Here is an 84,780-nt window from a genome sequence, read left to right as displayed (position 1 = left end):
GGCAATGACAGCTTCCGCTTCAGGGCCAGTTCCGCCACCCCAAAATCCAGAAAGGTATAAACCCAAAGCTTGACCTTGACCGCCATGGGCAGCACATAACCCATACCCACCCGGGTCAATTCTCAATGAAAATCCCGGGTCAATTCTCAGCGCAACTCAACAGTCATAAAATTGGTCATAACTCCGGCGCCGATCTCCCGCGAATTGACGCGGTCTAGCGCGGACTGAAAAAAGTTGGTGACACAGCAAAAACCCGCAGAAATCTGCGGGCTTAGCTGTTCAAATCGGTTCGAGATAAATCGCCCTGGATTAGGGATCTGGCGGAGCGGGAGGGATTCGAACCCTCGATACGCTTTTGGCGTATACTCACTTTCCAGGCGAGCGCCTTCGACCACTCGGCCACCGCTCCGCATTGCTCTGGAAGGGCGCCCCTAGCGGGAAGTTTGCGGTTACGCAAGAGGCAGTTGCAACCGAATGGACAACAAACTTGCGTGAGCGACCAAGGCTGGGCAGATTGCGGCGATGAACGGAAAATTTCTCCTCACCTCCGCACTGGTTGCCGCCGCGCTGGCCAGCGCCATGACCGCCGCCTCCACCATGGCCGCCCCGCCGCAGATCGCCCAACCCCAACAACCTGCCAAACCCCGCAGCGCGGGCGATATTGTGAAAGCCGCGCCCGCCAGCGATTGGGTGGCCATTGCGCCATCCGATCTGCTGGTGATGACTTTATCCCCCGACACACAGGGCAAGGCGCGGCAGGTGATCATCCAGCTCTTGCCACCGCCTTTTTCCCAAGGCTGGATCGGCAATATGAAAAAGCTGGCGCTGGCCCATTGGTGGGACAATGGCGCGGTCTATCGCGTGCAGGACAATTGGGTGGCGCAATTTGGCGATCCGGACGAGGATACGCCGCAAGCCAAACCCCTGCCCGCCGGTTTGGCGGTGGTGCCGGAGAGCGAGTACAAGATCCGAACCTTTGATGCGCCCGAATTCATCAACAAGGGCAAAGACCCCTACGCCTCCTTTACCGGCATAGAACGTGGCTTTCCCGTCGCCTATGATGACGACTATATTTGGCCCACCCATTGCTACGCCACCGTCGGCGTTGGCCGCAACAATTCCCCCGACACCGGCACCGGCGCGGAACTTTACGCCGTGATCGGCACGCCCCCGCGCCAGTTGGACCGCAACATCGCCGTGGTGGGCCGTGTGATCGAGGGGATCGAGCATCTGTCTTCCCTGCCCCGCGCGCCGGGCAATGGCATGTATAATGACAAAGCCAAAAACACCCCGATCCAGACCATCCGACTGGCCAGCGAATTGCCGCAGGACCAGCAACCGCGCCTGCAATATCTCTCCACCGCCAGTCAGACTTTCCGCGACTATGTCAGCGCCCGCGTGAACCGCCGCGATGCGTTCTATATCTATGCCGCCGGCAGCGCCGACATTTGCAACATACCTGTGCCGATCCGCCGCGCCCCCTGATCCGCCGATGCGGCGCATCCTGTTCGCCGCATCGTATTCATTGCGGTAATTCGTATTCAAACTTGGCAAAAACTGCGCAAGATCGCCCCGCTCAACTGGCGCAGCCCCCCATGCGCTGTTACATCGCTTGTCAATCTCCGCAGGGCATAAGCTGCTCCGCGCAATAAAATGTCAAACGCAGTGTAAACGCATTCGCAAGAACATAAGGGAACCATCCATGAGCTTCACCGCCGACCGCCTGCTGCTTTTCGGCGCCACGGGTGATCTGTCGCAGCGGATGCTGCTGCCTTCGCTCTGCGCGCTGCATGCCGATAATCTGGTGTCGGACAAGCTCAAGATCGTGGGCACCGCACGTTCGGATCTGGATGACACGGCCTTCCGCAATTTCGCTCAGGATGCGCTGAACAAGTTCCTGCCCGATTACCGCAAGGGCGCGATCGACGGCTTTTTGAAGCGCGTTTCCTATCAGGCGCTGGACGCCAACCAGACCGCCAGCTTTGCCGATCTGGCGCAAAAGGTTGGCCCGCGCGAAGATGGGCTGGCCATTTTCCTGTCCACCGCGCCCAGCCTGTTTGAACCCACCATCGCCGGCTTGCAGGCCAGCGGCCTTGCCGGTGAAACCAGCCGCATCGGTCTGGAAAAGCCGCTGGGCACCGATCTGGAAACCAGCCGCCATATCAATGACGCGGTGGGCACGGCTTTCAGCGAAGACCGCATTTTCCGCATCGACCATTATCTGGGCAAGGAAACGGTGCAGAACCTGTTGGCCTTGCGTTTTGCCAACATCATGTTCGAACCGATCTGGAATGCGCAATATATCGAGCATGTGCAGATCACCGTGGCCGAAACGGTGGGTCTGGAAGGCCGCGTCGGCTTCTATGATGGCGCAGGCGCGATGCGCGACATGTTGCAAAACCACATGCTGCAATTGCTGGCGCTGGTGGCGATGGAGCCGCCCAGCCGGTTTGACCCCGCCGCGATCCGTGGTGAAAAGACCAAGGTGCTGCGTTCGCTGCGCGCGGTTGGCCCTGCCGACACAGTGACCGGCCAATATCGCGCGGGCACCTCGGGCGGCAATCCGGTGCCCGGCTATGCCGATGAATTGGGCAAACCTTCCACCACCGAGACTTTCGTAGCGATCAAGGCGCATATCGACAATTGGCGCTGGAAGGGCGTGCCCTTCTATCTGCGCACCGGCAAGCGTCTGCCCCGCCGCGTGACCGAAATCGTGGTGCAGTTCCGCCCCGTGCCCCATTCGATGTTTGCGCAGCGCGGCGCAGTTGCCCAGCCCAACCGCCTGATCATCAGCATCCAGCCGGAGGAAAACATCACCTTCACGCTGATGGCCAAGGAGCCCGGTCTGGACCGTGGCGGCCTGCGCCTGCGCGAAGTGCCGTTGGACATCCGCATGGAGGACGCCTTCGCCGGTCCCCAGCGCCGCATCGCCTATGAACGCCTGCTGCTGGACCTGATCGAGGGCGACCAGACCCTGTTCGTCCGCCGCGACGAGGTGGAGGCGCAATGGGCATGGATCGACGGCATCCGCCAGTGCTGGGCCGAAAACCACATCACGCCCAATCCCTATTCCGCCGGAAGCTGGGGGCCGACCGCCGCCATCGCTTTGGCTGCGAAGGATAGCGTCGCCTGGCATGAGTAAGGCTGGGCATGAATAAGGCTGGGCCTGCAAAGGCCCGCCCGCCAGCACAGAAATAAAGCCGCAAGGCACCGGAGTATCCGAGAATGACCCAATTGCACCCCACCATCGCCCGCGTCACCGAGCGCGTGATCGCGCGTTCCAAGGACAGCCGCGCCGCCTATCTCGATCTGATGGCGCGCGAAGCCGATCGTCTGGGCGACCGCGCCGCCTATGGCTGCTCCAATCTGGCCCATGCCTATGCCGGTGCCGAAAATGACCAACCCACCATGGCTTTCACCAAGGCGCAGAATTTCGCGATTGTCACCGCCTATAATGACATGCTTTCGGCGCATCAGCCCTATGGCCGCTATCCCGAGGCGATGAAGCTCTATGCCCGCGAAGTGGGTGCCACGGCGCAGGTGGCAGGCGGCGTGCCCGCTATGTGCGACGGCGTGACGCAGGGCATGGACGGCATGGAGCTTTCCCTGTTCAGCCGCGATGCCATTGCCATGTCCACCGCCATTGCCATGAGCCATGCAGTGTTTGACGGCATGGCTTTGCTGGGCATTTGCGACAAGATCGTGCCGGGTCTGGTGATGGGCGCGCTGCGTTTTGGCCATTTGCCCGCCGTGTTCATCCCCAGCGGCCCGATGCCCAGCGGCATTGCCAACAAAGAAAAGCAGAAGACCCGCCAGCTTTATGCCGAAGGCAAGGTAGGCCGCGAGGAATTGCTGAAGAGCGAGATGGGTTCCTATCACTCGCCGGGCACCTGCACCTTCTTTGGCACCGCCAATTCCAACCAGATGATGATGGAAATGATGGGCCTGCAATTGCCCGGTTCCAGCTTTGTCAGCCCCAACACGCCTTTGCGCAGCGCGCTGACCCGCGCCGCTGTGCATCGTCTGGCGCAAATCAGCCGCAAGGGCAGCGATCCGCGCCCGATGGCACAGGTGGTGGATGAAAAGGCGATCCTCAACGCCTGCATCGGCCTGCTGGCCACCGGCGGCAGCACCAATCATGCCATCCACCTTCCCGCCATGGCCCGCGCGGCCGGTATCCAGCTCGATTGGCAGGATCTGGACGATCTGTCCTCGGCCGTGCCGCTGATCGCCCGCGTCTATCCCAATGGCAGCGGCGACGTGAACCATTTCCACGCAGCGGGCGGCATGGGCTATGTCATCCGTGAACTGGTGGGTGCAGGCCTTGCCCATGGCGACATCCTGACCATCGCGGATGGTGGCATGGAGGCCTATGGCACCGAACCCTTTCTCGACGGCAGCGATCTGGTGTTCCGCGCCGCGCCTGCCCAATCGGGCGACCCCGAAATGCTGCGCCCTGCCAGCGATCCGTTCCAGCCCGATGGCGGCATGCGTCTGGTCAAGGGCAATCTGGGCCGCGCCACCTTCAAGACCAGCGCGGTGGACAAGGAGCGCTGGACCATCGAAGCCCCTGCCCGCGTGTTCGACAGTCAGGAAGCGGTGCAGGCCGCGTTCAAGGCGGGCGAGCTGAACCGCGATGTCGTCGTGGTCGTGCGTTTCCAGGGCCCCCGCGCCAATGGTATGCCAGAACTCCACAAGCTGACCCCGCCTCTGGGCATTTTGCAGGACAAGGGCTTCAAGGTCGCGCTGGTCACCGATGGCCGCATGTCGGGCGCATCGGGCAAGGTGCCCGCCGCGATCCACGCCACGCCCGAGGCCCTGTCTGACGCCGCTGGCACCCCCGGCCCGCTGGCGCTGGTGCAGGACGGCGATGTGATCCGGCTTTGTGCCCATACCGGCACGCTGGAAGTTCTGGCCGATCTGTCGGGCCGCACGCCTGCCCCCGCGCCTGCCCCCGCGATGGGCATGGGCCGCGAACTTTTCGCCATCATGCGCGCAGGCGCCGATGGCGCGGAAAAGGGCGGTTCGGCCATGCTGGCGCTGGGCGGATTGTAAGGCTAAAGACGATACTGAAATCTTTGGGGGAATCGATGAATATCGTCGCTGTTGACATTGGCGGGACCAATGCACGCTTTGCCATTGCCACATTGGAAGACGGCCAGATCACGCTGAGCGATCCGGTCATCCTGTCGTCGAAAGACCATGCCAATTTCGAAACGGCATGGGATCATTTCGCCGAAATCCATGGCCAGCGCAGCGATGTGCCCCTGCCCAAGGATGCGGCATTGGCCTTGGCCGCACCGGTGGACGGGGAAACGATCCGTTTCGCCAATATCCATTGGGTGATCCAGCCCGCAGCCTTGGGTGAACGTCTGGGCATTGAACGCCTCACGCTCATCAATGACTTTGGCGCGATGGGCCATGCCGCCGCCACGGTGGGGCCGGAGTTTTTCACCCATATCGCAGGGCCTGAACAGGCTTTTGCCCCCAAGGGTACTCTGTCGATCGTCGGCCCGGGCACCGGCCTTGGCATCGCCCATGTGTGGCGCGACGGCAAAGGCTTTTACAATGTGCAGTCCACCGAGGGCGGGCATATCGATTTCGCCCCCGTGGACGCGATTGACGATGCCATTCTGGCCCGCCTGCGCAAGCGTCACCGCCGCGTTTCGGTGGAACGCGTGGTGTCGGGCGAGGCCATTGTCGATGTTTACGAAACGCTGGCCGCGCTGGAAGAGCGCGCCATTGTGCCGGTCGATGCCAAGACCATCTGGCAATTGGCCGATGCGGGCGAGGATGCTTTGGCCGTGGCTGCGGCAGAACGTTTCTGCCTCTCGCTGGGTTCGGCGGCCGGCGACTATGCGCTGGCGCATGGTTCCTGCGGCGTGGTTCTGGCCGGTGGCGTAGGCCAGCGTCAGGCAGGCCGCATCATCGCATCGGGTTTCCACAGCCGTTTTACCGCCAAGGGGCGGTTTGAAAATCTGATGGGCACCATTCCGGTCAAGCTCATCACCCATCCCCAGCCGGGCTTGCTCGGCGCTGCTGCCGCCTTTCAAAAGGAACATGGCCAATGACCGCTACCCCCGCCTCTGCCAAGATTGACGCTATCATGCGCACCGCGCCGGTTATTCCGGTGCTGGTGATCGACGATCTGGCCCATGCCCTGCCGATTGCCGAAGCTTTGGTGGCCGGTGGCCTCAACGTGCTGGAAGTGACCCTGCGCACCCCTTGCGCGCTGGACGCGATCAAGGTGATGCGCCAAGTTCCCGGCGCGATTGTCGGCGCTGGCACTGTGCTGAACCCCGATGATCTGGCCGCGGCGATTGACGCGGGCAGCGAATTCATCGTCTCCCCCGGCCTGACCGCGCGTCTGGGTGAAGCGGCGATCAAGGCCGACATCCCCTTCCTGCCCGGCACCGCCAATGGCGGCGATATCATGCTGGGTCTGGATCTGGGCCTCAACCGCTTCAAATTCTTCCCCGCCGAAGCCAGCGGTGGCGTCAATGCGCTTAAGGCCATTGCCGGCCCCTTCGGCAATGTGCGCTTCTGCCCCACGGGCGGCATCACGCCTGCCACGGCGCCGGGCTATCTGGGCCTTGAAGCCGTGCTTTGCGTCGGCGGTAGCTGGATGGTTGGTAAGGGCACGCCCGATGTTGCCGCCATTACCGCCGCTGCGGCACAGGCTGCGGCCCTGCGCGGATAAGAACCTACTATTGCCCTGCCCGCGCTAGCCATCGGCGCGGGCAGGTTTCCCCCCCAAAGCTTGCCGGCCTGCCCAACCTTCTACCCGCTCCGAAAGGCCGCGAACATTCGTTTGTGCAGTTGCACAATGGGTTTCCCCTTGGGCGGAATTTGGCCTAATCTGCGCATCAAACAGATAAGGGTTGCCAGATGGGAGACAGGCCCAAGCCGCGCACCCTAAGGATTCAGGGAGTGTTCCAAAGATGAGCGAAATTGCTGCCCTTAGCCAGCGTCTGCAAGACCTGCATACCACCACCGAAGAAACGCCTCTGTTCAACCCCGTGTTTCAGCTGGCGCTGGAATTGTCGCGCCGGTTGGAAAGCGGCGATCTCAGCCTGAACAAGGTCGAGGCCATGGTGGCCGAGCTGGAATGCGAAGGGCTGCAAGCCCGCGCCCGCCGGTTGCACCGCCTGCTGGAACCCACCGCGCCCGACGCCAATCTGGCCCGCGTAAAGGCCTTGGCCGAAAGCGGCGATTTTGCCAGCTTTGCCGCCAAATGGGCGCGCCCTGCCGCGCATATCGTGTTTACCGCGCACCCCACCTTCCTGCTCAACCGCGCGCAAAGCGCCACCGTGGCCCATGCCGCCACCGCAGGCGATTTTGGCGCCGCCACCTGCGCCGCCAGTGCCACGCGTGACACGATCACGCTGGATACCGAGCATGATGCCGCCTTGGCCGCTCTGACCCGTGGGCAGGCCGCGCGCAATGCCATCACCGCCGCCCTGTTCCAGACCGCGCGCCACCGCTGGCCCACGCAATGGCGCAGCCTGAAGCCGCTGCCCATCCGCTTTGCCAGCTGGGTCGGTTATGACATGGATGGCCGCACCGACATTGGCTGGCACACCTGCATCCGCTATCGCCTTTCGGAAAAGGCGCAGCGTCTGGCCGCCTATGCCGCGCAACTGGCCGAGGCCGCGCCCGACATTGCCACCCGCCTGATCGCCGCGCAGGAACGCGCCGAGGAAATGGCGGCGCTGTTTGCCAATGATCTGAAGGACCCCACCGCGCTTTCCGCCGCAGCCAATACGCTGACGGCGGACCATCCGGCCAAGCTGACCAGCCTGACCGGCATCATCGCCGAGCTGGAAGCCTTGGCCGACAAGGCTGATGATGACACCGCCGAAGTGTTGCTGACCGCCGCCTCGGCCATGCGCGCCGATGGTCTGGGCATGGGTTGGGTGCATTTCCGCGTGAACAGCAGCCAGCTGCAAAACGCCATCCGCCGCCGTATCGATCCCGATGGCCGCCTCGATCTGGCCAGTCAGGCCGCGCTGATGAAAATGCGCGAACTGCTGGCCAATGCCAAGGTTTTGCGTAGCAATTTCGCGGCACTCGCCATCGAGAACAGCACCGCTGTACGCCTGTTCCTGACCATGGCGCAGATCCTGCACCATATTGATGCCGATACGCCGATCCGCATGCTGGTGGCCGAATGCGAACAGCCCACCACCATGCTGGCCGCGCTTTATTTCGCCAAACTGTTCGGCATCGAGGACAAGGTGGATGTGTCGCCTTTGTTCGAAACCGAAACCGCGCTGGAACATGGCGGGCGCTTCCTTGACGCGCTGCTGGCCGAACCGGCCTATCGCGCCTATGCCCGTGGCCGTGGCCGCGTGGCGATCCAGACCGGCTTTTCCGACGCTGGCCGCTTTGTGGGGCAGATCCCCGCCGCGCTGGCCATCGAGCGTTTGCAGGGCCGTCTGGCGCAGGCGATGCAGGCCAACGAGCTGTCCGATGTCTCAGCATTGATCTTCAACACCCATGGCGAAAGCATGGGCCGCGGCGCGCATCCGGCCAGCCTGTCCGACCGTCTGGCATGGCCGCTCAGCCCATGGGCGCGCCGCCGTTTTGTGCGTTCGGGCATCCGTCTGGAGCCGGAAGTGTCGTTTCAGGGCGGCGATGGCTATCTGTTCTTTGGCAGCGATGAACTGGCTCTGGCCACGCTCACCCGCTTTATCGAACTGGCCCCTGCCGAAACCGATCCCTATGCGCCGACCGATCCGTTCTATCGCCGCACCGACCTCAGCCTCGACTTTTACCGCGCGATCCGCCGCGTGCAGCAGGATCACTTGTCCAGCGGCACCTATAGCCGTGCGGTCACCGCCTTTGGCCTTGGCCTGTTGAACGATACGGGCAGCCGCAAGAGCCGCCGCCAAAGCGACATTGCCGCCGACCGCACGATGAGCCTGCGCCAGATCCGCGCGATCCCGCATAATTCGGTGCTGCAACAACTGGGCTATCCGGTGAATATCATCGCCGGTGCGGGCAGCGCGGCTGAGGGCAATTACGAGGAAGTGGCCGCCCTGCTGCGCTCGTCCGAACGCGGTCGCCAGATCGTGCGCCTGATCCGCGCCGCCAATGCACTGGCCAGCATCAAGACGCTGACCGCCTTTGGCGAATTGTTCAACAGCGCCTATTGGGCGAGCCGCCCCTATCGCGGGCATGAGGAGCATATTTCGGACGGCTGCCTTGCTCTGGCCGAATATCTGACCGGAGACGATCGTGCAGGCGTGTTCCGCCGCCTGTCCACGCGCCTGCGGGTCGATGCGTTGAAGCTGCACCGCCTGCTCTCGCTGATCCCTGACGAGGCCCCCCTGCCCGACCGCGAGCATACGCGCCGGATGATCGGCGTGTTGCAGGCTTTGCGTCTGGCGCTGTTCCAGCATATGTTCCTGCGCGTGGTGATGGTGCCGCAATTCAGCCGCGCCAATGATATTGCGCGTGAAGACGTGCTGGAAATGGTGTTCAGCCTGCGGGTGGAAGAAGCCTTGGCCCAATTGCGCCGCGCCTTCCCCACCAGCTTCCCCAGCCTTGACGATTTCGATGTGGAAGAACCGGCCGATTATCCGGACGAAGCCGCCAATGGCTATGCCGCCATCCGCCGCGACTATATCGAGCCGATCGAGCGTGCCTATGGTCTGGCCCTGCGCATTGGCACCAGCATTGCCAATGAATTTGGCGCCCATGGCTAAGGGTTGCAACAAAGAGTAATCGGAAGGGGGCGGCCTGCATGGGCGGCCCCCTTTTCATATCTGCGGCGGTAAACGTCCCGCTCTGGCACATGGCCGCATGGTCACTGGTCAAAAGGCGGCATTTGATCCAAATACAGCCCTCACGCATAGCAGGATCGAGAGGCGCCCAAATGGGGCAAGCGCATAATCCCACCACATCGCAAAGGCCCAATGGCTTCCTGTCTGTGCTGATTGGCATAGGGCTAGTGGTGATCGCTGGCCTTGGGCTGGTCTATTGGGACGAGCGCAAGGGCACCGCCCATGTCAACGAACAGCCGCCCGCCACAGTGCAAAGCGCTATGCCCGAAGCGCTACCTCCTGTAGAGCAAACCGACGCGCCCACTCCAATGGCGGACAAGAGTGTCCCGCTGGTGGCCGATGCGCCAAAGCCTGCCGCCAAACCCGAAGCTTTGGTCATCCGGCGCATTCTGCCGATCAAAAGCCCGATCCGCTATGGCGACTGGATGTGGGATGAAAAAGGCGTGCCTGCGGGCGTTTTGATCGTGACAGTGGATCTTGAGGCCCGCGTGCTCTCCGTATTCCGCGACGGCTATGAGATCGGCGCGGCGGCGGTGCTGCTGGGCACGCAGGAAAAGCCCACGCCCTTGGGGGTGTTTCCCATCACCCAAAAGGATGAGCACCACATTTCCAATCTCTATAACGCGCCGATGCCCTATATGATGCGGCTCACCAATGATGGCGTGTCGATCCACGGCTCCAATGTGCGCAATGGCTATGCCAGCCATGGCTGCATCGGCGTGCCCAAGGCCTTTGCGCAAAAGCTGTTCGCCCGCGCCAAGCTGGGCGACAGGGTGATCATCACCCGAGGCAAACAGGCCGGATTGGGCGCGAAGCTTTAAATAGCTCGCCGTTTAGGCGCGCGGCTGAAGGCCCAGCCACCGGGCATGGGCCGCGCCATCACATCGCCCAACATCGCCGGTTGGCGCGCAAGCAAACTGTCAAACAGCCGCGCCACGGCGCTGCCACGCGGGGCGCTGCCGTCGATCTCTTCCACAATCCGCGCCACCACGCGCAGCGCAATCGCGCGCGGTGCGGCGGGGCGATAGGTCATGCCCAGCCCCTCGCGCTGCACACGGGCGCCATATTCGCGCTCGGCGGCCCATTCCAGCGCGGTATCCGCCTCTGCCAGATATTGCGCGCTGGCGGCCAGAGCATGGACATCCAGCCAATCGACTTGCGCCAAAGCCTGACGCATCCGCACGCGGTCATAGGCCTGATTGCGGTTCGACGGATCGTCGGCGGGTTCCAAACCTGCCTGCGCCACCACATCGGCCAGTTCCGCCTTGCGCCAGCCCAGCAAGGGCCGGATCAGCAATTGCGCATCGCCCTCGGCAGGCACAAAGCCGCGTTCGCGCACACCGGCCAGCCCCGCCACGCCGCTGGCGCGGTTCAGCCGCATCAGCAAGGTTTCGGCCTGATCATCGGCGTGATGGGCGGTGGCCAGCGCCGCGACTTCGCGGCGACGCATCCATTCCGAAAGCGCGCCATAGCGGGCCTCTCGCGCCTGACTTTGCACATTGCCTTCCGCCACGGTGATGGTCAGCACCTCATGCGCAATGCCGCGTTCAGCACAGATCCGCGCCACTTGCACCGCCTCGCCCGCGCTCTCGGCGCGCAGTCCGTGATCCACCGTCGCCGCGCAAACCGCATCGGGCCGCGCCGCATGGGCTAGCAACAGCAAAGCCAGCGAATCCGGCCCGCCCGATACGGCTATGCCCAGCCTTAGGGCCGGATCGCGCCCACCCTCCGGCCAGACTTTCGCCAGATCCGCGGCAAAACGCTCCTGTGTCAGTTGCACTTCACCGACTTGCGCGTGGCGTCATATTGCGCCTTCAAACGGCCCGCCGCTTCCACCGCATAGCCATCGGCAAATTCGGCAATCGCGATACAGGCGCGGTTGGTATCCTTCATCTCGATCATGGCCGCCGCCAGATTGAGCAGGCTGTCGGCAGCGCGCTCGCCCTTCTTGTTGGCCTGATAATTCTGCAGGAACCAGGTGGCGGCCTCACGCGGCTTGCCATCGTCCAGATAGGCGCGGCCAATCAGGTTGCGGGCGCGGCTGACGCTCTTATGCTTGGGATTGGCTTCCAGATAGAGCTTCAGCTGCTGCTCGGCCTCGGGATAGAATTTGGCCTCATACAGCTTGAAGCCATAGGAATAATCATCTTCGGCCGGATCGCTGGTCTGCGGCTTTACGATGCCCTTCACCGCCGCCACGCGCGAGGCTGGCGGCTTGGCATTGGCGACCGGCGCGGGTTCGGCTTTGGCCGCTTCGACCTTGGCAGGCTTGGTCACTACCGGCTTGGGGGCGGGCTGAGGCGCAGGCTGCACAGCAACCGGCTTGGGCGCGGGAGGCGCTGCGACAGTTTGTGCAGGAACCGGAACCGGTGCATTGCTGGGCCCATTGGCAGGCGCAACGGCCATGCCACCATCGGCGGTCGGCACCAAGGTTTCGGCCGCTTCCGCCTTGGGCGCGGTCAATTGCGTCAGGCGGTGGTTCAAATCCTCCACCTGCGCGGTCAGGCGCGCATTCTGGGCCTCCACCGCTTCCAGACGCATCAACACATCGGTCAAGGCGCTGGCGGTGGGCGCGGGCGTGACCACCACGGGGGCGGGCGGTTCCTGCGGGAACATTTTCGGGTCCGCGCCGGGGAAGACCTTGCGCTGCACGGCGCGCAATTCGCCCTCGATCTTGCGCAGGCGGGCCTCGGGATTGGGCGCGGCTTCCTGCGCCACGGCGGGCGAAACCAACAGGCTGGCCACGGGCAGATCCATGCCCTGCGCCATCAGCGCCAACAACGCTCCACCGGCCCACAGCTTGCCGGTGTTAAGGCGCAAACGCTGCAAACGTGTCATCTCATCATGCTCCCATGGCTTTAAACAGGCAGCCCCCTGCCCCCGACTGATGCCGAAAGCGGGGCGCGCTGTCGAGGCCAGCTTATTGCGAAACGGTGGAAGGATTGCTGGCTGCGGTGGCCTGCGGCGCGGGGACGCTATCGCCAGCGGCTGTGCTGCGGCGCGGACGGGGGAAAGGCTTGCGCACCACGGGCTTTGTCACTGCCGCCTCTGTGGCCGCCGCGCTGGCGCTTTCGGTGGGCGCAGGGGTCGCGGCACGGGCCAACAAAGCCTCAGCGCTGACCGGCACATCCTTGACCGTCTTTTGCTTCTCGGCAATCTTGGGCACGGCCTGCCCGCCAATGGTAATCGACAAAGCCTCGGGGCGGCCGGTCCACAATTGCGGATTTTCCACGCCCTCGGGCAATGTGTAGGTCTCGCCCTTGGCCATCAGCTTCTGCAGCAATTGCTGCCCCTTGCCGTCATAGAATTTGACCCACAGCTTGTCGTCCTCGGCGGTAAACACCACGGGGCCGCTCGGCTGCGCGCTGGCCTCGGCGCTGGGGGCCTCGCTGGGTTCCGCACTGGGCGCGGCCACAGGGGCTACGCTAGGCGTTTCGCTGGGCAGCAAGGATGGCAGGCCCACCGCAGGGCTGCTGGTGTTCTGCCACCAGACATAGCCGCCCACGCCCGCCACAGCCACAGCCAGCGCCGCCGCCCAGGCAAAGCCGGAGGAAGGCACGCGCGCCGGATCGCCGGGGGCAAAGGCTGCCTCGGTTTCGGCTTCGACTGCACCGGCCAGACGGTCCAGTTCCTTGGCGGTTTCCGCGCTGATCGCCGCAGCGTCCAGCCCGACCATATTGGCAAAAGTCTTGGCAAAGCCCAGCGCATAGGTGCGGCCCGGCAAGGCGGCCAGATCGCCTTCTTCCAGCGCCTGAAGGTGCCTTTCGCGGATGCGGCTTTGCGCCGCCAGATCGCCCAGCGACAGGCCCGCAGCCTCACGCGCGGCGCGCAGCTTGGCGCCTACGCCTTGCGGCAGTCCCGAAGTTCCTTGTTCTTGCGCACTCATGTCGTTTCTATCCGAATGCCATTATCGCCCGTCGCGGCGACAAGACTCTGTAAACCATCCCAAGTCAACCACCTAGAGCGCGGAGTTTGGGATATATGTCAATCGGCAAGCAAGCCGCGCTCGCTCGCCCAAGCGGTCATCACCTCGCGCAGATTGGCGGGCGGATTGGCCAGCCAGCCTTCCATCGCCTGGGTAATCTCGGCCAGATTGACGCGGCGCACCAATTCCTTGATCGGCGCCACGCCCGCAGGGGTGATCGACAGGCGGCGGATGCCCACGCCCAACAGCGCCAAAGCCTCCAGCGGACGCCCGCCCATTTCGCCGCAAACGGTCATCGGCACATGATATTCACGCCCCGCCGCCGACACGCGCCGGATGAAGCGCAGGATCGCGGGCGACAGCCAGTCATAACGCTCGGCCAGTTTCGGGTTGGAACGGTCCGCCGCCAACAGGAACTGGGTCAGGTCATTCGTGCCGATCGACAGGAAGGACAGCTTGGGCAGCAGAATATCCAGCACTTCGGCCAACGCGGGCACTTCCAGCATGGCGCCATATTTCACCGATTCCGGCAGGGTTTTGCCCAAGGTCTTCAAATGCGCCAATTGCGCATCGAACACCGCCTTGGCAGCATCAAACTCCCAAGGTTCCGAAATCATGGGGAACATCACGTTGAGCACGCGCCCCGCCGAAGCCTCCAGCAAGGCCCGCGCCTGCGCTTTGAGCAAACCGTCTCTCTCCAGCGCCACGCGCAAGGCGCGCCAGCCCATGGCAGGGTTTTCCTCGTGCATGTCGTCTTCATGCCGCAGGTAAGGCAGGCTCTTGTCCCCGCCAATGTCCACCGTGCGGAACACCACCGGCTTGGAACCGGCCACTTCCAGCACTTCGCGGTAAAGCCGCGTCTGGCGCTCACGACTGGGCAAGGTGGCGGCGACAAGGAACTGGAATTCGGTGCGGTACAGGCCCACCCCATCCGCGCCGGTCAGCGACAGATTGGGCATATCCTCACGCAGGCCCGCATTGATCAGCACCGAAATCCGCTCACCATCGGCGGTGACCGGCACCACATCGCGCATGGCGACATATTTGGCCTGACGTTCGCGACTCTTGGCATAGCGTTCGTCAAAACCGATCACCATGTCGCGCGTCGGGCGGGCGAAAGCCAAGCCCTGATCGGCGTCGAGCAGGATCTGGTCGCCTTCACGCACCCGCCCGCGCAGGCTTTTCACACGGCCCAGCACCGGAATGCCCATCGCCCGCGCCACGATCACCACATGCGCGGTCAGCGAGCCTTCCTCTAGGATCACCCCCTTCAGCCGGCGTTTGTCATATTCCAGCAGTTCGGCAGGCCCCAGATTGCGCGCAATCAGGATCGCGTCATTGCGCAAGCCCATGCTGGCCGCTGTGCCCAACTGGCCCGACACAATGCGCAGCAAGCGGTTGGAGAGATCCTCCAGATCATGCATGCGGTCGGCCAGCAGCGCGTCATCGATCTGGCGCATACGCATACGGGTCCGCTGCTGCACGCGCTCGATCGCGGCCTCGGCGGTCAGGCCGCTGTCGATCGCCTCATTGATGCGGCGGCTCCAGCCTTCGTCATAGGCGAACATCTTGTAGGTGGAGAGCACTTCCTCATGCTCGCCCCCGATGCCGAATTCGGCCTGACTGGCCATGCGGTCGATCTGCTCGCGCATCTTGTCAAAGGCCAGATAGACGCGCTGGCGCTCGGCCTCGGTATCCTCGGCCACGACATGTTCGATGGTGATGCGCGGTTGGTGATAGACCGCCACCCCGCTGCCCAGCCCCTTTACCAGCGTAAGGCCCGACATTTTCTCCGGCCCCGTCAGCGCGGCGGCAAGGCCAGCAGCTTCCTCCTCATCGACCAGTTCGGCATTGGCGATCAATTCCGACAGCACCATGGCCACGGTTTGCAGCGCCTCGATCTCCACCTCTTCATAACGGCGCGGATCGACATGCTGCACGCAAAGCACGCCCACCGCCCGTTCGCGCCGCACAATCGGCACGCCGGCGAAGGAGTGGAATTTATCCTCCCCCGTTTCGGGGCGATAGGAAAAGTCGGGGTGCGCCGTCGCTTCGGCCAGATTGAGCGTTTCGCTATTGGAGGCAATCGTGCCCACCAGACCTTCGCCCACGCCCATGCGGGTGACATGCACCGCCTCCTGCGCCAGACCACGGGTGGCGAACAATTCCAGCATGCCTTCACGCAGCAGATAGATCGAGCAAACCTCGCTATCGAGGCTTTCGCCGATCACATCCACCACCGTATTCAGCTTGGCCTGCGCATGGCTGCGCGATGCCATCACCTCGTGCAGGCGAGTAAGAATCTTGCGCGCGGAGGCCACCGCGCTGGAATTGGAAGTGGGGCCGATAGGTGCGCTGGTCATGGGCCCAGACCTAAGGCCAAATTGCGCTATTTGCAAACAGGCAAGGTGGGCAAAACCATGCATTCGGCGCAAATTCGGGTGCATTGGGCCAGAATTTGCCCATCTGGGCGCGATTGGAATGCTGCACCCGATCCGCGCAATATAAAAGCCCCCGACCCGCGTTTTGGACAACAGGCGCGGACCGGGGGCTGTTGATGGGAAAGGATAAGGGATCAGTGATGGGCGAGCTGGTCTCGCAAGCGCAGCTTGTGGCGCTTCAGGCTGGCGATCATGGCCAAATCAGGATGCGGGCTTTTCATTTCCTCGGCAATCCGGCGTTCAAGACCAGCGTGCTTGGTCTGCAAAGCGTTGAGATGCGATGATTCCACGAGGCGTTCTCCTTGGCTCTTATCAGCTAGAATTGCGGCCCCCGCCAGCGCGGCGCGTCCCCATCCCGATCCCAGTTGGCCCGCAATAGCGCGGACAAAGGATGCAGGGCGCGTCGTGTGGTGGGCGCCTTTGGCTTACCCCCCTTGATGCACCGACGGGCTTCACATCCCGCCACGCCGCGAAACTGTCATCAACCGCCCCTATCTCTCCTGCGAATGGGGCGAATCGAAATTTCATCCGGCGCGGATGGAAAGAACCACAAGAGCCCCGCCTTGCGAAGCCCTTTTGACGTCGATCGCCGCTGTAAAGCGACGAAGCGTTTTGCCTTGCGACAGGCTGCTAAGGGCATTTGCGGCAAATGAACCAAGTCGGGACAGTGCCACCACTTCGCCTGCAGTAAAGCTTGCGATGAGGCCCGCGCATGACTAGAGCAAGGTGCCTGTGGCAAGCATTCTAGTCTGGAGCATTCGCTGGTGACCGAGGAGGAACTGCGCAAGCGGCTGGAGATGCTGAAGGTAGAGCATCGCGATCTGGATGCGGCGATTGATGCCCTGTCCAGCGTGGCGGGCCCCAATGGCACGAGCGACCAGTTGCAGATCGCCCGCCTGAAAAAGCGCAAGCTGAAACTGAAGGACCAGATATCGCTGATCGAGGATTACCTGATTCCCGATATCATCGCCTGATGGCGGGAATTTACAACAAACCCTTGCCAAAATACTGAAATTTTGGAACTATACCGGTAACGATCCATTTCGGGACAGTCTGCTCTGGCTGCCCGATTGCGCCGCCCGCCCTTCACCCCCTAACGAATGCCGGTCATGAGCCACGCCACCACCATCAACCCGCGCATTGTCGAAGGCCTTTATTGCGAGGCGCTGGTCCTGTCGGACGAGGTGCGCGGCGCATTTGACCTGTCGGGCCGCATCGAACAAACCGGCACGGACGCCGATGCCGCGCGGATTGCCCTGTCTTGCGAGGCTTTGCGCACCACCACGCGGATGATGCATGCCATGGCATGGCTGCTCAACCACCGCGCCTATTTCATGGGCGAATTGTCGGAATTCCAGCTGCGCCGCTATGGCCGCCTAGCACCCGATTTTCCGGCGGGCGATGCGCAAAGACTGGCTCTTCTGCCCGAAAACCTGCAAAATCTGGTCAGCCATACCGAGAATTTCTACGCCCGCCTGCTCAGGCTCGACCGCAGCTGGCGCGAGCCTGCGCCAGGCGTCCATTCCGCGCTGGACCAACTGCGCGCACGCCTATCCCAAAATGTAGCCTGAGGTTTCCTAGCCGAAAGCCTCGACAAATCGCGGGCCCATCCCCATATGGGCCGCATGGAACATCCCCCGCAACCATGGCCCGTGGGCGCTGTCGAAAGGCTGGAACCGCTGGTAGGCCGCGTCTTGGCCACCAATGCCGGACCCTATACCTTCACCGGCACCCAGACCTATGTGGTCGGCGACAGCCGTGGCTTGGCGGTGATCGATCCTGGTCCGGACGATGCCGAACATATTGCCGCGCTGCTGGCCGCGATTGGCGATGCGCCGGTTCTGGCCATTGCCTGCACCCATACGCATCGCGACCATTCCCCCGCCGCCGCGCCGCTGGCCGCCGCGACCGGAGCGCCGATCATCGGCTGCGCACCGCTGACGCTGGAGGATGACGGGCCGCGCAGCGATGCCGCCTTTGACACCGACTATCAACCCGATCGCATCCTGTCCGATGGCGAGATTATCCGCCTGCCCTCGGCCACGCTGGTCGCGCTGGAAACGCCGGGGCACACGTCGAACCATCTGTGCTTTGCGCTGCTGGAAACCGGCGCCTTGTTCACCGGCGATCATGTGATGGGCTGGTCCACCACGGTGGTGTCGCCCCCCGACGGGGACATGGGCGATTATATGAACAGTCTGGAGCGCCTGCAACAGCGCGAGGACCGCGTCTATTACCCCGCCCATGGCCCGCAGGTGGACAAGCCACAGCAATTGCTGCGCGGCATGATCGGCCACCGCCGCCTGCGCGAGAAACAGATCCTGCGCCTGCTGGAGGAGGCCCCCGCCAGCATCCCCGCCATGGTCGAACAAATGTATCCCGGCCTTGATGCCAAGCTGCTGCGCGCGGCGGGGCAATCGGTGCTGGCCCATCTGCTTGATCTGGAAAGGCGGGGGATGATTGCCCGCGATGGCGAGTTATTCCTCGCCGCCTGACACCAATTTTCACTTGGGGACCGGCCCCGGCCCGCCTAGGAGGCGCGGCAAATGAAAGCCCTTGAACGGGAGCGATGCCATGACTGTCCAAACTGCAATGCCCAGCACCAAGGAAGAGCTGCTGGCCGAGATCAACCGCCTGCGGGTGGAAAAGAACGCCGTCATTCTGGCCCATTATTACCAGCGGCCCGAATTGCAGGATCTGGCCGATTTTGTGGGCGACAGTCTGGAGCTGAGCCGCAAAGCCGCCGAGACCGACGCGGATGTCATTGCCTTTTGCGGCGTGAAATTCATGGCCGAGGTGGCCAAGATCCTCTCGCCCGAAAAGACTGTGGTGCTGCCCGACCTCAACGCGGGTTGCAGCCTTGAAGACGCCTGCCCGCCCGAAAAGTTCAAGGCGTTCCGCGAAGCCCATCCCGACCATATCGCGCTGACCTATATCAACTGCTCGACCGAGGTGAAGGCTTTGTCCGACATCATCGTCACCAGTTCCAGCGCGGAAAAGATCCTGGCGCAAATCCCGCGTGACCAGAAGATCATCTTTGGCCCTGACCGCCACCTTGGCGGCTATCTGGCGCGCAAGTTCGACCGCGAAATGCTGTTGTGGCCCGGCGTGTGCATCGTGCATGAAGCTTTCAGCGAGACCGAATTGCTCAAGCTAAAGGCCCAGCATCCCGATGCGCCGATTGCCGCGCATCCCGAATGCCCGCCAACCATCGTGGACCATGCCGATTATGTCGGCTCCACCAGCGGCATTTTGAACTATGCCAAGACGATTGATGCCGACACGCTGATCGTGGCCACCGAGCCGCATATCATCCACCAGATGCAGCTGGCCATTCCCAACAAGACCTTCATCGGCGCGCCCGGTGCCGATGGCAATTGCAACTGCAACATCTGCCCCTACATGGCGCTTAACACGCTGGAAAAGCTCTATCTTTCCCTGCGCGACCTATCCCCGCGTATCGAGATCGACGAGCCTCTGCGCCTGAAGGCCAAGGAAAGCCTCGACCGTATGCTGGAGATGGCCAGTGGCACGGTGGGTCAGGGGGACCTGGGCGCGCGTTGATTTAGGATGCCTCCGGCGGGCCAAGGGACTCGTCCCTTGGCGATCCCTTTCACGGGGGTGTGTCGGAAGGCTAGGGCAAATCGTTTCAAGTGGGGGCAATGCCCCCACACCCCCGAGGTTCCAACGCAAGCCTTACGTCCAAACCATGCCGCGCAACGGCCTTAAAACATAATCACAAAGCGCTAGCGGTCACGCCCATTAATGGGATCGCAAAGGGACGAGTCCCTTTGCCTGCCAGCGGCAAACTCCCCCCCTCACTCCGCCACCGGACTCCCCGCCTCCACCGGAGCCGCCTCCTCCGCCGCCGAACTGGCCGCCGCCACGGGAGCAGCCACCACCGCCCGCGGCTGAATCGGCGCCTGAGATGTCAGCGCGTCATAGGCGATCATCGAATCGCTGACCGAACCGGGCAGGATTTGCCCCGAAGCCGTGCGCTGGTCATCGCTCTTGGCCGCTTTCTTCTCGCCACAGGCCGCCAGCAGGGCCAGAGCCGCTATCACCACCAAACGCTTCATACTTCTTTCTCCGCACTCACCGGAGGACAGGCGACATCCAGCTTCGCCAGAAACGCCTCTGCCCGTGCCAACAGCGCCTCGTCCCATTGTTGCGCCGATACGTCCAGCCCCAGCCGCGCCAGACTGGTCACGCCCTTTTCGGCAATGCCGCAAGGCACAATGCCGGAAAAATGCGACAGGTCCGGCGAGAGATTGACCGAAAACCCATGGCAGGTGACCCAGCGCCGGATGCGCACACCAATCGCGCCGATCTTGGCCTCGCTGCCGTCGACATCGCGGGTCCAGATGCCCACACCCGCCTCGCTGCGCCAGCTTTCCACGCCAAAATCGCCCAGAGTGTCGATCACCCAGCCCTCCAGCGCATGGACAAATCCGCGTACATCCCGCGCGCGCTGGCGCAAGTCCAGCAAGACATAACCGATGCGCTGCCCCGGCCCGTGATAGGTATATTTGCCCCCGCGCCCCGCTTCCACAATCTCGAAACGCTGGTCCAGCACATCGGAGATCTGCGCGCTGGTGCCTGCGGTATAGACCGGCGGATGTTCCAGCAGCCAGATCAGATCGCTGGCCTGACCAAGCCCAATCGCATCATTGCGGGCCAATTGCGCATCCAAAGCCCTGCGATAGGGCACATTTTCATAGTCGCGGCGGATTTCCACACCACCAAGGGTTTGGCTGTAGTCGAGATTCTGGGTAAGATTTGGCATGACGCGTTGCGTGGGCCATCTTGCTGCGGTTATCAAGAGGGCAAGCGTCGGGCTGAGCGAAGTTCCGGTGCGGCATGGAAGGATTGCGATTTTATGAAACGGGCCATCAAGCTGGACAGCAATCAGGCATGGCGCGAGGCCGCCGCCTTGGTCATGGCCAATCGCGAATTGCTGCTGACGCTGGCAGGCGTGTTCTTTCTGGTGCCGCGTCTGGCCTTTGCGCTGTTCATGAACGAACCGCCCAAGCCCAGCGCTTCGGATCCGGTGGCCATGGCGCAGGCGATGGAGGATTATTATCTGGCCACCCTGCCCTTCCTGCTGCCCATGCTGGTGATGCAGGCGGTGGGGACCTTGGGCATGTTGGGCCTGATGGGGGATCGCGGCGCGCCGACCGTGGGGCAGGCATTGATGCAGGGCGTCAAGGGCGGGGCGACCTATATCGCGGCGCAGATCATCATGGTCGTGCTGCTGTCCGTTCTGGGCGGCACGGTCATCGGCTTGGCCAGCATCAGCGGCCAGCAAGGCATCCTGTTGGCGGCGGTGGCGCTGGTGGTGGTCGGCCTGTTCTATCTCTATCTGCGCACAACATTGACCGCGCCGGTCATCGCGGTGGAACGCCAGCGCAACCCTTGGGCGGCCCTGCGTCAATCATGGCGGTTGACCAAGGGCAATGTCGGGCGGTTGCTGGGCTTTATGGGCATGGCGGCGCTGCTGGCGGTGGTGGCGATTTACGCGGGCATCTCGATCAGCGGCGTCATTGGCGGGTTGCTGGGCGGGCCGCAGGCAGCCCATATTACAGCGGCCGTGGTCAGTTCGCTGCTGACGGCGGTGGCGGCGGTCTATCTCTGCGCCATGCTGACGGCCTGCTATCACCAATTGTCGGGCGAAACTGCCGAAACGCCGCGCGGCGTCTGGTAAGGCGCATAAAAAAGGGGGCGTTTACCGCGCCCCCTTCTTGTGAACTCAAATCGGTGAACTCAATCCTCGTCCTTCCAGCCCCAGAACAGGAAGCATGGCGGGACGTTGATCCACTCCAGCCCCTTGTCGATCCGCTTGAAGAACTGGGCCATGAAATCGCCCGCACGCGGGGTGAATTGATAGACAAGGAAAGCCCCGCCCTTGCGCAGCACGCGATAGGTGGCGCTGGCAATCGCAGGCCCCACACCGGGCGGCAGGGTGGAAAAGGGCAGGCCCGAAATGATGTAATCAGCCTTTTCATGCCCATGGGCGCGGATGATCTCTTCGACATCGGCCGCCGAACCATTAACCGCGATAAAGCGGCTGTCAGTGATGGTTTTCTGCAAATAATCGATGAAATCGGGATTGAGGTCGATCACCAGCAAAGTGCCGTCGCGGCTAAGGCGATCCAGAACGGGCTGACAAAACGTACCTACGCCCGGACCATATTCCACGAAAAGCTTGGTATTGTCCCAATCCACCGCAGACAACACGCGGTTGATCGTAAAGCGCGAGGAAGGCACGATCGAGCCGACCATCACCGGATTTTTCAGGAAACCCTGCAGAAACACACCCCATGGGCCCAAGGCGTGGCGAACACGCTGTTTCAAGCGGTAGAAAGGCGCCTCTTTCGCAAACTCGCTCGACATACGCCTGTATATTCCCCGTCCAATTTGTAACTTTACCGTAGCATTGGTTTGCAAAACCTTTGCCTCTTGGCAAGCAGGAAGCGTCAAGCCTGCGTCCAAGCTTGGGACCCGCGTCCCGCAATTCGGTGGATAAGTGCTCAGCCCTGAACCGGCGCTTTACCTGCCGCGGACTGCTGTTCTTCGCCGCGCTGGATTCGCGCAGCCTGCAAAACTGCCTGCACCAGACGCGGGGTAACCCCGCATCGGCATATATTGGTCAGGCTGGCACGAATCTGTTCCGCCGAGGGCGCAGGATTACTGGCCAACAGCGCCGCCGCCGCCATCACGATCCCGCTGGTGCAAAATCCGCATTGGATCGCGCCTTGCGCCACCATGGCCTGCTGCACAGGGTGGGACCGGTCGCGGCTCAGCCCTTCGATGGTGGTCACCATGCCGCCTTCCACCTGCGCTAAGGTGATCTGGCAAGAGGCCTGCGCCTTGCCATCCACCCAGACGATGCAGGCCCCGCATTCCCCGCTGCCACAACCATATTTGGTGCCGGTCAGATTGGCCGCATCGCGCAAGGCCCATAGCAAGGGGGTTTGCGGGTCCATCGCAAAGGAGAGCGGACGGCCATTGACAGTGAGCGCGGTCATGCCCGCTCCATGCCCTGTGCCGACCGCCCCCGCAAGGTTTTAGCCGCCAAACCTGATCCCCGCCCACACCGTGCGCGGCGCGGCCAGATCAATGCTGTTGGCGCCCTGATAACGGGTCTGCACCGCCGCATCGCCCAGATTTTCCCCGCGCAGGATCAGGCTGGCCCCATGGCCCAAAGGCGCCTGCACAAAAGCGTTCAGCGTGGTGGCCGGAGCCATGCGGAACACTTGCAAATCATCCTCATATTGTGGCCCCACATGGCGCAAGCCCAGCACCGCCTGCCAGCCCTTCGCCGGTTGCCAGCGCGCCTGCACATTGGCCGAGACACGCGGCGTTTGCGAAGGGCGCATGCCATTCATCGCCCCACTGGTGCGCACCACAGAATCGGTCAGCGCCATGCTGCCCTCCATGCTCCATGCGCCCGCATGAACGCTGGCCGCTAGTTCTACCCCCTTGGCGCGGATGGCATCCACATTCTGACGCTGGCGGGTGATGGTGGTGGCGGTTTGGGCGATGGTCACATTGGCAATCGCATTGCCCAGCCGGTTGATGAAAGCCGTGGCCGACAGTTTCAACCATGGCGCAGGCGCCAGATCCAGCCCCGCCTCGTAACCCTCCAGCTTTTCATTGGCCAGCAAGGGGTTGGCATTGGTGACCGTCGTCACGCCCGATGCCACCAGCGAGAAGCTGCGGTAAAGCTCGTTGATGGTGGGTTGGCGCAGACCGGTATAGGCCGAGGCGCGCAGGGAAGCCCCATCAGCCAGTTTGAGCAAGGCCCCGCCCCGCCCCGTCACCGCCCAATCGGCGCGACTGGCATGGCGCAGATCCTGCGTCACCACGCCCGCCGCCGAACGGGCGGTGTTATAGCCGCCATCCACGCTCCAGCGATCGGCACGCAGGCCCAAAGTCAGCGTCAGCGGGCCTTGCTGCCAATCATCCTCGACAAACAGGCCCTTGTCCTCGTTGCGCCCGCCCGCATTGCGATAGGCGGTCACCGCGCCGGTTGCCGCATTATAGGCCACTTCCGACAGGTCCCCCTGCGCCCGCCGCCAATCCGCGCCCAAGCGCAGCACATGGCCGCCGCCCACCGGCGGACGAATCTCCAGCTTGCCGCCAAGGCCGGTGGCAGGCGTTTGGCGCTGATCCAGTGAGGTGCGGAAAGTGGTGGCCGAAATGGTGATATTGGAAAAGCCGCGATCCTGCAAATAGCCGAGCAGATCAAACTTCCACCGTCCCCGCCCGATCAGGCGCAGGCTGGCATCCTCGCCGCTGGCATGGCTGTTGGCTCCGGCAAAGCGCAAGGTGCGATGGTCGTCATAGGCCGTCACGCGGCCCTGCAATTCCATATCCGTGCCGATAGGCGCCACCGCCCGCGCCGAAGCAGACCAGCTGTCAAACCGCGCCTTCGCGCTGGCGGGCACGCGTTGGTCGACCGGCGTGGTCCAGAAACCGGCCCCGCGATCCCACCGGCCCGAAACCTGCGCAAAACCGGCGCCAAGGCGGGGGGATAACATGCCGGTCAGGCTCGATTCGCCGCGATCATTCACCGCCGCCTCGCCCTGCATCAAAGATCCGCGTGGGGCGCTTTCCATTTCAATCGTGCCCGCCACCGCGCCAGCACCAAAGGCCCCCGAACCGCCCCCGCGCGTGACGCGGATCGCCCCCAGCCTTTCGGGCGCCATAGCCGACCATGGCACCGCGCCGAACATCGGATCGGCCATGGGCACCCCATCCAGCAACACCAATGTCCGCGAGGCCGCATTGCCTCCCAGAGCGCGCAAATTGGCCCCCTGCGCCGAAGGATTGGCCGAACGGCTGTCCGAACGGCGGAATTGTTGGAAACCGGCCACATTGCCCAACACATCCTCGATCCGCCCCGATGGCGCGGCCATCAAGGCATCACGGCCCAAAGTCTGGCTGGAATAGGCCCCCTGCGCCGCGCTGGGCGGCAAGGGCTGGCCAATCACCGTCAATTCCGATTCCTGCGCCTGCGCCACCGGAACACCTCCGGCCAGAGCGCAAATCGTCATACCCCATGCGGCCTTGGCCATGATACTCTCCCTGCAACGCTTTTATCTTGGGCCTCAGCGAGCCCGAAGAAAATAGGTTTTTCAATACTACCTTCGGCCAGAGCCCGCTTTTCCCCTGCGTTTTTCCCTAATTAACCTTTCAAATCGCCTTCAGGGTCAATCGACAGCGCGCTTGGCTGCGTGTAAGGCAGGCGGTTATGGACGCTGAACTTTCAACACCTGTGCTCGACACACCAATGCTCGATAGGGTGAAAGTGCCCGCCGATATGCGCGGGCTGGACATGGGGCAATTGCGCCAATTGGCCGACGATGTGCGGGCCGAGATGATCCATACCGTGGGTCAGACCGGCGGGCATCTGGGGTCCGGCCTTGGCGTGGTCGAACTGACCGTGGCGCTGCATTATGTGTTTGAAACTCCCCGCGACAAAGTGATCTGGGATGTGGGCCATCAGGCCTATCCGCATAAGATCATCACCGGTCGCCGCGACCGTATCCGCACCCTGCGCCAACCCGGCGGCCTGTCGGGCTTTACCAAGCGCAGCGAGAGCGAATATGATCCTTTCGGCGCGGCGCATTCCAGCACCTCGATCTCGGCGGCTTTGGGCTTTGCAATAGCTAACAAGATTGCTGGCCAGCCCGGCAAGGCGATTGCGGTGATCGGCGATGGTTCGATGAGCGCAGGCATGGCCTATGAGGCGATGAACAACGCGCAGGCGGCGGGCAATCGTCTGGTTGTGATCCTGAACGACAATGACATGTCGATTGCCCCGCCGGTGGGTGGCCTGTCGGCCTATCTGGCGCGTCTGGTTTCGTCGCGCCCCTTCCTCGAACTGCGCGAAATGGCCAAGAAACTGTCGCGCCGCCTGCCCGCACCTTTGCACAGCGCCGCCAAAAAGACCGACGAGTTTGCGCGCGGTATGGTGATGGGCGGAACCCTGTTCGAGGAATTGGGCTTTTACTATGTCGGCCCGATCGATGGGCATAATCTGGAACAATTGATCCCTGTTCTGGAAAATGTGCGCGATGCCGCCGAAGGGCCCTGCCTGATCCATGTCGTCACGCAAAAGGGCAAGGGCTATGGCCCCGCCGAGGCGGCAGCTGACAAATATCACGGCGTGCAGAAATTCAACGTCATCACCGGCGAGCAGGTGAAGGCCGTCGCCAAGGCGCCCGCCTATCAGAATGTGTTTGGCGAGACTTTGGCCAAGCTGGCTGATAGCGATGACAAGATCGTGGCGATCACCGCCGCCATGCCCAGCGGCACCGGCGTGGACAAATTCGCCAAGGCCCATCCCACGCGCACCTTCGACGTAGGCATTGCCGAACAACACGCCGTCACCTTTGCTGCTGGCCTTGCCGCGCAGGGGATGAAGCCTTTTTGCGCCATTTACTCCACCTTCCTGCAACGCGCCTATGATCAGGTGGTGCATGATGTGGCGATCCAGAACCTGCCCGTGCGCTTTGCGATTGACCGTGCGGGGCTGGTGGGCGCCGATGGCTGCACCCATGCGGGCACATTTGATGTCACCTATCTGGCATCCCTGCCCAATATGGTGGTGATGGCCGCGGCGGACGAGGCCGAGCTGGTGCATATGACCTATACCGCCGCCTGCCATGACAGCGGGCCGATTGCCTTCCGCTATCCGCGCGGCAATGGCGTGGGCGTGCCCCTGCCCGAAACGCCCCAGCGGTTGGAAATCGGCAAGGGGCGGATCGTGCGCGGTGGTTCGGGCAAAATCGCCATCCTCAGCCTTGGCACGCGTCTGGCCGAGGCGTTGAAGGCAGCCGACACGCTGGAGGCCAAGGGCCTGCCCACCACGGTGGCCGATCTGCGTTTTGCCAAGCCTTTGGACGAGGATCTGATCCGCCGTCTGGCCGCCACGCATGAGGTCGTAATCAGCATCGAGGAAGGCAGCATCGGCGGTCTTGGCGCGCATATTCTAACTTTGGCCAGCGATGAAGGCTGGACTGATGCCGGTCTGAAGATCCGCACCATGCGGCTGCCCGATGTGTTTCAGGACCATGACGCGCCCGACAAGCAATATGATACGGCGGGCCTCAACGCCCCGCATATTGTGGAAACCGTGCTCAAGGCCCTGCGCTGGAACGATATGGACGAAGCGCTGCTGGGCGCGGGAGACGTTCGCGCGTGATCCTGCCTGTGGCGCTGGCTTTTGCAGCGGCGGGCGGTGTGCCCGCTGCGCCTTCGGCCTCGGTGGCCACCGCGCCTGTCACCGTGCAAGTGGCCCAAGTACGCAGCGCCAAAGGCCGCGTGCATGTGGCGCTCTGCCCCAAGGAGCGCTTTCTGGCCGATACTTGCGTTTATGAAGCCAGCGCTCCGGCACAGGCGGGGGTGACCACCATCACCTTTCCCGCTATTCCCGCTGGCGATTATGCCGCCCAGGCCTTCCATGACGAGAACGCCAATGGCAAGATGGACCGCATCATGGGCGTGGTCCCCAAGGAAGGCTTCGGCTTTTCCCGCGATGCCAAGGTGCGCTTTGCCCCGCCCAAATGGGACGAGGCGGTGTTCACCCATGAGGCCAAGCCGCAGGTGCTGCAATTCAGCCTGCGCTATATGATGGGGCCCAAATAGGCTTTATTTGGGATTGGCGGCCAACCGGTTGAGATGGCTGATCAAGGCTGGCGCGCCGCCTTTGGCCAGAACGGCCGAAAAATCGCTGCGCCGCGTGGCCAATTGGCTGATGGCATTGCGATAGAAAACATCGATGATCTTCCACTGCCCCCCGCTTTCGCGCAGGCGATAGTTGAGCGCCTCGTTCACCCCCTTGGGGCCAGTCAGCGTCGTGCGCACCAGACGGTCGGTGCCGCGCACTTCCACAGGGCCTGTCAGCGTGAATTTCTCGCCGCTATAGCTGTCGAAATTGGCCGCATATTGCGCCACGCTCATCGCGCGAAAGGCAGCGATCACACCTGCCTGTTCCTGCGGGGAAAAGCCGGTCCAGGCGGGCCCCACCGACAGGCGCGCCATCAACGGCAGATCAAACGCCCGATCCACCGCAGGACCGATCACATGGGCGCGTGCCGCAATCCCGCCACCGGTTTTCATCGTGGCGATCAGGGCGCTATCCAGCCCATCGACCACCTGTGCCGCTGGATCGCTGGCCTGCGCCATCGCGGGCGTCGCGGTTACAGAAAGCGCACATAGGGCCACCACGGCCCATACAGGTCGATTCCACATCATCGTCGCCTACCCATGTTCCGCCCGCCTGCCGATCCCCAGCCAGCGTGGCTTTCTTGCATTAAGGCTAAGACAATCTGTCTTAGGGTGCAATGAACTTGCGGTTCATCTTCCGCTAATCCGCGTAGAGACAGTTTCATGCCCGTTTAGGGGCTTGCCTCCTCTGGGATAACAGGCATGATCCCACTATCAAGAGTTGGTCCTCTGGCAGAAGGGTTTGTCCCGCTTGAACCATGCCGATACAGCCCCCGATTTGCGTGTATTGCTGGCCTCGCCGCGTGGATTTTGCGCGGGCGTGGTGCGCGCGATTGCCATTGTCGAAAAGGCGCTGGAGCAGCATGGCGCCCCTGTCTATGTCCGCCACGAAATTGTGCACAATGCCCATGTGGTCAACCGGCTGCGCGGGCTGGGCGCGGTGTTTGTGGAGGAACTGGACGAAGTGCCCGAGGGCGCGGTGACGGTTTTCTCCGCCCATGGCGTACCGCGCAGCGTGGTGGAGGCGGCCCATAGCCGCGCCCTTCCGGTGCTGGATGCCACTTGTCCCTTGGTGACCAAGGTGCATCTGCATGGCGCCCGTTTCGCTCGCGAAGGCCGCCATGTGGTGTTGATCGGCCATGCGGGCCATCCCGAGGTGGTGGGCACGCTGGGCCAGATCGACGCACCGGTGCATCTGGTGGCAAGGCCAGAAGATGTGGACAGCCTGCCTTTGCCGTTGGACGCGCCGCTGGCCTATATCACCCAGACCACCCTGTCGGTGGATGATACAAGGCTGGTGATCGCGGCGTTAAAGGCCCGTTTCAGCAATGTGGCGGGGCCGGATGTCGCCGACATTTGCTATGCCACGCAAAATCGCCAGAATGCGGTGCGCGATCTGGCCGAGCAATGTGATGCACTGATCGTGGTGGGCGCGGCCAATTCCTCCAATTCCAACCGGCTGCGCGATGTGGCGGCCAGCATGGGCAAACCGGCATGGCTGGTCAATGACGGGTCGGAAGTAGATCCAGCTTGGCTGGAGGGCATCGCCACCATCGGCATCACCGCAGGCGCCAGCGCGCCGGAATCGCTGGTCGAGGATGTGATCGCCCGCCTGTCCTCCTTGCGCCAGATCCAGATCGAAGAGCTTGACGGCATTGTCGAAAACGTGTCGTTCAGCCTGCCCGCAGCCCTGCGGCGCCCTGCGCCTGCTGCCGCGTCCTGAATTTCGGAGTTTCGCCATGTCGCTACCCCTTGGCCCCACCCTGCGCATTGCGGGCCATGCCATTGCCAGCCAGATCAAGGGCGGCAAATATCCTCTGGTGCTGATGCTGGAGCCGTTGCTGCGCTGCAATCTGGCCTGCAAGGGTTGTGGCAAAATCGATTATCCCGATGCCATCCTCAACCGCCGCCTGAGCTATGAGCAATGTATGGAAGCGGTCGAGGAATGCGGCGCGCCTGCCGTCTCCATCGCAGGGGGCGAACCCTTGCTGCACCGCGATATGCCGCGCATTGTCGAAGGCTATGTGGCCGCCAAGAAATTCGTGATCCTTTGCACCAATGCCCTGTTGCTGAAGAAAAAAATCGAGGATTATCAGCCCTCGCCCTATTTTACTTGGTCGATCCATCTGGATGGCGATCAGGCGATGCATGACAAGGCGGTCAGTCAGGACGGCGTCTATGACGTAGCGGTCGAAGCCATCCATCTGGCCAAGGCCAAGGGCTTTCGAGTGCAGGTCAATTGCACCGTGTTCAACGATGCCGATCCGGCGCGTCTGGCCCGCTTTCTCGATCTGATGACGGGGCTGGATGTGGAAGTCACCATATCGCCCGGCTATGCCTATGAACGCGCCGCCGATCAGGAGCATTTCCTCAACCGCGAGAAAACCAAGCGCCTGTTCCGCGACCTGTTCGCGCGCGGCAATGGCGGGGCGCCGGCGGGCAAGGCGGGCGGCAAGGCGTGGAAATTTACCAATTCGCCGCTGTTCCTCGATTTTCTGGCGGGCAACCGCGCCTATCAATGCACGCCTTGGTCCATGCCCCTGCGCACGGTGTTTGGCTGGCAAAAGCCCTGCTATCTGGTAGGCGAAGGCTATGTCGACAGCTTTGCCGAATTGATGGAGGGCACCGATTGGGACCAGTATGGCGTTGGCCGCTATGAAAAATGCTCCGATTGCATGGTCCATTGCGGCTTTGAAGGCACCGCGGCCAAGGAAGGCCTGACCAACCCGCTTGCTTTCATGAAAGTGGGCATGCAGGGCATCCGCACCGATGGCCCGATGGCGCCCGACATCGACCTGTCCAACGCCCGCCGCGCGCAGGATGTTCACGCATCCCATGTGGAGCGCGAGATGGAAAAGATCCGCATCGAGGACCCCGAAGGCTACCGCCGCGCCACACGCGCGGCATAAAGGCGCGGTTATCGCTGGTCGAAAGCCAGCCTGCCGCGCAGCTTTTTGGTGCCGCTGCTCAACATCTGGAACGCCTTGGCAAAGCCTGCCAGTGTGCCCGCCAATTCGCGCAATTGTGCGGGCTGTTCCCATACCGAGCGCGCCACCGCCCCGACATCCACTCCGCCATCGGGCGCCATCATCACCGTTACCGCAGGCGGCAGGTCCACCTCGGCGCGATCAGACACACAGCGCAGCACCACAAAGGGCAGATCATGTTCCGCCGCGACCCGCGCGGCCAGATGGCTTTCCATGTCGGCGGCCAAAGCCGCGCTCATCCAAGCCTGTACCGCCTTATCCCTTTGCAGCGCCAGCATATGGCCATCGGCATAGATCGAACCACACCACGCCAATGGCAGCGCCTGCTTCAAGGCGCTCACCCAGCGCTCGTCGCATTTGGCGTGGAAAGCCCCAGAAACCCTTTTGCCAATCACGAAATCGCCCAGCTTCAGCGTGTGGTCAATCGCCCCGCACATGCCGAAACTAATGATGCCCGCCACATAGGGCGCCATCGCCTCCAGCTCCGCCTGCAAACGCTGCGGATCGCTGCCACCGGCCAAAACCTCGATCCCCTCGCCCGAAATCAGCGCAGCCTCGCGCAAAGTACCGGTCACCACCAGCACCGGCCCGTTCTTTACATACCCCATTCGGGCCGCTCCTGATTGCCCTGCACCATGCGGCGATAGCGGGCCATGGCCCATAGCGGGAAATAGCGCGGATAACCGTGATAGCGCAGATAGAACACGCGGGGGAAACCGCCGCCCGTATAGGCTTCCTGCCCCCATAGCCCGTCCTCGCGCTGATGCGCCACCAGCCATGCCATGCCACGCGCCACCGCCTCGCTGCGCGCCTGTCCCACCGCCATCAGGCCAAGGCAGGCCCATGCTGTCTGGCAGGCGGTGGAGATGAAGGTCTGATGCCCCTTGCTATCCAGCGCATAGGAATCGCAGCTTTCGCCCCAGCCGCCATCCGCATTCTGCACCAGTTTCAACCAAGCCACCGCGCGGGCCACCATCGGATGTTCCACAGCGATCCCCGCCCGCCCCAGTGCGCAAAGCACCGACCATGTGCCATAGACATGGTTGACCCCCCAGCGGCCAAACCAGCTGCCTTCGGGCTCCTGCTCCTTTTCCAGCCAGCGCAAGGCCGCCTGCATGCGCGGACTATCCAAAGGCTCGCCCAATTGCGCCAGCATGGACACCACCCGCGCCGACACATCCGCCGTGGGCGGGTCCAGCAAGGCGCCATGGTCGGCAAAGGGCAGGTTGTTCAGATAATGCGCCACATTGTCGGCATCAAAGGCGGCAAAACCGCCATCATGGCCTTGCAATCCAAGGCACCATTGCGCGGCCCGATCGACCGCAGCCTCGTCCTTGCCCCCGCGTTGGTCCGATGCGCGGTGCATGGCCATGGCCACCACGGCGGTGTCGTCCAGATCGGGGTAATAATCATTACTATACTGAAACGCCCAGCCACCGGGCGCCACATCAGGGCGCTGCTCGGCCCAATCGCCGACCACTTGGGTAATCTGGCGCGGGGCCAGCCAATCAAGCGCTTCATGGGCGGCGGCTTGCGCCTCAACGCTGCCTACTTCCAGCAGGGCATGAGCAGCCAAGGCCGTATCCCACACCGGCGAGACGCAGGGCTGGCAATAGGCCTCATGCTCCTTCACCACCAGCAGCCTGTCCAGCGCCACGCGGGCGATGGCGCGGTGGGGATGGTCCTCCTCGACACCCAGCGCGGCAAACATCATCACCGCATTGGCCATGGCCGGATAGATCGCGCCCAGCCCATCCTCGCCATTCAGGCGTTCGACCACCCAGTCATGGCACATCTGGATCGCGCGCTGGCGCATGCGGTGCGGCCATTTGCCTTCCATGCGTTTAAGGATGCGGTCCAGCGCTTCAAAACCGGCCTTCCACAGCGGATGGACATGCTCGGCCTGACTGGTCAGCTTTTGCGGAATGCCGGTGTAGAGTTCAGGCACCAAAACGCCGCGCGGATTGCGCGCCACAGGTTTCAAAGCGCAAAGCACCAGCAAGGGCACCACCACCGTGCGCGCCCAATAGCTCATTTTCAGCAGATGGACAGGGAACCAGCGCGGGGCAAGAATCAGTTCGGGCGGGATGGTCGGAACCGTCTCCCACGGGCCAGCCCCAAACAGGGCCAGTTGGATGCGGGTGAACACATTCACCGCCTCCGCCCCGCCAGCCTGCAGGATCGCCGCTCGCGCCCGTGCCATATGCGGGGCCTCGGTATCATCGCCGATCATCTTCAGCGCGAAATAGGCCTTCACGCTGGCCGAAATATCAAAAGCCCCGCCATCATAGAGCGGCCAGCCATCATGCACGCCCGACTGGATGCGCCGCAGATAGGTGCCGATCTTGCCCTCCAGCACCCCATCCACCGGCTCGCCAAGGAAATGGCGCAGCAGGATATATTCGGCGGGGATGGTGGCATCGGCCTCCAGTTCATAAAGGAAATGGCCATCGGCGCGCTGCTCGTTCAGCAGCGCCTGCGTGGCGCGTTGCAGGCTGGCCTCCAGCTGCGCTTTGTCCACGGCCTCACTCATCGTTTCACCCTATATTGCAATGGCTTGCCAAGTATCTGTCTTGCCGCATTATCGCCGCTGCGCAAGGCGCCCTCGATGGTGGCGGGCAAGCCGGTCTGCACCCAATCCCCCGCCAGAAACAGATTGCGCCAGCGCGTGGCGGTTGGCGGGCGTAGCGCGTCCTGCTCCGGCGTGGCGGCAAAGGTGGCGCGCTTTTCCTTCACGATCTGCCAAGGCGGCATGGGTTGGGTGCCCATCTCCAACGCCGCGCAAACCTCGCCCCAGATCAGATGCGCCAAGTCCTCCCGCCCATGGTCCATCAAGCGATCCGCGCCGGAAATGGTGACGGAAATACGGTCAGGATGGGTGAATACCCATTCGCTGGTGCATCCCAACAGCCCCAGCATGGCGGGCGCGCCCTGCGGCGGGGGGCAGGCAAAATGGGCGTTGAGAATGGCGCGATGGTCGGTCGGCACGGTCAAGTCAGGCAAGAGATCCGCCGCCACCCATGCCGGCACGGCCAGCACCACCGCCTCGTCCGGCGCAATGGCCTGTAACCCATCGCTCCATTCCAGCGCGCTGACGTGATCACCCTCGCAACGCACCCCGCGCAAGCGCCGCCCATAGGCCATTTCCACCCCGCGCCCCGCCAACCAAGCCAGCGCCGGATCGATAAAGGCGCTGGCCAGATCGGGCACCGCCACACGCGGCGCACTGGCCCGCCCGCCCTTGGCCAAAGTCTCGGCCAGAACGGCAGCGCAGAGGCCCGCGCTGGAATCCGCCGGTTCGGTGTTGAGCGCGGCCAGCAGGATCGGGCGCAGCATCTTGTCCCACACCGCGCCTTGCGGGCGGACCAGATCGCCAATACGCTGATCCACCCGCCCGCGCAGCAAACGGCCCAGCGGTAGATAATCGGCAACCCGCGTATCGGGCACTCGGCGCGAGGGCACCAGCACCCACCACGGCAGCGGCCCATCATTGATCCGCAGGCACCAGCGCTGGCCCGTGGCCAGATCGGCAAAGGCGAAATCGGCATGGTCCGGCCCCGCCAAAGGCGCATCAGCCCCCACGCGGGCGCGGAACCGCGCCACAGCCGGATTGCCTGCCAGCACCAGATGGTTGCCATTATCAATCGTCAGACCCAGTTGCGGATCATAATAGGACCGGCATCGCCCGCCCGCGCGCGGCCCTGCTTCGGACAGGGCTACCTCTATGCCGTTTGCCGCCAGTTCCACGGCCACGCCCAATCCAGCCAGCCCGGCACCGACAACCTCCGCACGGCGAAAGCGCGTCATCCGGCCACCAGATGCCGCAGCGCCGACAAAGCCAGACGCCATTTGGAGGTGCGCAACCGGCGGCGCGGTGCATGCCAGCCTTGCGCCATCATCTGGGTCAACAGGCGGGAATAGGCCTCTTCCATCAGGCGCGGGGCGATCAATTGGCCTTTGGGGCGGGAAGCCAGCAAAGCCCCTGCCTCGATAAAATGCATCTGCGCGCGCGGGGCCAGCCAGCGCGCCGCCGTATCGACACCGGGGTCCTGCACCAAGGCTTGCGGCGTGCTGGGGGTAATGCCTGCCTGTGTCAAAGCTTCCCGTGGCAGATAGACGCGGCCGATCGCGGCATCCTCGTCAATATCGCGCAGAATGTTGGTGAATTGTAAAGCGCGGCCCAGATGATGGGCCAGCTTTACCCCTGCCCCGCGCTCCATGCCAAACACATTGACCGACAGCCGCCCCACCGCGCTGGCCACGCGGTCGCAGTAAAGGTCCAGCGTGGCGAAATCGGGCCAGCGCAAATCGGCATCCACATCCATCTGCATGCCATCAATCACTGCCAGAAAATCGGCCTCCTCCAGCGCAAATGAACGAATGGCAGGGGCCAGAAAGCCCGCCTGCCCCGCATCCCCGCCAAGATAAAGCGCGCCGATCCAGCCCCGCCATGCCGCCAGCATCGCCTCGCGTTGATCGCGCGGCGCCTGTTGATCATCGGCAATATCGTCGACGATGCGGCAAAAGCCATAGATGGCGAACATGGCCTCGCGCTCGGCCTTTGGCAGGATACGCATGCCAGCGTAGAAACTGCTGCCCGCCACTTTGGCGCGCAGCCCCTGTGGGAGGCATTGCCCGCCATCAGGCCCAAAATCGGACAGGGGAAGCGTGGAATAGGTCATGCGTCAAACCCTGCCGATACTTTTGCCAAACAAGCGATTGCCGAAAAAGCGACGGGCCGCCTGCCCCAGCACCGCGCCCAAGGCCAGCCTTGCCGCCTGCCCCTTGGTATGATGCACGCTTTCGCACAAAGGATCGTGTTGCAGCAAGAGCTTACACAGATCTTGCGCCAGATGGTGGATCACCGCCACTTCGCAGGACAGCCGCGTATCAACAATCGCATCGGCAAAGCCTTCCGCCTGCGCCAAAAGACCCTGCGTGCGGCGCGTCAGATCGCGGATGATAGACAGCAACGCCGGATCGGACCGCTCCGCCCCCAAGGCCTCCACCCCCAAACCGGCATGGACCAGCATTGGCCATGGGATATAGACGCGATCGATGCTCCGGTAATCCTTGCGGCAATCCTGCAGGTGGTTGATGATCTGCAAGGCGGCACATAAAGCATCATTCATCGGCCAGAGCGCGCGATCCTCCCCATGGACGTCCAGCACATAGCGGCCCACCGGCATGGCCGATTTGGCGCAATAGGCGATGAGGCTGTCCCAATCCTGATAGCGGTTGACGCGGCAATCCTGTTCAAAAGCCTCCAGCAAATCATGGGCATGGGCCAGATCAATCCCGCGTGAACGGCAGACCGCGCCCAACTCCATCGCCTCTTGCGGCCCATCCCCTTCCAAACCGCCCCGCATGGCGGCCAGCAGGCGTAGTTTTTCTTCCGGCGTGGCCTCGGGATGATCGGCAATATCATCGGCGGCACGGGCAAAGCGGTAATAGGCCATCACCGGCGCTCTGGCATCGGGGCGCACCAGCCATGAGGCGACGGGGAAATTCTCCTGCCCCTCGTCCTTGCCCGATTGCAGCGCGGCAATGGCATCTTGGTCCTGTGAGGCGCTCATGCGATCATCCCCTGCGCGCGAAACCAGTCCACCGCATTGGCCAAAGCCTGTTGATAGGGCCGCGCGCTATAGCCCAGTTCGGCCTGCGCCCGCGCGCTGGAGAAATACATGTGGTGGCGCGCCATGGCCAAAGCGTCCCGCGTGACGAAAGGTTCCCGCCCGCTCAGCCAGCCCCAGCCTTCTGCCGCCCATGCCAAGGGCTGCAATGGCCCCGCCGGCAACCGGACTCTCGGCGCGCGCCTGCCGGTCAGCGCGGCAATGTCGGCCAACATCTGACCCAAGGTCACATCCTGCCCGCCCAGAATATAGCGCCGCCCGATCACCCCGCGCTCCGCCGCCAGCCAATGGCCGCGCGCCACATCATCGACATGCACCAGATTGAGCCCTGTATCGACAAAGGCAGGCATCCGCCCCTGCGCGGCCTCCACCACAATGCGGCCCGTGGGCGTGGGCTTCACATCGCGCGGGCCGATGGGCGTAGAGGGATTGACGATCACCGCGGGCAGGCCCGCCTTGGCCACCATCTCCTCCACCAGCTTTTCGGCCACCACTTTGGAGCGTTTATAGACGCCCACCGCCTGCTCCTCGCTGGCGGGGCGCGTTTCATCCGCCACACCGCCTGCCAAGGGGCGCAAGGTGGCCACGCTGGACGTATAGACCACACGGCGAACGCCTGCGGCCAAGGCGGCCTGCATCACCACTTGCGTCATTTGCCGGTTGTTGCGGATGATCTCCTGCCCGTCCCGCGCCCAGAGGCGATAGTCCGCCGCCGCGTGATAGAGCACCTCCACCCCCGCCATGGCGCGCTCCACCCCGGCGGCATCGCGCAGGTCCGCCTCGACCAACTCGCCCGGAAAATCCTGCAAATTGACCCGTGAGGAAGTCCCCCGCACCAACCCGCGCAGACGCGCCCCGCGTGCCGCCAGCCCTCTGGCCAGCGCACTGCCCAGAAAACCCGCTACACCGGTGACGAGAGTGATGCCTTGATCCACCCGACCATGCTAAAAGCTTTTGCTGCTTGTGCAAAGCGGCTAGAGAGTATGCCCATGGATTTAGCGCAACTTGCCGCACAACTGGCCATCGCGCTGGCAGGTGCCGGGCTGGCCTATCAAGTGCTGGCGCTGGTGGCTTTGCGGGCGTTCTTTGCGCGCCCCTTGGCCGGTGAACGATCCGCCCCGCCGCTTTCGATCCTCAAACCGCTCTATGGCGATGAGCCGCGTCTGGGCGAAAATCTCGCCAGCTTTCTGGCGCAGGATTATACTGGCCCTGTGCAAATGGTCTGCGGCACCAACAGCCGGTCCGATGCCGCGGTGCCGGTTGCCCAAGCCCTGATCGCCACCCATCCCCAGCATGACATCGCCCTGCATCGTGGGCCTCGCCTACCCGGTGCCAATGGGAAAATGGGCAATCTGGCGGCGATGATGCAAATGGTGCAGCATGATACGCTGGTTCTGTCCGACAGCGATATGGTGGTGGGGCCGGACTATCTCTCCCGCATCAGCGCAGCCTTGGACCAACCGGGCGTGGGGGCGGTGTCCTGCCTCTATGTCGGGCGGGGCGATGCCGGTTTCTGGAGCAAGCTGGGCGCGGTGATCATCTCGCTGCACACCATGCCCAATATGGTGGTGGGCCTGTCCACCGGCATGGCGCAACCCTGCATGGGCTCGACCATCGCCCTGCGCCGCGATGTGCTGGACGAGATCGGCGGCTTTGCCTCCTTTACCGATGTGCTGGCCGATGATCACGCGATAGGCGCGGCGGTGCGCGAATCGGGGCTGCGGGTGGATGTGCCGCCGATGTTGCTGGTACATGCGGGGGCAGAAGGTTCGGCCAAGGCGCTATGGCGACAACATCTTCGCTGGGCCGTAACTGTGCGCGATCTGGCGGGGGCGGGCCATTATGGCTCGCTGATCACCCATGCGCTGCCTTTGTCCTTGCTCGCCGCCTTGGTCGCGCCGCCTGCGGGGGGAGCCTTGTTGCTGGCCACGCTGGCGTTCAGGCTGGTGCTGGGCTGGCGGGTGGCGCGGCTGTCACCGGTGCGCCTGCCGCTGTGGCTGCTGCCTGCGGCGGATCTTTTCGCCTTTGCGGTATTTTGCGGCAGCCTGATCGCGCGCAACGTTGATTGGCGTGGAGAAGCGCTTACTATCCAACCCCATGGCCGCATCGCCAGCACCGAGGCGAGACAGGCGACTCCAGTGGCGAGAGACGAATGAAGCGCACCCTTTTCCTGCAAGGCCCCTCGTTCGATGGCTATGACGGCGGCGCGGGGGCGCGTTACCAGATGAAGCGCGAGGTCAAAAGCTTCTGGTATCCCACATGGCTGGCCCAACCCGCCGCGATGATCGAGGGCAGCAAGCTGATCGACGCGCCCGCGCATGATCTTGGCTGGGACGATATTGCCGCCGAATTTGACCAGCGCGATCTGGTGATCCTGCATACGTCCACGCCTTCTTTCCGGCAGGATGTGCAAACCGCCGAACTGATCCGCGCGCGCAACCCCGCAATCATGATCGGCATGGTGGGCGCCAAGGTGGCGGTGGAACCCGAACAAAGCCTGCAAGCCAGCGCCGCGGTGGATTTCGTCGCGCGCGAGGATTATGAATATACGCTGCTGGAGATCGCGCAGGGCAAGCCCTTGGCCGAGGTAGACGGCATCACATGGCGCGCGGGCGATGGATCACTGGTGCGCAACAAAGACCGCGCGACCATCGAGGATATGGACGCGCTGCCGATGGTCTCGCCCGTCTACAAGCGTGATCTGAAAATCGAGAATTACTTCGGCGGCTATCTGCGCCACCCCTATGTGTCCTTTTATACCGGACGGGGCTGCAAAAGCCGCTGCACCTTCTGCCTGTGGCCGCAGACCATTTCCGGCCATCGCTACCGCTTCCGCTCGGTGGCCAAGGTGGTGGAGGAAGTGCGCTATATTCTGAAAGAGATCCCCCAGACCAAGGAGATCTTCTTTGACGATGACACGCTGACCGACAATCACGACCGCGTGATGGAACTTGCGCAGGCGCTGGGCGAACTGGGCTTTGGCAAAGCGGGCTTTCCCGTGTCCTGGAGCTGCAATGCCAAGGCCAATGTGCCGCGCAACGTGCTGGAGGTTTTGAAAGCCCATGGCCTGCGCCTGTTGCTGGTGGGCTATGAAAGTGGCAACCAGCAGATCCTGCATAATATCAAAAAGGGTCTGCGCGTGGATGTGGCGCGGCAATTCACCAAGGATTGCCACGAGCTGGGCATTGTCATCCATGGCACTTTCATCCTTGGCCTGCCCGGCGAAACGCTCGACACGATCGAGGAAACCATGCGCTATGCCATCGACATCAACCCGCATACGATTCAGGTCAGCCTTGCCGCGCCCTATCCGGGCACGTTCCTGTTCAAACAGGCGACCGAGAATGGCTGGTTTGATGGCGGCGATCATTTGCTGGATGATGGCGGCAACCAGATTGCCCAGCTATCCTATCCCCATCTCCACTCCAGCGTGATTTTCGACAAGGTGGAGGAATTCTACAAACGCTTCTATTTCCGCCCGCGCAAGATCGGGGCGATTGTGGGCGAGATGCTGCGCGATTGGGACATGTTGAAACGTCGCCTGCGCGAGGGGGTGGAGTTCTTCGACTTCCTGCGCCGCCGCAAGGAAGCCGCCTGATTTGAGCCAGCCTCCCCGCCTCGTGGTCACTGCCGATGATTTCGGCGCCGCGCTGGCGGTGAACGAAGCGGTGGAGCGCGCCCATCGCCATGGCATTCTGACTGCCGCCAGCCTGATGGTGGGCGGGGCCGCGGCGGAGGATGCTGTGGAGCGGGCGCGGACCATGCCCGAACTGGGCGTAGGGCTGCATATTGTGCTGGCCGATGGCGCGCCGATCTTGCCGCCCGATCAGGTGCCCGCCTTGGTGGGGCCGGACGGGCGCTTTCACGCCTCGATGCTGCGCACGGCTTTGGCCATAGCTTTCTCCCCCGCAGCCCGCGCGCAAATGCAGGCCGAGGTTGCCGCGCAATTTGCAGCCTTTGCCGCCACGGGCCTGCCGCTGGACCATGTCAACGCGCATAAGCATTTCCATCTGCACCCGATGATCGCCTCGGCCATCATAGCGGAGGCCAAGCGCTATGGCCTAAGCGCCATCCGCATGCCGGCGCAGGCCAAGGGCGGTATGCTGGCATGGTGGGCGCGGCTGTTGGCGCGGCATTGGCGCGCGCAGGGGATGGTCACCAATGATACGGTGATCGGTCTGGCCGAGACAGGGGCCTTCACCCCGCAACGCATGCAGGCCGCACTAAGATCCCTGCCCGCTGGCCTGACCGAGCTTTACACCCATCCCGCCACCGCCAATGCCTATGCGGGCAGCGCCAGCGGCTATCTTTATACCGAGGAACTGGCTGCTCTGACCGATCCGGCGGTGATCGCTTTGGCGTCCACCATCGAACGCGGCCCCTTCGCCCACTTTGCGGGAATGGCTGCATGAGCGCGGCGCTCCTCTCCCCGCTGCTCGCCGTGGCTTTGGCACAGGCTGCACCGGAGCAGGCCGCAGAACCGCCCCCCGCACCGGCCAGCCCCGCTCCGGCCAGCGAATCCAGCCCCCCCGCCCCGCGCCATGACAGCGACCCGCTCGAAGGGCTCAACCGCATCAGCTATGCGATCAGCCAGCCCTTTGACCGCTTTCTGATCCGCCCCGTGGCCATTGTCTATCTCAACGCCGTGCCCGAACCTTTGCGCGATGGGGCGCGCAATGCGATCAACAATTTGTTTCAACCGGTGGGCGTGTTCAACGACATCTTGCAATTGCGCCCCCGCCGCGCGCTGCGCACCACGGCGCGCATTGTGATCAACACCACTTTGGGCATCGGCGGCCTGTTCGACATTGCCAAGCGCAAGCCTTTCAACATCCCCGACCGCGACAATGGCTTTGCCGATACGCTGGGTTATTATGGGTGGAAGGCTGGCCCCTATGTCTATCTGCCGATTCTGGGCCCCACCACTTTGCGCGATATGGCGGGCGCGGCGGGGGATTATTTCAGCCAGCCGCGCGTGCTGGGCTTTGTGTTGCATCCCAGCAGCAAGAAGTCGATTTTCCGGCGCAAGCTGAAGCTGGGCAAATATAGCCAGATCATCGCCGCGGTAAACGGCGTGGACGAAAGGGCGAGGGCCGAACCTGCGCTGGTGGCGCTGAAAAAACAGTCGGTTGATCCTTATGCGGCGCTGCGCTCGGCCTATTTGCAAAACCGCGAGGCAGAGATTGCCGCGCTCAAAGCCAAGGATGGCGTGCCCGCGCAGGTCCCAGCTCTGGACGATCCGTTGGAAGACCCCGAGGCCAAGGCGCCTAAATCCCCCGCCGACGCACCCGATATTCCAGCACCGGCCAACCCAGCAGCGCCAGACCAAACACCACATCCCGCAGGCGCAACACCAGACTGAGCGCCAAGGCTTGCGGCGCGGCCAGCCCCATGGCGGCCCCTGCCACCACCGCGCCTGCCTCCTGCATCACCAGCCCGCCGGGGATGAAAAACAACACCACCCGCGCCGATGTCGCCGCGCTCTCAACCGCCAGCGCGGCAAATAGCGAGAGGTGAAAGCCCAGCACTTGCCCCGCCACCCACATTTGCACCGCCGACAGGCCCCATGCCAGAAAATGCAGGCCAATCGCCAAAGGCATGCCGGTTTTCTGCCGCGCCAATTCGCGCCGCATCAAATGCCATTCCGCCCGCAGCCGCCGCCCCTGGCGCCCATGCCAAAAACGCGCCCAAAATCCGCTGCCCCGCAGCCAGCGCCATACCGCCCAGCCCAAAGCCAGCAGCAACAGAGCCGCGACCGCCAAAGACCCCTGCGGCAGCCCCTGCCGCGCCGCCGACATATCGCCTCCACCGCGCCACCATGTCCAAAGCACCCAGCCTGCAAACAGCAGATAGGGGATCTCGGCCAGAATTTCCGCGCTCATGTCCAGAGCACGCAAGGCAATCGCCGCCCGCCCCCGCCCGCCCAGCAGGACCACCATGCGCGCGCCCACCACCTCGCCCAGACCGGGGGGAAAGATCAGCAGATTATGCGCGGCGTCACGCACCATGCGCGCCACCAGACTATAGCGGAACGGTATGCCGACTTTCAGCGTCTGTTGCGCCGCCGTGCAGAGCAGGATCGCCAGAAACTGCACCGGCAGCACCGCCGCCACCGCCCAAGGGTCCATCCGCCCCCAGGCCTGCACCAGCATCTGCCGCAAGCCGCCATTGCCCGCCACCGCACCGATCAGCACCAGCAGCAGCAAGGCAGGCGCCACAATCGGTGCCCAGGGACGCGGGGAGTTTTTAGCCAGCATGGCCCTGCCCTAGACGGCCCTCGCCCTTGGTTCAATTTCATTGTGAACGCGCGATTTTTGCGCCAAGAACCATGGCTGTGATCTTGACCGGTGCCATTCTCTCGCTTGTGCGTCATGCCGCCCGCCATGCTTGGGCCGTGATCGCGGTCAGCCTTGCCCTGTTGGCGGCGGCCACATTCTATGTGGCGGGCCATTTCGCCATGAGTACCGACACCGGCACCCTGATCAACCCCGACACGCCATGGCGACGGGATGGGGCGGCGGTGGAAGCAGCCTTTCCGCAGTTGAAAGACGCGATTGTCGTGGTGGTGGACGGGCAAACGCCCGAATTGGCCGAAGATGGTGCAACGCGCCTGTATGATGCGCTGCAAACCGCGCCCAATGCCCCGTTGGAGAGCATATCGCGCCCCGATGGCGGCAGGTTCTTTGACCAGAACGGCCTGCTCTTCGGCGATCTGGCGCAGGTGCAGAGCGCGACCAAAGCCTTGATCGATGCGCAGCCGATGCTGGGCGGTCTGGCGGCGGATACCAGCCTGCATGGCATTGCCAGCACGCTGGACACTTTGGCCAAAGGCGCGATGGACGGCGAGCAGGACAGCAGCCGTCTGGCCACGCCTTTGGGCCGATTGGCCGATGCGGTGGAAGCCAAGCTGGCGGGCAAGCCAACCTATTTCTCATGGACCAGCCTGTTTGGCGCCAGCACCGGCCCCTTGGCACCGCCCAAGCGACGCCTGCTGATCCTGCATCCACGGCTGTCCTATGGCGATCTGGAACCGGGCGCGGCGGCAGTGGCGCTGGTACAGGATCAGGCGGCCAAGCTGGGCGTCGATGCTGCCCATGGGATGCGAATTGGCATCACCGGTGAAGTGCCTTTGGCCGACGAGGAATTTGCCACCATCCGCGAAGGCATGGGGCTGATCGGCGCGCTGATGCTGGGGGCGATGCTGGCCTGCCTGTGGCTGGCGGTGCGATCGGCGCGAATGGTGGGCGCGATCATGGCCACCATTCTTGTCGGGCTGGTGATTACGCTGGCGCTGGGTCTGCTGGCGGTGGGGCGGCTCAATGTGCTGTCGGTGGCGTTTATTCCCCTGTTCGTCGGGCTGGGGGTGGATTTCGGCATTCAGGTGGCGGTGCGTTTCAACGCCGAAAGGCGCAGCGGGGCCGACATGGCCGAAGCGCTGACCCGCATGGCCAAGGCTCTGGGCGAGCCATTGGGGCTGGCTGCGGCGGCGATCCTGTTGGCTTTGGCCGCTTTTCTGCCCACCGATTACACCGGCATTGCCGAATTGGGGATCATTTCCGGCCTGGGCATGGTGGTGGCGCTGCTGCTCAATCTCTCGCTGCTGCCCGCCCTCTTGGTGCTGCTGCGCCCTGCCCCTCCGGCGCGGGACGTGGGCTGGGCCGGTGCCGCGCCGCTGGACCATTGGCTGCACTGCCACAGACGCGGGGTGGTAACGGCCTTTGTCGCGGCGATGGTGCTGTCGATCATCGCCCTGTTTTGGGTGCATTTCGATTTCAACCCGCTGCATCTGCGCGATCCGGCCACGCCCGCCATGCGCGAGATTACCACGCTGACCCAAGACCCCGACCGCACGCCCAACAGCATCAGCCTGCTGGCCCCCAATGCCGAAGCCGCCGCCGCATTGGCGCGTCAATTGGCGCAAAATCCGGAGGTCGCCCAAGCCATCACCGTGGACAGTTTCGTGCCAGATGCCCAGCCTTTGAAGCTGGCTTTGATCGAGGATGCGGCGCTGTTGCTGGATGCCACGGTCAATCCCTTTGCGTTGGACGCGCCCATAGCCGATGATGCCACCACCGTGGCCGCCCTGCGCCAAGCCAGCACCGCGCTGCTGGGCTTGGCCAAGGCCCGCCATGATGCCACCGGCGCGCAGGCCGCAAGGCTCGCCTCGGCGCTGGCCCGCCTTGCCGCCGCCACGCCCGAAAAACGCGCGCAGGTCAGCGCCATGCTGGTGCCCCCCTTGGCGCAAACTATGGCCAAGATCCGCGCCTCGCTCTCGGCCAGCACGATCACGCGGGACAATCTGCCGCCCGAAATCCGCAACGCATGGCTGGCCAAGGATGGGCGCGCGCTGGTGCAGGTTACCCCTTCCGGCAATGGCGCGGATAATGCCACGCTGGAACGCTTTACCAAGGCCGTGCTGGCCATCGCGCCCCATGCCACCGGTCTGCCGGTGGCCACACAGGCAGCGGCGCAGACCGTGGCCCATGCTTTCATCGTGGCGGGCATTCTGGCGCTGGCGCTGGTGTCGGGCCTGCTCTGGCTGGTCTTGCGTTCGCTGCGCGAGGTGGCCTTCACGCTGGCGCCGGTGGTCCTGTCGGGCTTTCTCACTTTGGGCACTTGCGCGGTGATCGGCCAACCGCTCAATTTTGCCAATATCATCGCCTTTCCGCTGCTGTTTGGTGTGGGCGTGGCGTTTCACATCTATTTCGTGATGGCGTGGCGGCAGGGGTTCAGCGATCTGCTGCAAACCAGCCTTGCCCGCGCCGTTTTATGCAGCGCTTTGGCCACCGGCAGCGCCTTTGGCGCGCTGACCTTCAGCCAGCATCCGGGCACGGCCAGCATGGGGCTGATCCTGATGATCTCGCTGGTGTGGACGCTGGTTTGCGCGCTGGTGTTTGAACCGGCGCTACTGGGACCTGTCGCTATAGCGCCGCCCGCGCAAGAGGATTAAAGGCAGCCCGTGATGACCGATTCCCGCAAGCTCCTCCTCGCCTCGATCCATGATGTTGGCCCGCGCGCCGAAGCGCAGGTGGACCAATTGGCCGATCTGCTTTCCAGCCTGCTGGGCGGTCCCAATTTTGCCATGCTGGTGGTGCCCGACCATTGGGGCGAGGCTCCCTTGGCAGGCAATGCCGCCTATCAGGCCAAGCTGCGCCATTGGGCCGATCAGGGGATCGAGATGTTCGTGCATGGCTGGTTCCACAAGGATCTGGCCCAACATTCGGGCATGGCCGCGTTCAAGGCCAAGCATATGACCGCCAGCGAGGGCGAATTTCTGGGCCTTTCCCAACGCGAGGCGGCGCAGCGCATGGCCGATGGGCGCAAGTTGATCGAGGACATTATCGGGCGCGAGACGGCGGGCTTTATCGCCCCTGCATGGCTTTATGGCGATGGCGCCCGCGCCGCACTGGCCGAGGCGGGCTTCCCCTTGGCCGAGGACCATATGCGCGTCTGGCGCCCCACGACTGGCGAGGTTTTGGCGCGCGGGCCGGTGGTCACCTGGGCCAGCAGGACCAAGGGCCGCCAGCTATCCTCGCGCTTCTTTGCAGGGCTGGCCCGCCACGGGCTGCATGGGCTGGATGTGGCGCGCATTGCGGTGCATCCGGGCGACACCACGGTGCCCGCCTTGCTGGATTCGATTCGCGCCACCTATGCCAGCTTTGCCCGCCGCCGCCGCGCGGGCCGCTATGGCGAACTTTTGCACAAAGCGTAAAGCCTGCAACAAAGATGCTGCGTTCAGCAACAGTTAGGCTACAGCGCCCTAATTCCGCCGTCTTCGTGCCGCACTGGCGCAAAGACCAAATTCCTGCCAAGGCGCCGCGATGATGAGCGACAATCAGCCCGACTCGCAAGGGCAGCCCGACCCGCAAGGGGAACCGCGCCAGCCTCGGCCTCAAGAAGCGCGAGATATGTTCACCGATACGCTTGCCCATGGTGAAGCCCCCGTTCCCCCCAAGGGGCCGGCCCCACTGAACGAAATCGCGCTGGAGGCCGAAGAGGGAAAGAGCAATCGCCCGCGCCTGTCGGCTTTGTTCAGCACTTTGGTCTCGCTGGCCATGCTGGTGGCGGTGGGTTGGGAAGCGCATAAGCTGGACATCCATGGCATTATCGACACGATCCCGCTCAGCGCGCCTTTCTGGATCGTATTTGCCGCCAATTACCTGATCCAGCCCCTGTCCGAATGGCTGATCTATCGCCGCCTGTGGGGCCTGCCATTCTCGGGCCTTGCCGCGCTGCTGCGCAAGATGGTGTCGAACGAATTGCTGCTGGGCTATCTGGGCGAAGTGCAATTTTACGCATGGGCGCGGGCCAAACTGTCTATGGTGACGGCCCCCTTTGGCGCGATCAAGGATATGACCATCCTGTCCGCGCTGACCGGCAATCTGGCGACGCTGGTGATGCTGGTCTATGCTTGGCCCTTCGTGCAATCGGGTCAGATGGGGCATGACACGACCAAGATCTTCACCGGCCTTGGTTTTGTGCTGATCACCTCGCTGGCAATCCTGCTGTTCCGGCAAAAGCTGTTCAGCCTACCGCGCCGCGAATTGCTGTTGATCTCGGGCGTGCATTGCCTGCGCATTGGTGCCTATGTCGGGCTGACCGCACTGATGTGGCATTATGCCCTGCCCGATCAGCCCTATGACATCTGGCTGGTGCTGGCGACGTTGCGTATGCTGGTGTCGCGCCTGCCCTTCTTCCCCAACAAGGATGTGGTGTTTGCAGGGCTGGCCATCCTGATGCTGGGCAATGATGCCGCTGTCTCGCAATTGCTGGCCATGGTGGCCGCGCTGCTTTTGATCACCCATCTATGCGTGGGCGCGATTTTCGCCACGGTAGATCTCATCTCGGGAAGGAAACGCTGATGCTTTTGTCACTGCTCTTGGCCGCAGATGCTCCGGTCAAAACCGCTGTGCCGATCCCTTCCTCGCCCGAATTGGGCAAGGCGGAGGGTAAGTGCCGCCCCAATGAGGCAGGCCCCTCCTTTCTGGTCAGCGTCAACGGGTTGAAGGACCGCAAGGGCCACATCAAGGTCGAGGTCTATCCGGCCACCGATGCCGATTTCCTTCAGGATGACAATATTCTGGTCTATCAGGGCAAGACCTTCCGCCGCGTGGAGGAAGAAGTGCCGCAGACGGGGCCGGTGCAGGTTTGCATCCGCGTGCCCGCCGCCGGTGCCTATGGGCTGACCGTGCTGCATGACCGCGACAATAACCGCAAGATCAGCCTGTCCCAGGATGGTTTCGGCGTGGCCAATGCCCAGCATTTCCGCTGGTCCATGCCCAAATTGCCCGCCGCGCGGGTGGTGGCTGGGGCGGGTCCGACGCGTATCAATATCACGCTGGCCTATCGGTCCAGCCTGATCTCTTTCGATCCGATCAAACCCTGATCCGATAGCGACAGGAGGGGGCCTGATGCGGATCGTCGACGTTTGCGCTTTCTACTCGCCATGGGGCGGGGGCGTAAAAACCTATGTCGAACAGAAAATGCGGATCGGGCCGGAACTGGGCCACGAGATCATCATTCTGGCCCCCGGCGACCGGCATGAGGTGATTGAGCGCGGCCCGATGGCGCGGATCATCACCATTCCCGAACCGCGCTTTCCGCTGGACCGCAAATATTGGTATTTCAAGGACGAGGCCGTCCTGCATGCCACAATCAGCGAACTGGAGCCGGACTTCCTCGAAGTCTCATCCCCATGGCGCAGCGCCAGCATGGTGGCGCGCTGGCCGGGCAAAGCGCCGCGTTCGCTGGTGATGCATGCCGATCCGCTCTCGGCCTATGCCTATCGCTGGTTCGAACCGATCATGAGCCGCGAGAGCATCGACCGCCGCTTCGAGCCTTTCTGGAAGCACCTGCGCGAGCTTGGCACCAGCTTTGACCGCGTGGTTTGCGCCAGCGCGGAATTGCGCGAAAGGCTGGAGGCAGGCGGGGTGGAAAACACCGTGCTGCACCCCATGGGGATCGAGGCGGGCCTGTTCAGCCCCGCCCGCCGCAGTGCTGCGCTGCGTCGCCGCTTGCTGGACCTTTGCGGCCTGCCCGAAAGCGCCAAATTGCTGATCGGCGTCGGGCGGTTGAGCCCTGAGAAGCGCTGGCCGATGATTGTGGATGCCGTGGCCGCGGCCAGCACCGGCTTGCCCATCGGCATGGTCATTCTGGGCGGTGGCGGGCAAAAGACGCGCATCCTGAAACAGATTGCGGGCAATCCGCATATCAAGCTGCTCAAGCCCGAAAAGGACCGGTTGAAATTCGCCACCATTCTGGCCAGCGCCGATGCACTGATCCATGGCTGCGAGGCGGAAACTTTCTGTATGGCCGGTGCCGAGGCGCGGGCCAGCGGCGTGCCGGTGATCGTGCCCGATCGCGGCGGCGCGGCGGACCATGCGCGCGGCGGGGCGGGCGTCACCTATCGCGCGGGCAGCGCGCTATCGGCGGCGCAGGCTACGCTCAAGCTGCTGCATAATCTGCCCAAAACGCCGCAACCGGCGGAAACCACCACCACGCAGGGCCATTTCGAAGGCCTGTTTGCCGATTATGCGCAAGTGTTGGCGGACAAGATGCTGCCCGCTTGAATTTGCTCATACGCGCTTCTGCCCCCTTGCCTTGGGGCCCGGCTTGGCCTTTGATCCGCGCCGAATTTGATGATTTCTGGCAGGAGACAGTGATGCGTAACGTTTGGCTATCGGGACTATCGGGCGTGGCGCTGCTGGCCCTTGGCTCCCCCGCGCTGGCCGCCCCTGCGCCAAGCCCCGAGGCCATTGCCGAAGCCGCACTGAAAGAGGCCCCCGTGTGGGATGGGCATAATGACGTGCCCGAACAATTGCGCAACCGCCGCAAGAATATGCTGGCGGGTTTCGATTTCCGCGACACGACCAAGGAGGTTGGCGAAGACCTCTGGGGCAATGGCAATATGGGTCAGGCTTCCGCCGCCCCGCGCAAGGTGGACCCGATGCAGACCGACCTGCCTCGCCTGCGCAAGGGCAAGGTGGGCGCGCAATTCTGGTCGGTCTATGTCTCGGCCAATCTGACCGAGCAGCAGGCGGTGCAGGCCACCTTTGAACAGGTGGATGTGATGAAGCGCGTCATCGCGGCCAATCCGGCCGACATGCAATATTGCGACAATGCCGCCTGCGTGGAAAAAGCATGGAAAGCGGGCAAGATCGCCAGCCTGATGGGCGCAGAGGGCGGCCATTCCATCGGCGGCTCGCTGGCCGTGCTGCGCCAGCTTTATGGCGCGGGCGTGCGTTACATGACGCTGACCCATTTCAAAAACAACTCTTGGGCCGATAGCGGCACCGACGCCCCCGCACATAATGGCCTGACGCCTTTCGGCAAGGATGTGGTGCGCGAGATGCAGCGTCTGGGCATGCTGGTCGACCTGTCGCATGTCAGCCAGAAGACGATGCTGGACGCGCTGGACGTGGCCGGTGCGCCGGTGATCTTTTCCCATTCCAACGCGCAGGCCATTTCGCCCCATCCCCGCAATGTATCGGACGATGTGCTGGACAAGGTGAAAGCCAATGGCGGGGTGGTGATGGTCAATTTCTTCCCCGGCTATATCAGCAAGGGGCAATATGTGTGGAATGCCGACCGCGCTGGTGAAATGGCCCGCCAAAAGGCGCTGCATCCCGATCGCCCCGATCTGGCAGCGGCGGCGCTGAAGGCTTGGGAAGCCGCCCATCCCAAGCCGGTGGCAACCTTGGCCGAAGTGGCCGAGCATATCACCCATATCGCCCAGCGGATCGGCACCGATCATATCGGGCTGGGTTCGGATTTTGATGGCGGCTCGGTGGGTCTGGCGGGCCTGCCCGATGTGTCCGCCTATCCGGCGCTGTTTGTGGAACTGGCCAAGCGCGGCATGGGCAAGGAGGATCTGAAAAAGATCGCCAGCGGCAATATCCTGCGCGTTTTGAAAGCGGCGGAAAGCTATGCCGCCGCGCATAAGGGCGATGCCGCAATCGAAAACCCCACCAGTTTCTAACAACAAAAGGGGCGGGAGTTTCCCCCCGCCCCTTCTCCTCTCAACTGGGTGATCGCTCAGCTCGCCAAGCGCAGCGCCGGAGCCGCCTCGCCCGCAGGCTTGGGCTGGTCCGGCCAGATGCCGCGCGTGTCATAGACAATCTTGTCCGCCCGCTCGGCCAAAGGCACAACCTTGAAAATATCGTGATCGACCAGCACGATCAGGATGTCGCATTCCTCCAGCGCTTCATCCAGATCGATGGTCTTGGCGCCCGTGCCGTCAAACTCATTGGGCAATTGGGCCGCATAGGGTTCGACAATGCTCACTCGCTCGCCATATTTGCGGGCCAAGGTCACCGCCACCAGCCTTGCGGGGCTTTCGCGGAAATCGTCAATATTGGCCTTGAAGGCCAAACCAAGGCAGGCGATCCGCGCCTTGGGATGCTGGGCAATCAAGGCATCGGCGCGGCCAATCACATGGTGGATCTTGCCATCATTCACCCCGCGCGCGGTGCGGATCAAAGGCGTTTCCATGGGCGCGCTGGCCACGATGAACCAAGGGTCCACCGCGATGCAATGGCCGCCCACGCCGGGGCCGGGTTGCAGGATATTGACGCGCGGATGGCGGTTGGCCAGCTTGATCACCTCCCACACATCCAGCCCCATCTTGTCAGCCACGATGGAAAGCTCATTGGCAAAGGCGATATTCACGTCGCGATAGGCGTTCTCGACCAGCTTGGTCATTTCCGCACTGCGCGCGTCCGTGGCGATGCAGGTGCCGCGCACGAAAAGCTTGTAAAACGCCAGCGCCTTGCGCGCACAACGCGGGGTAATGCCGCCAATCGAGCGGTCATTATGCGCCAGTTCCTCCAGAATGCGGCCCGGCAGCACGCGTTCGGGGCAATAGGCAATGGCAATATCGGGCGTTTCGCGGGTGCAGCCGGGGACTTTGAGGTCCGGCCGCATATGCGCGATCAAGTCGCGGATTTCCTCGGTCGTGCCCACCGGAGAGGTGGATTCAAGGATCACCACATCGCCCTGTTTCAACACCGGCGCCACACTGCGCGCGGCGGACAGGACATAGGAAATGTCGGGCTGATGATCCGGCCCGAAAGGCGTGGGCACGGCAATGATAAACACATCGGCCGGCGCCACGCTCAGCGAGGCTTTGAGCAGCCCGCGCTGCACCACCGCCTGCACCAGTCCGTCCAGATCCACCTCTTCAATATGGATCTCGCCACGGTTGATCGTATCCACAACATGCTGGGAAACATCCACGCCATGCACATGGCAACCGGCGCGTGCAACAATCGCGGCGGTGGGCAATCCGATATAGCCCAGCCCGACGATGCAAACATCCGGCTTATTGTCCGATTTCATGCCCCCCAAACTCCTGACCAAGGGTTTCCACGATCCGGCAGGCGGCATGCCCGTCCCCAAAGGGGTTATGGGCGCGCGCCATGGCCTCGTAGGCGTCTTTATGGTCAAGAAGATTGAAGATTTCGGAAACGATTCGCGCAGAATCTGTGCCCACCAAACGCGCAGTTCCTGCTTCTACGCCTTCGGGCCGCTCCGTAGTTTCCCGCATAACCAGAACCGGCTTGCCCAGCGCAGGGGCTTCCTCCTGCACCCCGCCGGAATCGGTCAGCATGATCTCCACCATGGACAGCAACCGCGCGAAATGTGGGTAATCGAGCGGCTCGATCATCGCCACATTATCAAGGCCTGCCAAAGCCCCGTCCATCACCGCCCGCACATTGGGGTTGGGGTGGACGGGAAAGATGATTGCCACATCGGGCCGCGCGGCGATCTGGCGGATGGCATCGGCAATCGCTTCCAGCCCGCCGCCGAAATTCTCGCGCCTGTGGCTGGTCACGCCAATGATGCGCTTGCCTGCAAAACGCGCGGCCAGATCATCCAGCCCGCTGGCCAAAGCCGGTTCAGCCTCGATCCGGCCCAGCACCCAATGCAGCGCATCAATCACCGTATTGCCGGTCACTTTCACCCGCGCCGCATCCACATTCTCGCGCAGCAGAGCGGCCTCGCTGGTGCTGGTGGGCGCAAAATGCAGGCTGGCGATGGAGCCGATGATCTTGCGGTTCACCTCCTCGGGCCAAGGGTGATAGATATTGCCCGAACGCAGGCCCGCCTCGACATGGTCCACCGGAATCTTGCGGTAATAGGCGGCCAGAGCGCCCGCCATGGCGGTGGCCGTATCGCCCTGCACCATCACGCGGTCCGGCTGCTCGGCATCCATCACGCAGCCCAATTCGGTAATCAGCGCGGCGGTCAGCCCGTCGAGCGTCTGGTTGGGGCGCATCAGGTCCAGATCATGCTCGGGCGTGATACCGGCAATTGCCAGCACCTGATCGAGCATGGAGCGATGCTGGGCTGACACGCAAACCACGGGAGCGAAACGCGGATCGGCTTTTAACGCCGCCACCACAGGAAACAATTTGATCGCTTCAGGCCGCGTGCCGAAAATGACGAGGATTTTGGCTGGGTTGGCGGCTTGGGTCATGGTCTATCCATCTGCTTTACGGTCGTTTGAAAGATCGCATAGCAGCATGGGGTTAACCATAGGATAAGCCGCCCTTAATTACACCAGTTGCGCCGATGCCCCGTCCAGCGCTCGGCCAGACCTTCCTGCACCAGAGCCTCGCCCAGACTATGCCCGCCGCGCGTCAGGCTGCGCAGGGCGCGGCCATAGCGGTCTGTATCGCGGCTTTCGGTGGAGGCGATGGTGAAAGGGCCAGCGTTGAGCAAGGCCAGCAAGCGATCCCGCGCCTGATCACCCAAAGCTTCCTCGCTATCACATTGGGGATGGCTGATTTCGGGGGCGTTAATATCGGCAATGCGGATCTTGGTGCCCTGATACCAGATCGTATCGCCATCCACCACGCAGGTCTCGCGATGGGTTCCCTTGCAGATGGTGAACAACCCGCTTTCCCGATCCTGCGCATTGGGCTGCAACACCGCTGTCGGCCCCTGCCCTAAAGGCTGCTGGCCCGAGCCGAACCATTGTTTCCAATGGGTGCTGCCGGTTACCAGCGCAGCCACTGCCGCCACACCCAGCGCCAGCGCGCCCATACCGCCCTTGCGACGGGGGCGCTTGGGGGCGTGGCTCCAATTGTCATTCCAACCCGACGACATGAGGCAGGCTCCCGAGGATTACAGCGAAAGGAACAGGCCGGCCAAAGCCGCGCTCATCAGATTGGACAGGCTGCCCGCCACCAAAGCCTTCACCCCCAGCTTGGCAATCAAGGGCCGCTGGTTGGGGGCAAGGCTGCCGGTCACCGCCATCTGGATCGCGATGGAGGAGAAATTGGCAAAGCCGCAAAGCGCGAAAGTGATGATGGCGGCGGTCTGGGGCGCAATAGCCGTATCCTTGCCCAGATCGATAAAGGCCACAAATTCGTTGAGCACGATCTTGGTGCCGAACATGCCGCCCGCACGCATCGCCTCGGCCCAATCGGGCGCGCCCAGCAGCCAGAAGATCGGAGCAAAAACATAGCCCAGCAAGCGCTGGAACGACAGGTCATCCACGCCGAACCAATGGCCCACGCCCGACACCATGCCATTGGCCAGCGCCACCAGCGCCACAAAGGCCAGCACCATCGCGCCCACCGCCACAGCCAGACGCACACCGGTCTGCGCGCCCTCGCTGGCCGCCATGATCAGATTGGCGGGACGTTCGCCCTCGGCCTCCACCGGAGTCACCACTTGGTCAGGCTCGCTTACCGCGCCTTTTGGATCGGGCATGATGATCTTGGCCATGCAAATGCCGCCCGGCGCCGACATAAAGGCCGCCGCCACCAGATAATCGATGCGGATACCCATGCTGGCATAGGCGGCCAGAATGGTACCTGCCACGCCCGCCATGCCCACGGTCATCACACAGAACAATTGCGCAGGCGTCAAGGCGGCCAGATAGGGGCGGATCACCAGGGGCGCCTCGGACTGGCCGACAAAAATGTTGCTGGCCGCGCAAAGCGATTCAATGCGCGAGACGCCGGTGATCTTTTCCAGACCGCCGCCGATCCACTGGATCACCAGCGGCATGATGCGCAGATAATACAGGATAGAAATCAGCGCGGCGAAAAAGATGATCACCGGCAACGCCGAAATGGCAAAGCTGGCCCCGCCAATTTCCGGCTTGGCCAAGGGGCCGAACAGGAAATCCACCCCCGCATGAGCATAGGCCAACAAAGCCGAAACCCCGCCCGCCACCTTCTGCAAGGCTGCATTGCCCGCGGGCACATAGAGCACCAGCGCGGCAAAGCCCGCCTGCAAGCCAAAGGCAGCAAAGACCACGCGGGGCCGGATCGCCCGCCGGTCCGACGACAGCACAAAAGCCACGCCCAGAATAAGCAGCATGCCAAGCAGGCTATGGATTATATGCATGGGTATAAAGAATCCCGTAAAACGCTCAAAGGCAGGACCGTAAAGGCCCGCAGCGCCTATCGCAAGCGCCGCGCAACATGATCGGCCACACGCAATTTTAATGCGCGTCGATACGCCCCAGCATGCGGAAAAAGAAGGAGGTGGACCATCCCAGCAAGATAATGCCCAGAATGCTTTCAAACGCGCCCATCAACCGCCAATCCATGGCAATATGCGCGTCGCTGTAACCCACGGTGGAATAGGAAATGGTGGAAAAATAGAGCGAGGGCTCCAACCCCTTGACCGCCCCCACCGCCAGATAGACCAGCGCAAAGGCCCAGATCTCCGCCCCGTGCAGCGCGGCAATCGCCACCACAATCCCCAGCGTGAACAGCACCCCGCGCGGCGACAAGGGCTTGATATGGCGCAGACGTTCGGTGTTGATCTCTGTGCGCAAGGCGCGGGTCAGGCCAAACAGGCCAAAGCCATGGATGATGACGCAAACCACCACCATCACGCTGGAAACAAAGAATTGCAGGATCATCGGATCATTCATTCGCTGATCATGCCCGCCCCGGCCCTGCGCGTCCAGTCCATGCTCAACGCGGCAGCTTGATCTCGAACAGGCTGGGCCATTCCTTGCCGGTAACATAGAGTTTGCGCGTGGCCGCATCATAGGCAATGCCATTGGGCACCTGATCCTGCCCATAGGCGCCGGTTTCACGGTGCAGCGCGGACAGGTCGATCCAGCCTTTCACGCGGCCTGTTTCAGGGTCGATGCGGGCCATGCGCTCGCTCATCCACACATTAGCGAGGATCTCGCCTTCCACCCATTCCAATTCGTTCAGCATGGGCACGCCAATGCCGCCCGCCGTCACGGTAAGCGTGCGCGTCACGCGGAAAGTGGCCGGATCGATGAAGCGCAAAGTATCGCTGCCATCGCTCATCACAAGGCCGCTGGGCGTGGCGGCCATGCCCCAGCCCTCGCCCAGATAGGTGAAGCGGCCTTGGGGGGCAAAATCCTTGGCGGAAAAGCGAAAGCCGATGCCATCGCGCCATGTCAGCATCAATATCTGGCCATGCCACGGGGCAATGCCTTCGCCAAACAAGGGGCGCGGCAGATTGACCTGCGCCAGCACCTTGCCGCTGGCCATGTCCACCCGCCGCAGGCTGGAGCGGCCCTCCATGCCGGTGCTTTCGAACAGCTGCCCATGGTCGATGAACAGCCCTTCGGTATAGGCGCGGCGGTCATGCGGCAGGCGGCGCACAATCTGCGCCGCCGCCACCGGAGGCTCCGCCGCCCCTGACTTCCCCAAGATGCCGCGCCCGCTTTGGGCATAGGTGATGCCAGCGCCCAATAGCGCCAGCCCCACACCCAAACCGAGCGCGATGCTTCGCATCAGTCGCGCAGCAGTTCGTTGATGCCGGTCTTGGCGCGGGTCTGCGCGTCGACGGTCTTGACGATTACGGCGCAATAGAGGCTGGGTCCGGGCGTGCCATCGGGCAAAGGCTTGCCGGGCATCGAGCCGGGGACCACCACCGAATAGGGCGGCACGCGGCCGATATGCACTTCGCCGGTGGCGCGGTCGACGATCTTGGTGCTGGCGCCGATGAATACGCCCATCGAGAGCACAGCGCCCTCACCGATGATGACGCCTTCCACCACTTCGGAACGCGCGCCGATGAAAGCGCCGTCCTCGATGATCACGGGACCGGCCTGCAAAGGCTCCAGCACGCCGCCAATGCCCACGCCGCCCGACAGGTGCACGCCCTTGCCGATCTGGGCGCAGGAGCCGACCGTGGCCCAAGTGTCCACCATCGAGCCTTCGCCGACATAGGCGCCGATGTTCACGAAAGAAGGCATCAGCACCACATTCTTGCCCACGAAGGAACCAGCGCGGGCCACAGCGCCCGGCACCACGCGGAAGCCGCCTTCGCGGAACTTGGCATCGTCCCAGCCGTCAAACTTGCTGGCCACCTTGTCAAAGGCCGGAGCGCCAGCGGCGCCATTGGCCACCACCGCATTGTCGTTCAGGCGGAAGGAGAGCAGCACGGCCTTTTTCAGCCACTGGTTGACCACCCATTCGCCGTCAATCTTTTCCGCCACGCGGGCCTCGCCCGATTCCAGCAGCGCGAAAGCGGCCTCCACATGGGCGCGCACATCGGCGCTGGCAGGTGTCACATCGGCGCGCGCTTCCCAAGCGGCTTCGATCGCGGCGGCAAGATTGGCGGTATCAGTCATGGTCTGGGGGCCTTTATTCCATGGATCAGACATCTGGGCGCCTCGACGCCCGCTTTGGCCCTGTCGCCTATCGCCACTTGCCGCGCATAACAAGCCCCCGCAACAAGCCTGTCCGGCGATCCACCCCAACATGGTGGCAGATCGCCACCAAATAGGCACTATCCCGCGTTGTGGCTGCTTGGCTTGGTAACCATACTGTGCCAAGCATCTGTCGGGGGTCTTTTCTCGGGTGCGACACATCCGGGGCAACGGACATGAAGCAGGGGACAGTGACAGATTCGCAAAGCGCGGCAGCCAAGCCCACACGGCTGCGGCAGGTTATCGAGCGCCTGCCTTTCACCGGCCTGATCGGGGCGGGACTGGCTGGCCTTGCCGCATGCGGCGGCGGGGATACGGGCGGTGTTAATTCCACGCCCGGCACGGCGACTGCCACTGCAACGGCTACTGCCACTACGACCTCTACGGCGACAGCGACGGCCACCGCAACTGCCACTGCTACAGCAACTGCCACCGCGACACCAACGGCGACCGCCTCAGCCACGGCAACGGCTACGGCTACGGCTACGGCTACGGCTACGGCTACGGCTACGGCCACACCAACCGCAACCGCCACCGCGACGGCAACCCCTACCGCAACGGCGACCGCCACGCTGACGCCCACCCCCAGCGCCAGTTTCCTGACCAGCGAATATTACCGCTCCACCGGCCCGTCCCAGCATGGCGCGATCACCGCATGGGCGGCAGGGGCCAGCGGCGCGGGCGTGAACATCGCCATCATCGATTCCGGCATCAACACCAGCAACAGTGAATTTTCCGGCCGCATCTCCTCCTATTCCGCCGATCTGGTCGCCTCGCGCGGGCTGACCAATGCGGACGCAGACCATGGCAATATGGTGGCCCTGATCGCGGCGGCCGCGCGCAACAGCATCGGCATCGAAGGCATTGCCTATGCCGCCACCATCACCGCCCTGCGCGCCGACAGCGTGGGCAGCTGCGCCACAACCGATGGTTGCAGCTTTAACGACAATGTGATCGCCAGCGGCATTTCCACCGCGATTGCCGCAGGGGCCAAGGTGATCAACATCTCGCTGGGCGGATCAACGCCCAGCTCCGCCGTTACCCGCGCCATCACCAATGCGGCTAGCGCGGGCGTGGTGGTGGTGGTGTCCGCCGGCAATGATGCCGCCGCCAATCCCGATGATTTTGCCATCGCCCTGCGCGCGGCGGGCAATGGCAATGTGATCATCGCCGGATCGGTGGGCAGCACCAACACCATCTCCAGCTTCAGCAATCTGGCCGGTACCGAGGCGGCCTATTATCTGGCCGCACGCGGTGAAGCGGTGTGCTGCCTGTATAGCGGCAGCGCGCTGGCCACCACGGTGCAGAATGGCTCGACCTATGTGACGCTCTATTCCGGCACCAGTTTTTCCGCGCCGCAGATCACCGGCGCGGTGGCGCTGTTGTTGCAGGCCTTTCCCAATCTGACCGCGAAACAGGCGGTGCAATTGCTGCTAAGCACCGCCACGGACGCGGGCACCACCGGCACGGACAGCACCTATGGCGCGGGCATCCTGAACATTGCCGCCGCCTTTTCCGCGCAGGGGGCGACTTCTCTGGCGGGTACAACTTCGCAAATCGCCTTGTCCGACACCAGCGCGGTGACATCGGCGGCCATGGGCGATGCGGCCAGCGCAGCTTCGCTCTCGACCATGGTGCTCGATTCCTATGGCCGCGCCTATGCCGCCAATCTGGCGACCGGCCTGCATGCGGCGCAATTGGGCCAGAAACTGACCGGCGCGCTGACCAATCGGGCGCAATCCTTCAGCGCGGGTGGCGGCCGACTGGCCATGGCCTTCACGGTGGATGCCTCGGCGCGTCAGTTGGCGCCATGGACCGGCGCGCTGCATCTGGCGCAGGATGATGCATTGGCGGCCAAGCTGCTGGCCTCGCGGGTGATCGCCCGTCTGGCGCCGGGGCTGGATATGGGCTTTGCCTTTAGCCAGAGTAGCGATGGACTGGTGGCCAGCCTGCAAGGGCAGGACCGCCCTGCTTTCCTGATCGCCAGCAATCCACTGGAGGATACCGGCTTCCTGCGTGCCGCCGAGCAGTCCTTGGTGGTGCGCCGCGCCTTGGGGCAATGGGGGCTGACGCTTTCGGGGCAACAGGCCTATGCTTTGACCGGCGCGTCATGGCGGCAACAGGGACTGGTCAGCGACCGCGACAGCCGCGCACTTGTGCAACGTTTCGGCATGGCACTGGACCGGCGGCACGGGCAGGTCGAAGGCTCACTGGGCGTAAGCTGGATGGCGGAGAGCGATGGCGTGCTGGGAGCAAGGTTCAACCGCGCGCTGGGTCTGCATGGGGCCGATACGATGTTTGTCGATGCCAGTCTGGGTTGGCGCCCGCATCCCGATTTCCATTTTGGCGCGGCTTGGCGACAGGGCTTTACCCGCGTGCGGGGGGCGGAACTGGTGGGCGCAGGCTCGCATCTGCTCAGCAATGGCTGGGTGGTGGATGGCAGCATCGACAACTTCTTTAAAGTCGGCGACCGATTGGCCCTGCGCGTCTCGCAACCCTTGCGCGTGGCGGCAGGGGGGGTGAATTTCCATCTGCCCGTGGCCTATGATTATGACACGGGCGCGGTGTGGGGCATGCGGCGTTTGGGACTGGCGCCAAGGGGGCGCGAGGTGGATGCCGAAATGGCGTGGTCTTTCCCGCTCAAACAGGGATCGGCCAATCTAAACCTGTTCTGGCGCAGCCAACCGGGCCATTTTGCGAGCCTGCCCGATGATCAGGGGATCAGCATGAGCTGGCGACGGGCTTTCTAAATCCCCGCATACCACTGGTAACCGGCCACATCCTCCCAATAGCCACCCTTGCCGCCATAAAGACCGGCAAGGCTGGCGCGGGCCTCGATGCGGGTGACATATTTGGCCTGCTTATAACCCAATTGCCGCTCCACCCGCAGGCGCAGGGGCGCGCCATGTTCCACCGGCAGGGGTTGGCCATTCATGCTCCACGCCAGAATGGTTTGCGGGTGGAAAGCGTCGATCAGGTCGATGCTCTCGTAATAGGGGTCCTCACCCGTGCGGTCGGCGCAGTGAAAGACGATATAGCGCGCCTGTGGCAAAAGGCCCGCCAGTGACAGGATGCCGCGCAACTCCGGCCCCATCCACTGGCCGATCGCGCTCCAGCCTTCCACGCAATCGTGGCGGGTGATCTGGCGGCGCTGGGGCATGGTTTTCAAGGCTTGGAGCGGAATATCGAGCGGGCGGCGCACCAGCCCCTCCACGCGCAGGCTCCAGCGGGAGAAACCTTGATTGGCATGGGCAATCCAGCCGTCATCCTCTGGCATCGTATTGCCATTGGCGCGGAATGTGGGCGAGATTTCGCGGGCAGAAAACTCCCGCGCCAAGGCATGGCGCGAAACCAGCAGGCGCTGGGCGGGCAGATGTAGGCCCGCCGCCCTCTCCACCCAGCCGTCCACCGCAGGTTGCCGCACCAGCTTGTCGCAGCCCGATAGCAGCAAGCCGCCGCCCACTATCATGCTCCGGCGCGTGATCATGGCGCGTCCTCTTCCGACGGATGGCTGGGCGGCACACGCATATGGCCGGTGATCATGCCGCGCATCTGGTTCAACGGGCCAGAGGCCAACACCATCACCAGATGCACCAGCACAAACAGCACCAAGCCAGCCATGCCAATGAAATGCACCGAACGCGCCGATTGCCGCCCGCCGAACATATCCACGATCCACGGCAGCCCCGCATCCACCCCCGGCGCCATGGCAAGGCCACTGGCGATCATCAAAGGCAACAGGCCAAACAGCACGCCAGCATAGGCCAGTTTCTGCACCACCCCATAATGTTCCGCCAAAGCGACCGGCAGGCGCAAATGGGCGCGCAAATCCCGCCAGATCGCCAAAGGATGCCACTGCGCCCGCGTGATATGCCAATCGCGCCAATGGCCATTCACCAACGACCAGAGCAAATAGGCCAGCAGCCCCCAAGCCAACACCAAAGCCCCCGCCAGATGCCAGCTACGCCCCAACGCCAGATCATAGGTGGAGGGCAGCGTGACCCAACCCGGAAAGGCCAGCGCCAGTTCCGCCCCATCGCTCCCCCGCGACAGGCCCAGCACGCCGGTGGTTTCCCATGTGCGGTTCATCAGCGTGACCCCGCCGTGGTTGCGCCCCGCCGCATCAACCCACGCACCGATCTCCAGCCATGCCGCATCATCATTGGCGCCATAGGCACCCCAATAGAGGCGAGGATGGGCGTTGAAGATCATCAGCCCGCTCATCACCATCACCAGCATCACCAGCGCATTAAGCCAATGCCACAGCCGCGTGGACAAACAATGGCGGCGGATCAGGCGCGGTTGGGGCGTGGCGGTATCGCGCCTGATCAACGCATGAAAGGGCACTTGATCGGGATAGTCGTCCATAGGCCCTGCTCGGCTGCTGTATCGGAGGCGAGACTAGCCACCAAAAAGCGGGCGGCGCAAGCGGCTTGATGGCGGTCAACCCGCCCCAGAGGGCAAGAGATCGCGGATCAATACTGATTAGACATCTTGCGAATTATTTATACAGTTCTTTCATCTTTTGGAAATAAACCAAGGGAGGGATTGTAAAACCATGCCTATGCAAACACCCTTTTGCGAGTTGCAAGACCAGCTACACCAAAGCGTTAAAAGTGAAAGCAAGGTTCAGGAAGCGCCCCCCTCCCTGCGCAAAAGCCTCCGGACCCGCGCTTTTGTGCTGCTGACTTTAGGCGCGGCGCTGGGTTGGGTGCTGCCTGCGGCCTGGCAATGGCTGGGACATTAGCCGGAGCCCAAGCCCTTGCACCTAGTAACAATTCCGGAGAAATCTACGATATAACACCTATAATGCCCAATAAAAATACCAACCAGAATTATCATCCACCTATCAAGCACCTTTACTGAGAAATCGCTCACCAGATTTAAGAACCGGACGCTAGGCAGCGCCAACGCATGATGCAGGCAGCAAAGGATGCTGCTCTATGCGTTATCGCCTAAATCTCGCGCTATCCGCCCTTCTTCTGGGCAGCGCCGCAACGCCTGCACTGGCCCAAGGGCCCGCGCATGGTTTTGTGCCTATGGGAGAGGTGGTCGATGCGCCCTTTGGCTATAGCGAGATGTGCGAATCCGCCCCCGCCCTGTGCCAGAGCTTTGCCTCCTCGGCACAAGCCGCGCCTGCGCCCATGCTGGCCAATGCCGCCGGAACACTGCTGACCCAGCCCACCGCCGCTCTGGCCGAAGGCACGCTGGATCAGGCCGCCACGCCTTTGCTGGCACAAAACGACGAACCCGCCCTGATGGCGGCGCTTTATCGCGTCAACCTGCGCGTGAACCGCGTCGTGGCGCAAAAGACCGACATGACGGTTTACGGCCGCGAGGAAATGTGGCGCCCCAGTGGCACCGGCCCGCGCGCTGCTGGCGACTGCGAGGATCTGGCGCTGGAAAAGCGCGTGGAACTGCTGGGGCAGAACTTCCCCGCCGATCGCCTGTTCATGGGCATCGTCTATAGCCGTGCATCGGGTGTGCACGCCGTTCTGGTGGCCCGCATGGCCCAGGGCGATCTGGTGCTGGACAACCGCACCAACACCATCACCCCTTGGGACGCCACCGGTTATCGCTGGCTGTCGATCCAGACCCCCGGCGCTCCTGCCGAATGGCATCTGGCGGGCTGATAGCCCCCCCCCCAACCATGGCGCGAGGCGCCGGTTAACGGCTGGTCACACTTCGCTCTCTCTTTGCCGCATGATTATTGTTGCCTGTGCCGAATTGGTACAGGCACAACAAACCAAATCGGCACGACGATTCGAATGAAAGACCGTTCTTCCGCTTAACCACCGGTGAGAAAGGTGAAATCTCTTTGAACGATTCGCTAATTTCTGACCAGACACCCACAGATCTTAACGGCAAAAGCCATTTTTTGTCTTATGGCATGCTCTCCAGCTACCCCGTGGCCGCCCCTAGGCACAGAACTTACCGGAAAATCATACTTGCCAATTCGGTTACCAATCGTGTTAGGGGGGATTACAGAGTTTGCCACATAAACAGACTATCGAAGCACACAGCGCGGGTTGCGACGCCAGTGTCGATAGGAGTTTTCAATGACCACCTATAATGTCAGCACTACGGCCGAACTGAAGACCGCCTTGGCCAAGGCAGGTGACGGCGATGTCATCAAACTGGCCAGCGGCGACTACGACAATCTCAGCCTGCGCAACGTCAACATTGCCGGCAATGTGACGATCACCTCGGCCAACCCGTCCGACCCTGCGGTGCTGACCAGCCTGGCCATGACCAATTGCAGCGGCATCACCCTGTCGAACCTGGAACTGTTCGAGGAAGATGCCGGCACCAGCTGGAACTTTCGTATTACGAACAGCAGCAATATCACCCTGTCCGGCCTGGATGTGCATGGGCCCGACAACATTGGCAGCGGGCAGGAAAGCAATGTCCTGCTGATCCGCGGCAGCACGGGCGTGACAGTGGATGACTGCGATTTCTACAATTCCAAATCGGGCATCGACCTGCTCGACAACACCGGCGTCACCATCACCGACAGCAGCTTCCATGACATCCGCATGGATGGCATTCGCGGCGGCGGCAACTCCAACGTCCTGATTTCCGGCAACACTTTCACCGATTTCTATCCCGCCGCAGGGGACCACCCCGACGCGATCCAGTTCTGGACCACCAACACCACCACGGCTGCTGGTAATATCACCATTGTCGACAATCTGATCACCCGTGGCGATGGCGAACCTACGCAGGGCATCTTCTTCCGCGATCAGGTCGGCGGACTGTCTTTTTACAACGTTACGGTCGCCAACAACACCGTGGTGGGCGAAAGCTATAATGGCATTTGCCTGAGCGGCGTGATCAGCGGCAGCGTGACCGGCAACACTGTCATCGCCTTTGAAGACCGCACCAGCTGGCTGACCGTCGTCAATTCCTCCAAGCTGCTTTATACCGACAACACCGCCTCGCGCTATTTGTTGATGGATGGGGCGAGCACGGTGGTCGGCAGCAATGGCAATGTGTTGGCAGCGGGCATGACCTCCAGCGACGCTACCGATTTCGCCAAATGGCTGTCGGAAAATGCCGATGCCTATGCCCAACTGTCGGACGACCCGCTGTCGGGTTATCTCTCCAGCACCGGCGCGACCTCTTTTGGCAACCAGGTCGTTATCGGCAACGACAAGTTCACCTATGTCACTGGCACGGATGCCAATGACAAGCTAGCCGCAGCGACCACAGGCAATTCCTTTGTTTGCGGTGGCACGGGTGATGATACCCTGACCGGATCGCTATCGACCAAGGCCTATTTGCAGGGCGGCGATGGCAATGACACCTATATTGTCCGCAATGCCGACACCCATGTCGTGGAACTGTCCAATGGCGGCACAGACACCGTCAATGCCTATGTTGATTACACCTTGGGTGCCAATGTTGAAACCCTCCGTCTCTTCGGCAGCGACGGCCTGACCGGCACCGGCAACAGCTTGGACAATCGCATCATTGGCAGCGATGGCAATGACAAGCTGTATGGCATGGATGGCAATGACACGATCCAGGGTGGCGCCGGAAACGACCTCATCGACGGTGGCAATGGCAATGACACGTTGCGCGGTGAAGATGGCAATGACACGTTGCTGGGCGGTGCGGGTGATGACATCCTTTATGGCGGCACAGGCAACGACATTCTGAACGGCGGCGATGGCAATGATACGCTGGACGGGGGCGCGGGCGCGGATGTGATGACCGGCGGAGCGGGCAAGGATGTATTTGTCTTGCGTCAGGACAGCATTAGCAGCGGCTATGCGCTGGACACGATCACCGACTTCGTTCGCGGCACCGACAAGATCAGCCTGAGCAACATCGACGCCAAGGCCGCCACGGCTGTGGACGATGCCTTCTCCTTCATCGGCACGAAGGGCTTTACCAATGTTGCGGGCCAACTGCGCTATCAGGTCTCGGGTGGCAACACCTATGTCTATGGCGACGTGAACGGCGATGGCGTGGCCGATTTCGGCATCCTGCTCAAGGGTATCACCTCCGTGTCGGCTTCCGATTTCGCGCTGTAAGCCATGGCCGGCGGGGGCAAGAGCCCGCCCCCGCCGATGGCTTGCGCCAAAACCACATTGTTACCGATTATTGCTACAAGTTTAATCGATTAAACAGATAACCCCTCTGGTGATATTTCCTGCCTCGCCGATGAATGGCCAACAAGCAGGAGTATCCAAGATGACTCGTTCCCTGTTCCCCCGCGCGGCCAGATTGCTGGCCGCCAGCGCCTTGATGGCTATGGGCACCACCGCCTATGCTGCCGAAACCGGCACCACCAACAAGGACTGGTGGCCCGCCCGCCTTGATCTTTCCTCGCTGCGTCAACAAAATCCCAATGCCAATCCCTATGGCGCGGATTTCAACTATGCGGCCGAATTCAAAACGCTCGATCTGGCCGCTGTGAAGGCCGATCTGGCCAAGACCCTGACCACCAGCCAGCCATGGTGGCCCGCCGATTATGGCAATTACGGCCCCTTCTTCATCCGTCTGGCATGGCATAGCGCGGGCACCTATCGCACCGTGGATGGTCGTGGCGGCAGCGCGGGCGGCGAGATGCGCTTTGACCCGCAAAACAGCTGGCCCGACAATGCCAGTCTCGACAAGGCCCGCCGCCTGCTCTGGCCGGTGAAGCAGAAGTATGGTCGCAAGATCAGTTGGGGCGATCTGATGGTGCTGGCCGGCAATGTCGCGCTGGAACAGATGGGCTTCAAAACCGCTGGCTTTGCCGGTGGCCGCGTGGATGCGTGGGAACCCGATATGGTGTTCTGGGGCAGCGAGAAGAAATGGCTCGACGCCAATAATGGGCGCCGCGATGCCAAGGGCGATCTGAAAGGCCCGTTGGCCGCCACGCAGATGGGCCTCATCTATGTAAACCCCGAAGGCCCGGGTGGCGTGCCCGATCCGATTGCGGCGGCTGCCGATATCCGCCGCGCCTTTGGCCGGATGGCGATGAATGACGAGGAAACCGCCGCCCTGATCGCCGGTGGCCACACTTTCGGCAAGGCGCATGGCGCGCATAAGCCAGAAGAATGCGTGACGGCCGAACCGACCGGCGCTCCGGTGGAAAATCAGGGGCTGGGCTGGAACAACAAATGCGGCAAGGGCCACAGCGAGGACACGGTGACCAGCGGGCTGGAAGGCGCATGGTCGGCCAATCCGGTGGCATGGACCACGCAATATCTCGACAATCTGATGAATTATGAATGGGTGAAGACCAAGAGCCCCGCCGGTGCCACGCAATGGACGCCCAAGAATGCCGATCAGGCCAAATTCGTGCCCGATGCGCATCTGGCCGGTGTGACTCACGCCCCCATCATGTTCACCACCGATATTGCGCTGAAGGAAGACCCCGCCTTCCGCGCCATCATCACCAAATGGCGCAAGAATCCGCAGGCCTATGCCGATGCCTTTGCCCGCGCATGGTTCAAGCTCACCCATCGCGACATGGGGCCGCAGGCCCGCTATATCGGCAATGATGTGCCCAAGCAGACCTTCGCATGGCAAGACCCGCTGCCCAAGGCGGATTATGCCATGGTGGATGCCGGTGACATTGCCGCGCTGAAGGACAAGATCGCCGCCAGCGGGCTGGAACAGCGCGAGCTGATCCGCGCCGCATGGGCTTCGGCCTCCACCTTCCGCGGCACGGATATGCGCGGCGGGGCCAATGGTGCCCGCATCCGTCTCAACCCTGCCAAGGGATGGGCGGTGAATGATCCGGCGGAGCTGGACAAGGTGCTGGCCAAGCTGACCGCGATCCAGACCGAGTTCAACAAGAGCGCCAAGGGCGGCAAGAAGGTGAGCCTTGCCGATCTGATCGTGCTGGGCGGCAATGTTGGCGTGGAACAGGCGGCGGCCAAGGCGGGCAGCAAGCTGGACCTGCCCTTCACGCCGGGCCGCGTGGATGCCACGCAGGAACAGACCGACCCTGCCAGCTATGCCGTGCTGGAGCCCAAGGCCGATCCGTTCCGCAATTATTATGATGCCGCCGCCAATTGGCAATCGCCCGCCGAGGCCATGGTGGACAAGGCTGATCAGCTCAACCTGACCGTGCCGGAACTGACCGTGCTGGTGGGCGGTATGCGCGCGCTGGACGCCAATAGCGGCCATGCGGCCCATGGCGTGCTGACCAGCCGTGCGGGCGCGCTGACCAATGACTTCTTCACCAACCTGCTGAGCATGGACACAGTATGGAAGAAGTCTGCCACCGAAGGCCTGTATGAAGGCGCAGACCGCGCCACGGGCAAGGTGAAATGGACCGCCACGCCGGTCGATCTTGTGTTCGGTTCCAATTCGGAACTGCGCGCCGTGGCCGAAGTCTATGCGATGCAGGATGGCGCGGAGAAATTCACCGCCGACTTTGCCAAGGCATGGACCAAGGTGATGAACCTCGACCGGTTCTAACCGCCAAAAAAGGGGGCGCTGGCGACGGCGCCCCCTTGATAGGTTAAAACGGCTCGTTCAGGCGCGACAGCGCGCCTTCCAGAATATGGGCATGTTCGCGCGGGTCGCCATGGGCCAATTGCAAACGGCCCACCGAAACCGAACTGTCGATCACATCCTTGCAACGCGGATAGCGGCGCTCCTGATAGGCCAGCAAGCCTGCCTCGGCGCTAGCGGCAGCGGCCAGTTCCTCGGCCAGCACAATGCCGCTTTCCACCGCCATGCCCGCGCCCGATGCCAAATGCGGCGTGGTGGCATGCACCGCATCGCCCAGCAGCACGATCCGGCCATTATACCAGGGCTTGGGCTGCAACACAGCGGCCAGCGGGCGATAGTTGATCCAGTCCTGCCGCGTCATATTGTCGCGGATCCAGCCCGCATTGCCGCCAAAATCGGCCAGCAAGCGCTTCAATTCGTTGTAAAGCTCTTCCTCGTCCATAAAGCGCTCGCGCTCTTCATGGCGGGTGAGCATCCACATATAGACGCTGTCAGGCGCGCAGGCGGTGATACCGCAGGGGTTTTCATGGCCGAGATAGAACTCGCCATATTCAAGCCCCGGCGGTTTGCGGATCGAGATGCGCCAGCAGCCCTGCCCCGTGGGCACCGCAGGCGCCATATGGGGAAAGGCCAGATCGCGCACCGCAGAGGCAACTGAGTCCGAACCCACCACCAGACCATAGCGCGCGTTCGACCCGTCGGAGAAAGTGACGGCAACCTCATCGCCCTCATTCTCCAGCGCGGTTACCGTCAGCCCCAGCCGGACGGGGATTTCCAATTCCTTCACCCGCTTTTGCATGATGCGATGCAGGATCGGGCGCATGATCCCGCCCGTGGCAGGCAGGCCTTCCTCGATCACCGGCTCTTCCAGATCATGCAGATGCGTGCCGTCATATTTGAACAGGCGCGTCTTGTTGGTAATCGCCCCCTGTTGCTTGATCGCGTCCAGCAGGCCCAACCGCCGATAGGCGCGCAAGGTCGGGCCGGTGATGGTGATCCCCGCCCCATAGACCCGCCACTCCGGATCGAGGTCGACAATCTCGACCTTTACGCCGCGTTCCGACAACGCGATTGCCGCGGCCATGCCGCCAATCCCGCCGCCAACGATAAGCGCCACTTGGACGCTGCTGATGCTCTCCCGTGTCATGCCATCAAAATGATCAAGCCATGGGGCAGAGGCAAATCCGAAGCATGGATAGGCGCCTATCCATACAATCGGTGAGACGGAAGGCTCCTCGGCGGCTAGACCGATGCCAGAACGTGTGCAGCACGTCACAAGATGTTTAGGGAGAGGGTATGCATAAATTCATTAGCCCCATCGCGCGCCTGTCGGCCTCATGCGCTGGCGTGGCGCTGGCTATTCCGGTGATGTCGGCTCCGGCCATGGCGCAGAACGCGGCCACACCCAAGGATATTGCCGAAATCATCGTCACCGCGCAAAAGCGCCCCGAAAAGCTGCAGGATATTGCGGTGGCCGCCGCCGTTCTGTCGCAGGCCGCCGTGGCGCAGGCCCATGTGACCGACCTGTCCGACATCAACCGCGTGGTGCCTTCGGTGGAAATCAAGGGCACGTTCAATGGCCGCGTGCCCTATGGTATGCGCGGCATTTCCACCAATGCTAATGAAGGCGCGATCGGCCTGACTTCGGGCGTGTCGATCCAGATGGATGGCGTGCCGGTTCCGGCTGACTCCTTTGCCGCCAACACCATCACCGATGTGGCCCAGCTCGAAGTGCTCAAAGGCCCGCAGGCCACTTTGGGCGGGCGCACGGCCTCTGCTGGTGTGATCAATTTCGTGACCTTTGGCCCCACGGCCAAGGCCCATTACGCGCTGGACGTGACCGGCACCGAGGACGGCGAACATCGCGTCAGCCTGCGCGCCTCCGGCCCGATTTCGGATACGCTCAGCTATAGTCTGGCCGGTTATGAAAGCCGCACCCCCTATCCGGTGACCAACATCAAGACCGGCGTAAAGAGCAAGGCCGACAGTTTCGGTGTGCGCGGCAAGTTGAAGTTTGAATCGGGCGATTTCGATGCCACTTTGATGGGTCACTATGCCCTGTCCAAATCGCGTGGCAACAATTTCATCTATCAATATCTCACCCCCGGCGCGCTGCTGCTGGGCGCCCCGCCGCTCAGCCAGTCGGTGCTGTTCCCCGGCTTTACCATTGCCTATGGCAACACCAAATATTCCTCGCCGGTCAACATGGGGTCGCGTTACGAGGACCGCGATGGATCGCTGGTGATGAATTATCACATGGGCGATTTCACGCTGACCTCCACCACCTCGCATTTCTATGAAAAGCAGTTCCAGACGCAGGATCTGTTCGGCACGGATATCTATTTCTTCAACGTGCTGACGGGTGGCATGGCGCCCGCCTTTGACAATATGCAGTCCAACGCCGGTTTCGTGCGCCAGACGACGCAGGAATTCAAGCTGGCTTCCGACAGCAGCAAGGCCTTCAGCTATATCCTTGGCGCTTTCTATTCGAACACCAATGTGACCGGCGATGGCCTGCGCACTTTCGTCGGCTTCCCCGCCGCCCAGCGCAACATTTCCACCACCAAGAATTACGCCATTTACGCCCATGCAACCGAAAAATTCACCGACAAGATCTGGGCGGTGGGCGGCCTGCGCTATAACTGGGACAAGATTGGCTGGAATCTGGCGCAATATTTCGACCCGACCAAGGCGCAATATGGCAGCGGCAATTTCGGCGCGGGCGGTTTTGCCTGGAATGCCTCGGATTCCTCCAGCGCGCTGGTGGGCGATTTTGCCCTGCAATATCACCCCGCCGAACGCGTGATGGCCTATGCCTCCTATACACGCGGTTACAAGCCCAACGCTTTCAACACCGCCCATACTTTCAGCGTGTCGCAAGCCGCCGCGCTGGCCGCGCCGACCGTGGCGGCCAATGCCTCTGACCTGAGCTTTACCAAGGCGACCAAGCAGGAGCATATTGACAGTTTCGAACTGGGCCTCAAATCCAGCCTGCTCGACCGTCACCTGACGCTGAACCTCGCCGCCTTCTACACCAATTACCAGAATTATCAGGCGCAGGTGTTCGATAATAGCAAGCTGGTGGGTGTGCTGGTGCTGGCCAATGCGGGCGCGCGCACGCAGGGGATCGAGGCCGATGCCACCTATGTGAAGGGCAATAGCCGCATCTCGCTGTCCGCGGCGCTGATCGATGCCAAGTTCAAGAATTTCAAGGGCGCCAATTGCTATGCGCTGCAAACCGTGGCGCAAGGCTGCGTGGCGGATGCTTCGGGCAATTATTCGCAGGATCTGTCGGGTAAGCCGATGCCTGCCAGCCCCAAGTTCAAAGCGAGCGCAAGCATCACGCAAACCGTTCCGCTGGAAAAATTCGATGTCTTGCTGGGCAGCAACCTCAACTATCGCTCCTCCACCGTGCTGCAGGCCAACCAGAACCCCTATACACGTCAGAGCGCCTTTGCCCTGCTGGACCTGAGCGTCGGTTTCCAGACCAAGGATGAGGTCGCCTCGCTGACCTTCTTTGTGAACAATGTGACCAACCGCTTCTATCTGACCAACGCCGAAGACTTCTTCTCCGGTCCGTTTGCGGGCACGGCCAATGCGGTCATCGGCCAGCCGGCGCGCGATTCCCATCGCTATGCCGGTGCAAGGCTCAGCGTGAAGATCTAAACCCGACCCACCCGCGAAAGGCGGCAGGCAAACACCCTGCCGCCTTTTTCTGTCCCCCGCCTTTATTGCCTGCAGGATATGCCCATGACCCAGCCCCTCCCCATTCTTGTCACCGGCGCCGGTGGTTTTGTTGGTCGCTCCATCGTGGCCAGCCTGCTGGAACAGGGGCGCGAGGTGGTGGCGATGGATGTGATGGCCGATGGCATCCCTGCGGGCGCGCACGTGCTGGCGGGCGATCTGGCCAGCGCCGATCTGCGGCGCGAGGCCTTGGGCGATGGCGTGTCGGCGGTGATCCATCTGGCCACCGTGCCGGGCGGCGCGGCAGAGGCCAATCCGGTTGCCTCGCGCGCGATCAACGTCGATGCCATGTATGACCTGCTGCTGGAGGCCTCCGCTTTCGGCAACTACCCCCGCTTTGTCTATGCCAGTTCGATTGCCGTTTTCGGCGATCCCCTGCCCGCTTTCGTCGATGATCAAAGCCCGCTCAGCCCCAAGATGATCTATGGCGCGCATAAGGCGATGATGGAACATGCTGTGGCCATGTTCACCAACCGGGGCGGGATCGAGGGCGTTACCGTGCGCCTGCCGGGCATTCTGGCGCGGCCCAAGGGGCCTTCGGGGCTGAAAAGCGCCTTCATGTCCAACCTGTTCCATGCGTTGAAAGCGGGCGAGGAATTCACCTGCCCCGTTTCGGCGCAGGCGACCATCTGGGCGGAATCTTTGGCCTGTGTCACCGGCAATTTCCTGCATGCGCTGGAACTGGACACCACCTTGCTGCCCCCCACTTATGCCGTCACCCTGCCCGCCCTGCGCGTGACCATGGGCGATCTGGCGCAAGAAATTGCCCGCCAATGCGGCGTGTCCGCCGATCTGGTGCGCTATGAACCCGATGCCGCGCTGGAAGCCGCCTTTGGCGCGCAGCCCCCGCTCTCCACCCCCGCCGCGACAAAGGCAGGCTTTGCAGATGATGGCGGGCTTGATAGGCTGGTGGCCAGCGCGCTTCAGACGCTGGGATAAGGGAGACAAGCCATGCGGTTCCAGCGTCTGGACCTCAATCTGCTGGTGGCGCTGGACGCTTTGCTTTCGGAAAAAAGCGTTAGTCTGGCTGCCGACCGGCTGTGCCTTTCGCAATCGGCCACCAGCAGCGCTTTGGGCCGGTTGCGCGATTATTTCGGCGATGAATTGCTGGTGATCAAGGGCCGCAATATGGTGTTGACCGCAAGGGCCGAGGAATTGATCGATCCGGTGCGCGCGGTGCTGGAACAAATCCGCTCGACCATCGCCATTGCGCCCGAATTTGATCCTGCCACCTGCGACCGCCAATTCCGCATCATGGCTTCGGACTATTCGACGCAAGTGCTGCTGGCAGGCGCTTTGGCGATGATCGAGGCCGAGGCGCCGCATCTGCGTTTTGAAATCCAGCCGATGAGCGACAATCCCATCGAAGCGATCGAACGCAGCCAGATCGACCTGCTCTTGACCATCGACTATGCCATCAGTTCCGACCACCCCAGCCAGTTATTGTTCGAGGATGACTATGTGGTGGTCGGCGATGCGGGCAATCCGGCCATGGCGGGGGACATCACGCGCGAGAAATATTTCGCGCTGGGCCATGTAACCGCCCGTTTCGGCAAGAGCCGCACCCCCGCCTTTGACGACTGGTTCGTGCGGCGGCAAAAGACGCAGCGGCGGATCGAGGTGGTCGCCCCCACCTTCCTGTCGCAGGTCGCGCTGGTGCTGGGGACAAAGCGCATTGCCACCATGCACCGCCGCCTGGCCACGCAAATGGTCCAGACCCTGCCCTTGGTGATGCGTGAAGTGCCCTTTGACATCCCGCCCATCCGCGAGGCGATCCAGTGGCATATTTCGAACAACAATGACCGCGCCTTGCGCTGGGTGGTGGAACGTCTGGCCGCCTATGCGCAGGAAAGCGCCACGGACGGTGACAACAAGGTCGTGCCCATTGCCGAGGCACGCCGCGACGAAATCGCCATCCAGTTCCAGAATTACCAGCCAACCCCGCGCGGCGTCTGATCAATCCTCCATCGCGTCAAAGGCCAGCCGCGCGTTGCGGATCGCCGCCTCGCGCGCATTGGCCCAATCGACCATGCGCCGCCCCTCGCCCGCCAGTTCCAGCCCCAGCGGGCTGAGGCTATAGGAAACTTTGGGCGGCACATCGCCCGTCACATGGCGCAGCACAAAGCCGTTGCGTTCCAGCGCGCGCAATTTCATCGTCAGCACGCGTTGCGAAATGGCCTGTTCCGCCGACAATTGCGCCAGCGCCCGTTTCAGATCGGCATGGCGCCATGCCCCCACCGCCAGCACCATCAGGATCAGCGATGTCCAGCGGTCGCCCAGCATGGCCATCACCTCGCGCGCGGGGTCGTCGCGCTGGGTGCCATGGGCGGCCATATCCTGCGCCAAGGCTGACAGGCCGGACCGCAAACCGGCGGGAAATTTGTCCAGATCCAACACGCAACCCACTCCTGCACAGGGCACAAAAAAGTGCCTTCTTCCGCTTGGCCGCGCCTTGATTAAGACATGTCGCCACAAGAGGAAACAAGGGAGAGAGCATCATGCCCACAGATGCCATCAGGCTGGATGGAAAAGTGGCGATAATCACCGGCGGCGCAGGCGGGATCGGCGCGGCCACGGCGCGTTTGATGTCCATGCGCGGCGCGCGGGTAGCCATTGCCGACATCGCCTTTGACCGCGCGCAGACCGTGGCCAGCGCCATACCCGATGCCTTGGCCATCCATCTCGATCTGGAAGATGAAGCCAGCGTCGAAGCCATGGTGGCGCAAACGGTCAGCCATTTTGGCAGGCTGGATATTCTGCACAACAATGCCGCCCTGCTTGGCCCCGATATTGCGCAAGCCGACGGCAATATCGAACATATGGCCACCGCGCTTTGGGACCGGACCTATGCGGTCAATGTGCGCGGCACGATGATCGCCTGCCGCGCGGCTTTGCCCCATTTGCGAGCCACCAAAGGCAATATCGTCAACACCGTCTCCAGTCTCGCGCTGCAGGGGCATATGATACAGGCCGCCTATAGCTCGTCCAAGGCCGCGATCATCCAGATGACCCGCGCCATTGCCGCCAGCCATGGCCGCATGGGGGTGCGCTGTAACGCGGTGGCGCCGGGCATGACCATGACCCCTGCCCTGCGCGAAGCTTTCCCCCCCGCCCTGCGCCAAGTGGTGGAGGATGAAACCCTGCGCGACCAATTGGGCGATCCGCAAGACATTGCCGAGGCAGTGGCTTTCCTAGCCTCTGACGCGGCCCGCAACATCACCGGTCATGTGATCGAATGCGATGGCGGCGGCACCAGCCATGTGCCGGGCCTTGGCGGTTTCCGCGCATTTTTTGAAGGGATGGGCCAATGAGCCAATATGATATCGTGGTGATGGGTGGCGGGCATAATGGCCTGACCGCGGCGGCCTATATGGCCAAGGCGGGCAAGAAGGTGCTCGTTCTGGAGCGCAAAGCCCATTTCGGCGGCGGCGTTTCCACGCGGGAATTGATCCAGCCCGGTTTCTGGCATGATGAACACTCCAACGTGCATATCATGATCCAGGGCAACCCCATGCTACGCGAGGACGAGCTGGGCCTGCTGTCGCAATTCGGCCTTGAATATATCTATCCCGATCTGCCCCATGCCAGCATCTGGGAAGATGGCACCGTGGTGCGCAGCTGGAAGGATCTGGACCGCACCTGCGAGGAAATCGCCGCTTTCAGCCCGAAGGACGCCGAAGCCTATCGCAAATTCGCCCGCGCCAGCATGGAGGCGCTGCCCATGTTCATGAGCGGGCTCTATGCCCCGCCCTTCCCCATGGGCGCCTTTGTGGCGATGATGGACCAGTCCGACGAGGGCCGTTTCCTGCTCGATGTGATGAGCCGGTCCGCGCTGGATGTGGTGGAGCAATATTTCGAGAGCGATCTGTTAAAACTGCACATCGTGCGCATGGTGACCGAAAACCTGCAAATGCCCGATGAACTGGGCACCGGCATGGGCGCGTTCCTGATGCCGGGCATCATCCATACCTATGGCTGCTCCATGCCCAAGGGCGGTTCGGGGCAATTGTCGAAAGCCTTGGTGCGCGCCATCGAACATTTCGGCGGCGAGGTGCGTTGCGGGGCGGAAGTCAGCCGCGTGATCGTGAGTGGCGGCAAGGCGGCGGGCCTTGAGCTGACCACGGGCGAGACCTTCATGGCCAAGGATGGCGTGATCGGCGCGATCCACCCCCATGTGTTGCGCAAATTCGTGGCCGAAACGCCAGAGCCGGTTCTGCAACGCGCCGAGCGGGTTACCCAATCCACCTTCTCGATCAACCTGATGCATCTGACGCTCAAAGAGCGGCTGAAGCTGAAGGTCGGCAATGCAACCAATGCCATGATGACCGAGCTGATGGACTTCTACACCGTGCGCGACATGTGCCTTGAATATGACAAGCTGCGACGCGGTGAAGTATCGCACCGCCTGATCGCGGGCGGCGACAACACGATCTTTGACCCCAGCCGCGCGCCGGAAGGGGCCGGCGTGTTCTATGGCGTGAATTTCGCGCCCTATAATCTCTATCCCGATGGCCCCGCCAGTTGGGACGCGCGCAAGGAGGAATTTGCCGACCGCGCGCTGGCGCAATATCGCAAATTCTATTCCAACCTGACGGACGACAATATCACCGGCCGCCTGATCCGCTCCCCCATCGACCATGAGCGCGACAGCCCCGCCAGCTTCATCAAGGGCGACATCCACGGCTGCGCGCCCTTCATGTATCAATCGGTGGCGCATCGCCCCACGCCAGACCTCGGCTCTTTCCGCGTGCCCGATATTGAAGGCCTCTATCTGGTTGGCCCCTTCATGCATCCGGGCGGAGGCGTGTTTGGCGCAGGCCGCGCCACCGCGATCCAGATGATGGACGATATGGGGATCGATTATGACAAGGTGTGTGGAGGGCCGATCTGATGGCTGACAACAAGAAAGCGCCTCAGATGCGGGTGCTGGACGCCAACAACAAGGAATTGATGACTGTCCGCAAGATCGAGGCGGATGGCAATGCGCTGGTCATCCGTGGCAAGATCTTTGGTGCCATGCCCATGGTGGCCAAGCTGACCCCCGCCGAGGCGCGGGCGGCGCTCAAATTGCTGGACGCGAAAACCATCCTGTTTCTGCTGACTTTCCTGTTCCGCAAATAGGGCAACCTATCCACGAAATCGATTGGAATAACCGATTCAATCCATAGAACAGGATTGATCGGGATCAAGAAACACAAGGCCCATCGGCATCATCTCTTGTTCACAGGCGCGCAACATGGCGCGGTTTCACAACAGGAGAGATGCCGATATGGCGATTACCGGAATCCGGCGACTGGTGTTTCTGGTCGATGATCTGGCCACCACCACCCGCTTTTTCACCGATTACGGCCTGCGCAAGATCGAGGAGGATGCCACCTCCGCCCGTTTTGAAACGATGAATGGCGCGCAGGTGCGCCTGTTGCTGCGCGGCCATGCGGATTTGCCCAAAGGCACGGCACAAACCGGCGTGGGCGTGCATGAATGCATCTGGAGCGTGGACAGCGCGGAGGCCATGGCGCGGCTACAGGCCGATCTGGCCCGCGACCATGTGTTGACCACCGATGCCGAAGGCATAACCCATTTCGTCACCCCCTTTGGTCAGGCGATCGGGGTGCAAGTGTGGCAGCCACGCGCCGTCCATGGCGCGCCCAGCCCCAGCAACACGCCCGGCCATGTCGGCCGCCTCAACCAGCCGCGAAAATGGCTGGCCCGCGCGGTACCCAAGCGTATCCACCACACGGTCTGGACCTTCCCCGATGTGCAGGAAGCGCTGGAATATTACCGCGACCGGCTCGGCTTCCGCCTGACCGATGTGCAGAAAGGCTTTGGCGTCTATATGCGCGCCGATGGTGCCTATGAGCATCACAATATTTTCATGGCCAATGCCCATGCCAAAATGCCCGGCTTTGATGGCACGTTGAAATTCCACCACGCCAATTTCGAATGCGAGGACATTGACGAGATCATGGTGGGCAAGAACCACCTCGACCGTCTGGGCTACAGCTTTGAAGGCGGCTGGGGCCTTGGCCGCCACCGGTTGACCAGCGCGGCCTTCCTCTATCTGGCCGTGCCCGAACTGGGCGGCGATATGGAATATGGCGCCGATTGCGACTGTGTGGACGATAGCTGGAAAGTGCGCGTGTGGGACGGGGCGTTCGGCACGCTGATCTATATGCATGATCTGCCGCATTGGTTGCAGGCCGAGCCCAAATGGGACGTCGCCTACGCTACCGAGGATCAACTGCGTTACCTGCCCGCCGATCCGAAACCGGTTCTGGCCGAAGCTGCCGAATAAGGGAGAGACATATGACCATCTGCATCATCGGCGGCGGCGTTGCTGGCCTCGCTCTGGCCATTGGCCTGCATCAACAGGGCATCGACTGCGAAGTGGTGGAGCGTGACAAGGACTGGAAAGTCTATCACGTGGGCATCATCGTGCAGGCCAATTTCATCCGCGCGCTCAATGTGCTGGGCGTGGGCGAGGCGGCGACCAAGGCAGGCTATGCCTATCGCGGGGCGCGCTTTGTGGATGTGAACGGCAAGGTGATTGCCGAACTGCCGGGCGAAACCGCGGTGGACGGCCTGCCCTCCGATCTTGGCCTGACGCGCCCTGCCCTGCACAAGGTGCTGACCGACAAGGTGAAGGAATTGGGCATTCCGGTGCGTCTGGGCGTGACCTTTACCGCCATGCAGGATTACGGTGACCATGTGGAACTGGGCTTTTCCGATGGCACCAGCGGCTCCTACGATCTGGTGGTGGGTGCCGATGGCAATTACTCGGCGGTGCGCAAGGCGCTATGGCCCGATGCCAAGCCGCAGTTTACCGGCCAAGGCGTATGGCGCTACAACGTCCCCCGCCCTGCCGGATTGGAATGGAGCGACATCTATCTTGGCAATGGCCATAATGGCTTCAATGGCAAGGCTGGCTATTGCCCGTTAACGCCTGAGGAAATGTATATTTTCGCCGTGGTGGAGGAAAAGGGCAACCCGCGCTTTGCCCCTGAAACGCTCGCCGATGAAATGCGTGCGCGTCTTGCCGGTTATGGCGGATTGCTGGGCGAGGCGGCCAAGGCGATCACTGATCCCGCGCTGGTAGTCTATCGCCCGCTGGAAGCCTGCATCATGCCCGATCCCTGGTACAAGGGCCGCGTGGTGTTGATTGGCGATGCCGCCCATTCGGCCACACCGCATCTGGGCCAGGGCGCGGCCATGGCGGTGGAAGATGCCGTGGTGCTGGCGCAAGAGCTGGGGGAACGAGGCATTGAGGAAGCCCTGCGCGCCTTCATGCAGCGCCGCTTTGAACGGGCCAAGCTGGTGGGCACCTCCTCCATCCAGCTGGGCGAATGGGAAATGCACCCCGAACAGGCGGGCGATCCGGTGGAGGTAACCAGCCGCATCCGGCAGAAACTGGCCGAGCCGGTTTAACCTTTCGGCCCCGCCGATAGCTGGCATCCGATGCAATGCGTTTCTCCCCAAGGTTGCCGCCCCGCATAAGGGCCAAAACCTTGGGGAGATTTGTATGAGCATCTTGGGCGTAGAATCCGTCCTGTTCGGCGTGGATGATGTGGCGGAAAACGCCCGTTTCTGGACCGACTTTGGCCTGCCTGTCGAAAGCATCAGCGAAAGCGAGGCAGTGTTCCGGCTCGCATCGGGCAGCCGGTTGATCGTGCTGCCCCATGGCGACCCGCGCCTGCCCTCGCCTGATCCTTTTGCTGGCAACGGGGTGAAGGAAACGGTGTGGGGCGTGGATACGGCCGAAAATCTGGACCGCATCGCCGCAAGTCTGGCCAGCGAAGTGGCGGTAACGCGCGATGCCGACGGCACCGTGCATTGCACCTGCCCCGATGGCCAGCCCATCGCCCTGCGCGTATGGGCCAAACGGCCGTTCCATAGCGAGGCCTCGCCGGTCAACACGCCTGCCTCCTATCCCCGTTTCAACCAACACCGCATCTGGCGCCAGAAAGCCATCCCAAAGACCATCAACCATGTGGTGTTCTTCAGCCCCGATTATGTGGGCAGCTTTGAATTTTACGAACGCCACTTGGGCTTCCGCTATGTCGACCATAGCAAGGGCGTGGGCATCTTTGCCCGTGCGGGCGGCACGTTTGAACATCACTCGATCTTCTGGGTCAATTGCGACCTGCCCTTTGCGCCCGACACGTTTAAATTCATGCATATCGCCTTTGGCATGGACGATATTGACGAGGTGATGCTGGGCGCCAACCTGATGGCCGAAAAGGGTTGGAAGAACGAGAGCATGAACAGCAGCGGCGGCATTTCCCGCCACCGCATTTCCAGCGCGATCTATTATTATTGCGACATCCCCGGAAAAGGCGGCGAGGCCGAATATCACGCCGACACCGACTATCTGGACGACAATTGGGTGCCGCGCGCATGGGATTTCCGCTTTGGCTCGCTGCTGTGGTCAAACAATGCGCCGCCGATCTTCCGTGGGCCGGATATTCCGTGGGACATGCAGTTCGACGCCGACCGCAAGAGTTTCGAGCCCTATCGCAAGGCCAAGGCTGGCAAGGTGCCGGTGCTGGGCAAGCTGGCCGAGATTAGCGAAGAGGATGAGCACGCGATTTAAGGAGATAAGGGGTTGATGCGAGGGACTCGTCCCTCGCGCTCCCGTTAATGGGTTGCGGGTGGCCAGCATGGGCTGCGTGTTGGGGGAACCTCAAAAAAATTAAAGCCTGCGGCGCTCAATAAGATGCGCCGCAGGCTTTATCTATTTCCAGTACAGCCTATCTGACCGGTCACCAATTCATGGGATTGCAAAGGGATGAATCCCTTTGCCCGCCGGAGGCAAAAACTTCCGTTCAACCAATCACATTCCGCACATGCACCACCTTGGGCGGCTCGACAAAGAACGGCCCCGCCAGAGCGCGCCATTCCTGAAAATTCTGCGTCTCGCGGAAATCGACCATATGCGCCTCGACCGAAACCCAGCCGACGAGCAGGTGATAGACGCCCGGCTCCTCGATCACCTGTTGCAGCGCAAAGCTGGTGCAGCCCTTGTCGGCGCGGAAGAAAGGCTCGGCCTTGGCCACGGCGGCTTCGAAATCAGCGGCGCGGGCCGGGTCGATGGTCAGGCGGGCAATTTCAAAAATCATGCGTCAGGTTCCTCGACAAATTCGATCAGATTGCCCGCACAGTCGCGGATAAAGCACCCTTTGCCAAAGCTTTCGCGCACGACAAAGGCGATGTCCACCTGTTTGGCCTCCATCTCGGCCAGAAAGAGTTCCAGATCCTCGACACGGAAGGCCACATGCTTGTTGCCATGAGTGCGCAGGTCTGCGGGCGGAGAACGGCGATCCTCGGGCAGAGCGGCAGCGCCCTCCACCTCGAAAATCTCGAAACGCAGCGGGCCTTTGCGCAGCATGGCAGTGTGGCTTTTGGCCGCCGCGATATAGAACCGCTTCTCCACCTCGAAACCCAGCACGCGGCCATACCAGTCAATTGCCTCGTCCAACGAAGGCACCGAAACACCACCGTGGTGAAAGGTAAACTCGGCCATTAACCCATTTCCGCAAAAGTAGCCGCGCACCAATCGGCGATATAATCGCGCATGCCGGTGCCATTGTCAGCCCCGCAATGCTCCACCTCGAAATCCGCCTTGGTGAACATACGCAGGTGGCGCTTCGGGCTGTTCACCGCCTGATCATAGGACAGATGGGCGTTGAAAGCGGGGATCTGGCGGTCATTCTCCCCATGGGTGACCAGGAAGGGCACCTTGATCTTTTCCACCTGCCCGTTGAGCGTGATCTGGTCGGCATAATCGAGGAAGGCATCGCGGTCGGTCATGCCGAAAACCCAGAGCACATGATCCCAGTAATGCGGTACGGGATTTTCGCCCTCATTGGCCACACGCTGGCGCTGGCGCTCGCCCCACACATGGTTGGCGCCCATCACCGCGCATAGAGCATAGCGCGGATCATTGGCGGCAATGCGCGGTGCATGATAGCCGCCAAAGGACAGGCCGAAGATGCCGATCTTGTCATGCTGCACATCGCTGCGCGTCAACAGATAGTCGAACGCAGGGCTACCCCAGCGCTCGGCATCATAGACGGCGGGCAGATTGCGCTTGCGGATCGCCTCACCCGTACCGGGCTGGTCAAGGAACAGGGTGTTCATCCCCCGCTCCAGATTAGACAGGCCATGGCCCGCCATATTGACCTGTTCCTTCATGGAATCCAGACCATTGACCGACACCAACGTGGGGCGCGGCGTGCCGCTGCCATCATGCACGAAGATGGCCGTATAGGCGCTGCCCTCATAGGGAATCTCGACCTTGTCCACATGCAGCCCGCGCAAGGCCGAACCCTTGTGGTACAGTTCCAACCCCTTGTCATAGGCGGCCCAGCGCGGGGCATAATCGCGGCTCTGCATGCGTTCGGCGGCCAGATAATAGCCCGATGCGCGCAGATATTTGGTGCCTGCCGACAGGGTAAAGCCCTCGGCCAGATCGGCATCGGCGTTTTTGGTCACCTGATCGGCCACCGCGATCCAGCTATCAAACATCAACGCGGAACCGGCATCGGCCCCCGCCTTGGCCGCCTCGCGGATCGGACGGCAGGCCTCGTCAATCTCGCCATGGTTGCCGCCGCAAACCAGCGCCAGATTGGTGGCCAAATTCCACACATAATTACCGGGAAAGGGTTCAAACATTTGCTTATCCTTTAATCCGCCGTCCACCCGCCATCGACGAGCAGGCTGGTTCCGGTGATGAGGGCCGATGCGTCACAGGCGAGGAAGGTGATGGCGCCCATCAGGTCCTCCACTTGCCCCAAACGGCCCAGCTTGATCTTGGCCAGCACGCTGTCGAGGAAGCTCTGGTCCTCGAAAAAGGGCTTGGTCATCGGCGTTTCGATGAAAGTGGGGGCGATCGTGTTCGACCTGATACCATGGGGCGCAAGATCCAGCGCAAAGGCCTTGTTCATGCCCTCCAGCGCCCATTTGCTGGCGCAATAAAGGCTGCGGCGCGGGCCGCCCACATGGCCCATCTGCGAACCCATATGGATCAGGCTGCCCTTGACGCCCTCACGCAGCATCGCCTTCACGCCATGTTGCGCGACAAAGAAGGCCGATTTGACATTGAGGTCGAGGACCGCGTCATAATCCTCCTCGCTCACCTCCCACAAAGGCTTGGGCCGGTTGGTGCCCGCATTGTTCACCAGCACATGAAACGCAGGCCGCGCGGCGAAGAAAGCCTCCACCGCGCGCAAATCGCCCACATCCAGCACGGCGGCCTCGGCCAGCCCGCCCTCGGCACGGATCGCGGCGGCGCCCGCCTCGATCTCGCCCGCAGAACGCGCCACCAGCGTCACCGCTGCGCCCGCCTGCGCCAGCGCGGCGGCGGCGGCAAGGCCAATGCCCCGCCCCGCCCCCGTCACCAGCGCCCGCCTGCCATCCAGCCTGAAGGCTGGCGTTTGCGGCAGGGCCATGGCTCAGGCCACCGTCAATTCGCTGGGCGTGGCCTGCCCCGCATAGGGCACATCGCGGTGGCCATAGCGGCGCACGCGGATATTGGCCTGCTCGCCATGGCCGGCAAAACCTTCCAGCGCACAAAGGCGGCTGCAATATTCGCCCACCAAGGCCGAGGCCTCGTCGGTGATGACGCGCTGATAGGTGCAGGTTTTCAGGAACTTGCCAACCCACAGGCCCCCCGTGTAACGCGCCGCCTTCTTGGTGGGCAAAGTGTGGTTGGTGCCGATCACCTTGTCGCCAAAGCTGACATTGGTGCGCGCGCCAAGGAACAGCGCGCCGTAATTGGTCATGTTCTGCAGGAAATAATCGGGGTCCTGCGTCATCACCTGCACGTGCTCACTGGCGATGTCATCGGCGATTTTCACCATTTCCTCATAGCTTTCCGCCACGATCACCTCGCCAAACGTCTCCCACGCCTTGCGCGCATGGTCGGCCGTGGGCAGGATTTCCAGCAGGCGCTCGATTTCCTGCATCGTAGCGCGGGCGAATTTCTCCGAATTGGTTAGCAGCACGCCAGGGCTGTCCGGCCCATGCTCGACCTGACCCAGAATATCGGTGGCGGCCATTTCGGGGTCGCAGCCGATTTCATCAGCGATGATCAGCGTTTCGGTGGGGCCTGCAAACAGGTCGATCCCCACGCGGCCAAACAGCTGGCGCTTGGCCTCGGCCACAAAGGCATTGCCGGGGCCGACCAGAATATCGACCGGATCAATGGTCTGCGTGCCAATGGCCATGGCGCCAATCGCCTGAATCCCGCCCAAAGCATAGATTGCATCGGCCCCCGCCATGGCTTGCGCCGCCACGATGGCGCGGGCGGGCTTGCCCTGAAACGGCGGAGCGCAGGTGATCACGCGGGGCACGCCTGCCACCTTGGCGGTGATGACCGACATATGCGCGCTGGCCAGCAGCGGATATTTGCCGCCGGGCACATAGCAACCGGCATTCTGGATCGGCAGATTCTTGTGACCAAGCACCACGCCGGGCATGGTCTCGACTTCCACATCCTTCATGCTATCACGCTGGATCTGCGCGAAATTGCGAACCTGCGCTTGCGCGAATTCGATGTCCTTGCGCTCTTGTGCGCTCAAAGACTCCACCGCCTGGTCGATCTCCGCCTGCGAAAGGCGGTAATCCTCGCGGTCCCAATTGTCGAATTTGATGCTCATCTCGCGCAGGGCAGCATCCCCGCGCTTTTCAATATCCGCCAGCGCCGCTTCCACAATATCGCGGACCTTGCGATCAGCCTCCGCCTTCGCTTCCGCAGCCGCGCCGCGCTTGAGCCATTGCGCCATGTTTTATTCTCCCGATAGAATGCCTGATTTTCCTTGTCTCTGGCATGGGGGCATGGCGCGGACCATCGCATCTTATCGATGCATGCCTATCGACCAAAAGCCTTTGCCCAAGGCGCGCGCGATACTTAGCAAGGCATAGAAACAGGATAGAATGGGAGAATATTGCAATGCGTCTGGCCACTCTGGATGATGGCAGCAAGGATGGCTGCCTGATCGTGGTCTCGCCCGATGGCGGTTCCTATGCGCCCGCCCCCGTCGCCAATTTGCAGGCCGCTCTGGAGGATTGGGACGCCATCGCGCCCCGATTGGCCGCCATTAACGCCTTCCCGCATGCGCTGGATGCAAACCGCCTGCTGGCTCCCCTGCCCCGCGCATGGCAATGGCTCGATGGCTCGGTCTACCCCAGCCATGGTGCCTTGATGGACAAGGTGCTGGGCGTTGCCCCCGAAAAGCCGCCTTTCCCGCAAATGTATCAGGGCGTTTCCGACACATTCCACGCCCCCCGCGCCGATGTGCCCATGGCCGATGAAGCGCTGGGCATCGATTTTGAAGGCGAGTTCGGCATCATCACCAAGGCCGTACCGATGGGCACGCCCGCCAGCGAAGCAGGCGCCTATATCGCGCTGG

General features: G+C 62.6%; 74 protein-coding genes and 1 tRNA gene (1 of these 75 only partly in view). 40 read left to right on the top strand and 35 right to left on the bottom strand.

The features are described 5' to 3' along the window. Positions 1 to 318: 318 nt before the first annotated feature. Positions 319 to 409: transfer RNA gene (locus tag EOE18_RS09300), tRNA-Ser, on the bottom strand. 113 nt (positions 410 to 522) lie between these two features. On the opposite strand from EOE18_RS09300, the gene EOE18_RS09295 reads away from it, so the two are divergent. The 7 genes from EOE18_RS09295 (at position 523) to EOE18_RS09265 (ending at position 10,609) form a co-directional block, all read left to right on the top strand. Further along, complete coding sequence (locus tag EOE18_RS09295; protein ID WP_246027353.1) at positions 523 to 1,485, top strand: peptidylprolyl isomerase; 963 nt, start codon at positions 523 to 525, stop codon at positions 1,483 to 1,485. A gap of 217 nt (positions 1,486 to 1,702) precedes the next feature. Then, a complete protein-coding gene (gene zwf / locus EOE18_RS09290; protein ID WP_127708722.1) occupies positions 1,703 to 3,142 on the top strand; it encodes a glucose-6-phosphate dehydrogenase in 1,440 nt (479 codons plus the stop codon). Between the two features lie 83 nt (positions 3,143 to 3,225). Continuing rightward, on the top strand, positions 3,226 to 5,055 hold the full coding sequence (gene edd, locus EOE18_RS09285; protein WP_127708719.1) for a phosphogluconate dehydratase: 1,830 nt from the start codon (positions 3,226 to 3,228) through the stop codon (positions 5,053 to 5,055). Between the two features lie 35 nt (positions 5,056 to 5,090). Further along, complete coding sequence (locus EOE18_RS09280; protein WP_127708716.1) at positions 5,091 to 6,071, top strand: glucokinase; 981 nt, start codon at positions 5,091 to 5,093, stop codon at positions 6,069 to 6,071. After that, entirely contained in the window at positions 6,068 to 6,700 is a 633-nt protein-coding gene (gene eda, locus EOE18_RS09275; RefSeq protein WP_127708713.1) for a bifunctional 4-hydroxy-2-oxoglutarate aldolase/2-dehydro-3-deoxy-phosphogluconate aldolase, read from the top strand. Before EOE18_RS09280 ends, eda begins: the two co-directional genes overlap by 4 nt. Before the next feature lie 241 nt (positions 6,701 to 6,941). After that, on the top strand, positions 6,942 to 9,710 hold the full coding sequence (locus EOE18_RS09270; protein WP_127708710.1) for a phosphoenolpyruvate carboxylase: 2,769 nt from the start codon (positions 6,942 to 6,944) through the stop codon (positions 9,708 to 9,710). 170 nt (positions 9,711 to 9,880) lie between these two features. Continuing rightward, positions 9,881 to 10,609 carry a L,D-transpeptidase family protein gene (locus EOE18_RS09265; protein ID WP_127708707.1) on the top strand — a complete coding sequence of 243 codons (729 nt, stop codon included), beginning with the start codon at positions 9,881 to 9,883 and terminating at the stop codon, positions 10,607 to 10,609. Here EOE18_RS09265 and tilS read toward each other — a convergent pair. From tilS to EOE18_RS09240, 5 genes are all read right to left on the bottom strand, one after another. Continuing rightward, positions 10,606 to 11,568, bottom strand: a complete 963-nt coding sequence (gene tilS / locus EOE18_RS09260; protein ID WP_246027352.1) for a tRNA lysidine(34) synthetase TilS — start codon at positions 11,566 to 11,568, stop codon at positions 10,606 to 10,608. The two genes, EOE18_RS09265 and tilS, sit on opposite strands and share 4 nt — an antisense overlap. Continuing rightward, the gene (locus tag EOE18_RS09255; RefSeq protein ID WP_246027351.1) at positions 11,559 to 12,626 is read right to left on the bottom strand and encodes a hypothetical protein; all 1,068 of its coding nucleotides are present in this window, start codon (positions 12,624 to 12,626) and stop codon (positions 11,559 to 11,561) included. Before EOE18_RS09255 ends, tilS begins: the two co-directional genes overlap by 10 nt. 82 nt (positions 12,627 to 12,708) lie before the next feature. Then, the gene (locus tag EOE18_RS09250) at positions 12,709 to 13,674 is read right to left on the bottom strand and encodes a helix-turn-helix domain-containing protein (RefSeq protein ID WP_127708704.1); all 966 of its coding nucleotides are present in this window, start codon (positions 13,672 to 13,674) and stop codon (positions 12,709 to 12,711) included. 98 nt (positions 13,675 to 13,772) lie between these two features. After that, entirely contained in the window at positions 13,773 to 16,076 is a 2,304-nt protein-coding gene (gene ptsP, locus EOE18_RS09245; RefSeq protein ID WP_127708701.1) for a phosphoenolpyruvate--protein phosphotransferase, read from the bottom strand. Between the two features lie 212 nt (positions 16,077 to 16,288). Beyond that, complete coding sequence (locus EOE18_RS09240; RefSeq protein WP_127708699.1) at positions 16,289 to 16,444, bottom strand: YdcH family protein; 156 nt, start codon at positions 16,442 to 16,444, stop codon at positions 16,289 to 16,291. Between the two features lie 474 nt (positions 16,445 to 16,918). Here EOE18_RS09240 and EOE18_RS09235 point away from each other — a divergent pair, with 474 nt between their 5' ends. The 4 genes from EOE18_RS09235 (at position 16,919) to nadA (ending at position 19,718) form a co-directional block, all read left to right on the top strand. Next, positions 16,919 to 17,128 carry a YdcH family protein gene (locus EOE18_RS09235; RefSeq protein WP_127708695.1) on the top strand — a complete coding sequence of 70 codons (210 nt, stop codon included), beginning with the start codon at positions 16,919 to 16,921 and terminating at the stop codon, positions 17,126 to 17,128. A gap of 135 nt (positions 17,129 to 17,263) precedes the next feature. After that, positions 17,264 to 17,725 (top strand): DUF1465 family protein, encoded by a 462-nt coding sequence (locus tag EOE18_RS09230; RefSeq protein ID WP_127708692.1) that lies wholly within the window; start codon positions 17,264 to 17,266, stop codon positions 17,723 to 17,725. 45 nt (positions 17,726 to 17,770) lie between these two features. Continuing rightward, a complete protein-coding gene (locus EOE18_RS09225) occupies positions 17,771 to 18,649 on the top strand; it encodes an MBL fold metallo-hydrolase (RefSeq protein ID WP_127708690.1) in 879 nt (292 codons plus the stop codon). Between the two features lie 79 nt (positions 18,650 to 18,728). Next, positions 18,729 to 19,718: a quinolinate synthase NadA gene (gene nadA, locus EOE18_RS09220; protein WP_127708687.1), complete on the top strand. Its 990-nt coding sequence runs from the start codon at positions 18,729 to 18,731 to the stop codon at positions 19,716 to 19,718. 254 nt (positions 19,719 to 19,972) lie between these two features. On the opposite strand, the gene EOE18_RS09215 is transcribed toward nadA, so the two are convergent. Both EOE18_RS09215 and lipB read right to left on the bottom strand, forming a co-directional pair. Further along, a complete protein-coding gene (locus EOE18_RS09215; RefSeq protein ID WP_127708684.1) occupies positions 19,973 to 20,233 on the bottom strand; it encodes a hypothetical protein in 261 nt (86 codons plus the stop codon). After that, positions 20,230 to 20,940, bottom strand: coding sequence for a lipoyl(octanoyl) transferase LipB (gene lipB / locus EOE18_RS09210; RefSeq protein ID WP_127708681.1), 711 nt, complete (start codon positions 20,938 to 20,940; stop codon positions 20,230 to 20,232). The genes EOE18_RS09215 and lipB overlap by 4 nt, the downstream gene beginning before the upstream one ends. A 93-nt stretch (positions 20,941 to 21,033) precedes the next feature. Here lipB and EOE18_RS09205 point away from each other — a divergent pair, with 93 nt between their 5' ends. Next, positions 21,034 to 21,858, top strand: coding sequence for a glycerophosphoryl diester phosphodiesterase membrane domain-containing protein (locus EOE18_RS09205; RefSeq protein ID WP_127708678.1), 825 nt, complete (start codon positions 21,034 to 21,036; stop codon positions 21,856 to 21,858). Between the two features lie 59 nt (positions 21,859 to 21,917). On the opposite strand, the gene EOE18_RS09200 is transcribed toward EOE18_RS09205, so the two are convergent. The 3 genes from EOE18_RS09200 to EOE18_RS09190 form a co-directional block, all read right to left on the bottom strand. Continuing rightward, positions 21,918 to 22,547 (bottom strand): class I SAM-dependent methyltransferase, encoded by a 630-nt coding sequence (locus tag EOE18_RS09200; protein ID WP_127708675.1) that lies wholly within the window; start codon positions 22,545 to 22,547, stop codon positions 21,918 to 21,920. A gap of 137 nt (positions 22,548 to 22,684) precedes the next feature. Continuing rightward, positions 22,685 to 23,182: a (2Fe-2S)-binding protein gene (locus EOE18_RS09195; RefSeq protein WP_127708673.1), complete on the bottom strand. Its 498-nt coding sequence runs from the start codon at positions 23,180 to 23,182 to the stop codon at positions 22,685 to 22,687. Between the two features lie 39 nt (positions 23,183 to 23,221). Next, positions 23,222 to 25,234, bottom strand: a complete 2,013-nt coding sequence (locus EOE18_RS09190) for a TonB-dependent receptor plug domain-containing protein (protein WP_246027350.1) — start codon at positions 25,232 to 25,234, stop codon at positions 23,222 to 23,224. A gap of 176 nt (positions 25,235 to 25,410) precedes the next feature. Between EOE18_RS09190 and dxs the strand changes: the two genes are divergently transcribed. Both dxs and EOE18_RS09180 read left to right on the top strand, forming a co-directional pair. Next, positions 25,411 to 27,366 (top strand): 1-deoxy-D-xylulose-5-phosphate synthase, encoded by a 1,956-nt coding sequence (gene dxs / locus EOE18_RS09185; protein WP_127708670.1) that lies wholly within the window; start codon positions 25,411 to 25,413, stop codon positions 27,364 to 27,366. Then, positions 27,363 to 27,809, top strand: a complete 447-nt coding sequence (locus tag EOE18_RS09180; RefSeq protein ID WP_164852717.1) for a DUF2141 domain-containing protein — start codon at positions 27,363 to 27,365, stop codon at positions 27,807 to 27,809. The genes dxs and EOE18_RS09180 overlap by 4 nt, the downstream gene beginning before the upstream one ends. A 3-nt stretch (positions 27,810 to 27,812) precedes the next feature. Here EOE18_RS09180 and EOE18_RS09175 read toward each other — a convergent pair whose 3' ends face one another. Further along, entirely contained in the window at positions 27,813 to 28,418 is a 606-nt protein-coding gene (locus tag EOE18_RS09175; protein ID WP_127708664.1) for an ABC transporter substrate-binding protein, read from the bottom strand. 250 nt (positions 28,419 to 28,668) lie between these two features. On the opposite strand from EOE18_RS09175, the gene ispH reads away from it, so the two are divergent. Both ispH and hpnH read left to right on the top strand, forming a co-directional pair. Next, positions 28,669 to 29,613 (top strand): 4-hydroxy-3-methylbut-2-enyl diphosphate reductase, encoded by a 945-nt coding sequence (gene ispH / locus EOE18_RS09170; protein WP_127708768.1) that lies wholly within the window; start codon positions 28,669 to 28,671, stop codon positions 29,611 to 29,613. Positions 29,614 to 29,629: 16 nt separating this feature from the next. Next, the gene (gene hpnH / locus EOE18_RS09165; RefSeq protein ID WP_127708661.1) at positions 29,630 to 30,799 is read left to right on the top strand and encodes an adenosyl-hopene transferase HpnH; all 1,170 of its coding nucleotides are present in this window, start codon (positions 29,630 to 29,632) and stop codon (positions 30,797 to 30,799) included. An 8-nt stretch (positions 30,800 to 30,807) separates the two neighbouring features. Here hpnH and EOE18_RS09160 read toward each other — a convergent pair whose 3' ends face one another. From EOE18_RS09160 to hpnA, 6 genes are read right to left on the bottom strand one after another with little or no spacing between them, the layout of a single operon-like run. Continuing rightward, on the bottom strand, positions 30,808 to 31,485 hold the full coding sequence (locus tag EOE18_RS09160) for a phosphorylase family protein (RefSeq protein WP_164852716.1): 678 nt from the start codon (positions 31,483 to 31,485) through the stop codon (positions 30,808 to 30,810). After that, complete coding sequence (shc, locus tag EOE18_RS09155) at positions 31,473 to 33,410, bottom strand: squalene--hopene cyclase (protein ID WP_127708655.1); 1,938 nt, start codon at positions 33,408 to 33,410, stop codon at positions 31,473 to 31,475. Before shc ends, EOE18_RS09160 begins: the two co-directional genes overlap by 13 nt. Further along, positions 33,407 to 34,684 (bottom strand): hydroxysqualene dehydroxylase HpnE, encoded by a 1,278-nt coding sequence (gene hpnE / locus EOE18_RS09150; RefSeq protein WP_127708652.1) that lies wholly within the window; start codon positions 34,682 to 34,684, stop codon positions 33,407 to 33,409. Before hpnE ends, shc begins: the two co-directional genes overlap by 4 nt. After that, positions 34,681 to 35,559, bottom strand: coding sequence for a presqualene diphosphate synthase HpnD (hpnD, locus tag EOE18_RS09145; RefSeq protein ID WP_127708649.1), 879 nt, complete (start codon positions 35,557 to 35,559; stop codon positions 34,681 to 34,683). The genes hpnE and hpnD overlap by 4 nt, the downstream gene beginning before the upstream one ends. A 3-nt stretch (positions 35,560 to 35,562) precedes the next feature. Next, positions 35,563 to 36,453 carry a squalene synthase HpnC gene (gene hpnC, locus EOE18_RS09140; protein ID WP_127708646.1) on the bottom strand — a complete coding sequence of 297 codons (891 nt, stop codon included), beginning with the start codon at positions 36,451 to 36,453 and terminating at the stop codon, positions 35,563 to 35,565. Further along, on the bottom strand, positions 36,450 to 37,445 hold the full coding sequence (hpnA, locus tag EOE18_RS09135) for a hopanoid-associated sugar epimerase (RefSeq protein ID WP_127708642.1): 996 nt from the start codon (positions 37,443 to 37,445) through the stop codon (positions 36,450 to 36,452). The genes hpnC and hpnA overlap by 4 nt, the downstream gene beginning before the upstream one ends. Before the next feature lie 54 nt (positions 37,446 to 37,499). Between hpnA and hpnI the strand changes: the two genes are divergently transcribed. From hpnI to EOE18_RS09115, 4 genes are read left to right on the top strand one after another with little or no spacing between them, the layout of a single operon-like run. Continuing rightward, positions 37,500 to 38,666 carry a bacteriohopanetetrol glucosamine biosynthesis glycosyltransferase HpnI gene (gene hpnI, locus EOE18_RS09130; protein ID WP_246027349.1) on the top strand — a complete coding sequence of 389 codons (1,167 nt, stop codon included), beginning with the start codon at positions 37,500 to 37,502 and terminating at the stop codon, positions 38,664 to 38,666. Beyond that, positions 38,663 to 40,108: a hopanoid biosynthesis associated radical SAM protein HpnJ gene (hpnJ, locus tag EOE18_RS09125; RefSeq protein WP_127708636.1), complete on the top strand. Its 1,446-nt coding sequence runs from the start codon at positions 38,663 to 38,665 to the stop codon at positions 40,106 to 40,108. The genes hpnI and hpnJ overlap by 4 nt, the downstream gene beginning before the upstream one ends. A gap of 1 nt (position 40,109) precedes the next feature. Beyond that, on the top strand, positions 40,110 to 40,922 hold the full coding sequence (gene hpnK, locus EOE18_RS09120) for a hopanoid biosynthesis-associated protein HpnK (protein ID WP_127708633.1): 813 nt from the start codon (positions 40,110 to 40,112) through the stop codon (positions 40,920 to 40,922). Next, on the top strand, positions 40,919 to 41,872 hold the full coding sequence (locus EOE18_RS09115; RefSeq protein ID WP_127708630.1) for an MlaA family lipoprotein: 954 nt from the start codon (positions 40,919 to 40,921) through the stop codon (positions 41,870 to 41,872). Before hpnK ends, EOE18_RS09115 begins: the two co-directional genes overlap by 4 nt. On the opposite strand, the gene EOE18_RS09110 is transcribed toward EOE18_RS09115, so the two are convergent. Next, positions 41,778 to 42,767, bottom strand: coding sequence for a lysylphosphatidylglycerol synthase domain-containing protein (locus EOE18_RS09110; RefSeq protein WP_127708627.1), 990 nt, complete (start codon positions 42,765 to 42,767; stop codon positions 41,778 to 41,780). The genes EOE18_RS09115 and EOE18_RS09110 overlap by 95 nt on opposite strands. Before the next feature lie 71 nt (positions 42,768 to 42,838). Between EOE18_RS09110 and EOE18_RS09105 the strand changes: the two genes are divergently transcribed. The 6 genes from EOE18_RS09105 to EOE18_RS09080 all read left to right on the top strand — a co-directional run bounded on the left by EOE18_RS09105 (position 42,839) and on the right by EOE18_RS09080 (position 50,488). After that, positions 42,839 to 45,460 carry an MMPL family transporter gene (locus EOE18_RS09105; RefSeq protein ID WP_127708624.1) on the top strand — a complete coding sequence of 874 codons (2,622 nt, stop codon included), beginning with the start codon at positions 42,839 to 42,841 and terminating at the stop codon, positions 45,458 to 45,460. A 12-nt stretch (positions 45,461 to 45,472) separates the two neighbouring features. Further along, positions 45,473 to 46,222 (top strand): DUF2334 domain-containing protein, encoded by a 750-nt coding sequence (locus EOE18_RS09100; protein ID WP_127708621.1) that lies wholly within the window; start codon positions 45,473 to 45,475, stop codon positions 46,220 to 46,222. A 196-nt stretch (positions 46,223 to 46,418) separates the two neighbouring features. After that, positions 46,419 to 47,372, top strand: coding sequence for a hypothetical protein (locus EOE18_RS09095; RefSeq protein ID WP_246027348.1), 954 nt, complete (start codon positions 46,419 to 46,421; stop codon positions 47,370 to 47,372). Next, the gene (locus EOE18_RS09090) at positions 47,372 to 47,896 is read left to right on the top strand and encodes a DUF2141 domain-containing protein (RefSeq protein WP_127708618.1); all 525 of its coding nucleotides are present in this window, start codon (positions 47,372 to 47,374) and stop codon (positions 47,894 to 47,896) included. The genes EOE18_RS09095 and EOE18_RS09090 overlap by 1 nt, the downstream gene beginning before the upstream one ends. A gap of 25 nt (positions 47,897 to 47,921) precedes the next feature. Then, the gene (locus EOE18_RS09085; protein WP_127708615.1) at positions 47,922 to 49,079 is read left to right on the top strand and encodes a glycosyltransferase; all 1,158 of its coding nucleotides are present in this window, start codon (positions 47,922 to 47,924) and stop codon (positions 49,077 to 49,079) included. Between the two features lie 92 nt (positions 49,080 to 49,171). Next, positions 49,172 to 50,488, top strand: a complete 1,317-nt coding sequence (locus EOE18_RS09080) for a dipeptidase (protein ID WP_127708612.1) — start codon at positions 49,172 to 49,174, stop codon at positions 50,486 to 50,488. Positions 50,489 to 50,544: 56 nt separating this feature from the next. Here the strand turns inward: EOE18_RS09080 and wecC are convergent, their stop codons facing one another. From wecC to dapD, 7 genes are all read right to left on the bottom strand, one after another. Then, the gene (gene wecC, locus EOE18_RS09075) at positions 50,545 to 51,846 is read right to left on the bottom strand and encodes a UDP-N-acetyl-D-mannosamine dehydrogenase (protein WP_127708609.1); all 1,302 of its coding nucleotides are present in this window, start codon (positions 51,844 to 51,846) and stop codon (positions 50,545 to 50,547) included. Next, positions 51,830 to 52,987 (bottom strand): non-hydrolyzing UDP-N-acetylglucosamine 2-epimerase, encoded by a 1,158-nt coding sequence (wecB, locus tag EOE18_RS09070; protein ID WP_127708606.1) that lies wholly within the window; start codon positions 52,985 to 52,987, stop codon positions 51,830 to 51,832. Before wecB ends, wecC begins: the two co-directional genes overlap by 17 nt. A gap of 74 nt (positions 52,988 to 53,061) precedes the next feature. After that, on the bottom strand, positions 53,062 to 53,619 hold the full coding sequence (locus EOE18_RS09065) for a thermonuclease family protein (protein WP_220445990.1): 558 nt from the start codon (positions 53,617 to 53,619) through the stop codon (positions 53,062 to 53,064). Positions 53,620 to 53,637: 18 nt separating this feature from the next. Further along, on the bottom strand, positions 53,638 to 54,870 hold the full coding sequence (locus EOE18_RS09060) for a NupC/NupG family nucleoside CNT transporter (protein WP_127708603.1): 1,233 nt from the start codon (positions 54,868 to 54,870) through the stop codon (positions 53,638 to 53,640). A gap of 97 nt (positions 54,871 to 54,967) precedes the next feature. Further along, complete coding sequence (locus EOE18_RS09055; RefSeq protein ID WP_164852715.1) at positions 54,968 to 55,405, bottom strand: ion channel; 438 nt, start codon at positions 55,403 to 55,405, stop codon at positions 54,968 to 54,970. A gap of 43 nt (positions 55,406 to 55,448) precedes the next feature. Beyond that, positions 55,449 to 56,249, bottom strand: a complete 801-nt coding sequence (locus tag EOE18_RS09050) for a glutaminyl-peptide cyclotransferase (RefSeq protein WP_127708598.1) — start codon at positions 56,247 to 56,249, stop codon at positions 55,449 to 55,451. Beyond that, on the bottom strand, positions 56,249 to 57,091 hold the full coding sequence (gene dapD, locus EOE18_RS09045; protein WP_127708596.1) for a 2,3,4,5-tetrahydropyridine-2,6-dicarboxylate N-succinyltransferase: 843 nt from the start codon (positions 57,089 to 57,091) through the stop codon (positions 56,249 to 56,251). Before dapD ends, EOE18_RS09050 begins: the two co-directional genes overlap by 1 nt. A gap of 269 nt (positions 57,092 to 57,360) precedes the next feature. On the opposite strand from dapD, the gene EOE18_RS09040 reads away from it, so the two are divergent. Continuing rightward, entirely contained in the window at positions 57,361 to 59,919 is a 2,559-nt protein-coding gene (locus tag EOE18_RS09040; RefSeq protein ID WP_127708593.1) for a S8 family peptidase, read from the top strand. On the opposite strand, the gene EOE18_RS09035 is transcribed toward EOE18_RS09040, so the two are convergent. Together EOE18_RS09035 and EOE18_RS09030 are read right to left on the bottom strand one after the other, a co-directional pair. Continuing rightward, a complete protein-coding gene (locus EOE18_RS09035; RefSeq protein ID WP_127708590.1) occupies positions 59,916 to 60,656 on the bottom strand; it encodes a molybdopterin-dependent oxidoreductase in 741 nt (246 codons plus the stop codon). The genes EOE18_RS09040 and EOE18_RS09035 overlap by 4 nt on opposite strands. Next, positions 60,653 to 61,537, bottom strand: coding sequence for a cytochrome b/b6 domain-containing protein (locus tag EOE18_RS09030; protein WP_127708588.1), 885 nt, complete (start codon positions 61,535 to 61,537; stop codon positions 60,653 to 60,655). Before EOE18_RS09030 ends, EOE18_RS09035 begins: the two co-directional genes overlap by 4 nt. 575 nt (positions 61,538 to 62,112) lie before the next feature. On the opposite strand from EOE18_RS09030, the gene EOE18_RS09025 reads away from it, so the two are divergent. The 3 genes from EOE18_RS09025 to katG all read left to right on the top strand — a co-directional run bounded on the left by EOE18_RS09025 (position 62,113) and on the right by katG (position 67,591). Beyond that, complete coding sequence (locus EOE18_RS09025) at positions 62,113 to 62,802, top strand: transglutaminase-like cysteine peptidase (protein WP_127708584.1); 690 nt, start codon at positions 62,113 to 62,115, stop codon at positions 62,800 to 62,802. Between the two features lie 426 nt (positions 62,803 to 63,228). Next, on the top strand, positions 63,229 to 65,208 hold the full coding sequence (locus EOE18_RS09020; RefSeq protein WP_127708581.1) for a right-handed parallel beta-helix repeat-containing protein: 1,980 nt from the start codon (positions 63,229 to 63,231) through the stop codon (positions 65,206 to 65,208). 160 nt (positions 65,209 to 65,368) lie between these two features. Further along, positions 65,369 to 67,591 (top strand): catalase/peroxidase HPI, encoded by a 2,223-nt coding sequence (katG, locus tag EOE18_RS09015; protein ID WP_127708578.1) that lies wholly within the window; start codon positions 65,369 to 65,371, stop codon positions 67,589 to 67,591. A 43-nt stretch (positions 67,592 to 67,634) separates the two neighbouring features. Here the strand turns inward: katG and EOE18_RS09010 are convergent, their stop codons facing one another. Then, on the bottom strand, positions 67,635 to 68,744 hold the full coding sequence (locus EOE18_RS09010) for an FAD-dependent monooxygenase (protein WP_246027347.1): 1,110 nt from the start codon (positions 68,742 to 68,744) through the stop codon (positions 67,635 to 67,637). 179 nt (positions 68,745 to 68,923) lie between these two features. On the opposite strand from EOE18_RS09010, the gene EOE18_RS09005 reads away from it, so the two are divergent. From EOE18_RS09005 to EOE18_RS08995, 3 genes are all read left to right on the top strand, one after another. Beyond that, positions 68,924 to 71,293 carry a TonB-dependent receptor gene (locus tag EOE18_RS09005; protein WP_127708572.1) on the top strand — a complete coding sequence of 790 codons (2,370 nt, stop codon included), beginning with the start codon at positions 68,924 to 68,926 and terminating at the stop codon, positions 71,291 to 71,293. A gap of 84 nt (positions 71,294 to 71,377) precedes the next feature. Further along, on the top strand, positions 71,378 to 72,310 hold the full coding sequence (locus EOE18_RS09000; RefSeq protein ID WP_127708569.1) for an NAD-dependent epimerase/dehydratase family protein: 933 nt from the start codon (positions 71,378 to 71,380) through the stop codon (positions 72,308 to 72,310). Positions 72,311 to 72,322: 12 nt separating this feature from the next. After that, positions 72,323 to 73,327, top strand: a complete 1,005-nt coding sequence (locus EOE18_RS08995; protein WP_127708566.1) for a LysR family transcriptional regulator — start codon at positions 72,323 to 72,325, stop codon at positions 73,325 to 73,327. Here EOE18_RS08995 and EOE18_RS08990 read toward each other — a convergent pair whose 3' ends face one another. Continuing rightward, on the bottom strand, positions 73,328 to 73,768 hold the full coding sequence (locus tag EOE18_RS08990; protein WP_246027346.1) for a winged helix-turn-helix transcriptional regulator: 441 nt from the start codon (positions 73,766 to 73,768) through the stop codon (positions 73,328 to 73,330). Positions 73,769 to 73,869: 101 nt separating this feature from the next. Here EOE18_RS08990 and EOE18_RS08985 point away from each other — a divergent pair, with 101 nt between their 5' ends. From EOE18_RS08985 to EOE18_RS08960, 6 genes are all read left to right on the top strand, one after another. Then, entirely contained in the window at positions 73,870 to 74,682 is an 813-nt protein-coding gene (locus EOE18_RS08985; RefSeq protein WP_127708563.1) for an SDR family NAD(P)-dependent oxidoreductase, read from the top strand. Continuing rightward, positions 74,679 to 76,262: a phytoene desaturase family protein gene (locus EOE18_RS08980; RefSeq protein WP_127708560.1), complete on the top strand. Its 1,584-nt coding sequence runs from the start codon at positions 74,679 to 74,681 to the stop codon at positions 76,260 to 76,262. Before EOE18_RS08985 ends, EOE18_RS08980 begins: the two co-directional genes overlap by 4 nt. Beyond that, a complete protein-coding gene (locus tag EOE18_RS08975; RefSeq protein ID WP_127708558.1) occupies positions 76,262 to 76,492 on the top strand; it encodes a hypothetical protein in 231 nt (76 codons plus the stop codon). The genes EOE18_RS08980 and EOE18_RS08975 overlap by 1 nt, the downstream gene beginning before the upstream one ends. Positions 76,493 to 76,640: 148 nt before the next feature. Beyond that, complete coding sequence (locus tag EOE18_RS08970; RefSeq protein WP_127708555.1) at positions 76,641 to 77,666, top strand: VOC family protein; 1,026 nt, start codon at positions 76,641 to 76,643, stop codon at positions 77,664 to 77,666. Positions 77,667 to 77,677: 11 nt separating this feature from the next. Next, positions 77,678 to 78,796, top strand: coding sequence for an FAD-dependent monooxygenase (locus EOE18_RS08965; protein ID WP_127708552.1), 1,119 nt, complete (start codon positions 77,678 to 77,680; stop codon positions 78,794 to 78,796). A 94-nt stretch (positions 78,797 to 78,890) separates the two neighbouring features. Continuing rightward, complete coding sequence (locus EOE18_RS08960; RefSeq protein ID WP_127708549.1) at positions 78,891 to 79,961, top strand: VOC family protein; 1,071 nt, start codon at positions 78,891 to 78,893, stop codon at positions 79,959 to 79,961. A 232-nt stretch (positions 79,962 to 80,193) separates the two neighbouring features. On the opposite strand, the gene EOE18_RS08955 is transcribed toward EOE18_RS08960, so the two are convergent. The 5 genes from EOE18_RS08955 to hisD are packed head-to-tail and all read right to left on the bottom strand — an operon-like array spanning position 80,194 to position 84,153. Next, positions 80,194 to 80,487: a putative quinol monooxygenase gene (locus EOE18_RS08955; RefSeq protein WP_127708546.1), complete on the bottom strand. Its 294-nt coding sequence runs from the start codon at positions 80,485 to 80,487 to the stop codon at positions 80,194 to 80,196. Beyond that, the gene (locus EOE18_RS08950; protein ID WP_127708544.1) at positions 80,484 to 80,891 is read right to left on the bottom strand and encodes a VOC family protein; all 408 of its coding nucleotides are present in this window, start codon (positions 80,889 to 80,891) and stop codon (positions 80,484 to 80,486) included. Before EOE18_RS08950 ends, EOE18_RS08955 begins: the two co-directional genes overlap by 4 nt. After that, a complete protein-coding gene (locus tag EOE18_RS08945; RefSeq protein WP_127708541.1) occupies positions 80,891 to 82,042 on the bottom strand; it encodes an alpha/beta hydrolase in 1,152 nt (383 codons plus the stop codon). The genes EOE18_RS08950 and EOE18_RS08945 overlap by 1 nt, the downstream gene beginning before the upstream one ends. An 11-nt stretch (positions 82,043 to 82,053) precedes the next feature. After that, positions 82,054 to 82,818: an SDR family NAD(P)-dependent oxidoreductase gene (locus EOE18_RS08940; RefSeq protein ID WP_127708538.1), complete on the bottom strand. Its 765-nt coding sequence runs from the start codon at positions 82,816 to 82,818 to the stop codon at positions 82,054 to 82,056. A gap of 3 nt (positions 82,819 to 82,821) precedes the next feature. Continuing rightward, entirely contained in the window at positions 82,822 to 84,153 is a 1,332-nt protein-coding gene (gene hisD / locus EOE18_RS08935) for a histidinol dehydrogenase (protein WP_127708535.1), read from the bottom strand. A gap of 167 nt (positions 84,154 to 84,320) precedes the next feature. On the opposite strand from hisD, the gene EOE18_RS08930 reads away from it, so the two are divergent. Further along, positions 84,321 to 84,780 carry the 5' end (the start) of a fumarylacetoacetate hydrolase family protein gene (locus tag EOE18_RS08930; protein WP_127708532.1) on the top strand. The gene runs 485 nt beyond the window's last position, so the window shows 460 of its 945 coding nt (coding positions 1-460); its start codon is at positions 84,321 to 84,323; its stop codon lies beyond the right edge, outside the window.

The sequence above is a fragment of the Novosphingobium umbonatum genome, from assembly GCF_004005905.1.
GTDB classification, from domain to species: domain Bacteria; phylum Pseudomonadota; class Alphaproteobacteria; order Sphingomonadales; family Sphingomonadaceae; genus Novosphingobium; species Novosphingobium umbonatum.
Note: the sequence above shows the minus strand (reverse complement) of the source record. Positions and strands in the feature narration are given on the sequence as shown.

Coding starts and splice junctions, on each gene's coding strand:
- EOE18_RS09100 (WP_127708621.1), top strand. CDS start 45,473: ATGACCGATTCCCGCAAGCTCCTCCTCGCCTCGATCCATGATGTTGGC.
- hpnC (WP_127708646.1), bottom strand. CDS start 36,453: ATGAGCGCCTCACAGGACCAAGATGCCATTGCCGCGCTGCAATCGGGC.
- EOE18_RS08960 (WP_127708549.1), top strand. CDS start 78,891: ATGAGCATCTTGGGCGTAGAATCCGTCCTGTTCGGCGTGGATGATGTG.
- edd (WP_127708719.1), top strand. CDS start 3,226: ATGACCCAATTGCACCCCACCATCGCCCGCGTCACCGAGCGCGTGATC.
- EOE18_RS09250 (WP_127708704.1), bottom strand. CDS start 13,674: ATGAGTGCGCAAGAACAAGGAACTTCGGGACTGCCGCAAGGCGTAGGC.
- EOE18_RS09085 (WP_127708615.1), top strand. CDS start 47,922: ATGCGGATCGTCGACGTTTGCGCTTTCTACTCGCCATGGGGCGGGGGC.
- EOE18_RS09225 (WP_127708690.1), top strand. CDS start 17,771: ATGGGCCGCATGGAACATCCCCCGCAACCATGGCCCGTGGGCGCTGTC.
- EOE18_RS08995 (WP_127708566.1), top strand. CDS start 72,323: ATGCGGTTCCAGCGTCTGGACCTCAATCTGCTGGTGGCGCTGGACGCT.
- EOE18_RS09050 (WP_127708598.1), bottom strand. CDS start 56,249: ATGCGAAGCATCGCGCTCGGTTTGGGTGTGGGGCTGGCGCTATTGGGC.
- hpnJ (WP_127708636.1), top strand. CDS start 38,663: ATGAAGCGCACCCTTTTCCTGCAAGGCCCCTCGTTCGATGGCTATGAC.
- EOE18_RS09200 (WP_127708675.1), bottom strand. CDS start 22,547: ATGTCGAGCGAGTTTGCGAAAGAGGCGCCTTTCTACCGCTTGAAACAG.
- hisD (WP_127708535.1), bottom strand. CDS start 84,153: ATGGCGCAATGGCTCAAGCGCGGCGCGGCTGCGGAAGCGAAGGCGGAG.
- EOE18_RS09255 (WP_246027351.1), bottom strand. CDS start 12,626: ATGACACGTTTGCAGCGTTTGCGCCTTAACACCGGCAAGCTGTGGGCC.
- EOE18_RS09030 (WP_127708588.1), bottom strand. CDS start 61,537: ATGGACGACTATCCCGATCAAGTGCCCTTTCATGCGTTGATCAGGCGC.
- EOE18_RS09230 (WP_127708692.1), top strand. CDS start 17,264: ATGAGCCACGCCACCACCATCAACCCGCGCATTGTCGAAGGCCTTTAT.
- EOE18_RS09080 (WP_127708612.1), top strand. CDS start 49,172: ATGCGTAACGTTTGGCTATCGGGACTATCGGGCGTGGCGCTGCTGGCC.
- EOE18_RS08980 (WP_127708560.1), top strand. CDS start 74,679: ATGAGCCAATATGATATCGTGGTGATGGGTGGCGGGCATAATGGCCTG.
- EOE18_RS09020 (WP_127708581.1), top strand. CDS start 63,229: ATGACCACCTATAATGTCAGCACTACGGCCGAACTGAAGACCGCCTTG.
- zwf (WP_127708722.1), top strand. CDS start 1,703: ATGAGCTTCACCGCCGACCGCCTGCTGCTTTTCGGCGCCACGGGTGAT.
- EOE18_RS09060 (WP_127708603.1), bottom strand. CDS start 54,870: ATGCATATAATCCATAGCCTGCTTGGCATGCTGCTTATTCTGGGCGTG.
- hpnE (WP_127708652.1), bottom strand. CDS start 34,684: ATGACGCGCTTTCGCCGTGCGGAGGTTGTCGGTGCCGGGCTGGCTGGA.
- EOE18_RS09265 (WP_127708707.1), top strand. CDS start 9,881: ATGGGGCAAGCGCATAATCCCACCACATCGCAAAGGCCCAATGGCTTC.
- EOE18_RS09175 (WP_127708664.1), bottom strand. CDS start 28,418: ATGATGTGGAATCGACCTGTATGGGCCGTGGTGGCCCTATGTGCGCTT.
- EOE18_RS09110 (WP_127708627.1), bottom strand. CDS start 42,767: ATGCTGGCTAAAAACTCCCCGCGTCCCTGGGCACCGATTGTGGCGCCT.
- EOE18_RS09095 (WP_246027348.1), top strand. CDS start 46,419: ATGTTCACCGATACGCTTGCCCATGGTGAAGCCCCCGTTCCCCCCAAG.
- EOE18_RS09090 (WP_127708618.1), top strand. CDS start 47,372: ATGCTTTTGTCACTGCTCTTGGCCGCAGATGCTCCGGTCAAAACCGCT.
- EOE18_RS09105 (WP_127708624.1), top strand. CDS start 42,839: ATGGCTGTGATCTTGACCGGTGCCATTCTCTCGCTTGTGCGTCATGCC.
- EOE18_RS09190 (WP_246027350.1), bottom strand. CDS start 25,234: ATGGCCAAGGCCGCATGGGGTATGACGATTTGCGCTCTGGCCGGAGGT.
- EOE18_RS09055 (WP_164852715.1), bottom strand. CDS start 55,405: ATGAATGATCCGATGATCCTGCAATTCTTTGTTTCCAGCGTGATGGTG.
- wecC (WP_127708609.1), bottom strand. CDS start 51,846: ATGAAATCGGACAATAAGCCGGATGTTTGCATCGTCGGGCTGGGCTAT.
- EOE18_RS09000 (WP_127708569.1), top strand. CDS start 71,378: ATGACCCAGCCCCTCCCCATTCTTGTCACCGGCGCCGGTGGTTTTGTT.
- EOE18_RS09215 (WP_127708684.1), bottom strand. CDS start 20,233: ATGAAGCGTTTGGTGGTGATAGCGGCTCTGGCCCTGCTGGCGGCCTGT.
- nadA (WP_127708687.1), top strand. CDS start 18,729: ATGACTGTCCAAACTGCAATGCCCAGCACCAAGGAAGAGCTGCTGGCC.
- katG (WP_127708578.1), top strand. CDS start 65,369: ATGACTCGTTCCCTGTTCCCCCGCGCGGCCAGATTGCTGGCCGCCAGC.
- eda (WP_127708713.1), top strand. CDS start 6,068: ATGACCGCTACCCCCGCCTCTGCCAAGATTGACGCTATCATGCGCACC.
- shc (WP_127708655.1), bottom strand. CDS start 33,410: ATGAGTGAGGCCGTGGACAAAGCGCAGCTGGAGGCCAGCCTGCAACGC.
- EOE18_RS08955 (WP_127708546.1), bottom strand. CDS start 80,487: ATGATTTTTGAAATTGCCCGCCTGACCATCGACCCGGCCCGCGCCGCT.
- dapD (WP_127708596.1), bottom strand. CDS start 57,091: ATGACTGATACCGCCAATCTTGCCGCCGCGATCGAAGCCGCTTGGGAA.
- EOE18_RS09025 (WP_127708584.1), top strand. CDS start 62,113: ATGCGTTATCGCCTAAATCTCGCGCTATCCGCCCTTCTTCTGGGCAGC.
- EOE18_RS09270 (WP_127708710.1), top strand. CDS start 6,942: ATGAGCGAAATTGCTGCCCTTAGCCAGCGTCTGCAAGACCTGCATACC.
- wecB (WP_127708606.1), bottom strand. CDS start 52,987: ATGACCCAAGCCGCCAACCCAGCCAAAATCCTCGTCATTTTCGGCACG.
- EOE18_RS09195 (WP_127708673.1), bottom strand. CDS start 23,182: ATGACCGCGCTCACTGTCAATGGCCGTCCGCTCTCCTTTGCGATGGAC.
- ptsP (WP_127708701.1), bottom strand. CDS start 16,076: ATGACCAGCGCACCTATCGGCCCCACTTCCAATTCCAGCGCGGTGGCC.
- EOE18_RS09280 (WP_127708716.1), top strand. CDS start 5,091: ATGAATATCGTCGCTGTTGACATTGGCGGGACCAATGCACGCTTTGCC.
- EOE18_RS09065 (WP_220445990.1), bottom strand. CDS start 53,619: ATGTCGTCGGGTTGGAATGACAATTGGAGCCACGCCCCCAAGCGCCCC.
- hpnD (WP_127708649.1), bottom strand. CDS start 35,559: ATGACCTATTCCACGCTTCCCCTGTCCGATTTTGGGCCTGATGGCGGG.
- EOE18_RS09295 (WP_246027353.1), top strand. CDS start 523: ATGAACGGAAAATTTCTCCTCACCTCCGCACTGGTTGCCGCCGCGCTG.
- dxs (WP_127708670.1), top strand. CDS start 25,411: ATGGACGCTGAACTTTCAACACCTGTGCTCGACACACCAATGCTCGAT.
- EOE18_RS09005 (WP_127708572.1), top strand. CDS start 68,924: ATGCATAAATTCATTAGCCCCATCGCGCGCCTGTCGGCCTCATGCGCT.
- EOE18_RS08985 (WP_127708563.1), top strand. CDS start 73,870: ATGCCCACAGATGCCATCAGGCTGGATGGAAAAGTGGCGATAATCACC.
- hpnH (WP_127708661.1), top strand. CDS start 29,630: ATGTCGCTACCCCTTGGCCCCACCCTGCGCATTGCGGGCCATGCCATT.
- EOE18_RS08950 (WP_127708544.1), bottom strand. CDS start 80,891: ATGGCCGAGTTTACCTTTCACCACGGTGGTGTTTCGGTGCCTTCGTTG.
- EOE18_RS09035 (WP_127708590.1), bottom strand. CDS start 60,656: ATGATCACGCGCCGGAGCATGATAGTGGGCGGCGGCTTGCTGCTATCG.
- hpnI (WP_246027349.1), top strand. CDS start 37,500: ATGGATTTAGCGCAACTTGCCGCACAACTGGCCATCGCGCTGGCAGGT.
- EOE18_RS08940 (WP_127708538.1), bottom strand. CDS start 82,818: ATGGCCCTGCCGCAAACGCCAGCCTTCAGGCTGGATGGCAGGCGGGCG.
- EOE18_RS08970 (WP_127708555.1), top strand. CDS start 76,641: ATGGCGATTACCGGAATCCGGCGACTGGTGTTTCTGGTCGATGATCTG.
- EOE18_RS08975 (WP_127708558.1), top strand. CDS start 76,262: ATGGCTGACAACAAGAAAGCGCCTCAGATGCGGGTGCTGGACGCCAAC.
- EOE18_RS08965 (WP_127708552.1), top strand. CDS start 77,678: ATGACCATCTGCATCATCGGCGGCGGCGTTGCTGGCCTCGCTCTGGCC.
- EOE18_RS08945 (WP_127708541.1), bottom strand. CDS start 82,042: ATGTTTGAACCCTTTCCCGGTAATTATGTGTGGAATTTGGCCACCAAT.
- EOE18_RS09115 (WP_127708630.1), top strand. CDS start 40,919: ATGAGCGCGGCGCTCCTCTCCCCGCTGCTCGCCGTGGCTTTGGCACAG.
- EOE18_RS09160 (WP_164852716.1), bottom strand. CDS start 31,485: ATGGGGTATGTAAAGAACGGGCCGGTGCTGGTGGTGACCGGTACTTTG.
- lipB (WP_127708681.1), bottom strand. CDS start 20,940: ATGCCAAATCTTACCCAGAATCTCGACTACAGCCAAACCCTTGGTGGT.
- EOE18_RS09205 (WP_127708678.1), top strand. CDS start 21,034: ATGAAACGGGCCATCAAGCTGGACAGCAATCAGGCATGGCGCGAGGCC.